Origin of the sequence: Klebsiella electrica (assembly GCF_006711645.1) — a bacterium.
Classification (GTDB): domain Bacteria; phylum Pseudomonadota; class Gammaproteobacteria; order Enterobacterales; family Enterobacteriaceae; genus Klebsiella; species Klebsiella electrica.
Genome location: NZ_CP041247.1, coordinates 2,471,092 through 2,584,143, shown reverse-complemented (window position 1 = coordinate 2,584,143; position 113,052 = coordinate 2,471,092). Strand labels below are relative to the sequence as shown.

Here is a 113,052-nt window from a genome sequence, read left to right as displayed (position 1 = left end):
GAGGCCAGCGCGTGCATATACGGTTTCCTGCGTTTCGCCTATCGTAAAAACATTAAACAGTGCCGGCTCTCCCCGATGCACCCTGGAGGCGCATGTAAAAACCTCATAAGGCCCGGCAAAATCGAGAACTTCAACATTATCGAAAATATAGATTCCCACTTGTACAGGCATAGATTAACTCCCTCGATAATACGAAAAAAAGCAAAATAGCCGATCAACATGACCCTGGCGTTTACGATATTCCCTGATTTCTCCTTTTTATTAATATACAGATATTGAGCTTTAATGGGATGGGTCGCGGATGAAACAGTTATCGTCATTGTGGTGGCGATAGTGACAGCAACTCGCGTGCGGTTTTTCCTTTTCATTTCTCCCGCCCGTTAGCGATACCTTCCCCCTTCTCGCCAATAGATATCTCTCAAGGCCGCGGCAGGCCCATCGTGAATATAACAATCCCGGCGGCGGCTCTGCACGCCCTGCTTTCTTTTTGTGAAACTCTTGCACCGTTTGCGACGGCGATGGCCGCAATTGTTCCATTTTGGTGCTCGATAATATCCATAGCTTTCTGGAGACGTCAGTAGAAGGCGAAATCTTTCTATGTGTTTCATCAAGATACAAAGATGGCATCAAAATTGCCTTTATCGATATGGCAGACCGACACAGTAACAAACGTACGGTTAAATGCGCACCACGACCACATAACAACACGATATCTCCATACAGGATGCTTTATGAAAAAAATAATGTTCTCCACCCTGGTCGCCGCGGCTTCTCTGTTCGCTGTCGCGCAGCAAGCGCATGCGGGTACTACGCTGGATGCAATTAAGAAAAAAGGCTTTGTTCAGTGCGGTATCAGCGATGGTTTACCGGGCTTCTCTTATGCCGATGCTAACGGCAAATTCACCGGTATTGATGTCGATATCTGTCGGGCTACGGCAGCGGCAGTGTTTGGCGATGCGAGCAAGGTCAAATATACCCCGCTGACGGCAAAAGAGCGCTTTACCGCTCTGCAATCCGGTGAAGTGGATATTCTGTCGCGTAATACAACCTGGACCTCTTCGCGCGATGGCGGGATGGGATTCTTGTTCGCCGGGGTTAACTACTACGACGGTATTGGCTTTCTGACCCATAAAAAAGCGGGCCTCAAAAGCGCTAAAGAGCTGGATGGCGCCACCGTATGTATCCAGGCAGGTACGGATACGGAACTGAACGTGGCCGATTACTTCAAAGCCAACAAAATGCAATACACGCCCGTAACCTTCGATCGCTCAGACGAGTCGGCGAAAGCCCTCGACAGCGGTCGTTGCGATACGCTGGCTTCCGACCAGTCTCAGCTGTATGCGCTGCGTATTAAGCTGGGCAAACCAGATGAATTTATTGTTCTGCCGGAAGTGATTTCGAAAGAGCCGCTGGGCCCGGTTGTTCGCCGTGGCGATGATGACTGGTTCACCATCGTTAAATGGTCGCTGTACGCCATGCTGAACGCAGAAGAGATGGGGATCACGTCGAAAAACGTTGAGCAGATGGCGGCAAAACCGTCTAACCCGGACATCGCTCACCTGCTGGGGGCGGAAGGTGACTTTGGCAAAGACCTGAAGCTCGACAACAAATGGGCGTTCAACATCATTAAACAGGTTGGTAACTATCAGGAAAGTTTTGACCGCAACGTCGGTAAAGATAGTGCTCTGAAAATCGCGCGTGGACAGAATGCGCTCTGGAACCAGGGCGGCATCCAGTACGCACCGCCGGTACGTTAATACTGCCTTCCAGACGGCTGCCGCCCCGCACGGGTGGTAGCCAATGCGCTATTTTTATTGAGGTTTCAACATGTCTCAACGCCCAACCGTAAAAAGGGATTTTTCATTCGGTAACCCTACGGTTCGCGCCTGGCTTTACCAGATGGCCGCCATCGTAGCCGTGCTTGCTATTGTGGGATATCTGATCCACAACACGGTGATCAACCTGGCCAATCGCGGTATTACCTCCGGTTTTGGTTTTCTTGAGCGAAGCGCCGGTTTCGGTATCGTCCAGCATCTGATTGATTATACGGAAGGCGATACCTATGCTCGCGTCTTCCTTGTGGGGTTAACCAACACCCTGCTGGTTTCCGCGCTGTGCATTGTATTCGCTTCGGTGCTCGGGTTCTTCATTGGCCTCGCGCGTCTGTCGGATAACTGGCTGCTGCGCAAGCTCTCGACCTTCTATATCGAAACGTTCCGTAATATTCCGCCACTGCTGCAAATTTTCTTCTGGTATTTCGCCGTGCTGCGTAATTTACCTGGCCCGCGAGAGGCATTAAGCGCATTCGATCTGGCATTTGTCAGCAACCGCGGTCTGTACATCCCCTGGCCGACCTACGCGCCAGGCAGCTGGCCGTTCGTTATCGCCCTGGCACTGGCGATCGCCGGCAGCATCGGTTTACGGCATTACAACCGTCAGCATCAGTTGAAAACTGGTCAGCTGCGGCGAACCTGGCCGCTGGCCGCCGCGATGATCGTCATCTTCCCGCTGATCGCTCATATGCTGTTTGGCGCCGCTACTCACTGGGATGTTCCACAGCTGCGCGGATTTAACTTCCGGGGCGGGTTCGTCATGATCCCGGAACTGGCTTCGTTGACCCTGGCGCTGTCGATCTACACCTCTTCGTTTATTGCCGAAGTGATTCGTTCCGGAATCCAGTCAGTGCCGCATGGACAGGGTGAAGCGGCCCGGTCGCTGGGGTTGCCGAATCCCGTGACCATGCGGCAGGTGATCATCCCCCAGGCGATGCGGGTCATCATTCCCCCGCTGACCAGTCAGTACCTCAATATTGTGAAAAACTCTTCACTGGCGGCGGCGATCGGTTACCCGGATATGGTCTCGCTGTTTGCCGGGACGGTACTGAATCAGACCGGTCAGGCTATCGAGACCATTGCCATCACCATGGCGGTGTACCTGCTTATCAGTCTGATGATTTCGCTGCTGATGAACCTCTACAACCGCAAAATTGCGCTGGTTGAGCGTTAAGAGAACGGAATGACTATGTTTGCTACCACACATGAAACACCGCCAGCCTCCACTAACCCGGTGCGTAAAGCCTGGGGCTGGGCACGTAAAAATCTGTTCTCCAGCTGGTTCAATACGCTGCTGACACTGTTGTGCCTGTGGGTTATCTGCAACGTTATACCACCGGCGCTAAACTGGCTGGTCTTTCAGGCTAACTGGCTGGGTACCACCCGTGCCGACTGTACCAAAGAAGGCGCCTGCTGGGTGTTTATCCATGCACGCTTTGGCCAGTTTATGTATGGGCTGTATCCGCATGAACTGCGCTGGCGTATTAACCTCGCGCTGGTAACCGGCCTGCTGTCGATTATCCCGATATTTATCAAGTCGATGCCGCGCCGGGGCCGTTATATCGCCTGTTGGGCCGTGGTCTATCCTCTCATCGTCTGGTGCCTGATGTACGGCGGTTTTCTCGGCCTCGATCGCGTTGAAACCCGCCAGTGGGGGGGCCTGACGCTGACGTTAATTATCGCCGCTGTCGGGATTGCTGGCGCGTTGCCGTTGGGGATTTTACTGGCGCTGGGGCGGCGCTCAACGATGCCGGTGGTTCGCACCTTGTCGGTGATCTTTATTGAGTTCTGGCGGGGCGTGCCGCTGATTACCGTGCTGTTTATGTCATCGGTGATGCTGCCGCTGTTTATGGCCGAAGGGAGCACTATCGATAAGCTGGTGCGCGCTCTGGTCGGGGTGATCCTGTTCCAGTCGGCCTATATTGCCGAAGTCGTACGTGGGGGGTTACAGGCGCTTCCCAAAGGGCAGTATGAAGCGGCGGAGTCGCTGGCGCTGGGCTACTGGAAAACGCAGGTTCTGGTCATTCTCCCCCAGGCGCTCAAGCTCACCATCCCGGGGCTGGTTAACACCATCATCGCGCTGTTTAAAGACACCAGCCTGGTTATCATCATTGGCCTGTTCGATCTGTTCAGTAGCGTACAGCAGGCAACGGTTGACCCTACCTGGCTGGGTATGTCGACTGAGGGATATGTTTTCGCCGCCCTCGTCTATTGGATTTTCTGTTTTAGCATGTCGCGCTACAGCCAGTATCTGGAAAAGCGCTTTCACACCGGGCGCAAATCGCACTGAGGTTTTACATGACACACACAATGACTAATTCTGCTGACGCAATGATGATTACGCTCGAAAATGTGAATAAATGGTACGGCCAGTTTCACGTCTTGAAAGACATTAACCTGCAGGTGAAACCGCGTGAACGCATTGTCCTCTGCGGGCCTTCAGGATCGGGTAAATCGACCACGATTCGTTGCATCAACCACCTGGAAGAGCACCAGCAGGGGCGGATCGTCGTTGATGGCATTCATCTGAACGATGATGTCCGCAACATAGAGCGCGTACGCACTGAAGTCGGCATGGTATTTCAACACTTTAATCTGTTCCCTCACCTCACCGTTTTGCAGAACTGTACCCTGGCGCCGACCTGGGTGCGTAAGATGCCGGCGAAGGAAGCGGAAGCGCTGGCAATGCATTATCTGCAACGTGTCCGCATCGCGGAACATGCGCATAAATTTCCCGGACAGCTGTCGGGTGGTCAGCAGCAGCGCGTGGCGATCGCCCGTTCCCTGTGCATGAAACCCAAAATCATGTTGTTCGATGAGCCCACCTCCGCGCTTGACCCGGAGATGGTCAAAGAAGTGCTCGATACCATGATTGGCCTGGCGGAAGATGGCATGACGATGCTGTGCGTCACTCATGAAATGGGCTTTGCACGCACGGTGGCGGATCGGGTGATCTTCATGGACCGCGGCGAGATTGTCGAACAGGCGCCGCCGCAGGAGTTCTTCTCCCATCCAAAATCAGAACGTACACGGACGTTTTTGTCGCAGGTTATACACTAAACATCCGGGGTTTCCCCCCTCGACTCTCGCTGAGGGGGGAAATAATAGCGCTCAGCCGCGCTGCACATCGACCGCAACTTCAAGGGCCAGCGTTACCCCGCCATCGAAAATAACCCCCTGCAACGGGGCAACATCGGCGTAATCCCTGCCCCACGCCGTGACAATATGTTGCCCCTGAGGCATGAGATCGTTGGTCGGGTCAAACTCCAGCCAGCCTGCGTCGGGGATAAAAATGGCAAACCACGCATGCGACGCATCGGTCCCGACTAATTTTTCCTGCCCCTCGGGCGGTAGCGTTTCGATATAGCCGCTGATATAGCGCGCGGGTAAGCCGACGGAACGCAGGCAGGCGATCGCCAGATGGGCAAAATCCTGACAGACCCCCCGCTTTTCCTGTAAGACCTGCTCTGGCGGGGTGCTGACGCTGGTCGCAATCGGATCGAAAGTAAACTCCTCAAAAATGCGATGGGTCAATGCCGCCGCCGCCTGAATGACCGGGGCATCATCATGGAAAATATCCGCCGCGTAGCAGGCCAGCCGCTCAGAACGGCGAATTAAACTGGAGTCGAGCAAATACTCCTTCGCCATCCGCAGCTCCGGCGTCACGGACTCATGCAATTGCTGCCGATACTCTCCGCAGGTCAGAGAGTGGCTATGCAGCAGATCCGCGCGGTTGATTTCGTCAATATCAAGCTCACTTTCCATCTCAATGGTCAGAGTGTCGTGCGGGACCTGGATCGAGAAATAAAACGTCAGATTGCCAAAATAATCATACCCTTCGTTCTGATAAACCGGCATCGGCGTTACGGTTATCCGCCGCTGTACGCAGTGCTGACTGGCGGTATTGCGCGGCAACAGGTGCGTCATGTTGTAGCATAACGTCACCGGAGAGTTGTACTGGTACTTTGTAAGATGTCGTACCCGGTATTTCATAAGTCGGTCTTCCACTGGGTGTTAATCAGTTGCTGCGGTCCATTGGCGTGGTCGAAATATTTGTCGCTCAGCAAGGTAGTGAATTGCTCCAGCTGACTGATTATCTGCGTCATTAACGTATCCAGTTGTTCACGCAGTCCGGTGGGTTCATCGACCTGCGCCAGTCGATCGAGATCGGCAAGTTGTATATCCGTGAGTGATTTCATCACCGGGCGCATATCCGATGTCAGGCTGGAGGTCTGTCCCTCCTGGCGCGGCAAATCGAGGAGATATTTACGCAACCGATCGACCTGATAAATCAACGAACGCGGGTTCGTCCCATCCAGCATCAATAAATCCAGACCGGAAATGATATTCATCTGCCCCCGGTAACGTCGTCGAAAAGAAATTAACGCCTCGACGCTCATCAGTACCGATTCTAAAATTTGCTGTTGCTGTAAACCCGGAACGGCGCGGGTCAAAGTATGTTTCAGCAGAATGGCGGTCAGACGCGCTCGTTCGGCACGGCGACCAATCTCCTGGAACCGCCAGTCCATGCCCCGCAGCATGCTTTCATGATTCAGTCCGGACAAGGCCAGTAAAGAGGTGACCAGATTATCCAGCGACTCTTCCGGCAATTCCGGCAGCCCGTCTTGATATGCGACCTCCACCGTCCGAATATAATCACGTAATTCATTGATGATAATGCGCGTATCGGCCGACAGCATCTCTTTCACCTGCTCACCGCAGGCCAGCATGTTGAGAATATTAAATTTTATCGATCCCGTGCGTTGGCCATCGCACACCAGGGAAGAAAGCTCATGATTCTGATCGCCGACAGCGCCGCTTTCTGGCAACGTCCCGGTAAGCGCAGATAATGCCCCCAGCAGAATCTCGCGGCTTTCCGGCATAAAATGCTCAACGCCGTTAAGCTGCTTGAAAAGAATACGTATCAGACGCAGGCTCATCTCCGCGCGTTCCGCATAGCGGCCAAACCAGAACAGGTTTTCTATCACCCGGCTGGGCAAATTTCCCTCATCGCGCGGAATCGAGTCCGTCAGAGGGGGTTGCGCGGTATCGAGATTTTCCCCAAGTATCCACGTATCTTTACTCCACGCCCCGGATAAGTCGCTGACGATACATTCATCGGCCGACTCTGCCACCCGCGACAACGTTCCGGGCATGACGCAGTACCCTTCAGGCGCGGCAACGGTGAACGCGCGGAAAATCGTCGGACGATACTCAATTTGCTGATTCGCCCACACCGGGACGCGTGAGCCCGGAATATAGGCCTGCGCCACGTAGCTGTGCGGGCTGGCGGTGATTTGCTGAATAATCAGCTTGCGGCCCGCGTCATCCAGACTATGACCATAGATACTTTTGCTATCAAAACTACGATAAGACGGTTTGATGATCAGTTGCTCAAGGTGGTGGATCACGAAGTCGCGGTCCTCCACTCGGCCGCACCACCAGGTTTTAACCGTGGGGATCAACAGCGGTTCGCCCAGCAAAAACTGACTAATTTCCGCGAGAAATGCCAGCAACGCCGGTGCTTCAAGGACCCCTGAGCCCAGAGGGTTAGCCAGCACGACGTTACCGTTGCGCACCACTTCAAGCAGCCCCGGCACCCCCAGGCGCGAGTCGGAACGGAGTTCGGTCTGATCGCAGTAGGCATCATCCATCCGGCGCACAATCACATCGACTTCCGACAGCCCATTCAGGGATTTCAACCATACTCTGCCGTTACGCACGGTCAGGTCGCCCCCCTGCACCAGCTGAAAGCCGAGATAGTTTGCCAGATAAGCGTGCTCAAAATAGGTACTGCTGTAGGCGCCGGGAGTCAGGACGACGATCCGTGGGGTATCGGTTTTGTGGCTGGCGAGGCTGGCCAGCGTATGCCGTAGCGCATGAAAGAAACCGGAAAGCCGCCGGACATGGCTGTTACGAAACAACGATGGCAGGACGCGGGAAACGGCGATTCGGTTTTCCAGAACATAACCGGTACCACTCGGGGCCTGGGTACGATCGCCAATCGCCACAAACTGTCCATTCCCGCCGCGAACCAAATCGACCGCGTGGAAGATAAGATTATGGGCCCCAGGCAAACGGATACCGTGGCATTGACGCAGAAAACCGGGGTGAGAGAAGATGATTTCCGAGGGGATAACCCCTTCTTTCAACAGCCGCTGTTCGCCATAGAGATCTTTAAGCATCAGGTCGAATAGCCGCGAACGCTGCGCCAGCCCGCGTTCCACGCTTGACCACTCCTCCTCCGCCAACAGATTGGGGATGATATCCAGCGACCAGACGTTTGGCGAAAGCGGATCGCCATTCAGGTTATAGGTGGCGCCATCGTCGCGCAAAATGCGCTGGGCCTGGCGCAGCCGGTTTTCCATCCCTTCCACACCCATCTCACTGACGCTGTTCATCACCTCTGTCCAGTGCGGGCGGAGGGTGTTCGTCAGATCGCAGGCCTCGTTATAAATGGCTGTCGAAGCGCTATCGACAGCGAAAGAAGCCGGCTCACAGGCCGGCGTGATTGATTCAGAAAAAGATGCGGTCATGTATTCTGATTACCCGGCTCAAAACTAAATCCTAGTATACTTCCTGCGAAGGTCCAAAGTATGAGGGTATTCGTCGCCAGGTTCCTCAGCAGGCGGAGCCATCGGGCGGGGAACCTGCTCATGCTCATAGAATGTTCTGAGCGCGCTGAATGCCGGCGGGGGAACCAATGCGCCCTGGGTAAAACCATGATCCCAGAAGCGATTGACACGCCTGGCTTCGGCTTCATTGCTGTTGACCGGTCGCGTCTCATAGTTTCGTCCGCCAGGGTGGCTGACACGATAGGTGCAGCCACCGATGGAAAGACCATTCCAGGTATCAATCAAATCAAACACCAGCGGGGTATTCACCCCCAGCGTCGGATGCAGCGCCGACGGCGGCGCCCACGCCCGATAACGTACCGCCCCCACCATCTCCCCTTGTCTTCCGGTCGCCCGCAGCGGCACGCGGCGGCCGTTACACGCCAGCACGTAGCGCCCTTCGGTTAAACCAGACAGGCGTACCTGTATACGTTCGACCGAGGAGTCAACATAGCGCGAGGTCCCGGACAGCGTCACCTCCTCGCCCAGAACATGCCACGGCTCGATGGCCCAGCGCAGCTCCAGCTCAATATCATCAATTTGCTGACGACCATAGTGCGGGAAACGGAACTCTTCAAACGGCAACAGCCACGCCAGTTTGAAGGGATAACCATGACGCTGCAGGTCATCCACCACCTCTTTCACATCCTGCCAGACGAAATGCGGCAACATAAATTTATCGTGCAGCTGCGTCCCCCAGCGGACCAGCGGCTGGTGATACGGTTCTTTCCAGAAACGCGCCACCAGGCAGCGGAGCAGCAGCAGTTGCACCAGCGACATGCGAGCGTGAGGGGGCATTTCGAAGCCGCGGAACTCCAGCAGCCCCAGGCGGCCGCTACTGCTGCCTGCCGCATAGAGTTTGTCGATGCAAAATTCTGAACGGTGGGTATTGCCGGTGACATCCACCAGCAGGTTGCGCATCAGCCTGTCCACCAGCCATGGCGTATCAACCAGCCCTTCCGGCATATTCTGGAAGGCGATTTCCATTTCATAGAGGGCTTCGTCTCGCCCTTCATCCGGACGCGGAGCCTGACTGGTTGGGCCAATAAACATGCCGGAGAATAAATAGGAAAGACCGGGATGATGTTGCCAGTAGGTCACCAGACTACGCAGGAGATCGGGACGTCGCAGTACCGGACTGTCGGCTGGCGTACTCCCGCCCAGGGTGACATGGTTCCCCCCTCCGGTACCGGTGTGCCGGCCATCAAGCATAAACTTCTCGGCACCCAGCCTTGCCTGGTGCGCCTGCTCGTAGAGTGTTTCAATATTATGCACCAGCTCATCCCAGTGGCTGGCCGGGTGAATATTGACCTCGATAACGCCCGGGTCGGGGGTCAACAACAGCTTCTGCAAGCGAGGATCTTTTGGCGGTTCATAACCTTCAATCACCACCGGCAGCTGCAGTTCACTGGCAGCCTCTTCGATGGCATGCACCAGGGCCACGTAATTCTCGAGATGGGTGACCGGCGGCAGGAACAGATGCAGCTTGCCCTCGCGCGGTTCGAGACACAGCGCGGTACGGACCACGTTTTTAGTACCGTTGGCGAGTGTTTTTTGTTGCTGCAAGGTCTGTCGGGCACGGACAGGGGCCGCCTCTCCTCCCATCGCAAAGACCGGCAGGGGTTCACGAGGTTCAAAAGGATCCCGTTCGACGACGATCTCATCGTCGGCTAATGGCGGCAGCGAATTGAGCGGCAGACGATAACCCATCGCGCTATCACCGGGGATCAGCGTAATCAGCCCGGCACGCATTGGCCAGGGGCTACTTTGCCAGCATGTACCATCGAATTCGACAGGCAGGATATAGCCCGTGGCGTTTTCCATACCGCGGCTAAGTAAGCTCGCCAGTCTCCGCCGTTCGAGGTCATGATTCAGATTCGCGCTCCTCGGATCGGCCCCCTCCGGCAGAGAACGCTCCAGCCACAGATAGTAGAGCGAATCTTCATAAGCGGGTTGCAAATAGCGGGTGGCAACGCCTAACTGCTGGCATAGCGCCTGACCAAACCGTTCCGCGTCGCTAAGGGTATGACCATAATCCCGATCGACGCGGGCTAAGAGCGCCTGATCGTGCCACAACGCCTCGCCATCGGTGCGCCAGAAGCACCCGAGCGCCCAACGCGGAACCTCTTCGCCCGGATACCACTTGCCCTGGCCATAATGCAGCAATCCGCCGCGACTAAACTGCGTTTTTAAGCGCAGTAACAGATCTTTCGCGAGGCGTAATTTATCTTTACCCAGCGCATCGGTATTCCACTGCGCGGAATCCATATCGTCAATGGAGATAAACGTCGGTTCGCCCCCCATCGTCAGACGCACATCGTTAGATTGCAGCTCGGCGTCAACGGCGCGCCCCAGCGCGTTGATGTTCAGCCACTCATCTTCGCTATAAGGCCGTGTGACCCGCGGATCTTCATGAATGCGGGTGACGATATTGGAATAGCTGAACTCGCATTCGCACGGGTCGGTTGCGCCGGTAATCGGCGCCGCAGACTGCGGGTCGGCGGTGCAGGCTAAAGGAATATGCCCTTCGCCGGCGAACAGGCCGCTGGTCGGGTCGAGCCCTACCCACCCGGCGCCGGGCAAATAGACCTCGCACCAGGCGTGCAGATCGGTGAAATCCTGTTCCGGGCCAGACGGACCGTCCAGCGCTTTCACATCGGCGGTTAACTGCACCAGATAGCCGGAGGCAAAGCGCGCGGCCAGCCCCAGATTACGCAGTATCTGTACCAGCAACCACGAGGTATCCCGGCAGGAGCCTTTTTTCAACGTCAGCGTCTCCTGACAACTCTGCACGCCGGGTTCAAGGCGAATACCGTAGTCAATTTCGTTGGCCAGCCGACTATTGAGCTGCACAAGGAAGGTCACAATAGGCACCATTTCCTCGCAATCAACGCTTGCCAGCCACGCCTCCAGTTCAGGACACTGCTCGGTGACCTTGAGATAAGGCGCAAGTTCTTCTTGCATCAAGGAATCATAGGCAAAGGGGAAATTCTCGGCATACTCTTCGATAAAGAAGTCAAACGGGTTGATCACGGTCATATCCGCGATCACCTCCACCGCAAACTCCAGGCGCTTCACTTTTTCAGGAAACACCAGCCGCGCCTGATAGTTACCGAACGGGTCCTGCTGCCAGTTAATAAAATGGTCCTCTGGCGTCACTTTCAGGGAGTAGCCATGGATATGGGTACGTGAATGAGGCGCAGGCCGCAGACGCAAAATATGTGGCGCCACGTTGATCAAACGGTCGAAGTCATAGGTCGTTTTATGTTGAATCGCTACCCGGATGGTCATACGGCATCTCCTTGCAGGAAATGAAACCAGTTATCGGTAATCAGGTGATGAAGCGCAATCAGGCTGAGCTGGATTTCATTAAGATAGAGGCTGAACTCGCGGTTCAGATCGTGGGAGTGATCCACGCCCCGGGTCGCAAGCAGCAAACTGTCGATGTGCTCCGAAACGGCTGACGCCCGCGGCAGTTCAGCGGCAGCCAGTTTGATCTGCTCCAGGCAAAAGCGCTGCGAACGGGGAAAATGCCTGTCCGTCAGGAGCAGCGTGACCACCAGCGAGCCTTTAATCGAGCAGCGCATCACCCGGCGAAAACTGAGATAGGCACTTTGCGATTTCAGTACCTTCGACCACACGACCTGGCCTAACTTAATGCTCTCTTCCTCACGCGCCTGCATCATCAGGGAGTTCGCGGCGTCAAGAATGCGCGTATTCATATCGGCGCGCTCAAGATAGCGTCCCATGTTCAGAAAATACCAGCCGGCATCACGACTCATCGAACCGGTCAGTAAACCAATAATTTTCTGACATCCTTCAATGATGGTATTCAGGTAGGTATGCCGTTCAGAGCGGTTGATACCAAGGCGGATATTCTGCCGGGCGTAGAGATCCAGCTCATTGATCAGTTCCCACATCTCTCCCGGCACAACATCGCGGCTGGTACGAATATTTTCCCGGACCATTTTTAAAGACGACAGCAGAGAATCGGGATTGCTCTCGTCGGCCAGCAGAAACTTCAGCACATTGCGTTCGTCTTTAACTTTGTAGCGTTGGCCAAACAACGCGACGCCGCTGTTAATTTCAATCAGGTTATACCAGGATACAGCGATGTCTCGCGGCAGATCGTAAAGCAGATCGTCATACACGCTGACTAACCGCGCGATATTTTCCACTCGCTCCAGATAACGCGCGCTCCAGTACAGGCGCGCGGCAACTCTTGATAGCATATTCATTATCTTTTGCTCTCCACGATCCAGGTATCCTTACTCCCACCGCCCTGCGATGAGTTAACCACTAACGAACCTTTTTTCATCGCCACCCGCGTCAAACCGCCGGTCGTCACGTAAGTCTCTTTGCTTTGCAAAATAAACGGGCGTAAATCAAGATGGCGTGGCTCGAGATAATCTTTGGCGATCAGCGCCGGGGCGGTGGAAAGCTTCAGCGTCGGCTGAGCGATATAATTACGTGGATTCGCCTGAATCAGTTCGGCAAACAGCTGCTGATCTTTTTTGGTCGAATGCGGCCCCACCAGCATGCCGTAACCGCCGGACTCGTTGGCCGGTTTAACCACCAGCTTATCCAGATTCTGCAGCACGTATTCGCGATCGTCGTCATTCTGACAGAGGTAGGTTTCGACATTAGGGAGAATAGGCTCTTCGTCCAGATAGTAGCGAATCAGAGCCGGCACATACGCATAGACGACTTTATCATCCGCAACCCCTGCTCCCGGCGCATTGGCCAGCGCGACGTTTCCGGCTTTCCATGCCCGCATCAGGCCGGGAACCCCGAGAACAGAATCAGGGTGAAAGGCTTCCGGGTCGAGGAACAAATCGTCAATACGTCGGTAAATCACATCCACCCGTTCCGGGCCGTAGATCGTTTTGGTGTAGACGCAGTCGTCGTCGCCGACAAACAGATCGGCACCCTCGACCAGTTCCACCCCCATTTGCTGGGCCAGGAAAGCGTGCTCGAAGTAGGCCGAGTTATAAATACCCGGGGTCAGCACCACAATTTCCGGGCGTTCAACCTGGCGGGGCGACAGGGCTGTCAGGGTTTCCAGCAGTTGCGCAGGATAGGCATCAACCGGCTTAATATCGTCGCTTTCAAACAGTTCAGGCAGAACGCGCTTGGTAATGGCGCGGTTTTCCAGCATATACGAGACGCCGGATGGTACCCGCAGGTTATCTTCCAGGACGTAGAACTGCCCTGTTTCATCACGCACTAAATCGGTGCCGCAAATATGCGCCCATACGCCATAAGGCGGTGACATGCCAACGCACTCAGGACGGAAATTTTTAGATTCCTTAATAATATATTCAGGAATAATTCCATCTTTGATGCAGTTTTGTTCATTATACAGGTCATCAATAAAGCGGTTCAGGGCGGTAAGACGTTGCTTCAGTCCGGTTTCCGCGATCGCCCAGTCTTTCGCATCAATGATGCGGGGAATAATATCGAATGGCCAGATCCTGTCGATATTTCCTTTATCGGTATAGACCGTAAAACTAATCCCCATCTCCTGAATTGTCGCCTCTGCCGTCAGACGACGTTTCTCCAGTTCATCCGGAGGAAGAGAATCAAGACATTGAATCAGACGTTGCGCGGAAAGGCGTGGATTGCCCTCATGGTCGATCAGCTCATCGAAAAAGATGTCGGCTTCGTAATTTTTTATGAGTTTATGCATCAGCATTGTATCCTTGTGAAATCGCCGATCGTGACAGTATATGCTGCACCTGCGCAGAACTCAGTCCGGGCCCCTTTTATCTCCTCAAAAGGGTCGTGACGTTGTTAGCAACGGCAATACAAAATAATTATCCGCGTAACAATGCGGTTAACAGGGCTATGTGTGAATCAGGTATCCTGTTTAAAAATAACGGTGAATATGAATACTGAGATCCGTTTCAAACCCCATAATGACAACGTTGATTGTCTACTCCTCGCCGGCAATAACATCGGTACTGCTTATGGTCGCCACAAAGAAAGATTAAAATTCCCCCACGCTTTTTATCCTCTGTTACAAAGATAAGCACAAAGCATGCCATTAATTAATTACTTTAATATTAACAAGATATGAAATGAGTTGTGGTGTACTGCGGATCTGCTTTGCATCACGATGATGCATGAAAAATTTAGTGGGGCACCAAAACGAAGCATTGTTTTTGCTTCTGCCTGATTATCTGCGCGACAATGTTCACTGTGGCTGAATGATATGAGATGTTATGCAACTTCCTGAGCAGACCTGCCAGGCCGATCGGTGAAAAAAGCATTCCCTGCCCTTCGCCGCGGGTGAGCGGCAACGGATATAACCCTGCTCACGCATTTTAACTAAACTTCCATCGCTCAGGCAGACCATCCCCGTCGTCAGTAATTCAAATCCGGTTTTATCCGCCACGAAATAAATAAAAATCTTCCCGTAGGGTAACTGCGCATCACATATTGTCTGCATTAACTGGCGTTAGCGAAAAAGTGACCTTTCTCCCGGTATGCGGCCAGCGCCCGGCAGCTGTCGGTGGCGCAAGCGTAATCAGGAATGACCCCGGCGGCGGGCTGTCGCCGGGGTGAATGTCGGGAGAACTAACGAATTACGGCAGCCTCGCTGTGCTTACGGATAAAGCGCGAGCGCCAGGGTTTCAGCAGCGCAATCGCCAGTACGGCGGTAACAAAATCAAGCCCTATCGCGCAGCTGAAGACCACGCCCCACCCTTGAGTATGCTGGTACAGCAGCGCCGCCAGCGGGCCGCCGAAGATCGAACCGATCCCTTGCGAGATATACAACCAGCCGTAGTTCGAACTCGCGTACTCGCTGCCGAAGGTGTCGGTCAACGTAGAGGGAAACAGCGAAAAAATCTCTCCCCAACCGAAAAACACCACGCCGGACAACAGGACAAACAGCATCGGATCGTCCCGGCAGGCCAGCCACAGGGTCATCGCCACCCCTTCCAGCGCAAAGGCGATAAACATGGTGTTTTCACGGCCATAGCGATCGGAAATAAAACCGAACAGCGGACGCGTCAGGCCATTGGTAAAACGATCGATAGTCAGCGCCAGCGGCAACGCGGCCATACCGAAGACCACCGCCTTGCTGATGCCGAAATCTTCAGCGAAGACCGCCATCTGCGACGTCACCATCAGTCCGGAGGTCGACATCATCGCCATCATGGCGAACATCAGCCAGAAAAGCGGTTCACGCAGCATTTCACGCGAAGTGAATTGCCGGGTACTTTGCGCGACGGTCTGACTGGCGGGCAACGCACCGCTATCAGGCGGCAGCTTCAGCCCCTGGCTGGCGAGAAATCCCACGGCGGCAAACAGGATGCCGAAGACCGTCATGGTCTGTTCCAGCCCGTATTGGCTCAACGAGACGGAGACCGGAAAGGTGGTCATAATCGCCCCCATGCCATACCCCGCGGCGACGGCACCGGCGGCAAATCCGCGCTGGCGGGGAAACCATCGCACCATTAAACCGACGACGCCGATATAGACAATACCGGTACCCAGACCGCCGAGGCAGCCATAGACGAGGTACAGCGCGGCCAGGCCGCTGACCTGAGCCGAGAGAACCCAGCTCAGCCCCGCCATGACCGTGCCGATAGAGATAAGCAGTCGCGGGCCAAAGCGCTCAACCAGCCGTCCCTGAAACGGCGAGAAAAAGGTCTGCAGGATAATCAACAGCGAAAAGGTCACCTGTAATTCCGCCAACCCGACGCCCAGCTTCTCGGTCAACGGTCTGGTCAGCAGCGTCCAGACATATTGTGGACTGGATATCGAAGCCATACAGATCAGGCCAAGTGAGAGTTGCGTCCATTTGCCATATCTGGCGACAACCAAAGGTTCTCTGAGAACGGTCATAATCAGCTCCAGTAATCCGCTAGCCACAAATCAAAAATGACGGCCGCGACGGTGATGGGGTCCTTGAAACCCCGGCCGTCCCCTGCGCATCCCAATACTTACAGTGCTAAGCATTAACCATGCCACGTTGCCTATTTGTTATTTATCAATATTTTATTTATCTTCGCGGGTTCAACCTGGCGTTGCCCTGCACCGCCGAAGTGCGGTTTTTGTGTGCCCGGCGTGCAGATAAAAAGGGAGATTGGCTATAATCGCCTCGCCGCCGCCGGGAATGTTCCGGTCAGGCAGAGAAAGAGAAAGGAGTGAGATTGACTATTTCCGTTCGTCAGGCAACTCGTCATGACTGGCCAGCATTACAGCGGCTGTTCCTTTTATCGCGGTGCCATACGTTTACGTGGCTGAACGTCACCGATTTTCGCTTAACCGATCTGGAAAAGCAGACTGAAGGTGAAACGATCTGGCTGGCGCACGATCCGCAGGGAGAGCTGGCCGGGTTTATTGCCGTCTGGCTGCCAGACCACTTTATTCACCATTTGCATGTCGCTCCCGCCCGTCAGGGATGCGGAGTGGGCAAAATGCTGCTGCAGGCACTACCCGGCTGGCAAGAGCACGGCTATCGGCTCAAGTGCCTGACGCGTAATCGCAACGCGCTGGCGTTTTATGCCGCCAGCGGCTTTATCACGATTGACGAAGGGGTAAGCGACGAGGGCGCGTATCGCCTGCTGGTACGCAAAGGGGCGTGGCCGCAACAGGCGGCGAAGAAAATGCGCCCGCAGGCGCATCGTTGACGCGGCGCGAGTTTATTTTTCGCTGGCCGGGGATGTCACCCGCACACCGGCAAAAACAATAATCATGGCGCTGAGCAGGAGTAAACCGCTGCCGGTAAAGACGCCGCTGGCGCCGTTGAGATCAAACACCGCCCCACCGCCGGCCGCCCCGGCGCTGATAGCCAGCTGAATAGAGGCAACCAGTAGTCCGCCCGCGCTTTCTGCTTCATCCGGTACCGTCGTCGCCAGCCAGGTTGACCAGCCGACCGGCACCAGGCCGAAGGCAAAGCCCCACATGGCGACCAGCAGTCCGTCGAGGAGCGCGATGTGGCCGAAGGTCACCATCATCAGCGCCAGTACGCTCATGACCAGCGGAACCAGCGCCAGCGTTAAACGCAGGCTGCGGCTCAGCAGATGCCCGGCAAGAGAGGTGCCGATAAAGTTCGCCACCCCGAATCCGAGCAGAATCAGTGAAACGCCTTCGACGCTGGCCTGGGCGACGGTTTCCAGGAACGGCCGCAGATAGGTGAAAAAGGCAAAATGTCCGCTGAAGATTAAAATGGTGGCCAGCATCCCGCCGACCATGCCGGGACGGCGCAGAACCTTAAACAGCGTAGCAAAACTGCCGACGCTTTCCGGACGCATTGAGGGCAGTACCCACAGTTGCCACAGCAGCGCCAGTACGCTGGGGACCGTACAGAGAATAAAGACGCTGCGCCAGCCGATCAAACCGCCCAGATAGCTGCCCAGCGGCGCCGCCACCACGGTGGCTATCGACACGGCGGAGAAGATCACCGCCAGCGCTTTCGGCACCCATGCGGCAGGCACCAGACGCATCGCCGTGGCGGTCGACATCGACCAGAATCCGCCGATCGCTATCCCCAACAGCAGGCGTCCCAGCAGCAGAAACTCCAGCGAGCTGGCGAAGGCCACCATCAGGCTGGAGACGATCTGCAGGACGGAAAAGAACATCAGCACCCAGCGGCGATCGATATTTTTGGTCGCGGGGGTGATCAGCAATCCGGTCACCAGTGCCACCAGGGCTGTGGCGGTCACCGCCTGCCCCGCCATCCCTTCGCTGACCCCAAGGCTGGCGGCCATCGGCGTTAACAGACTGGCGGGAAGAAACTCTGCAACAATCAGGCCGAAAACGCCCAATGCCAGAGCATACACCGCGCGCCATGCGGGTTTGGCCGCGGTCATTCCCTCTTCGGCAGTTATGCAGGAACTCATATACATCTCTCCAGATTAATTAACATCGCGCCAAGGTTAGGGCTTTCCTGTCGGACGATCTATGATGCATACTCTGCAATTATTGATAATTCGTCCGGGATTACGTAGATGACTCGCCAGACCCTCGACCTGACCAGTGAACTCCTGCGCGGCATGCGCCTCTCCGGGGTCAATTACCGTCGTATCGAAACTGGCCGCCCGTTCGGGGTGGCCTTCAACTCCGTGCCGGGGAAAGCCCAGTTCCACTTCGTCAGTCGCGGACAAGCGCTGCTGCGGATGGCCAGCGGCCAGCGGCTGACGCTGGAAAGCGGCGATGCGCTGTTTATTCCCAACGGCGAGAGCCATGCGTTAATCTCCGATGACCAGGCGCAGGTGATTGATGTAGTGCAGTTAGCCAGCGAACCGGTCTGCGCGACGGTGTGCTGCGTCAAGCATGATGGCGTGCAGAAAGAGACGGAAGAGACGGAAAATACCGTCATCTTCAGCGGCTGCATGGATTTTGAACTGGGGGGGATGCAGCCGCTGGTCAAAGCGATGCCGGAAGTGATGCTGGTCAGCCGTCTGCTGAAAACCTGGCCCGAAATCCACCCGCTGCTGCTGGCGATGGAGCGCGAATCGCTCACCCGGCAGGCGGGCTACGCCGGTATTCTGGCGCGACTTGCCGATGTGGTGGCGGCGCTGATTGTTCGCGGCTGGGTGGAGTGCGGCTGCGGCAACGCCACCGGCTGGGTACAGGTGCTGCGCGATCCTAAACTCGCCAGAGCTATCTACGCGATGCATCAGCAGCCTGGCGTCAACTGGAAAGTCGCCGAGCTTGCTCGCGAGGCCGGGACCTCGCGTTCCGTTTTTGCGGAGCGTTTCCTCGCCGCCACCGGTACTACACCCGCGCGTTACCTCACGGAACTGCGGATGCGGCTGGCCGCACAGTATATTTCGGATGAAGGTCTGCCCCTGGAAAAGGTTGCCTTCCGCCTGGGATACAGCTCGCTGGCCGCCTTCAGCCGCGCCTTTAAACGCATCACCGGCAAAGCGCCGGGCGCGCTGCGTGGCGAGACGGTGCTGTAACCTCTTCGCACCTTCACACCTGGGCTACACCCTACTCTTTTTTATTCTGCCAGTTAGCCCACGGATTATCCGCCGGGAGGTCCTCTTTTGCCGTATCGGCTTCGGACAGCGAATCAATATACAGTTCTTCAACTTCTTTGCGCGCCCAGGGGGTCCGACGTAAAAATTTGAGGCTCGATTTGATGCTCGGGTCGCTCTTAAAACAGTTGATAGTGATCCGTTGTGCCAGTCCGGCCCAACCATACCTCGCCACCAGGGCGTTCAGTAAAGCCTCGAGGGTGACGCCATGAAGAGGATCTTTGGAAGGCTGCATTGCGATGTTGAATCCTGAATACCTGAGAAATGTCGCACACCATACTGGCTACCTCGCCCCTGTGCAAGGCAGAAAGAGAGTTGGCGCCGCCTTTATCCATTATTCGCAAAAGCACTGAACCCCGCGCGGTCATAAATTAGAAAAGAAGGTTATTGGTTGATTATTTGCCGTTGAGGCAAGCTGTGCTCACCCCACCGAATGAGGAAATCGCCATGCGCTGTTGTTGTCCCCGAACCCTGAACCTGAATAAACGCTCTTCCCTGAACGCTGTCTTCGGAGAACACAATGAACGCAACGACCTTGCCGATTCTCGATCTTGCTCGCTACGCCGATCCGGCTGAGAAAACGGCTTTTCTGGCCGACCTTCGCTATGCGGCCCGCGAGATAGGCTTCTTTTATCTGATCAATCATGGCGTCGACGATGCCTTACAACAAGCTGTCCAGCAGCAATCCCGCCGCTTTTTTGCCCTGTCTGATGAGCAAAAACAGCCGGTCGCAATGATTCATTCCCCTCACTTTCGCGGCTACAACCGCGCCGCATCGGAGCTGACCCGCGGGCAGCCAGACTGGCGAGAACAATTTGATATTGGCGCCGAGCGTCCGGCGCTGCATCTTAATGACGATGCGCCGCGCTGGCAGCGCCTGCAGGGGCCTAACCTGTGGCCGGAAGCCCTGCCGACGCTGAAACCCACGCTGCTCAGCTGGCAGCGCGCCATGACCCAGGTCGGCACCACCCTGCTGCGCGCCTTTGCTGAAGCGCTGGCGCTGCCTGATGACGCCTTTGACACCTTGTATGGCAATAAACCCAACGAGCATATCAAACTGATCCGCTATCCCGGTCAGCATGAGGCGCAAAGCCATCAGGGCGTCGGCGCGCATAAGGACTCCGGGTTCCTCAGCTTCCTGCTTCAGGATGAGCAAAAGGGTCTGCAGGTGGAAGTGGCTCCCGGACAATGGATCGACGCAACCCCGCTGGCCGGCAGCTTTGTCGTCAATATTGGCGAACTGCTGGAGCTGGCCACCAATGGCTATCTGCGCGCCACCGTGCATCGGGTGGTGTCTCCGCCAGCGCACCAGGAGCGCCTCTCCATCGCCTTTTTCCTCGGCGCGCAGCTGGATGCCACCGTCCCGGTCTATACCCTTCCGCCAGAGCTGGCGCAGGAAGCGCTCGGGCCGGACAGCGACCCGCAGAATCCGCTGCTGCGCGAAGTGGGCTGGAATTACCTGAAGGGCCGCCTGCGCTCCCACCCGGATGTGGCTGAGCGTTACTACCAGGATGTGTTTCGCGAACGCGCCGCGCAACCGATCGTTTAAAGATAAAAACTCAAAGATAAAGGAAAACACCATGAAAATTGCCGCTTTTAAACTGGCAGGGGTCGCTCTGTCTCTCTCTTTAGCCTGGACCTCAGCACAGGCCGCCGCGTTACGCGTCGCGGCGGACCCGGTTCCGCATGCGGAAATACTTAACTACATCAAAAAAATCGACCCCAGTCTGGATCTGAAGGTGGTTGAACTGACCAGCGGCGTGAATGCCAATGAACTGCTGGCAAACGGCGACGTGGATGCGAACTATTTCCAGCACGTTCCCTATTTGAAAGATCAGGAAAAGGCGCTGGGCAAGACCTTCGCCGTCGCTGCCACGGTCCATATTGAGCCGCTGGGCATCTATTCGCGCAAGCACAAAGACTTCGCTTCGCTGCCGGAAAATGCCACCGTCGCGGTGCCCAATAACACCACCAACCTGAGCCGTGCGCTGTTCTTATTGCAAAGCCAGGGGCTGATCAAACTGGCCTCCACCTTCACCGACCCGGCCACGACGCTGGCGACGCCAAAAGACATCGTCGAAAACCCGAAACATCTGAAGATTCTGGAAATTGAATCGCCGCAGATCCCGCGCTCTCTCGATGATGTCGATTTGGCCGTGATCAACGGTAACTATGCGCTGGAAGCCGGGCTGACGCCGGCAAAAGACGCGCTGGGCCTTGAGAGCGCCAGCCATAACCCTTATGCCAACATTCTGGTCACCACCCCCTCTCTGGCAAACGATCCACGCATCAAACAGCTGGCAAAAGACCTGACTTCGCCGCAGGTGGCTGACTTTATCCGTCAGCGTTATAACGGCTCGGTTATCCCGGTGGCCCCGAAAGCATGATTGACGCCATCGGGCTGAGTAAAACCTATGCCGGAGCAGGCCGACCGGCGCTGAACAAGGTGTCGCTGCATGTGCCGAAGGGGGCGATTTACGGCATCCTCGGGCGCAGCGGCGCGGGCAAAAGTACGCTGATCCGCTGCCTGAATCTGCTGGAGCGGCCCACATCGGGCCGCATTATTGTGAACGGACAGGATATTACGCAAATGGATAAAGCCGCGCTGCGCGCTTACCGTCTGCGCACCGGGATGATCTTCCAGCATTTTAACCTGCTGCACGCGCGCAACGTCGCCGACAACATCGCTGTGCCGCTGGAAATCGCCGGCATGGCCAAAACGGCGCGTCAGACGCGAGTGGCGGAACTGCTGGAGCTGGTCGGGCTTAGCGATAAAGCGCATGCGTTCCCTTCCCAGCTTTCGGGCGGGCAAAAGCAGCGCGTCGGTATCGCAAGGGCGCTGGCGGCAAGGCCGGATGTCCTGCTGTGCGACGAGGCGACCAGCGCCCTGGATCCCGAGACCACCGCCTCGGTGCTAGCGCTGCTGGCGGATATTAATCAGCGCCTGAATCTGACGATTGTGCTGATCACCCATGAGCTGGAGGTGGTCAAAACCCTGTGCGACCACGCCGCGCTGCTGGAAAATGGCGAGATCGTCGAAAGCGGCAGTATCGCCGAACTGCTGGTGGCACCGTGGTCGAAACTGCGCCAGTCATTGCTGCACGATCCGCAGTCGGAACGTGATTTTCTCGCTCGTCACGGTTATCACCGGAGGCCATTATGCACAGTCGCATGAGCTGGGATGAACTCTGGCCGCTGCTGATGGAAGGTACGCTGGACACGGTGTATATGGTGAGTCTGGCGGCGCTATTTACCGTTCTGCTCGGCCTGCCTGTCGGCGTGGTGCTGTTTATTTCGCGCAAAAACGGCCTACTGCCGATGCCGAAACTCAACGCCCTGCTGGGGGCGGTGATTAACTTTGGTCGCTCGCTGCCGTTTATCGTGCTGCTGATCGCCCTGATCCCGTTTACCCGGCTGATTATCGGCACTACGCTCGGGAGTACCGCGGCAGTGGTGCCGGTGACGATTGGCGCCTTCCCTTTTTTCGCCCGGTTGACGGAAAACGCGCTCGACGAAGTGGATTACGGTCGTATTGAAGCCATTTTGTCGATGGGCGGTACGGTCTGGCATGTGATTTTTAAATCGCTACTGCCGGAAGCGTTGCCAACCCTGCTGGCGGGCGTCACGCTGACTATCGTTATGCTGATTGGCTTCTCGTCAATGGCTGGTGTCATTGGCGGCGGCGGGCTGGGCGATTTGGCGATTCGCTATGGCTATCAGCGCTTTAATGATCAAGTGATGGTCGGCACGGTGCTGATTCTGGTGGCTCTCGTGCAGGGCGTGCAGATGGCGGGCGACCGTCTGGTTCGCCGCCTGGCCCACCGCCGTTAGACATCCGCACGGTCGGACATCGGCAGTCGCGGCAGGTCGCCATCCCGCCGCGGCTGCTGAGTGCAAAAACCGCCTTCACGGATCAGCGCCTGCATCAGGTCAGCCGCCGGCAGCGCCCGGATCATCGCGACGCCCTCTCCTGCCCATTGCGCCCCAAATCCCCACTCGCCCTGCGCTCTCGCCACGGCCGCCAGCGCTTTCCCCGCGTCGTAGGCCACCGGGTAGTCGGGAGGTAGCACTCCGGGATGACGCCTGCCGATTTCACAAAATGCATTATCAATGCTGCGCGCCGGGCGGCCGGAAATCGCCGCGGTCATCACGGTTTGTGGCGGCGGTTCAGCGCTCAGCGCCTGACGATATCCGGCGTCGGTAGCCGATTCCGGGCACAGCAGGAACGCGGTCCCCAGTTGAACCCCTTCCGCGCCCAGCTGCAGCAGGCTGCGGATCCCGGTGCCGTCCATAATCCCCCCTGCGGCGACAACCGGTATCGACAGCGTCCGCTGTAGCGCCTGGAGCAACGTCAAGGTCCTCATTTGCCGATCGTCGCCATGAGGATCGAAGATCCCGCGATGGCCTCCGGCTTCATACCCCTGCGCAATCACGATATCGACGCCCTGGGCGACGGCCCGTTGCGCCTCGTCTACGCTGGTGGCGCTGGCCATGATCGCCACGCCTTTTTCCTTAAGGCGGCGAATGAGTGTCTTATCCGCCACACCGAAGTGGAAACTGACCACTTCAGGTGCGAGGTCCAGTATCAGCTCGGCCATCGGCTGGTTCGCAAGGAAACTGTGATAGATTTCCGTCAGCGTCTCGGGCGGTTCCCCGCCGAAACGGGCGAATAGCGGGCGCAACAGCGCTATCCACCGCGCCTCCGTGTGCGGGTCCCGGCGCGCCGGCGCATGGCAAAACAGATTGACGTTGATGGGCCCTGTGGTCAGATTCCGGGTACGCGCGATCAGCGCTTCGGCCTGGGAAACGGTCGCGGCTCCCAGGCCCAGAGAGCCGAGCCCGCCGCTGTTGCTCACCGCGGCGGCCAGCTCTGGCGTTGAGACGCCGGCCATTGGCGCCTGGATAATGGGATAAGCAATATCCAGTCTCTGCGTTAAGCGATTGTGCATAGTCACCCTGTCTGAATGTGTGATACCGAATGTTTAACATCTCTTTTTGAGATGTTAAGATCAATATCATTTCCATATTTAGAAGAAAAACATGAACCACACCACGTTACAGATCTTTAAAATTGTCGCGGAAGAGCAAAGCATCACCCGGGCAGCAAAAAAGCTGGGCCGTGCGCAATCGAATATCACCACTCGCATCCAGCAGCTGGAAGAAGAGCTGGACGTTGAGCTGTTCGTGCGGGGCAATAAAAAAATGGCGCTCTCCTGCGCCGGAAAGCAGTTCCTCGACTACACGCTAAGAATACTGAGCCTTGGCGAAGAGGCGAAACAAGCGCTGCACCCGTCGAAACCCGCCGGGTGCTTGCGCCTGGGCTCCATGGAAGCGACCGCCGCCAGCCGCCTAATTCACCTTCTTCCACGGTTTCGCGCGATCTGTCCGCAGGTCGAGCTGACGCTGCATACCCAGCCTACGCAGCAGTTGACTGAGCTGGTGCAGCGTGCCGTCCTCGACTGCGCGCTGGTCAGTTTGCCGCTGAGCGCGGACGGTAAGCTGGTCTGCCCGACAGAGATCGACGCACTCCCCGTTTTTGTCGAGCAACTGATGCTGGTGAGCCCACCGGGTCACGCGGAGATCAGGCTCGCCGCCTTCCCCAGGGGCTGCAGCTATCGGGCGATCGGGGAAGCGTTTTTCGCCGCCGACCGGCGCATCGAGGTTCAGGATGTGGGCTCATACCACGCTATGAGCGCCTGCATTGCGTCCGGCGGCTATAGCGCTATCCTGCCGCAAAGCGTCATCGATATCCTGACCCTGCCTGACGATTGCCAGATTCAACCGGTTCAGCAGGCGCAGACTCAGCTCATCTGGCGCCGGGAGTCGATGTCCCCTGCGCTCAGTGAAATGCGGCAGCTGCTGATGTCAGCCGCATCGTTTTAAGGGTGCGCGCGCCCTGACCTGACCGCAACTAGCCCCGCCGCCAGAAACAGAGACGCTGCCGCCGCCATCAGTGAGGGAGTAAACGCTCCCGTCAGGTTATGCAGCGCCCCGGCGACAACGGGCCCGATAATCTGCCCGACGCCGTAGGTGGCCGTCATCGCCGCGATCATGTTAAATTTTACCCGATGGTTCAGCCTTCTGGCTTCCGCAAGCGCAATGGTAACGGTGCCCATAAAGGTAAAACCGACCAGCAGCGCGCTGAGCAGACAAGCGAGTAATCCCTGGCTGAGAGCTGGCAACACAACGCCCGCCGCCTGTGTCAGCAGATTGGCGGTCAGCACCCGCCGGAAGCCCAGCCTGATAACCAGTTTGTGCCAGATAAAGCATGAAGGTACCGCCGCAAGCCCAAACAGCGCCCAGATTTGCACGGGATCGATCTGCGCCAGCGAGCCGGATAAAAACAGCGGCAGGTAGGTCGCGGTAATGATGTAACCAAAGCCAGAAAAACCATATATCGCCAGTAATCGCCAGGCATCGGCGGTTTTTCCATCCGTCCCGGTTATCGCCGGTGACGGCTGCGGCCAGGCCAGCGCCGCATCAGCCGGCGTCAACAGCAGGCGCACGACCAGTAAAAAGAGGATCGTTGCGCTCGCGGCGCAGATAAGCCAGATTTGTGGACTGGAGAGCGAGGCGTATTTTGCCAGCGAGATACATTCGGCGGATAAAAAGATCCCCATCCCAACGCCGGAAAAGAGTACCGGCGCGCCATGAGGGTGTTTCATATGCTGGAGGAGCCATAGCGAGCCGGCGATCAGCGTCACTGCGCTCAGCACTCCGGCCAGCCCGCGGATAAGGATTATGGCTAAAGGCGACTTCACCCACGCCAGTAGCGCCAGACATACTAACGTGGATACCACCGAGGCGAGAGTCAGGCGGGTGCTGTCCGCCGGCCGGGCTTTCGACAGCAACAGCGCCCCGATCAGATAGCCCGCGTAGTTGACCGAGGCTGCCAGATTACCCTGCCGCAGCGACAGGATCTGCTCATCCAGCATAACCGGCAGAATCCCGGTATAGGCAAAACGCCCGTATCCCATGCCGATAATCAGCACGACTGAACCGGCCAGCGCCAGCCGCAAAGCCTGACGCTCGGTCCGCTGTGGGGTCATATTCACATCCTGCTCCGTCGCATTTAATCTCAAAAAGAGAACCATATTTTAATATTATTCTCTTTTTATTATGGTAAGAAAAAGACCGGCGAGCAAGATACGTAGATCGCGCCCGCCGTCGACTGTCACAGTAGAGGAGCCTGATAAAGATGCTTCGCTGAACGGCGAAGTGTGGTGGTCAACGCGGCAGAGAAATTCGGGGGGCCTGCTGCCCCCTGGGGCAACTAACGATGGCTGAGTGCCAGTCTGGCGGCAAAGAGCATAAACACCCCGCCGGTGATGCGATCCATCCACTGGATAAAACGTGGTCTTTTGAGTAGCCCGGAGGCATAACGGGTCGCGAGGATCAGGGTTAGCGACCACAGCGTGCCGATCAACACGTGGATGGTGACCAGCAGGAAGGTCCAGATAACCGGCGAGTGCCCTGCGGGGATAAACTGCGGTAAAAAGGAGACGTAAAATACCCCCATTTTGGGATTGAGGACGTTTCCGAGCATCCCTTTTACAAACCAGTTACGGCCAGAAGACGCGGCAACCTGCGGCGTATCAAAGGCCCGGCGTGGACGAAGCAGAAGCTGAAAGCCTAACCAGCATAAATAGGCCGCTCCGCACCATTTCAGGATGTTATAGGCGACTTCCGATGCCGCAAGCAACGCGCCTAAACCGAAAGCAACGATTGCGCCCCAGATAAAACAACCGGTATCGATACCCAGGGCCGCCTGAAAGGCTTTTTTGCCACCTTCGACGGTTGAGGTGCGGAGGATTAGCGCGGTATCAAGGCCAGGGGTTAAGGTCAGAAGTAACGCGGCTAAGGAATAAGCCAGAAGGGCATCGGCAACGGACATTTGCTCTCTCCGAAAGGGTTGATTCTATGGAAAATGGTCCGTCCTGGCAATCAAATCACGCGGGTTAACGACGGCGTTTCGCCGCGGCCCGTTGCCATTATAGTCGCGGGCCGCCCGCTTTTCAGCGCGCCAGACGGTTCCACTCATCGCGGGTGATTTCCCACAACTCCGCATCCAGCCTACCCGCGGTGAACTGCTGTTGCTCTACGCGAATCAGGCGCATGCCGCTGTTGATCGATATTTTCCGCGAGCCATCGTTGTCGCGGGCTTTGGGCGCGCGCAGCACCTCCCGATGGAGAGTGTTAAACCAGAAATCGGTCACACAGCGGCAGGCTTCCGTCATCAATCCCTGACGCTGCCAGGCCGGATCCAGCCAGAACCCGCGATTGTTATCCACCTGGTCGGATAGCGTAATCAGACCGATAAGTTGCTCCGGGGCGGCCTGGCGGCGAATCGTCCAGAACCAGCCGCTACCCTTTTCGGCGGCCGGTAAGGCAATCGTGTTCACATAGCGAGATGCCCCGTCGTCCGGGAATGGCCATGGAAAACTGGCCGCCAGATGACGCACGATTTCCCATTGCGGGAAGACAGCCTGAATCTGAGGCGCGTCGTCTTTGGCCAGCGGGACCAGCCGTAGTCTGTTGGTTATCAAGAGCGGCGCTTTCACCGCGTCTCCTCGCGTAGCCATGGCGTAATCGTGACGCCGGTCAGCAGTCCTTCCGGGCAGATCTGCCGGCCACTGTTCACTGCCAAAGCAGGAAGTCGCCGCCTGAGACAGCGGCCAGAGGGCAAAATGTTTCACTCCCGCCAGCGCATCCTGTTCGGTCAGCAGATAGTCATCGTTGCCCGCCATCCGTTGCAAAGGTAAACCTAACGTCTCGCCATAAAAGGTATGGCTCAGCGCGGTGTTTTGCGTGATGGGACCAAATCCTGCAACAAACAGCACGGCGATATCGGTGAAATCTTTTGTCATGTTCCCTCCTGAGGGTGAACACAGAAATAGAGTCGGCAGAAAATTTATACATTGAATACGCAGACTTGCACAGATTCGTCTTGTCCGGGGACTAATTTTGGTGGGTTTGGCTAAAACAACGGGAAAACGCATCCTGTGCTCGTCCGGATGACCGGGTCTGCGCTATGCTGCTCACACCTTCGTTTGAAATACCATGATGTTATGACCTCTTCAGTCAGTAATACGCAACTCAATCTACGCATTATTTCGATCGTCGTTTTTACCTGTATCTGCTATCTCTCTATCGGTCTGCCGCTCGCCGTCTTGCCTGGCTATATCCATTACCAACTGGGATACAGTACGCTTATCGCCGGTGTTGTTATCAGCCTGCAGTACATCTCTACGCTGTTCAGCCGCCCGCACGCTGGACGTTATACGGATATCTGGGGACCCAAAAAAGTCGTCAGTCTTGGGATCGTCTGCTGTCTGCTGAGCGGGCTGTTCACTCTCGTTGCGGTGGCGCTGCAACCGGTGCCGCTGCTGGCGATTAGCGCTTTGCTGATAGGCCGTCTTTTTCTTGGCGTCGGTGAAAGCTTTACCGCGACGGGGGCTACGCTGTGGGGCATTAAAACCGTGGGGGCGATGCATACTTCGCGGGTGATCTCGTGGAATGGCGTGGCGACCTATGTGGCGATGGCGGTTGGCGCGCCGCTCGGCGTGATGCTGAACAGCAACTTTGGTATCAGCGGTTTTGCCGCCGTGGTCGTCGTGGTGGCCCTGGTTGGCCTGCTCTTTGCCCGTACGCGCCAGGATGTCAGCGTCACCGCCGGTGTTCGGGCGCCGTTCCATGTGGTGGTGCGCAAAATCTGGCCTTATGGCCTGGGTCTGGCCCTGGGGACCGTGGGGTTCGGGGTTATCGCAACCTTTATCACGCTCTACTTTTCCGCACATCGCTGGCAAGGTGCGGCATTTACCCTTTCGCTGTTTAGCGCCGGGTTTATCTGCGTGCGCCTGGTGGCGGGTAATATGATTACCCGCTACGGCGGCGTTCGCGTCTCTCTGGTCTGCTTCGTTGTCGAATCTCTCGGGCTGGTGATTATCTGGCTGGCGCCTTGTGCATGGATAGCCGGCCTCGGCGCGCTGCTGACCGGTTCCGGTTTCTCTTTAGTTTTCCCGGCGCTGGGGGTGGAAGCGGTCAGACAGGTTGAAGAACAAAACCAGGGTACGGCGCTGGGAACCTATTCGGCCTTTCTCGATTTGGCGCTCGGTTTGACGGGTCCCGTCGCGGGCTGGGTCGCCGGGTATTATGCTCTGGATACGATTTATCTGTTGGCCGCGGTGGTCGTTGTGCTGGCATTCCTGCTGGTTTTACGCATTTATCTGCAGCAACGCGTCGGTTTGCGCCACCTATGAAAGAGGGTCTCCGGCAGCCTCTGGTTGCCGGTTCCGCTAAAAAACTAATCAACAATTGACGGCGATTCGGCATCCGTGCCAACATCCTTGTCACGTCTGGTTACAGGCGCACTGACGTGGCGGGTGGCATACCAGAGATCGCGCAATAAAAGATCCGGCCCGTGACGTAACCCAATCCAAATCACTGACCACGATGGTGAGTTCTTGAGCCTGGCGGGAAATACGCAAATGCATCAAAGCTTTAATCAGCGCGTTCATTTCTATTACTGCATCTTAGTCGCGCTGAAAATTCATGGTAAATCAAAAAAATCGGGGGGAATCAGGGGAAAGAACAACTTCCTGCTGAAATGGCTGCGTAAAGCTCAGGACAATAATATCTTCCACCCGGATATCACCAGCGAAATCGAATGGCTACGCGGTAAAATTATCCAGGCCGGATATGACACCGATCTGGAGCCGATGCTGGATTTCGTCTATGCCACGGCAAAACGCGCCGAAGCGCTCAAAGAGAGCGATTAACCCACGCCCATGCGTACTCCCTGCCGCCTGCTCATCGCAGGCGTGACATTGTCACAAAAATGGCGACAATTTCCTCATAGCGATGAAAAGACGTTTAATCTGCCGACATTGCCCTCTATGCTGGTGAACGCGTATATTTTACCCGGAGTCACCCATGGCCGACTGGAATCCCTCTCTCTATCTGAAGTTTGGCGCTGAGCGTACGCGCCCCGCCGCGGAATTAGTCACCCGTATTGCCCGGCATCCCGTCACATTCGCCGTCGACCTGGGATGCGGTCCCGGCAACAGCACCGCTTTGCTACATCAGGCCTGGCCGGAAGCGACGCTGATCGGCGTTGACAGTTCGCCGGCGATGCTCGAAGACGCCGCCCGGGTGCTACCAACCTGCCGCTTCGTCGCCGCCGATATTCGCCAGTATCAACCCGAACGGCCGGCCGATCTTCTCTATGCCAATGCATCGCTCCAGTGGCTGACGGATCATGAAAGCCTGTTTCCACATCTGGTGAATCAACTGGCGGATAACGGCATGCTGGCGGTACAAATGCCGGACAACTGGCAGGAACCTTCTCATCGGCTGATGCGCCAGGTCGCCCAGGAGATGGGGTTCCCGGAGAACGGACGTCATCCGCTGCCGGGCGTGCAGGCGTATTACGATATTCTTAGCGCCTGCGGTTGCGAGGTGGATATCTGGCGAACGACATATTATCACCCGCTGGAGTCGCACCAGGCGATTATCGACTGGCTGCAATCCACGGGACTTCGCCCCTATCTGCAGCCGCTCGATGCCGGGCAACGGGAGGCTTTTCTGCAGCGCTATCTGACGCTGTTGCAACAGCACTATCCGTTACAGTGTAACGGAAAGGTTTTGCTACTGTTCCCGCGCCTGTTTATTGTCGCGCAGCGTAAACCGCGCCTCTGATGACCGAGACGTCCGGCGGCATAGCCAATGCGTGCTGTGTCGCCGGGCGTCGGTATTGTTTTGCTTGTCGTGGTTACCAGGAAAGATGGTGCACCAGCGAGAGATCCCACGCGGTGACCAGCAGCGAAAGAAACATAATCAGGTTAATGGCGGTGTCGATGCGTTTTTCCATTTTGATTCTCCTGAGTTGTTTTCAGCCGCCAGGCGACGCTGAACAACGGCTTTTCTTCTAACCTGTCTTAACAGGTGATGCAATAACGCACGTAATCATCGGCGGGAGTGAATTCGTCATACAGTCGGCGGGCCGGATTGTCGGTGCGCGTATGCCAGTAAAGACGCGACCATCCTTGCGCTTTGCCCTCCGCCCGTAATGCCTGCATCAACTGGCGGGCGATGCCGCGGCCCCGGACCTGCGGATCGACGAACAAGTCTTCCAGATAGCAAATCGGAGTTTTCACCCAGGTTCCTTCATGGAGAACGCAAATCGCAAACCCCACCACGCTATCGTCAACCACGGCCACACGACCCAGCACCGGCGAGTGGCGGTCCAGCAAACGCTGCCAGGTATATTCCGTGACATCGGCCGGCTGCGGGCTGCCATAAAAAGAGGTATAGCCTTCCCAGAGCAGCAGCCATGACGATTTGTCTTGCGCGCAGACTTCACGAATATCAACAACCATTGTTTTATCTCCTGATGCCCGAACGGCACGGGCGAGCGACTGACACAGTGCAGTTACGATAGCCTATTATTTTCCTGCCCCGCTATTTCTTCAAGCGCCGCAGACACGATTTGCCGTTATTCGTCTTTTTCGGTAAGCGCATTTTCCGCTGCTGAGCGCTAGTCGTTTCAGGTGCTACAGACCGGCAGCGTTTTTTTATTCAGGCTTCTTGTATGTTGTAACTAAGTTGGGTTGATAAAGAACCCGGCCGTGGCCGGGTCACCTGCAATCAACGGTTTAGACCAGCACTTTAGATCAACACAGCGGCCTCACCGCTTCGCGCATCCCGCGCAGCAGAATGGCGTCAAGATCCTGCGTCACCTGTTCAACCAGGCCGTTAACCTGCGTCAGGTCCTGCTCCCAATGAGAGGTCACCGAGAGCACCGCTTTCACCAGTTCAGCGGTGCTGAGCCGCGCATCACGATGCTGCGCCCACAGCGTCTGGAAACGGGTCATCCATTCGGCATCATCCTGCACCGGATAGCTTTCGCCATTGCGCTCTGCGCGATAGAAGGCAATCAATGCCGCCAGCGCAAAGGTCAGACGCGGCGGTAGTTTACCTGATTTCTCCTGCCCTGCCAGCAGCTGCGGCAGAATGCGGGTACGGAATTTGGTCATGCCGTTTAGCGCAATGGAGAGCAGCTGATGTTTGATATACGGATTACGAAAACGCCCTGTTACCGCGCGAGCAAAAGACTCCAGTTCAGCCCGCGGCAGGTCGAGTACTGGAATAATCTCGGCATAAATCGCTTTCTCGACGAAGGCGCAGATCTGCGGGTCGCTCATGGCTTCGCCGACGGTATCCAGCCCTGCCTGGTAGGCGACCGGCACCAGCGCGGTATGTGCGCCGTTAAGAATCGCCACTTTCCGCTCTTTATACGGTTTAATATCATCAACAATCAGGACATTAAGCGGCAATTTATCCAGTCGCAGTTCAGCGGCCAACGATGCTGGCCCCTGGATAACAAACAGATAGAAATGTTCGGCGGTGGCGAGAAAACCGTCTTTGTAACCCAGCTGCGCTTCGATAGCCTGGGCCTCATCGCGCGGGTAGCCCGTCACGATACGGTCAACCAGCGTTGAGCAGAAGGCGTTTGCCTCCTGCAGCCAGGTCATAAATGCCGCCGGGAGCGCCCATTCATCGGCATAGCGCAGCACCAGTTCACGCAGCGCTTCGCCGTTATAATCGATCAGCTCGCAAGGAATGATAATCCAGCCTTTATCCTTCGCGCCGGCGAAGTGGCTGTAACGCTCGTACAGCAGCCGGGTCAGTTTTGCCGGATAGCTCACCGCTGGCGCGTCGTCAAACCGATCGCCAGCGTGGTAGCTGATGCCGGCTTCCGTGGTATTGGAAAACACAAAACGCATCTCCGGGTTATGCGCCAGCTGCAGGAACGCGTCGTAGTCAGCGTAAACGCTGATTTCCCGGTTGACCGAACGGATCAGACGCGCTTCGCTGACCGCATCGCCCTGTTCATTCAAACCGCGGATAATGGTGGTGTACAGCCCATCCTGGGTACTCAGCGAGGGAGGAAACGCGCTTTCTATCGGGCGCACAATCACCACGCCGGCGTTCAGGTCGGTATGCTCATTCAGCAGATCAAGCTGCCAGTCGACAAATGCCCGAAGAAAGTTACCTTCACCAAACTGGATGATACGTTCAGGATACTGCGCGCCGGGAAAATCACGACGGTTTAATGTTTTCACAATAGGTTCCCTCGTAGAGTGGTCATACAACCTGTGCAATTGGTGTAATAACTTAACAGCTTTTCTAAGAGTAAAACCGTGTTTTGATCAAACCTGTCTCGGTTATTGCAGGATCTTATAGAACAGTGAGGTCGCGGTCATCGTTCCATCCGGCATTAACGCATAACGCGGAATTTCCCCGGCTTTTTCCCAGCCGCACTGGACATAGAAGCATTCCGCGCCACTGCCGGTGGCCGTATCCAGTACCAGAACAGACTTCCCCTGTTCGCGGGCAAGCTGCTCCAGGTGATTCATCAGCGCCTTAGCCAGCCCCTGCCGTCGCGCATTTTGGTGAACCAAAAGTTTGGCCACGTCGGCGCGATGAGGCTGGTTTTCCGCTTGATCGATCACCAGCTGTACCGTGCCGACAATCTGCCCGGCATGTTCGGCCACCACGACAAGGCGCTCGCCGGCCGCCACGCTTTCGGCGATACGCAGCCAGAATGCTCGCGCGGTTTGCCGTGAAAAAGGCAGCATAAAACTGACGGAAGCGCCGCCGTTAACGCAATCGGCCAGAATATCGCTCAGTGGGGAAAGGTTTTCGAGAATATCAGCACGCGATAGCGTGCGAAGGGAAAAGGATGCGGTCATTGCTCACTCCATGTAATTGACCACATCACTATGTTTTTAACTAATATTTAACACAAGCGAAATTGTCATCGCGTTTTCTTATTACCGGTTTTCCGCCAGCGTCGGCGTACAAATTCGATTGCGCCCGGCTTTCTTCGCGTTAATAAGATAATCATCGGCAGCCATCAGCAGCTGATTAAACAGTTCGGTGATCCGCCCGTTACTAAGCGGACGACACTCCAGCCCCAGGCTGAGGGTCAGTTTGATCTTGTGCGGCCCCCAGACGAAGGTTTGCGCCGCTACGCCCTGGCGGATTTTCTCCGCCAGCAGTTCGCCCTCGCGCGGCGTCGCACTCAGCATGGCGACGGCGAACTCTTCCCCGCCAACGCGCGCCACCAGTCCCTGTTCGCCCACCAGATCGCGTACCCGCTGAGCGAACTGAGTCAGCACGCAATCCCCGCACTCGTGACCCCAGCTATCATTAACCCGCTTAAAGCCATCGATATCCAGCAACATCACGGTTAGCTGCTGCGTTGCTGATTGCGGTTGGCGTTTCAGCGCCTCACTCAACCCGGAACGTGAGTAAACCCGCGTCTGGAAATCAAAATCAGCCCGCAGCGCCAGCTGTTTCACCAGGTTATTAATCGCGTCAACACTTGAAGCGACAATTACCGGGCTAATTAACATCGCCGCAATGCCCAGCCGGGTCGAGAACAGCTGCCACGGCTGCAGATGCGCATCGGGAGAAAGATGAACTAACGCGTTCGCCACCAGCAGGATCTCACCGATTCCGGTGAGGAAAGTCAGCAGACAGGTCAGCGGCAGCGGATAACGAATCGCACACCAGATCAGCGCCGGCAGCGGGAAAGTGATAGTTTCGGCGCCCCCGACGGCAACGCCAAGAATAATGGACAGCACCAGCACTAAAACCGGTAGCAGCTGACGCCAGCGGAAACCGCTGAGCGTCGAAGGGATAGTCACCGTCAGGATAAACGGCAGGATCAGCACCGCCGTCGAGAACTGTTCGCTAAACCAGTCGCCCAGCAGAGAGAGAAATGTCTCCCGCTCGACATCCATTGAGCCAAGCGTCCCCACCGCGGCGCTGAGAAAAGCCGCCAGCAGGCAATAGCAGAACAAATTCAGCACATTAATCGGGCCTGGCATCGAATCCGTCCGCCGCTTATCCCACAGCAGCAGCTGCGCCAGACTGACGATAAAGACCATATTCGAGAAGTTAATCAGCAGCGAGGCAAAGCCCATTCCCCAGCGCGAGGTCAGGCCGTCGTATACCATCATCGCCACAAAACAGGTGACATAAAAATAGCTACGATTGAGCCAGACATAGCGGACGAAGATCCCGACCATCACGGCATTCAGCGGCCAGAAAAAGGACAGTTCCTGGACCAGACGCAGCATGGCACCAAAAAAATGGAGCAACAACGTTAAGGTGAATAACACCAGTGCGTCACGCACGGGATGTTCCTCACGAAACAGCGTGAATGACCGAATCGACAGTGAAGACATTCAGAGATAATCCGTCTAATTGTTTCAGGCAATTATTATGTTGATAATTAGTTAGCGGATTATCATAGCATGAGAATATTTATCCAGCATCCCCAGGCCGGATAAATGCGCATGATTAGCGTGCGGATGAATTCATCTGGATAACCAGCCAACGATGGATCACCTGCACCACATATTGCTGCTCCCGGTCCGTCAGCTCGCGCCCGGCGGGAATATCGTGCCACTTCGCGAGACAGCCGCGACAGCAGGTGGCGGTGGCATGCTGGGCGATAAACACCGGATGCCCGCGCATCGGCGTCTGTTTACCGTCATTCGCGATCTGCGCTGGCGCCAGACGGCGGGCAATAAAATCCGCCGCGTGCTGGTCGATGGTCTCCGGCCCTTTCTCGACACAGTACTGCCGCTCTTTGCTGCCAAGATGGAAGCGCGAGCGAAAAGTCGAACGCTGGAGGCGGGCAAATAAATAATCCATCTTCTCCATCAGAATACCGACCTTCCCAGGCGTTGCGTCAGCTTTTCCAGCACCGCGATCCCCGCCAGCGAGTTACCGGCCGCATCCAGCTCCGGGCTCCACACCGCGATGGCCATCTCCTGCGGGACGATCGCGACAATACCGCCGCCGACGCCAGATTTCGCCGGCAGCCCGACGCGCCAGGCAAACTCGCCGGCGTTCTGGTACATCCCGCTGGTCATCATTAAGGCATTCACCTGCCGCGACTGGATTGGGGCAATCACCGGGGTCTCCAGATGCGGGGCCACCCCGCGATCGGCGAGAAACAGAAACGTCCGCGCCAGTTCGTGACAGTTCATTTCCAGCGAACAGTAGTGAAAATAGTTTTGCAGCACCGTCGCGACATCATTATCGAAGTTGCCGAATGATTTCATCAGCCAGGCGATCGCGGCATTGCGTGCCGAGTGTTCAAACTCCGAACGCGCCACCAGCGGATCATAGGCGATATCCGCCACTCCGCTCAGACGACGCACGATTTCCAGCATTCTCTGCCGCGGCGCGCTCAGTCGGCTTTGCAACATATCGCAGACCACCAGCGCGCCAGCATTGATAAAGGGGTTACGCGGTTTGCCCTGCTCAATTTCCAGCTGTAATAGCGAATTAAACGGTTGTCCGGAAGGATCTTTCCCCACCCGCTGCCAAATCTCATCCTCCTGATAGTGGTTCATCGCCACCACCAGACTCAGCACTTTGGAGATCGATTGAATGGAAAAACGCTCGTGGGCATCGCCGGCGGCATAGTATTGACCATCCACCGTGCAAATCGCCACGCCAAGCTTATTACCGCTGACGTTTGCCAGCGCCGGAATATAATCCGCCACTTTGCCACGCCCAATCAGCGGCCTGATTTCTGCCAGAATTGTCTCCAGCATTGCATTATTAATGACCGTCGCCACACCCGGCTCCTTGCCCGCCGTCAAAATTCGGGCTGCGAGTATAGCAGAGCACGACGACGATCGTCAGGTGCGTCTTCGTTAGCGACGGTCTTTCCATACGGTCTGGATATTGCAGAACTCATGCAGACCAAAGTGGGATAGCTCACGACCAAAGCCGCTCTTCTTCACCCCGCCAAACGCCACGCGGGCATCGCTGGCGCTGTAACCGTTGATAAAGACGCCGCCGCACTCCAGTTCGCGAGAAAAACGCCCGGCTTCATCGACGCTGGCGGTAAACACGGTCGCCGACAGACCGAATTCGCTGTCATTAGCTAGCGTCAGGGCATGGATGGCGTCGCGTGCCACGGAAATGGTCGCCACCGGGCCAAACAGCTCCTGGCGGAATCCGGTCATCTCCGGGGTCACGTCGCCCAGCACCGTTGGCGCATAGTAGTTGCCCGGCCCGGCGATTTTCTCCCCCCCAAGCAGCAGGGTCGCCCCTTCAGCCAGGGTAGCCGTGACCTGCTGATGTAGCTCATCGCGCAGATCGAAACGCGCCATCGGCCCAAGATAGTTGGCCTCATCACGCGGATCGCCCATCTTCAGCGCCTCAACCGCGGCAACCAGTTTTGTGCTGAAGGCCTCGGCAATCCCGGCCTCAACGATAAAGCGCTTCGCGGCGGCGCAAACCTGTCCGGTGTTTTGATAGCGGCCAATCACCGCGGCTTTGACCGCTTCGTCGAGGTCGGCATCATTGAGGACGATAAACGGATCGGAACCGCCCAGTTCAAGAACGCATTTCTTCAACGCCGCACCGGCCTGGGCGCCAATCGCCTTCCCGGCGCGCATGCTGCCGGTTAGCGTCACTGCGGCAATACGCGAATCGTTGATCATTTGTGAGACGCCGTCATTCGTCGCGTTCACCCAGCCAAATACGCCATCTGGCAGCCCCGCCTGATTGACGATTTCGCCAATCAGCGCCGCGCAGCCCAGCACATTCGGCGCATGTTTCAACAGATAGCTATTCCCCGCCAGCAGAATCGGCACCGCACCGCGCAGTACCTGCCACAGCGGGAAATTCCACGGCATAATGGCGAGGATCGCGCCCAGCGAGCGATATTCAATCACCGCATTGTTATTTTCCACCTGAGTGGCTTCAGTCGCCAGCATGGCCGGACCGTGCTCTGCATACCAGTCGCAGAGATTCGCGGATTTCGCCACTTCGCCGCGAGCCTGAGCAATCGGTTTGCCCATCTCAAGACTGATCATTTGCGCCATCTCTTCGCCACGGGCGCGCAGGGCGTTACCGATATTACGCAGGGCGTCGGCGCGCTGTGCGAGGCTGACGGTGCGCCACTGACGATAGCCCTGTTCAGCAAGCGCAATCGCCGAATCCACCTCTTGTTCGCTCGCCCAGGGCAGAGACGACACCCTTTCTCCCGTGGTCGGGTTGACGGAAACCGCGTGAGTTGCAGATAAATTCATCGTTATGCTCTCTCTGTTAATGACGAATGGTGATTGCGAATTGACCTCATTCTGGCTTACCCTTCCTTTCATTGAAAATGAATAATATTAAGCAACTCATTCACAAAAGAAGAATACCATGGACCTGACCCAGCTTGAGATGTTTAACGCCGTCGCCAGCACCGGCAGCATTACCCAGGCCGCGCAGAAGGTGCACCGCGTGCCGTCAAACCTGACGACCCGTATTCGCCAGCTGGAGGCCGATCTCGGCGTCGAGCTGTTTATTCGTGAGAACCAGCGCCTGCGCCTTTCACCGGCGGGACACAGCTTTTTGCGCTACAGCCAACAGATCCTCGCGCTGGTCGATGAAGCCCGAATGGTGGTCGCCGGGGATGAGCCGCAGGGGCTGTTTTCGCTGGGTTCGCTGGAGAGTACCGCCGCGGTTCGCATTCCCTCGACGCTGGCGCTGTATAACCAGCGTTATCCAAAAATCCATCTCGCGCTCTCTACCGGCCCATCCGGGACGATGATCGATGGCGTACTGGAGGGCACCTTAAGCGCGGCCTTTGTCGACGGGCCGCTGGTCCATCCGGGCCTTGAGGGGCTACCGGTCTTCCCGGAGGAGATGATGATTGTGGCACCCTTCGGCCACCCGCCGATTACCCGCGCCAGCGAAGTGAACGGCAGCAATGTCTACGCTTTTCGCGCCAACTGTTCCTACCGCCGCCATTTTGAAAGCTGGTTCCACGCCGACCGGGCAACGCCGGGGCGGATTCATGAAATGGAGTCCTATCACGGGATGCTGGCCTGCGTCATTGCCGGTGCCGGACTGGCGCTGATTCCGCGCAGTATGCTGGAAAGTATGCCCGGTCATCATCAGGTGTCGGCCTGGCCGCTGGCCGAAGAGTGGCGCTGGCTGACGACCTGGCTGGTCTGGCGGCGCGGCGCGAAAACCCGTCAACTGGAGGCGTTTATAGCGCAGCTGAACGAAGATCGGCAACGAGCAGTTTCTCCATAAACAGGCTCAGCGGATCGGGTTGATACGGAGCGAAGGCGCTGCGGGTCTGATAACCCCAGCGGGTATACAGTCTGATCGCCGCCTGCTGATGGATGCCGGTCTCCAGCCGCACGGTATGGCAGTCCCGGTGCAGTGCTTGCGTTTCCAGCGCCGCCAGCAGCCGTTCGCCAAGCTGTTGCCCGCGATGATGCGGATCGATAAACACCCGTTTCATTTCGCCAACCCCATCGTTGCCGAGCACAATCGCCCCGCAACCGACCGCCCGTTGCCGGGCATCGCGGATCAGCAGCACAATCACCGACTCCGCCGCCAGCTGGCTCAAATCAACCAGGTGGTTACTCTCGGCCGGATAGAGGGATTCCTGATACGCATCCAGACGGGCAATGAGAGCCGTCAGATCCGCATCGTTTATGGCTGTCGGGGCGATGGTGTACATAGGCAAGCTCCTTTTTTCGCCTACTGTAGCGTAGCGCATCCCCCCTGACTCATAGCGTTAACTTATACCGCCCGCCGCGGCTTGCGCTAATCAATTGAACCGCAGCAATATTTTCCCCTGCAGCCAGGTCACCGCCTGCCCGGCCATCAGCACGCGGTCGCCCTTCAGTTCACAGCGAATATCGCCGCCGCGTGCCGATATCTGGCGGGCCAGCATTTTGCTTTTCCCCAGCTTCGCGCTCCAGAACGGGATCAGCATGGTATGCGCCGAACCGGTGACCGGATCTTCCCATACGGCTTCTCCCGGAGAGAAAAAGCGGCTGACGAAGTCATACTCGCCATCGCCGGGAGCGGTAATCGTCACCTTATGTTCTCCGGACATCATGGTCTCGATAGTCGGACGCACGGCGGCAACCTCTTCGCGGCTGGCCAGCTCGATAAGCCATGCCCGGCCACGGCGGGCGCTGACGTACCGCTCAACGCCTAATCCGGCCAGCAGGGCCGCAGGCGGAGTCGTTTCTTGCGTGGCGCCCGCCGGGAAATCGAGGGTCAGCCAGTCCCCTTCCCGGCTCACGGTCAGGCGACCGGACGCAGTCGCGAAATGAATCACCGCGTGTGGGAAGTCAAGATGATGAAAAATAACGTGTGCGCTGGCGAGCGTCGCGTGACCGCACAGATTGACTTCATTGCGGGTCGTGAACCAACGCAGAGAAAACGACTCCCCCTCGCGCACCACGAAAGCGGTTTCAGACTGATTATGCTCCTGCGCCATCTTCAGCAACACATCATCCGCCAGCCATGCGTCCAGCAGACAGACCGCCGCCGGGTTACCGGAAAAGGGCCGTTCACTGAACGCAGAAACCAGATACACGGGGATCTCTTTCACGGTATCTCCTTAACGTAGCGTGATGGTGCCCGTCATGTACGTTATCGCCTGCCCGCCAATCAACACCCGATCGCCCTGCCACTGGCAGCGCAGATCGCCGCCGCGTGCGGAAACCTGCCGCGCCTGCATGGTCGTCTTAGCCAGTTTCTCCCCCCAGTAGGGGATCAGCATACTGTGCGCCGAGCCGGTCACCGGGTCTTCGAAAACACCCTCGCCCGGGCAGAAAAAGCGGCTCACAAAATCATATTGCTCATCGGCGGCGCTGACGCAGATCATTTTGCCCGTCTGCGCAAGCAACGACATATTCGGCCGCACGGCCTCAACCTGCTGGCGATTTTCGAGGACCACCAGATAGTCCCGCCCCTCGCGAATCTCTACCGCGGTGTCCAGCCCCAGCCCGGCAAGCAGCTCCGGCGGCGGCGCGCTAACCGGAGTGGTTTGCCACGCCGGGAAGTCTAACGTCAGCCAGTCGCCGTTGCGCGTCACCCGCAGCTCCCCGACAAAACGGGTACTGAACACGATAGTGGCGTAAGGATGGTCGAGATATTCAAAGATAATATGCGCCGAGGCCAGCGTGGCGTGGCCGCAGAGGTTAATCTCATGCTGCGTGGTGAACCAGCGCAGCTCATAACCCTCATCGGTGCGCACAAAAAAGGCGGTCTCAGACTGGTTGTGCTGCTGCGCCATGCTCAGCAGCGTTTCGTCCGGTAGCCATTCGGTGAGTGGACACACCGCGGCGGCGTTGCCGCCAAAATTGCGATCGCTGAAAGCGTCTACCAGGTAAAAATCAATTTCCTGCATCATACAACTGTTCCTGTTTTTTACTTTTCTTCAACATGACATAAAAGCGGAGCATGTACACGATCTATATAAAAATGAATCCGTTAGCTTTTCGCTGCCACCGGCGACATAATGAGATCCAGATCACAAAACGATTGTATTTTCACCAGCAATCGTTTTAAGATCGCGCCCTCTTCTTCCTCTTTAGTAACCAGCGCAGAATCTATGATTACAAACACGGTTTCACGCAGAGTCGCGTGGCTTCGGGTAGTCACGCTTGCGATCGCCGCTTTCATCTTTAATACGACTGAATTCGCTCCGGTCGGTCTGCTGTCCGATATTGCCGACAGCTTCGGCATGGAAACCGCGCAGGTGGGCATGATGCTGACCATCTATGCGTGGGTGGTCGCGTTAATGTCGCTGCCGTTTATGCTGTTGACCAGCCAGATGGAGCGTCGCCGTCTGCTGATCGGCCTGTTCATTCTGTTTATTGCCAGCCATGTGCTGTCGTTCTTTGCCTGGAGCTTTAACGTTCTGGTGATCAGCCGCATCGGTATCGCCTTTGCGCACGCGGTCTTCTGGTCGATAACCTCGGCATTGGCAATCCGTCTGGCGCCGCCGGGCAAACGTGCCCAGGCGCTGAGTCTGATTGCAACCGGCACCGCTCTGGCGATGGTATTCGGCATTCCTGTCGGCCGTATTATCGGGCAGTATTTTGGCTGGCGGATGACCTTCCTGGCGATCGGCCTGGGCGCGCTGGCGACGCTGGTATGCCTGTTTAAGCTGTTGCCAGGACTGCCCAGCGAGCATTCCGGTTCGCTGAAAAGCCTGCCGGTATTGTTCCGTCGCCCGGCGCTGCTGAGCATCTATCTGCTGACCGTCATTGTGGTGACCGCACATTACACCGCCTACAGCTATATTGAACCGTTTGTACAAACGGTAGCCGGTATGAGCGGTAATTTTGCCACCGTGCTGCTGCTGATCCTTGGCGGCGCGGGGATCGTCGGCAGCGTGCTGTTTGGCAAACTGGGCAACAAGCATGCTTCCGGGCTGATTAGCAGCGCCATTGGCCTGCTGCTGATCAGTCTGCTGCTGCTGTTGCCGGCAGCGCAAAACGCCCACCACCTGATCATATTGAGCCTCTTCTGGGGCATCGCAATCATGATTATTGGTCTGGGGATGCAGGTCAAGGTTCTGGCGCTGGCGCCGGATGCCACCGATGTGGCGATGTCGCTGTTTTCGGGGATCTTTAATATCGGTATCGGCGCGGGGGCGCTGGTTGGTAGTCAGGTCAGTACCCATCTTTCAATGGACTCTATCGGCTACATCGGGGCGATTCCGGCGCTGGTGGCGCTGGTGTGGTCAATCATGATATTCCGCCGCTGGCCGGTGTCGCTGGACGATCATCAGCCTCACCACTCCTGAACGGGGTGAAGCGATAAAAAAGCCTGCCGATGCAACAACCGGCAGGCTTTTTTGTTCGCGGGCCGAAACGCCGCGACGGCGACGTTATCAGGCGTGATAGGTCGTAATAATTTCCAGCACGCCGTTGATAATAAACTGTACGCCCATGCAGACCAGCAGAAAGCCCATCAGGCGCGAAATCGCTTCGATTCCCCCTTTCCCGACCAGCCGCATGATAGCCCCTGAACTGCGCAGGCAGGCCCAGAGGATAATGCCGACCAGCGCAAAGATAATCGGCGGCGCGACCATTACCACCCAGTGCGAAAAATCGACGCCATGTTTCACCGTCGATGCGGTGCTGATAAGCATAGCGATGGTCCCTGGCCCGGCGGTGCTCGGCATGGCCAGCGGCACAAACGCGATATTGGCCGACGGTTCATCGACCAGCTCTTCGGATTTTATCTTCGCTTCCATCGAGTCATGCGATTTCTGCTGCGGGAAGAGCATCCGGAACCCGATGAAGGCAACAATCAAGCCACCGGCAATCCGCAGGCCGGGAATCGAGATACCGAAGGTACTCATCACCACCTGACCGGCATACCATGCAACCATCAGGATAATGAATACGTACAGCGAGGCCATCAACGATTGTTTATTGCGCTCCTCGTTGTTCATATTGCCAGCCAGCCCAAGGAACAACGCAACGGTCGTCAGTGGGTTCGCCAGCGGTAAAATGACCACCAGCCCCAGACCTATCGCCTGAAAGAGTTCAATCATAATTAATTAAGGCCCCGTTAATCGTTCACTATTTAAAGTCTCGCCGCGCAAGTATAACTTTTGTCGTCAATACCATTCCAGCCCTTATCGTCCGGACTCCGGGCCGCTTCAGCCCGGGTCAGAAACCCGCTTTAGCAAATCGTGTCATCAGCTAATTCATCAGGTTGACATATTATTGCCTGGGCAATAATATCAGCAGCAATTAACTACTTGCCTGGGCAACCATTGTGAAAAACACAAGCGATCTGTTTAACGAAATGATCCCCCTCGGGCGCTTGATCCAGATGGTTAACCAGAAAAAAGATCGTCTGCTCAACGAATATCTCTCACCGATGGATATTACTGCCACCCAGTTTCGGGTGCTTTGTTCCATTCGTTGCGAAGTATGTATTACCCCCGTTGAGCTGAAAACCGTGCTGTCGGTCGACCCAGGCGCAATGACGCGCATGCTCGACCGTCTGGTCTGTAAAGGCTGGATTGAACGGTTACCCAACCCCAATGACAAACGCGGCGTACTGGTGCAGTTAACGCCAGACGGAGCGGCCCTTTGTGAGCAGTGTCATCAGGTTGTGGGTCAGAAATTGCACCAGGAATTAACAAAAAATCTGTCGGCGGATGAAGTGGTCAACCTTGAGCATTTACTCAAAAAAGTCCTGCCGTAATAAGAAGAGGTAAGATGATGTCCAGACGCAATAATGACGCCATCACTATCCATAGTATTTTGTCGTGGATTGAAGATAACCTGGAATCGCCCCTGTCGCTGGAAAAAGTGTCCGAGCGTTCTGGTTACTCCAAATGGCACCTGCAAAGAATGTTTAAAAAAGAGACCGGCCACTCCTTAGGCCAGTACATCCGCAGCCGCAAGCTGACGGAAATCGCGCAAAAACTCAAGCAGAGCAACGAGCCGATTTTATACCTGGCAGAGCGATACGGTTTCGAATCGCAACAGACGCTGACGAGAACCTTTAAAAACTACTTCGACGTTCCGCCGCACAAATATCGCATGAATAATATGCCGGGTGAATCCCGCTATCTGATGCCACTAAACAACTGCTGTTAAGCGCCTGCAACAAGACGTATTGAGGAAATCATGAAACTATTCGCTGCCGCTGCCATTGTCCTGGGCGCCCTGGTCTCCAGCCAGAGCTATGCGGAGCAAACCACTACCCCGGTTCGCCACACTCAGCGCGATGCGATGATTATGCCTTCCGAACATAACGACTCGCCATTTGATTTCAATCATATGGCCGCCGGTAGCGACAAATCGGATGAGCTGGGCGTACCGTATTACAATTAACTGCACTACCCGAGCATTTTGCCCCGTTTACGGGGCTTTTTTTTGCGCATCTGACGCCAACCCGCAGCCTGTGGCGCGTCGGTATGCTGCCAGACGCCTGTCCCCTTGCTTGCTCCCTTTTTGATGCCCTGCGGTTTACCGGCGGTGCTCTAAAAATGACGGGTTTGTTTGACAAAAACGCTTAGCGTTTAAGCGCAGCAACGATTGCGGCTTCCATTTTCTCCGGGGTGGCGATCGGCGCAAAACGCCGGAGCGGTTTGCCGTCGCGACCGATCAGGAACTTAGTAAAGTTCCACTTGATCCACCCTCCCAGCACACCGGGCAATTCGCCTTTCAGGTAACGAAACACCGGGTGCGTTGCGGCCCCGTTCACCGCCACCTTCTCAAACATCGGGAAGCTCACACCGTAGTTGATATGACAGGTCTGCGCGATTTCGTCGGCATCGCCGGGTTCCTGCTTCCCGAACTGGTTGCAGGGGAAACCCAGTATCACCAGGCCCTGGTCGGCGTACTTCTTGTAGAGCGCTTCAAGGCCTGCGTATTGTGGCGTGAAGCCACAGTGGCTGGCGGTATTCACCACCAGAACCAGCTTGCCCGCGTAGTCGGCCATGGCGATGGGCTGGCCCCGCAGACTGGTGGCAGTAAGTTCATAAAAGGGAGTCATAGCGGGATCCTCAGGGCAAAAGCCGTTCAACATCGACATTGCACACAGTGCGTTGGGGTATAAACATAGCGCGTGGAACGTGGGCATGGCGGGCAGACCCCGTTCATGATAGCGTGGCAAGTCCGCATTCGCGAGGGCAAACGCACCGTGGCACTTAACATGTATCAGCTGATGCATGGCCTGCAGGCCACTAACATCAAGAGACTGCTGCAGTCCGATAAGCGTTGTGCGTTGAGCAAGATGCGGGGTAGCCCCATGCTAAATCGAATGATTGAAGCAGGTTCGGAAGCTATGATAAACAGCAATGGATATTGGTAAGTCGCGTCTTAAAGATATTCATCGGTTATCCCAGAGGAAACAGCAAACAGGAATGGTTGAAATGATGAAATATTTATCGCTGCTGGTCGCAGTGATTCTGTCAGGGTGCGCAAGCGCGCCAAACTTGCCGCCTACCGATACCATCGTGGCGGTGAAACCTATTGAGTCCGGCATTATCGCCAGCTCAGCTAAATACAGTTACCGTTTCTTTCGTAACGGCGTGCCGCAAGAATATCAGCGTTATAAAACATTTTATGACCGCTTTCATCAACAGGCCTCCGGTGTGCGGGTTAACTTTGTGGTAGAGCAACATGAAGTGGCGGCAGAGTACCTGGTGGTGATGGATAAACGCAAACTGGATGCCGGGCAGCTTACGCTGCTGACCAATGAGTATCAGGCGGTGCAGATGGATAACAATCGCCTCGGTGTTTTGTTTAAAGCGACAGGATTTTGGTCTGCATCGCACGCACCAGAACTGGCAGCCCCGTATCAGCTGGAACACCCGGTAGTGGTCTCAATTAATGATAAGACCCAAACTCTGAGCACGGCAGGAACCATCGCCCTGATCCCTTTAGCCCCCTTGTTTCCGCTGGTCATGATGTACGGATGCGCCACTGGGCCCTGTATATGAAACTCACGACGTCTTAGACGACCTGGCTTTAGCGGGAGCACATTAAGGAGGTGATAATAAAAACCTCCAGTCCCTCTCCTTTGAGCGCAGACCGGGATGGATTCATCACGTCCGCCAGGAGCGAGATGCGGGCATTAAACTTCAAGAGTGCTATCTGTTTTTTCTGTGCTAAAGTGCGATATCCGTTGCCAGTAGCGTGCCGTTTCCGATGTAACGATTTTCTTTTTTAACAGTGCTTATCTTCCGCGTTGCCTGTGGGCTGCGTGGGCTTCTGTTATTTAAGATGAGAATCTTTCCACATGAACACGCTACTGTTTGCGCTCATTAGCGCGCTGCGTCGCCATCGCTGGCTGCGCCTCCTTGGTTTTGCCTGTACCCTGTCATCGCTGGGCAATGGGCTTACTCAGGTCATTATTTTCGGCCAACTTTTACACTGGCAGGCCTCTCCCGCGACGCTGACCATAGTGTATATGCTGTCGATGTTGCCCGGCTTTATTGGCAGCATCTGGGGAGAGAGGTTGTGTCAGAAAACCTCTCCACTGCAGATCCTGATTTTTACCGAAATACTTGGTCTGCTTGCGCTTGTTTTTCCATGGTATGGTTTGCTGCATCATAGCATTCCGGCTTTGCTGGTTGTGCAGTGCGCGGAAGCACTGTTCAGCGGCATAAGCTACCCGGCGCTGACTTTGTTGTTCAAGCGCGGGTTACGCCATGAGGAACTCCCTGCGGCAACGGCCATGGAAACCATCATTTTTGCCTCACAGGTTTTGTTAGGCACTGGCCTGGGGGTTGTACTGTTTGACGTGATTGCGCCCATCTATCTGCTTGCCCTTGATGCCCTGAGTTTTTTAGCTTCTGCGACTCTGCTGGTAATATCCGTCGCTGCTTTTCGCGGTACAGAACGGCAACCTGTGGAGGTTGCGTCAGGCAAACAGGAACCATTATGGCGCGCCATATCTCCTTTGCAAAAAAGAAGCATTATGCTGTTACCCGCACTTGCCGCGGTGGGATCGCCAGCGATGGCGCTTTTGCCTGCGCTGGCGCAAGAAATCAGGCCTGAAGATTCAACCGGGCTGGCATTACCTCTACTTTTTGCCCGTAGCCTTGGCCAGCTCTGCGGGCCATTAATGCTTGATGCCAGTAAATTGCAGCGCTATAGCGCTAACAACGGAATGTTATTTGTCTGCCTCGTAGCATTTATCGGCAGCTATTTCATATTACCGTTATCCGCGGGATATCCTGGTGCTGGGCTCGCGCTGATCTTCAGTGCACATATGGCATCGAATATTGTCTTTGCTTTGGGGACGTTCGGTATTCTGAGAAACTTCCCACCAACACAGGTTGCGAAAGCCAGTGCGATGTCATGGCGTGGACAGGTGCTGACTGCCGCCGTTTCCACCGGGATAACCAGCGTGCTAGCGCAGTACTTTGGCGCTTTTAGCGCGCTTTATAGTGTTTCGTTGTTTAGTCTGGGAACTGTCGGCGTTTTGCTCTGGTTGAGCCAAACCAGCAGAGCAAGATAAGTCTCGCTTTCGGGAGTAGGGGTTTTGCCCCCTACTCTGGTCTTTGCTGCATTTGGGCGGGAGCAAACGGCAAGTCCCCCGCTCAAACAAACCATTCAGTTTCAGCGATCCCTGACAGGGCTGATACCAGTCAATCAAAGCTTACTCCCCCCTCGGAGTAACAGCATCACGCGAAGAACAGGAGTATTAAGCCTGAAGTCAGTTTGATGAAAATACCGCTCTCTAGCGGATTTCTCGACGAACCTGAGCCCTGATGAATGCTGAACCACTGCTTCTCCCAGGTATGGTACACGCCATAGGACACCAGCGAGGCCTGTAGAACATATGTCAACATGTGCAGAGCAGAACCTATTGGCGACAGACGCGAAATAGTTTGCAGCGACTCTGCAACAGAAATAATAAGAATGCTAAACAGACTATAATTCAGCAATCTCATCTTATGATTGATTAGCCATTTTCTCATGTGAAATGCGCCCGCCGAGAAAAGTGTCAGCAAGGCCCAGATAATATCAATCCAGTTCATATTTTCATTCCAGAAAAAATTTAGTTATCTACAGGCTGAGATATTAATAAGCGTATTGCAGGTGTTATCACAGGCCATGCGGTATCAGAAAGGATGACGACGCCTGTCTTGCTGGCCCTGTCGATGGCAATGACCGAGGCATAGCCAGCAGTTTCGCCATTATGCCAGGTTATCTCACGTCCTCTGAATTTTGTTGTAAACCAGCCATAACCGATCCTTGTGTCACGTTCATCCGTTGACCGTTTCGGATCCATCGCAACACTTCCCGGTAATTTGCCGCGGAGCAAGGCCTGCGTATATTTAACCATATCGGTGATGGTGGACCTCACGCCACCGGCAGGGGCAAACGAGAACATGTACCAAGGGGCCTCACGATATCCTGCGGCTGACCAACCGCGACTGACGTCGTTTTTTGCGCCATCGTCTGGTGTCGCGACAAAGGTATTTTTCATTCCTGTAGGGGCCAGGAGTCGTTTATTCAGCAACTCGCTATAGGACATATGAGTCATTTTTTCCAGCGTAAGACCGAGAACTGCGTAACCCATACTGGAATACCTGAAATAATTATTTTCCTCTTTTTCTGTTCTACGCAGCATCGCAATGATGTCATTCTCTGAGAAACGCCACGGGTTCTTATGAGTGGCGATGGCTAATAACATCAAGGCGCTCTGCAACGGCGTTGTCGATATGTCAGGAAGCCCCGAATGGTGAGAAGCCAGTTCTGAGAGCCGGACAGATGCCATCGCTACGGGTAGGCCGGGGAGGAGTTCGCCAACGGTGGTTTCGGGTTTGACCTCCCCACGATTCTCGGCATCAGCCAACAATGCCGCCGTCATCGTTTTGCTCAGACTACCGACCTCAAATTCCTGACTAAAATCCCCTCCCCAGAGACCATACTGGACCCCTCCCGGTTTAATGAGCGCGACCGCTACATGGCCGCGAGCACCGCGGAGAAACGGCGTCATAAATCGTACCAGCTGTGCATCACCGGTTATATTTCTCGATGGTGAACTAAATCCTGCCTGTAGATAAATCCCCGAAAGGACAATCACCACAAAAATTGTCACTGAAGCTATGACTCTTGCCAGAATAGTTTTATTGCCTGGTAACATACCTTTCCTTAGGGAAGGTGCGAATAAGCAGGTCATTTCTTCCCAAGCTGACTCGCTGATTAAAATTTCGCGGATCTGGGCCGATTTTTTTCCCGCAAACACATCGAATCAGCCTATTTAGGCTATTTTTTCCACCATTTCTGGCGTTATTTCCGGTTTTTACTGAGATCTCTCCCACTGACGTATCATTTGGTCCACCCGAAACAGGTTGGCCAGGGTGAATAACATCGCCAGTTGGTTATCGTTTTTCAGCAGCCCCCTGTATCTGGCTTTCACGAAGCCGAACTGCCGCTTGATGATGCGAAACGGGTGCTCCACCTTGGCACGGATGCTGGCTTTCATGTATTCGATGTTGATGGCCGTTTTGTTCTTGCGCGGATGCTGCTTCAAGGTTTTTACCCTGCCGGGACGCTCGGCGATCAGCCAGTCCACATCCACCTCGGCCAGCTCCTCGCGCTGTGGCGCTCCTTGGTAGCCGGCATCGGCTGAGACAAATTGCTCCTCTCCATGAAGCAGATTACCCAGCTGATTGAGGTCATGCTCGTTGGCCGCGGTGGTGACTAGGCTGTGGGTCAGGCCACTCTTGGCATCGACACCAATGTGGGCCTTCATGCCAAAGTGCCACTGATTGCCTTTCTTGGTCTGATGCATCTCCGGATCGCGTTGCTGCTCTTTGTTCTTGGTAGAGCTGGGTGCCTCAATGATGGTGGCATCCACCAAAGTGCCTTGGGTCATCATGACGCCTGCTTCGGCCAGCCAGCGATTGATGGTCTTGAACAATTGACGGGCCAGTTGATGCTGCTCGAGCAGGTGGCGGAAATTCATGATGGTGGTGCGATCCGGCAGGGCGCTATCCAGGGATAATCGGGCAAACAGGCGCATGGAGGCGATTTCGTACAGGGCATCTTCCATGGCACCGTCGCTCAGGTTGTACCAATGCTGCATGCAGTGAATACGCAGCATGGTCTCCAGCGGATAGGGCCGTCGGCCATTGCCCGCCTTGGGATAAAACGGCTCGATGACAGCGGTCATATTCTGCCATGGCAGAATCTGCTCCATGCGGGAGAGGAAAATCTCTTTTCGGGTCTGACGGCGCTTAGTGCTGAATTCACTATCGGCGAAGGTGAGTTGATGGCTCATGATGTCCCTCTGGGATGCGCTCCGGATGAATATGATGATCTCATATCAGGAACTTGTTCGCACCTTCCTTAGTATGAATACTGGATAAGATAATAAATGGAATCGACGGTGCCTTCATCCAGCATCGGATTATCCGCTGTCTGGCTGTCAGGATAACCGTTGACGAAATTCGCTTTCACCTTCCGCCGCAGCGATAAAACCATTGCGCGAATATATAAAGGTATTAAAGCCGGTCATGTTATTCGGGCCTTCACCGGTTTTCGTCATCACGGGGGGTGGCATGCGTATCTCCTGATAAGTCATCCTTTTCACATTATGGCGGAAGGAGTGTCAGGAAATTGTTAGGGCCTTGCTGCGGAATATCGCAGGATACCGTCGTTTATGCGTTTTCGGGAATGATATCCGGGGTGGAACTCACCAGCCCTGGGGCGTGAAAATCACTTTGCTGTTGTCCGCTGTACCGTATCGCGTAACTCTAGTGTAAAACGGCATCCCTTCTCAGAACTTTCGACCGTCATGCCCCAGCCTAAATGCTCCACAATGCGTTGCACAATGGATAAACCAAGCCCTTCGCCACTGAGCCGGGCGCCGCGCTGAAAGCGGCGAAACTGCTGGGGATCGATACTGGATGGTAGCCCCGGTCCGCTATCGCATATGACGATCGTCGTACCATGCATCGCCAGACGAACCTCCCCCATTTCGGTGTACTGACAGGCATTGCGCAGAAGATTCCAGATGACGCTGCGCGCTAACTCGGCATTGGTACATGCGTGGGGAGAGGATGGTAAGTCAAGGATTAAGTTGACCTCTTTTTTTGCCAGCCAGGGCTGGCATCGGGCGACGCACTCCTCAAATATCGGGCGCAAAGGTACGTCGGACTGCGGCAGCGTTTGCGGATCGCGCGAGAGCAATAAAAGACAACTTAGCTGACGCTGCATTTCCTGGGTGGTGTGGACGATGCGTTCCGCGCTTTGTACCAGATGGCTATCCGCGGGCAACTGGTGGGCGATAGTTTCTGCTGCGCCGGCAATGATAGCCAACGGCGTGCGTAATTCGTGACTGGCATCGCCGACAAAGCAGCGCTCACGCTGCAGAAAACGTTCCAGTTCGTCGCTATGTTGGGCGAATGCGCGCGCTAAAATGCCGATTTCATCATTTGCGTCCTGGTAGGGTAAGGGTTTTTGCTTGCGTTGCACAACTTCCGCCAATCGCGTGATGGGGATGGTCACTCTCGCTGATGTCAGTCGACCGATCCAGTATGCGCACAGAATACACAGCATAATAACCAGCGGCGCGAAGCCATCAATCACCAGCTCAAGATACCCGTATTTCTGGCTCTCTTGCAGCAAGTAGTAGCGCTGATTGTTAACCTCAAATACGAACAAGTACCGGTCTTCAGGTTTTGCCAGGCGATGGTAGCCCGGCGCAAGCTGGCGCAATTTTTCAGGCACATTGCGCGCATCATAGAGCTGGCTTCCCTTCGGGACGACCGGAGGAAACCCTCTCGCCATCTCCCCTTCCAGTCTGGACGCCTCATCCTGCATACTTTGTGATACGACATATGCGCGAAGATCGTCGTAATCAAGCTGCTCTGCCACGACAACAAAAGCCATGATCGCGACCATCAGCAACACGAATGAAATAGTGATTCGCGTCTTGAGGGTCATTTGCTGGTAAAGGGATTTCATGATGGTTCCACTCTGCGTACGATTATTCCGGGGCGGCCCCTCCGGGCTTATGCAGGCGCAAACCTACGCCATGCACCGTTTCTATCAGTACAGATGTGAAGTTTTTGTCAATTCTCTGCCGCAAATCGTGAATATGTGTGCGCAAAGCCCCACTTTCAGGGGGATCCTCCCCCCACAGGAGATACTCCATCTCTCTTTTTTTGACGACTTCAGGGGCCGCTCGCATCAGACACAACAGCAATTTATGGGTCGTTGGCGTCAGATTGATTGTCTGCCCCTGACGCCACGCCTGCGGTGTCCTGGTATCGACAAGCAGATCTTCCCAGGCCAGCGTTCCCAGGACCTGCCGCCCCTGGGCGCGGCGAACCAGCGCCTGGATCCGCGCATCCAGCTCCTTTAATGAAAAAGGTTTGACCAGATAATCATCGGCGCCCATCGCCAGCCCTGCAACACGATCGTCAACGGGATCGCGGGCGGTCAGCATCAGCACCGGTACAGGGTTCTGAAACTCCGTGCGCAGTCGACTGCACAACGTCATTCCGTCCAGACGGGGCAACATCAGGTCCAGTAAAATCGCATCATAATCATTCTGCGTGGCCATTTTCAGGCCTGTAGCACCATCACGTGCATCATCCAGCACATAACCTTGCGGCTCAAAAAAGGCATACAGGTTGGCGACTAAATCAGGATTGTCTTCAATGATGAGGAGGCGTGTCATAAACGATGAGTACCTTGAAAAATAGACCGACAAACTTAACAACATCCTGACATAGTTTTTTAGATACTGCGCTCGTTTTGATTCATCAGGAATTGCGCATGTTTAACTATTCGTCATTTGTGCAGCTCAAGCCACGACACCGGACCTCGGCTGCGGCCCTGGGTTCCGCCAAAACCACACACATAGCACATCGGGTAGCGCTCACCTCGCACCTGTCCCTTCCTCTGCTGTTGACGTTGTTTGTTCCTGACGTTGCGCCTGCCGCCGTGAGCGTCAATTTTACCGCAAGTGTTCATAACTTAATGGAGGAATAATGAACAAGTTTAATGCACTCTTAAAATACTCTGAGTATCAGATTAAAAAATTACGCTCTTATATTATAAGCGACAGGCGTTTTCATGCCGGACGACTTCAGAGAATTTACGGATCCCGTCCCGACTTGAAGCATCCGGTTACTCTGAATGAAAAAATATGTCACCGTATGATTTACGACCACAACCCACTTTATACCCTGTTAGCGGATAAATTAGCGGTTCGCGAGTACATTGATGCTCGTAGCCAACATATAAAAACCGTTCCGCTGCTTGGTATTTACAGAAACGTGAATGAAATAGACTTCAGTCAATTACCAGACAAATTCGTTCTGAAATGCAACCATGACAGCGGTAGTACTATCATCTGTCTGGATAAATATACATTTAACGTCCCCAGAGCCTTGCGCCAGTTAAATTCTGCGCTGAAGAAAAATATGTATTACCGCACCAGGGAGTGGCAGTACAAGCACATTCCCCCGGTGATACTCTGCGAAAGCTACATTGATTTATTTTCGCACGGAAAAAGAGAGATAACCCCGGAGATGCTAAGATTACATTGCTTCCATGGTTCCGTTGGTTTTATTGAAGCTGACTTCATGGACGCTGATGGCAAAGAGTATATTAATGTTTTTGATCGTTACTGGCAGTTGCTGCCTTTCCAAATGGAGTACCCAAGTACACCCTATGAGGTCCCCGAACCCCAGGCGTTACATCAGGCAATAGCCTCCGCGCAGGAGCTGGCAAACGATATTGATTACTGTCGGGTAGATCTCATGCTGCTGCGCGATACCATTTATTTTAGCGAAATTACGCTTAGTCCACGCAGGGGGAAACTGATTATTAATCCTGCTCAGTGGGATACTATCCTGGGTGAGATGTGGCGACTCCCCAGAGCCAACACGGAATTAAGTTAATATTTTAATGTGTGGAGCCTATGGGGTTCGCCGCGAAACGGGAAATATCATACGTTATGCCTGTTTGCCCGGCAGACAGGCAGTTTTGAGCGAGAGCAGATAAAAATACCGAACAGTTATTACTGAACAACGGGTCGGTATCGTGGTTCAAAGAGTTATTAGCGGCATTCCGGGGACCGAATGAAGGGCCTAAACTACGTCTGTGGCAAATCTACGAACCATGGTGAGTGGCAGCCTTGCGATATCCAGACTGATCTTATCGTGCCTGCGCTTTGCCGCTGGCTTCTGATAACGCGCCCAGAGATGTATGCGGTGCCACGCCCTTAGCACATTTGCCAGTCGCCCCCTGCCGCAAACACCGCAAAAAAGGTCCTCGATCGCGTTTCAGGACGCATCAACCGGGCGTTTGTGACCACAATGCGTCTCTGTTTACTTACCGGAGATCGTTATGTTACGGCCCCTTTGTTGCTTTCTTTTTTCTCTTCTCTTTAGCGTCGCATCGTATGCCAACACGGCTTTTCGCCAGTTGAATATCCACGAGGCTAGCTCCCGCCCTCTCAATATCGCTATCTGGTATCCCACCTCGGCAACCGGCTCGCCGGAAAAGGTGGGTGACAATATTGCCTTTTACGGCACCTCTGCGCTGCGCGATGCGGCGCCGGAAGCGGGCGAGCATCCGCTGCTTCTGCTTTCTCACGGCTATGGCGGCAACTGGCGCAACCTGAACTGGCTGGCGACGAAAATGGCGGCTCAGGGCTATATTGTGGCGGCGGTCGATCATCCCGGCACGACAACATTTAACAAGCGGCCGCAGGATGCGAAGGAACTCTGGCGCCGCCCGCAGGATCTCCAACGGGCAATGATGAAAATTATCACTACCCCCTACCTTGCCGGAAAAGTCGATACGCAGCGCATAGCCGCAGCCGGACACTCTCTCGGCGGCTGGACGGTACTTGAACTGGCGGGGGCGCGCTTTGACGCCGCTCGCTTTCAGCATGATTGCCGGACACATGCCAGGCTGTCCGCCTGCAAGTTAATTCAGACGCTGGGTATTGATGACGCTGGCGGGCGACTGGCAGCAAACGAAGGCGATCCGGCAATCAAAGCCGTTGTCTCACTCGATCTGGGCCTGGCCCGCGGATTCACGCCAGAATCACTTTCTCAGATTGCAGTGCCGGTGCTGATTATGGCGGCTCAGGCGGACAGCGATGAGCTACCCGCCAGGCTGGAGTCGGGCTACCTGGCGGAATATCTCCCTGCCGCGGTAAGGCGGGTAGTGAATGTCGAAGGGGCCACACACTTTAGTTTTATGCAGCAGTGCAAACCGGGTGCGATGGCATTAATCGCGGAAAAAGAGCCGGGCGAAGAGATTGTCTGCCAGGATGGCGGCATCCGGAGCCGCGCCGCGATTCACCGTCAGCTCGCCCGGGATATCAGCGCCTTCCTCAATCAGGCCCTCGACTTTCAACCGCTGTCCGGCGGTAATCCGTCGGGGTCATACCGCTGATACGAAGAAACTCGCGATGAAAGTTTGATTTGGTGGCAAAACCCGCCTCCAGCATCACTTCCGTTACCGGCAGGGTGGTGTTGCGTAGAAGCTGCTGCGCATAGTCGATGCGCAAGCCGTTGATCCATTGTGAGACATTGCAGCCGCGCGTCAGGTTCACCGCTTTTGAAATCTGGCGCGCGGGGACCCCGGTTTTTCTCGCCAGCACATTCAGCGTCAGGTCGGGATTCAGATACAAATTCTGCTCGCTTATCAACGTGTTGACCTGCTGATAAGTCGCGAGAAACGCGTCACTATTGTTCTCTGTACTCGCTTCGGCGGGCAAAACCGGCTCCGCGGCCGGGAGCGACGGACGGCTACTACCGACAATGGCAAAACAGACAAATGGCAGCAGAATAGCCTGCGAGATTGCGACCAGTTGCGGCGCCTGCCGGCCCTGATAAAAATGGAAATTGAGCGCGATGGCCAGATCGGTCAGTCCGGAAAAACAGAGGAAGCCCCCCGCGATAAAAGCGAGCGATGACGTTGCAGCACTATCGCTAAGTCGCCTGAAAATAAACGTATCGCTCCCCCGCAGTGCCGTTCGAATCAGGGCACAACCGTAGCCGATATAGAGCAGCATCAGCACCACATCCGTGGTTTGCGGAGCAATAAGGTTCAGCGCCAGAGCCAGCGTCGGCGGTCCCACAAAAGCGGCAATTTTTTGCTGCAAGCGCTGTTCTGTAAAGCAGGCAAAGCAGTGCCAGGCCAACGGTGGCAGAGTGATCGCCATGACAGACTGCAACTGGCGCAGTTGAATAAGGTCAAACTGCCAGCGCAAGGCTGACATCAAGACCAGCAGCGAACAGCCCGCAATAAAAATCGCGCTGTTGCGATAGCCTGCGGGACGCTGCCGGCAAACCTTCAACAGTAAAATAAGCAAAATAGACAGGGTGTACCAGGGAAAGGGAATGGCCGGCATGGAATACCTGTACGCAAAGCATTTATCTCAGGGGAATGTTGTGCCATAAAAAGGCGTAAAAAGCATCATCAGGCAGAGAAATCTTTTAACGATTCAACACGTTCCCCCTTTTTTACCCCGTCCTGACTTATGCTGTCGTTATTGTTGATCAACCTGAGAATCTGCGCGTTATCTCCCTCGGTGAACTCACCGCGCCAGGCAGACATCTGCCATTATTATCGTGTCGTTTAACAACACGCTCTGCAATGGCTCCTGATATTTCATCCGTCGCCTGAAGAATGGAGATTACCCGTATCCACGCTGGCGATAATGTTGAGCGCATACAGGGGCGCCGTTTCAGGCCCCCCTTGTTTATCCTGTGGCTAATCCTCATAAGCTGCGCTATGGAAGTCAATTTCCCACTGCAGCACCTCGCCGTAAAGCGCCGACAGCGCCTGCTTCTCACTGTCACTCATTACGCTGGCGCACCGATCCAGTTCACCCTTCAGCCAACTCGCCTGCTGGAAAAACGCCTCTTCAGCATGCATTTCCACCCAGCGGCGAATATCAGCATCGCTCTGGCGCTGTTCGCTCGCCCGTCGGCACCAGCAGTAGTACATCCATTCCGCCGCGAACATCATAGTCATTATCTGCTCATAGCTGCCCTGTCGGGCCATCCGCAGCATGCCGTCGCGAAAGCGCTGCACGCCGGGCAAATCGTCGGGATAATCCGCAGGATTGATCTGCCGTGCTGTCAACACCTGTTCAAACCATGCCATCTGCGTGTCGACCAGGGCATTCAGTACGCCGATTAGCCAGCGCTGCTGCTGAATATGCGGCGCCTTGCTGACCCCGAGGGCAAAAATGGCGATGGCCGTGGCGACAAAGTTGCCCTCAAACACCAGATAGCGGTCGAATACGGTTGTCGGCAGACGATCCTGTTCAATATCCACCACAAAACGGTGCCGCTGCATCACCTGCCAGACCTGCTGATGTTCGCGCAGCAGGCGATCGCTAAACGCTTCCATTATGCCTCCTCCAGCGCAGCCTGAGCGACCGACATAAAATGCTGTACTCGGGCCAGTTCAACATCGTTCCACCAGACGCCGTCAACCTTCATGGTGCTGGCCACAATGACCCCCTGAGTCCGTCCGAGGATCTGGCGGACGTTGGCCGGCGTCACCCCCGAGCCCACCAGCAACGGTAACGCTGTCGCCGCGCGAATCTCATCAATTTCCGCCATCGTGGCGCTATCGCCGGTGCGCTGGCCGGTGGCAATCACCGCGTCGGCCTCGAAAAAGTCCACGTCGCGAGTCAGTTCCTGAATCGAACGATCGGCAACGATGGCATGACTACCGTGCTTAACGTGGCTATCGGCGAAGACGCGAATATGTTCAGCACGCAGCATACTGCGATAGCGCAGCGCCTTAGCCGCCGCCCCTTCAATAAATCCTTCGTTGGCGATATAAGCATTGGCCCACTGATTGACGCGGACGAAATCGGCCCCGCCCGCCAGGGCGATAGCCATCGCCGGAATCGCAGCGTTAGCCAGGACGTTAATCCCCAGCGGTACACCAAAACGCTCGCGGACTTTCTCGGTAATCACCGCCATCAGCGCTGAGGTTTCATGACCGATATCTTCAGGTTTGGAAAAGGGAATATCGCCGTGGTTTTCAATAATCAGACCGTGAACGCCGCCAGAAACATAATTATCCGCATCGCGAAGCGCACGTTCAACAATATCAGAAACTGATTTCCCTCGGTATTTAGGCGCGCCGGGAAACGGATCGCAATGAATAACACCGATAACGGCTTTACTACGTGAAAAAATAGCTTGTATTGCATTCGTTTTTTCTGCTGAGATAGCAACCATCTTATCCATCCTGTTAAGGGAACACTATGCGTGTTTACGTTACCGGTAATATTACCGTAGATGAAACCTGGTCCATTCCGGATATACCGAAAAAAGGCTCGTCAATTCACGGCGTTAAAGTTTCGCAGGATATCGGCGGTAAAGGCGCGAATCAGGCGATTATATTATCTCGCTGTGGAATAGAAACGCATTTAATTGCCGCCACGGGAAATGACAGCAACGGAACCTGGATTCGCCAACGGATAAAAAATGAAGCGCTGACGCTACTACCCGACAGCCATTTTAACCAACATAGCGATACCTCGATTATTTTAAATAGTGCCGATGGCGACAATGCCATCATTACCACCACCGCCGCTGCCGATACATTCGGCCTTGATGATATTATGCCGCACCTGGCGAAGGCCGCCGCAGGCGATATTCTGCTACAGCAGGGCAATTTCTCCCTGGAGAAAACGCGGGCGCTATTCCAGTACGGCAAAACTCGCGGTATGACAACGGTCTTCAATCCCTCACCCGTTAATCCTGACTTTTGCCATCTGTGGCCGCTTATCGATATCGCGGTAGTCAATGAATCAGAGGCCGAGCTGCTGCAACCTTACGGCGTCAAAACCTTAGTCATTACCGAGGGCGCGGCAGGCGCCTGGCTTATCCGCGAGGGGCAGCGCCAGTTTTGCCCCGCCGTCCCCGCCGCAGCGCTGGATACCACCGGCGCGGGCGACACGTTCCTCGCCGTGATGCTGGCATCCGCTATCCTGCGCGGCGTGGCGCCGGATGGTCTGGCGTTGACGCATGCCAGCCGGGCGGCCGCCATTACCGTTAGCCGCCGGGGTACGCTCAGCGCGTTTCCCGACGCCCAGGAACTCGCCGCCCTGTTAGCCACGGGCGGCGCCCACTGACCTACTTGAACAGCGAACGGTAGCTATCCACGTTCGCTTTGGTCACCACCGTAGCCGGAACCAGAATGGTTTTCGGTACGGTTTTGCCGGAGGTGATGCTGTTCAGCGCCTTCAGGGCTTCGGCCCCCATCTTTTCCGGGTCCTGCTGCAGAACGGCGGTGACGTAGCCGCCGTCAATACCGGAAATCGCCTTCGCCGTCAGATCCCAGCCAAAGACTTTAATATCTTTCTGCCGCCCCTGGTTTTCCACGGCGGCGATAGCGCCCAGCAGAGCGGGTTCGCCAGTGGCATAGATCGCTGTCAGATCGGGGTTGCCGGTAATCAGGTTCTCCGCCGCGGTCATTGCTTTATCCTGTACGTTCTGCCCGTCGACGACATTGGCGATGGTAATTTTCGGATTGCTTTTCAGCGTCTCTTCAAACCCTTTCTGCCGCTGGTTCTGAATGGCCGAGTTCAGCGCGCCGACAATCCCCAGTCGCGCCTGGCCGCCCATCTCTTTCTGCACGTAATCAACAAAGTATTTTCCAATAATTCTGCCGCCCTCGATATTATCCACGCCAACCTGAGCCGCCTGAGGCCCGGCCGGTAATACGGCATCAATCGCAATCACGGGAATGTGAGCGGCGGCGGCTTCTTTTACCGCCGGCATAATTCCGTTAACGTCAATAGCGGCAACCAGAATGCCTTTAACACCTTGCTGAATATAGTTTTCAATCGCGTCGTTTTGTGCAACGGGATTATCGTTAGAGTTAAAAATCACTAAATCCTTACCACTGGCTTTTGCGGCATCCTGCGCGCCTTTATTCATCAGATTAAAAAACAGCGCCTGCTGATTGATTTGTACCAGCGCATAGGTTGGAGCTGCAGCGCTGGCGGCAGAAATAAAGCTCACAGATGCCAGCATTGTTGTTGCGACAGCAATAAAACGCAGTTTTCCGGTGTTAAATAACATCATCATTATCCTCGTCGGGAATCGTTGATAGCCAGCAGAGTTCCGCGCCGCATGCGAACGCAGAAGGATTATTTTTTTGGCGGGCAAATATCGTCTATATGGCCAGAACAATCATCGACCGTTCGGCGGATACCTGCTTAATTTCATTCCGGCAACCGGTCCGTGTCGGTGCGCGACTGGAATGAGTTAAACGGGGTTGGGAATGACTTCCCGGATGATGCGGTAAACTGCCTATACAATTCTCCGCCATTTAAAATTTGTCAAGCATTTATTTCGGGCCTCTGTGTGCAGAGAAATTGCTGTATCCACCGCGCTTAACTATGTTACAGATAGCCAATTCTGGCAGAAATGGCGCAGGAAATGAGTATAAAACGCGTATTACTATCCGACGTGGCAAAGCTGGCGGGCCTGTCGAAGGCTACCCTGTCGCGCTATATGAACAACAGTATCGTGCTGCCGCAGGACACCATCGACCGCATCGAAACGGCGATCCACGAACTGGACTATCGCGGTAATAGCCTCGCACGCCGTCTGAGCAAAGGCGGCAGCGAAACCCTTGGCCTGGTGCTACCCGATATCACCAACCCCTTCTTCGCCGAACTGGCCGATGCCGCCGAAGAGGCCGCCTCGGCCAACGGCTACAGCCTCGTTCTGTGTATTACCCGCAATAACCCGGAAAAAGAGTGTCAGTTTATTCGCTGGCTGGATACCTGCCAGGTCGATGGGCTGTTGTTCACGACTAACCGCCCCGATAACGGCCTGCTGCGCAAAGAGATCCAGCGTCACGAGCGTATTGTGCTGCTGGATGAGGATATTCCCGGCAGCAAGGTGCCTAAAGTGTTTGCCGATAACGTCCAGGGTGGACGCATCGCCACCGAAAAACTGATCGCCGCCGGACATCGCCATATCGCTTTCGTCGGCGGGCCGGACAAGCTGATGAGCGTCCGCGAACGCTACCAGGGCTTCTGCACCGCCATGGAGCAGGCCGGTCTGATCTGGCCCCCTGAATGGGTGATGTACGGCGACTATCAGCGCGAGTTCGGTCAACAGGCGCTGCAGTACCTGTTTAGCCAGTCGCAGCGCCCTACCGCCGTCTTTGCCGCCAGCGACTATCTGGTACTTGGCCTGCTTGACGGACTGCGCGCCCGCGGACTACAGGCGCCGGAGGCGCTGTCGTTAGTCGGATTTGATGACGCCAACTATGCCGATTTCACCCAACCGCGGATTTCCACTATCCGCCAGCCCGCCCGGGAACTGGGCCGCACCGCGGTAAACATCATGATGCGCCTGCTGAACAACGACAAAGATATCCCGGCAGAAACCCGTCTGCCGGTCGAATGGATTGGCCGCGACTCGATCAAGATTTGTTAAGCACGTCCCAAAATGGCGCAAAAGCGCCCGTTTTTGGCGCAAAAAACGTTCGACTTGCCAGCGCTTCACTATAATCAGTAAACCGGTTTACCGGGATGGGATCAAGAAACGTTATTTATTCCATAAGGTTAAGTAACAGGGCAGCGATGTGACTCCTGCCCTGGCACGGATGCTGCAATGTTCTTACTGGCGAACAAATATCTTACGTAGCGTTTGGTCAGACTGGATTGGTGAGTGCTCCGCTCCGCAGGTAAACCGGTTTACTAGAATGTGAACCGTGTCGGAGGGAGTATCTCCCGCAGGATGACGAACATTTTCCCGGCAATAGCGATGGGAGTTATCAGATGCAGCAGCCACAAACCCCCCCGCCAAGGGTGGAGATGATCAATATCACCAAGACCTACGGGTCGATACGTTCATTGCGCGGAGTCAACCTGGAGCTGGCCCCGGGCGAAGTGCTGGGCCTGGTCGGCGATAACGGCGCGGGGAAATCAACCCTGACCAAAGTGCTCTCCGGCGCGGTGATCCCCTCCAGCGGCACGATTCGTATCGATGGTGAACAGCAGCAGTTTGCTAATCCGGCCGATTCGCGCCGCTGTCATATCGAGATGGTGTATCAGGATCTGTCGCTGTGCGACACGGTTGACGTCGCCGGCAATCTGTTTATGGGCCGCGAGCCAATGAAATCGGTCCTTGGTATCCCCTTTCTCGATGAGGCCAGAATGCACGCCGATGCCCGGGAGATGCTAAAAGGGCTGGGAATTTCCATTCCCGATACCCGCCTGCTGGTGCGAAATCTTTCCGGCGGTCAGCGCCAGGCCATTGCCATCGCCCGCGCGGCGGCTTTTGACCCGAAAGTGCTGATCATGGACGAGCCCACCGCCGCGCTGGCCGTTGCGGAAGTCGAAGCGGTTCTGGAACTGATTCGTCGCGTTTCCGCACGCGGCGTGAGCGTGATTCTGATTACCCACCGCCTGCAGGACCTGTTCCTGGTCTGTGACCGGATCATGGTGATGTATGAAGGTACCAACGTCGCCGACCGGCGGGTGGCCGACACCAGCCTGAGCGATATCGTTAACCTGATTGTGGGCGAAAAATTCACCGCCCGCTCTGCGGCTGCACACTGAGGTAACAGGATGAGTATCATGAACTTAAGTAGCTCCCGCATGATCCAGCATTCGCTGCCCCGCCGCCTGCTGCATAACCACTCGGGCGTGGTGAGCATCGCGCTGTTTTTTGTCTTCTGCTGCGTGGTATTTTCACTGATCACCAGCAATTTTCTCACCGGTACCAACTGGCTGAATATCATCCGTCAGAGCGCCCCGCTGCTGATCGTCGCGACCGCCATGACTCTGGTGATTACCACCGGCGGCATCGATCTGTCGGTGGGCTCGACCCTCGCGCTGGTCGGCGCGTTGTCCGCTATCGCCCTGAACAACTGGGGGCTGTCGTGGCCGGTGGTCCTGCTCGGGGGGCTGCTGCTCGGCGGATTGGTGGGCGCCATCAACGGCTTCTTCATTGCCTATGAAGGCATACCGGCGTTTATCGTTACCCTCGCCACCCTGGCCGTTGTTCGCGGTATCGCGCTGCTGGTCACCCAGGGCTACTCGATTCCGGTTCCGGCTGACAGCCTGTTTACCTTTATCGGCCGCGCCTGGGTTGTCGGTATCCCCATGCCCGCGCTGATCGGCGTGATGATTCTGGTTATCGGGCATATCGTTCTCAACCATATGCGCTTTGGCCGCTACGTGACGGCTATCGGGGCGAATGCCGAAGGCGCGCGACGCAGCGGGATCAACACCAAAGCGGTCACCATGAAGGTCTATATCATCAGCGGAATGGCCGCCGCCCTGGCCGGTATGATCATCACCGCGCGCCTCGGCAGCGGTTCCTCTAACCAGGGCGAAGGCTTTGAGCTACAGGTTATCGCCGCGGTTGTGCTCGGCAGTACCAGCCTGTTTGGCGGTTTCGGTACTATTATCGGCACACTGCTCGGCGCGCTGTCGATTGCGGTGATTCAGAACGGGCTGATCCTGTCGCATATTTCGCCGTTCTACACCCAGATAGCCACCGGCACCATTATCCTGCTGGCTATCTGGCTGAACACCCGCATTCTCAACCCCGCGCGCGCGGCGGCAAAAGGATAGATAGCTGATGAACGGATCAATTTTTCGCCATCCTACCCCGCTGCCGCTTGGCGTCAGCAGCGGTTATGTCATGACGGTGCTTGGCCCGCTGCCGGTTAGCGAAATGGGCGTGACCCTGATGCACGAGCATATTCTGCTGGATGCCTCCGGCAAATGGGTGCCGCCCTGCTGCTGTAGCGATCGTCATCTTGCCGAAATGCCGGTGACGATGGAAAACCTCGGCGAACTGTCGCTGAACCCACTGATGAGCCGCGATAACTGCCAGCTGTTTGACGTCGACGTAGCGATTGAAGAGCTGACCAAATATCGCGCCCTTGGCGGGGAGACGGTGGTCGATCCGACCAATATCGGCATTGGCCGCGATCCCAAAGCGCTGGCACGCATCGCGCGTCTGACCGGCCTGAACATTATTATGGGTACCGGTCTGTATCTGGAACCGTCGCACCCCGAGTGGGTAAAAACCAGCAGCGTCGAACAGCTGGCCGAACGGCTGATTTACGATCTGGGCGGCGCGGAGGAGAAACCGGAAGTGCTCGCCGGGCTTATCGGCGAAATTGGTATCTCAAGCCGCTTTACGCCGGATGAAGAGAAGTCTCTGCGCGCCGCCGGGCGGGCCAGCGCCGCGACCGGCGTGCCGATCGAGGTCCATCTGCCGGGCTGGGAGCGGCTCGGTCACCGGGTGCTGGATATTCTCGAACAGGAAGGCGCCGATCTACGCCATACCGTGCTGTGCCATATGAATCCCAGCTTTGCCGATAAGCGCTACCAGCGTGAACTGGCGCAGCGCGGGGCATTTCTCGAATACGACATGATCGGCATGAGCTATTACTACGCCGACGAATCGGCGCAGTCGCCCTCCGACGAGGAGAACGCCCGCGCCATTCGCGAGCTGATTGACGACGGCTATATCCAGCAGATTTTGCTGTCGCAGGACATCTTCCTGAAAACCATGCTCACCCGCTACGGCGGCCACGGTTACGGCTACATACTCAAGCATTTTGTTCCTCGTCTGCGGCGCCACGGCGTCAGCGGAGAACAGCTTGAAACCTTGATGATTGGCAATCCCCAACGGGTCTTTGGCGGATAAAAAGGAAAGATATCATGCAGAAAAAAATCTTACTGGTCGGTGAATCCTGGACCAGCACATCAACACATGTTAAAGGCTTCGATCAGTTTGCCACCGCCACCTGGCACACCGGCGCAACGGATTTCCTCGCCGCGCTTGCGGACAGTCAGTACGCCATTACCTACATGCCCGCCCACGCGGCGGCGACGGACTTCCCGCTGACCCAGGACGCGCTGCGGCAGTGGGACGCAATTATTCTCTCGGATATCGGCGCCAATACGCTGCTGCTGCATCCGGATACCTGGCTGAAAAGCCGTCGTACCGCCAACCGTCTGACGCTTATCCATGACTACGTTGCCGCTGGCGGCGCGCTGATGATGATTGGCGGCTATTACAGCTTCCAGGGAATTAACGGCGGCGCGCGCTATCGCCATACCGCCGTCGAGAAGGTTCTGCCGGTCCGCTGCCTGGCATGGGACGATCGTATTGAAACCCCGGAGGGTTGCTATGCCGAAGTGACGGAATCTCACGCCCTGTTTAACGACATTCCCGGCGAATGGCCGTGGCTGCTGGGCTACAACGAAGTGGAAATGCATCCGCAAGGCAAACTGCTGGCGACGATCGCCGGTACCGGCCATCCGCTGCTGGCCGTTCGCGAATATCAACAGGGGCGCTCGCTGGTATGGACCAGCGATATGTCGGCGCACTGGCTGCCGGAAGAGTTTAGCAACTGGCCCGGCTATCGCCAGCTGTGGATTAACTGCCTTGACTGGCTGACGGAACGTCGCTGATGACCACCACCCTTGAACTGGCCCGGCAACTGCTGGGCTTTAACACCATCAATCCGCCGGGTAGCGAAGCAGACTGCATGCGCTTCTTTGCCGGCTGGCTTGCAGATAGCGGCTTTGAGGTTTCGCTGTCCTCGTTCGGCGAGGGGCGCAGTAATCTGATAGCCAGGCTGCGCGGGGCGACGGCCGGTAAACCGCTGGTCTTTACCGGCCATCTGGATACCGTGCCGCTCGGTAATGCGCAGTGGCAATACGATCCTTTCGGCTCGCAGATAGAGGACGGGCGTCTTTACGGCCGCGGATCCAGCGATATGAAAGCGGCGGTGGCGGCATTTGCCGTTGCCTGCGTTGAGCACCGGGAAGCCATTATGGCCGGGCGCGGCGCGGTATTGCTGATTACCGGCGGGGAAGAGACCGGCTGCGACGGCGCACGGGCGTTGATTGAATCCGCTTCCCTGCCGGAAACGGGCGCGCTGATCGTCGGCGAGCCTACCGCCAATTACCCGGTTATCGGCCATAAAGGCGCGCTGTGGTTACGCTGCGAAACCCGCGGGAAAACCGCCCATGGCGCGATGCCTGAACTGGGGATAAATGCTATCTATCTGGCGGCGGATGCGCTGGGTAAGATTCAACATTTTTCACCGGGCGCGCCGCATCCGCTGATGAAGCAGCCCACCCTTAACGTCGGTCGGATCGAAGGCGGGTTAAATATTAATTCCGTGCCGGACCGCACGCGTTTTGATGTCGATATCCGTAGCGCGCCCAATTTACAGCACGCCACCATCCGCCAGCGCCTGACCACGCTGCTTGGCGAGAACGTCACGATATCGACGCTGGTCGATCTGCCCGCGGTATTGAGCGAAGCGGATCACGCATGGATAAAGCAGGTTTATCAGCGCTGCCAGCCGCTGCACGATCGGCCGCTCGAACCGCGCGTGGTGCCCTACTTTACCGATGCCTCGCTGCTGCTACCGGCGCTGGGTAATCCGCCCTGTATTATTCTCGGCCCCGGCGAGCCCTCTATGGCTCATCAAACCGACGAATACTGCCTGCTCAGCCGACTGCAGGAGGCTGAACAGCTATACGGAGACCTTATCCGCGACTGGATGGCGTAAATGACCTGCTGAGAATGCGAAGAAATAGTGACAACGTCACTTATAGCTGACGCCCTGCGGCCAAAGCTCTGCGGGGTTGTCAGCGATTAGCGTTTGAATATAATCGCGAAAGATCAGAGGATAACGGCCTCGCACCCGGAATGTACCCTCACCAGCAAGGAGGCATGACTATGCCCTTAAGACTCAGCCCCGTACGCGTTTGTCTCCTCTCTTTACTCCTTTCCGCCTGCTCGGCCCCCCCTTCTGCGCCGGATAGCGCTGAAAACGCTAAATTATCGGCAGAAGTGGATAAGATGTTTCGCGATTATCCGATGGGTTCAGATACTTCACCGCAGGCCAACGTCGCACGCTATCTGACGCAGGTTCAGAAGGCTATCTCCGCTAAAATAGACCAGCCGCAGTCGTATCAGGGACAACGATGCTCCGTACGCTTAGCGCTACAGCGTGACGGGACGGTGGATAACGCCACCGTCGAGAACGGCGACCCGGCGTTGTGTGCACAGATAGTGTCCGCGCTGAAAGGAGCCAAAATCCCGCCAGCGCCGGATGAAAAAACCTATCAGACATTCAGCAATGCCGTTATCGACTTCAAACTATAACCGGTCTTTTCTGCCGGCTATCGCAGGGGCCATTCGGCCCCTGTATGATTTCAGAACTCCACGTGTCCGCCGAAATGATAGCGTCGTCCTTCCAGCATCGCCTTCTGCCTGTAAGCGGTGGTGTAAAGCGGATTAACATCAAACAGATGGCGAGCGATCGTTGCGATGGGTCACGTAGATTTCATCGCGTGCGGCGTTATAGCGCACGGCGACCGAATTAATCAAATACACCTTTAGAGAAAAGCCACTTACTCCCATCAATATTTATATGTAGCCTGTAGGCATAGCAGAAACGCTATTGTGTAATAAAAAATTGCGCAATAAAAAAGAGTGCCCATGCGTATTACACGTTTAACAGTCGCGGAGAAAGAATGATTTTAATTTTTACGATGTTTATATTTTCCCTCACCCTGTCATTTTCCCCAGGCCCGGTAAATATGCTGATTATATCGTCGGGGGCGATTCATGGATTCAGAAAAACATTGCCGTTGATCTCAGGCGCGACCACCGGTTTTACTTTATTGCTGATCGTCGTTTGTTTTGGCTTGTACGCCGCAATTGAACAATATCCTCTGTTCTTCAAATATCTCAACGCTGCCGGCGCACTGTTTATACTGTATCTGGGGTATAAGATAGCGTCATCTCAACCTGATTTAGCATTGCAAAAAACCGAAACGCCGGGTTTTATTCAGGGATTTTTAATGCAATGGTTTAACCCGAAGGCCTGGACGGCCTGCGCATCAGGCGCGGCGTTATTTTCCGACCCGACCACCAACACGACGGTCGCCGTCTTTATCATGATTTATTTTGTCGTCTGCTATCTCTCACTGGCTTCATGGGCGGTTATCGGCGACAAAGTTTCAATACTGCTCAGAAGCAGACAACGCATCCGTACTTTTAACCTGTTGATGGGCGGATCGCTGATCGTTACGGCGGGCTACCTGCTCTGTTTGCCACTTCTCAATCATTCATAATTGATGAGACGCAAAAGCATTATAAATGTCATTAATCAATTTATAGGCAATGCTGCTGGTCGATATATTCGCAGGCCATATTGCATATACCTTCAGCGGTTCTAATGACCAGTCGGGGAGCACTTCCTGCATTTCTCCACGCCTGACATCCCCCTCACTGAGATAGCGAGGGGGAGCCGCCAGTCCAGCTTGTTGCTTCGCAAGCGCATAGGCGGCTTCAACATTATCAACCCACACCGCTGGCGTATACTTGACTAGCACCACCTCGCCATTTTTATGCCTGAACTCCCGGCTATTCTGCCTCATCGTCAGGCCAATCCAGGGCAGATGTGATAAGTCATCAGGATGGTTGATGGGCTTATAATGACTGAGCAAACCCTTTGATGCGACCAGTTGCCGGGGCAGGACAAACAGATGCCGGGCTTTGAGAGAACTATCCGGCAGTTCCCCAATCCGAAATGCGACATCAATACTCTCGCCAATAATATCTTTACGCGTGTCGCTATAAGAAATGTTCAGGCGCACATCCGGATATTGTTGTATGAAAACCGCGAGGTGGCGCGTAAAGGCGCTATTAATAAAAACGGCGGGGACAGAAATATGCAGCTTATTAGCCGTAGATATAGAACGCTGCTTAAATTCAATCACCCCCTTCTCATAAAGTTCCAGCATAGATTTGGCCGTCTCCAGCAAACCGACGCCATCGTGAGTCAGAGAGAGTTTTCGCGTATTTCTATATAGCAGAGCGCTACCCAGATTTTTTTCCAGTTTCGCCAGATGGCTGCTCGCCGTGGCGGTCGTCAGCCCTAAAGCGTCTGCGCCACCGGAGATTGAGCCCGCCTCGACAATTTTTGCGAACACAATCAGGTAGCGGATGTCATCAATCATTTACATTCCTTTGGTCACTCATAGACGTTGAGCCAGAGAGCCAAGCGCTGAAGGCCAGGCCGGCAAACATCGCGCCCGGCGGCAAAAAAACAGGCCGCTAAGGGCTTTGCTTATCTCGGTACCGCGCCCGTGCGCCACACCCGCAGGCCGAAAACGTTGATATACAGCCCGGCCATAATCAGCACGGCGCCCAGCAACTGCAGGCCGTTCAGCGTTTCGCCGAGCAACAGCGCGGCGCTGGCCATGCCAACGACCGGCACCAGCAACGACAGCGGCGCCACTCGCCAGGTTTCATAGCGCCCGAGCAGCGATCCCCAGATGCCATAGCCGACAATCGTGGCAACGAACGCCAGATACAGCAGCGAAAATACGGTCAGCATATCAATATGAATCAGGCTCGCCGCCATCGCCTGCGGGCCATCGATAGCCCATGACGCCAGCATAAACGGCAGCACGGGAATCAACGCGCTCCACACCACCAGCGACATAATCTGCGGCTTCTCGGCGCGGGACATGATCTTCTTATTAAAGATATTCCCGCAGGCCCAGCTCAGCGCCGCCGCCAGGGTCAGCATAAATCCGACCACCGGGACATGCTGGCCGCCGAGGCTGGCTTCCACCAGCACCAGAATGCCAAAAATAGCCAGCGCAATCCCGGCCAGCTGTTTTCCCTGCAGGCGTTCACCGAAGGCAAAGGCGCCAAGAATAATGGTGAAGAACGCCTGAGCCTGAAGCACCAAAGAGGCCAGGCCGGCGGGCATCCCAAGATTAATTGCGCAGAATAAAAAGGCAAACTGACCAAAGCTGATGGTCAGGCCATAGCCGAGCAGCAGACGCAGCGGGATTTCAGGACGGGCAACAAACAGCAGCGCCGGGAAAGCCACCAGTAAGAAGCGCAGCCCCGCCAGCATCAGCGGCGGCATATTGTGAAGCCCGACCTTAATCACCACAAAATTCAGTCCCCACACTACCACCACCAGCAGCGCCAGCAGCCCGTCTTTACGTGTCATACCCTGCCTCTGTTGTTATAAGAATTTTTGTGAACAAAATCAAAGTACCCAAAAAAGCGCCCGGCGGATAGATCATTATTTTTGGCAGGGTGTGAAAGCACGCGATAGCACGGGGTTGCGCTATACAAGCTCCTGATAGAATGATATTTCTGAGCAGAACACGCTAAAAAACATTTCATCAGGCAAAGAATATGACACCGACCATCAGACGCTCGACCATCGCGTTGCTGGCGTCCTCGCTGCTGTTGACTATCGGCCGTGGCGCAACGCTGCCCTTTATGACAATCTTCCTCACCCGTCAGTACCAGCTTGAGGTGGATAACATTGGCTATGCGCTCTCCATCGCCCTCACCGTCGGCGTCGTCTTTAGCATGGGGTTTGGCATTCTGGCCGATAAGTTTGATAAAAAACGCTATATGATTATCGCCGTGCTGGCCTTTATCTGCGGCTTCATCGCCATTCCGCTGGTCAATAGCGTGACGCTGGTGGTGGTGTTCTTTGCCCTGATCAACTGCGCCTATTCCGTCTTCTCTACCGTGCTGAAAGCCTGGTTTGCCGAGGTTCTGGCGCCGGAAAAGAAGGCGCGGATCTTCTCCCTCAACTATACCTTTCTGAATATCGGCTGGACCGTCGGCCCGCCCATCGGCACACTGCTGGTGATGCACAGCATCAACCTGCCTTTCTGGCTGGCGGCGGCCTGCGCCGCGCTGCCGCTGGTGGCTATTCAGCTCTTCGTTCAGCGTTCCCCTGCGGCGGTTGCCCAGGAGAACGCCACCCGCTGGTCGCCTTCAGTGCTGCTGCGTGACCGGGCGCTGATGTGGTTTACGCTTTCCGCCCTGCTGGCCTCGTTCGTCGGCGGTTCATTCGCCTCCTGTATTGCGCAGTATGTGCTGGTGGTCGGCGATAGCGATTTCGCCGAAAAGGTGGTGGCGGTGGTGCTCCCGGTTAACGCCGCCGTGGTGGTGGCGCTACAGTACGCTGTCGGCCGTCGGTTGAGCGCCAGCAATATTCGTCCGCTGATGACTTTTGGGACGGTCTGTTTCGTCCTCGGGCTGGGGGGATTTATTCTTTCCGGCAACAGCCTGCTGCTATGGGGGATATCTGCCGCCGTGTTTACCCTTGGCGAGGTTATCTACGCGCCGGGCGAGTATATGCTGATTGATAACATCGCCCCCGCCGGCATGAAGGCGAGCTACTTTTCCGCCCAGTCGCTGGGCTGGCTGGGCGCCGCCTTCAACCCGATGATTAGCGGATCTATCCTGACCCATATGCCGCACTGGTCGCTGTTTGTGGTGCTGATGCTCGCGATTATCGTTGCCTGGCTGATGATCTTGCGCGGAATGAAAGTTCGCCCGTGGCGCAATGGCTGTTCGATCGTCAGCGCCTGAACCCAGGCGTCATGCGGCTGTCGGGTTAATGTCGTGTAACTGTCGGCTGCGGATCGTGGTGCCCGACAGTGCCCGGAACCACACTCCATCTCAGGTTTTCACCCGGAGATAAATATGATGAACAGCTGTAATCAGGTTAAACAATTACGTCTGCAGCGCGCCTGGTCCCAGGAGCAGTTGGCCGAACTTGCCGGCCTCAGCGTGCGGACCATTCAGCGCATTGAGAACGGCGATCGCCCGGGGCTGGAAACCCTGAGCGCCCTTGCCGCAGTTTTTGAAGTGAACGTGGGCGAAATAACCGGTGACGCCCCGGCAGGCCACGAGCAGTCTCTCGATTTACGTATCGAAGAGGCAAAAGCGCGCGTGCATCAGGAGAGTCGCTTTTTCCGCTCCTTGTCGACCGCCGTGGTGGTGTGCGTGTTGCTGGTTTTACTCAACCGGTTTACCTCTCCGGGCCACTACTGGTCTGCGTGGGTCGCCGGGATCTGGGGGGCATTGCTGCTGGTGAGAGGCTTGCGCTTGTTTGTTTTCGGCGAATGGATCCGCAACTGGCGTCAGACGCGGTTGCAGCGGCTGCTGCGCAAATAGATTTGCCCCCCGCTGTCGTCCCCCCGCTTGCGCTGACGCTAAGCGGGGCTACGAATGGCTACGGATGGCTACGCAGGCAGACCCCGGCTAGTCACCCCGCAGAGCTTTCACGCCTCGGGGCGATGATGCGCCGGCTATCTGAGATAGCTTCGCGCCGGGCGACGTTGGCCGGTTTTCTTTTGCGCTGGGGACTTTTGCCGTTGGGCGAGATTGACCGTCGGGAATCACCGCAATAGGGACCGCGCCGCCTGCCGTAAGCGTCGGCTTTACCGCCATGATCCGCTCAACGTAGCTGGTCTGCGCCTGGCCTTCAGGGAGAAAGCCGCGGCGGAAGTTGCCGCTGTAGTAGCAGGAAAACGCCGCCAGCTGCGCCTGTTGCGGGGAAAACTTGACCGACGCGCGGCGCAGGCATTCATTAAAAATACCGGCAGCGGCGCGGGCGTTATGACAAGGATCGAAGACGGTTTCATAATCCAGTCCGTATTTGTCGAGATTGTGCCGGTTCACCTGACCCAGCCCTAGCGAAAAATTCCAGCCTGCCTGTGCCAGATACTGCGCGGTAGCGACAGCTTCTTCCTTATGGCGCGGCTGACGCGCCAGCCGCCCGCCCACCACGCCAATGGCATAAGGATTAAACGACGATTCCACTTTCATTAAACGTTCCAACACCTGGGGAGCGACGTCTGGCGCGCACTGATTAGCCAAAACAGCCAAATCCAACACTCTGACCTCCTGTCTCGCGGGGGTTATTCCGGCTCATTTTTATTGATAAATTTCACCGAGGATTTTTTAGCAATCCCCGTCAGGACGTTAATAATGTCCTGATAGTTGGTGGCAAGGAACACGTTGTCACCGGCACAATAATTGCGCCACAAATTAAGGGCATTGGTAGTTTCCGAATTATTAACCGTAAAAATAAAAAAGATATCGGCCACCTGAGTCGGGGTTCCCTGCGGGTAACGGAGTAGTCCCTCCCTGACTCGCCGGCAAAGATCGTACGTTTTAAATAGCCGCTCGGTCATCGCATAGGGTCCACTGGTCGTGCTGCCGGAATCAATACCATCGGATATCACGATAATTGCTTTTCTGGGATTGGTGCCTTTGGCAACTACCGGTAGGGATCGTAGCAGGCCAGAGGTCACATGAGTGGGTGAGCCATTAACAATCCTCATGTTATTAAACTCATCAATAACACTAATATCGTTTGTTAGCTCTATAAGATAGGACTTAGGTTTTGCTGTCTTATCCTTCAGGAGATTGACCATCTCGAAACTAAAATCCATTGCGTCAAATGCAGAATAACAATCCAGATCAAAAGGCCGCATCGACCGCGATCCAATCATATGTTTAAAGGTGATAACCGCCTGTTCTGAAAACATATATCCATCGGCAAACATCCCCTCATAATCCAGGGTTTCATTATTCGTGATTGCATAATTCGCGCCGTCCCTCAGCATTAAATCATGAGCCGCTACACGCGATTCAAGAAACTCATCATAGTTATCAAACAACCTTGAACGCGGATCGGCATCACAGCTGTACACATCTCTACCCACGCTGCTGCCATAACTCGCATTTTTTACGCACCATCCTTTCGTAACCATATTATCCATACTATTACCGGTAGCCGGACCAATCACATCTTGATAATAGCTATATAATGAACGGTCATAACTATAAGACTGAGCCTTCTCAGCAGGAGTATTAGAATTATTGATGTGGAATTTATTATACCAGAAATCAAGATCGACTTTTTGATACTGTGGCTTTAACTTTCCTACAAAAGAGCAACCCACGCTTACCCCACCCGCAATATTTTCGCCCGGCAGGATAACTGGCACACCAATACTGAATGGAATAATGCTTACCGTATTACTCACCGAATCATCATTTAATATATCACTGATGAAATCCGTCACAACCTTACGGAGCAAGGTAATTCTTGTCATCCCCGGCTCTGATGAGAGCTCTTGCATTGAACCCGAAAAATCCAGTACCAGAGCGTAATCAGTCGGGAATCTGACGACTTCAAACGTTTTTCTGACCACTCCCGCGCCGCTGTCGGCACGAATATCCACCGCGGAGTCAAAACCGACCTCTTGCTGCGCGCCGATTATTGGCCGCATGCTGGCTTTACCGCTGGCGGTATAGTCCACGGAGTCAAGTTTGCCGGTTTCCGTGGTGCTGTAGTTCACCTCTACCGCTACGGCCAGATCGTTTTTGGCGATCGTCGCATCCGGCACATAGTAGGAAAGGTAGTTATGCACCAGCGTAATATTCTCCGCCTTATCCGCGGCGGTGGTGTTGCGGTTGTCGAGAATCGCCACCGCCAGCACGCCTTGATTAAGGCCATCTGCCAGCCTGGCGCGACTGCTTTGTAAATTAGCGCCATCATAGGCCACCGAATAAAACATCATTATCAGCGGAAACATAATGGCAAACATCACGGTTATCGCGCCGTACTCCTGACGCAAAAGACGCACGATAAACCGTAAAAACCGGCTTCGCATAATTTTCACCTCGCCCATAAGGAACGGTATTAACGCGGGATCACCGCATTGCTGATGGCAATATCGCCGATCTGTATTCCGGCGCTATTCAACGCGCGTTTAAATAAACTCTCGCCGCCCGGCAGACACATCGTCACCTGATAAACCGGCAGCCAGCGCCCTTTCGTATCCCACGGCGACAGCGCCGCAATCTGCGCGCTGGTTATCGCAACCCGGCTGCGGCAGATCCCGGTCCCCCGGGAGAAGGACTGAGTATTCAACAGGTTTTTTTGCGCTTTGCTGCCGCTGGATTGAAAGAAGGCGGCTTCCACCACCAGTTGATAGCGGCTGCCTGCCAGACGGCTCTCCTCCAGCAGAACACCGGCCAGATCGTAGAGATCGCTGACCTCCTGCTGACTTAGCTCCTCTCTTTCGCCATAGAAGACAGACCTTTCGCGTACCACGCTGGCCAGCGAATGGGTGACCCGCTCGAGGTAACTTTTATTCAGAAAGACGGCGCTGAAATCCACCAGCAGCGCGCACAGCACAAAAAAGACGACGAAGTACAGACCGGCCTCAATCGCGACTGACCCTCGATCGTCGCGTAGCGCGCGTTTTATCTTGCCCATCGTGTTATTCATTATTTTCTGCCTCACGCTGAAATTCCTGTACCAGTAAAATCCTGCGGCTTAGTTCCTGGATGACGCTTTGCGAAGGAAAGAAGAAAAACAGCGGCTGATAATCAGTGGTCACTTTATAAAATGCCAGCGGCTTATTATGCGCATCCGTGGTGGTGCAAGTGTGGTTAATCACCGCGGAAATACTGTCACACCAGCTAACCGAAATCTGGACATGTACTTCACGGGAAATGAGCGGCCAGTCGGCCATGCGCTTATTGATTTCGGCATTAAAATATTGCTGATAATTGTCTGGCACTCTGGTGATCGCCGCTATATGGCCCGACTCGGCGATAATCAGATCGAGCGCCGAGGAAATAAAGACCACCCGGCACATCTCGGCAATAAAAAGTATCGAAATAATAAAAGGAATAAACACCATGGAAAATTCCATAGCAGCAACACCATGTTCAGCGTATAAATAATGCCGCAGACCGTTTTTTATCTTTTTAAACATACATTCACCAATGGTTATATCCACAGCTGTAGCCAGTACCCGCAGCTGATGGCCAGCGCATATGGCACCGTCGCGCGTTCCTCGCGGGCGAAGAAATAAAAACAGAGCAGGCTGACAATGGCGACGGGAATACCCGCGATGGCCGTCAGCAGCAAAAAATTGCCGGTCTCCGGTACTGACAACGCCACCGCCAGCGCGCACACCAGCTTAATATCCCCGGCGCCCATCAGCTTCGCCATCACGGCGATAAAACCCAGCGCCAGCAGTATGCCGGGGAGAATGAACGCCGGATAAGGCATATGCGTAAATCCTGCGAGACTGGAGAGCAGCAGTATCAGCAGCGTGGCGCGGTTAGGTATCCGCCGCCAGCGGATATCCATATAGCAAATATAGATAAGCACTCCGCTGATACCGGCAGTCAATAGCCATGCGATATTCACAATAATCCCTTATTCTCCACGCATCATAAAAATGCGGTGTTAAAAAGAACCGTGTTTATTCAGGCGAGAGATTCTCTGGCTGCGTCAGTTCATTATTTTCAGGGTCCGGCAGCGTACATGCCTGGAGCCAGGAAAAATAGCTGGTCACGCTCTCGATGATTCTGCTGTCGCGATCGTAAAGCACCGGAGCCAGCGCAATGGCATCGCTAAGCATATCGGCAGCCGTTAATTCAACCGCCTGCAGCAGCAGAAGCGAGAAAATATCTTGCGGGATCGGCGTCTCTTTCTGCAAATGGCTACACAGCGAATGTAGCCACTGGTGATACCAGTTCAGACGCTGCTGAATTAATTCTGCCCGGTTATCCAGGACCGGCGACACGGAAATAAAACCACAGCTCATGTCTGCCGAGCATAATCTGACGGCAAAGGACATCGTTAACGGATCATTCATAATAATATTCCTGTGGCGGCGGCAGATCGGGCTGCGCATGACAAATCTCAGCAATGGCCGCCGCCAACTGGCGCAGCAGCCAGAACAGTTGCCCGAGGGGCTCCTGTGCGGAGGCCACGACGGTCAGACATAGCGGAAAACGCTGCGTAGCGACCTGCCAGAGCAGGATATTGTCCCTCTCGCCCTCGACGGTGATGGCTTTCTGCTCTCCGGCCGCGATTTCATTTAGCATCGCGGCGCCAACCCCCAGCAGAGAGCTGGTCATCGCCGCGATTTTATGTAACCGCCCGGGGTCCTCTTCTTTGAGAACGGCCGCGACCTCATAACCATCGGCGGTCGCCACCAGCAGCTCCCCCATCACGGGATAATTCTGGGCAAACTCCAGCAGCAGTTGCTGAATCTGCTGACTGAGTTCAGTCGACAGGGTACCGGCATCTTCAATCGCAAACGGAAGTATGCTTGTCATCAGGAATAAACCTCTTCATTTCTGGCACGCTCAAGCTGGCAAAACAGCACCTTCAGCAGAAATAAGACCCTTTCCGGGCTGCGTGCATCCAGCGTCGCGACGGGAAGAGTTAGCCCCTCCTCCCGCAGCAAGCGCTGGTATTGTTCAAGATCAGGTAAGGGGGACAAATCGCACTTAACGATGCCCAGCAGCACGATCGCATTTCCCGCCAACGGGCCGGTTTTCAGCGCCCGCAGCCAACTGCGAGTCTCTGCCAGCGGATCTGGCCGGTGATTATCGGCCAGCAGCAGAATACCGACGCTGCCGCGTTCCAGGATATCGCGCATAAACGTGAAGCGCTCCTGCCCCGGAGTGCCGTAAAGCCGCATCCGGTTTTGCCCGCCAGGAATAGTCAGCTCGCCGTAGTCAAAACCGACGGTGGTGGTGTCTTTCTCTGCGTCGCCGCGGTCCGATGCCAGCACGTCCGTTGACACGACGTTGATTTCACTGACGCTACGGATAGCCGTGGTCTTACCCGAGCCGCTGCGTCCTACCAGGATCACCTTATAGTCTTTCATCATCCCGAACCTTATGTCCTCCGCCCGCGCTACGCGGGCGGGGTTACTTATAAAATGACGATGGCCTCTTCAACGTCCGTCACTTTGCGTCTGGCCAGCGCCAGATTTCCATTGCGGCGATCGAGAATGGTATACACGAATACCCCATCCACAGCCCTCACCGGTCGGAGTATGTGGTACTGTTTGCCCAGCGTAATCAGGATGTCTTCCACTTCATCTCCGGTCGCCATTAATTTCAGCATCTTGATATTGGCGCGCAGAACGTCAGTAATGGCCGCGGCGGCAATTTCAATATCCAGACCGGCAGAGCCCACGCCGTGTAACAGCATGCCATTACGGGCATCGACCAGCGCCGCCCCCAGCGCGCCATCAAGGTTAACCAGTCCATCCAGTAACTTTTCCATTTCAGCCATTATTTTCTCCTGTAAATTCATTCTGTTGTGATTAATCAGTGACTTTTAAGTCATGAAGAACTTCTTTAACATTTGCCAGCAGAATATTATCGATAGAGAGTCCTTCGACCTTCAGTTTTAATATCTGGCACCAGGGCTTCATGCCCGGCGTATAGCAGCTGACGACCGCATGAACCTCGGAGGTCAAACAGAGTTCTTCATTGATGGTCGCATGCAGCGTGTATTTATCGCCGACGCGGAAACGTTCGGTTCCCGGCACCGCAAACTCGTGAATAATAATGGGCGAATATTCCCGCAGCGCGGCAATCTCAGCGTGTGATTTTTCCCAGTTCAGCACGCCAGGAATAATACTTTCCGTCGTTTCCCAGGGCCGGGGCAATGACATATCCGGCCTGTTGCGATAGCCGCGTAATACGCCATCTGCGCCGATCATCAGATGCGTGACGCCCGCCGGCACCTGCACCAGCAGATCGTTGTATTCATAAATTTTCATAATGTTTATTTCCGTATAAAAACAGACCCGGCGGTTCAGCCGTAATAAATATCAAACACCAGTCGTTCCCCTGGAACCTTACCCGCAGCGAGGCGGAATACCTTCGTTTTTGCCAGTGAGTGGGTAAATTCAAACTCAATTAAAACAGCATCCGTTTGATTCTGATAAAACGTCAATTTATTGATATTGGGGTATTCTCTGGGAATATCGTCAGCCGCACGCAGCAACGCCTGCCCTAGTCTGACATTCTGTAATTCAAAAATACGCTTATTTTTATCCGCGCTGGGAAGTTCGCGGAAATTAATCGCATGCTGCGACTCCAGCGTCATGCGGAAATATCCGGGGTGGCGTCCGGAGCGAACCGCAGAAACGTCTTTCAGACCGCTGGTTAACGACAAAGACGCTTTTTCCACCAGCCCTGCCGGCTTCGCCGTCGGCTGATTATCCAGGAGCCGGGTTATTTCATCCTGAGTGGAGGTCGATGTGCGTTCAGCGGCCGCCGTTTTGAGCGGTGGCGGTGCGATGCCGGTCTGGGCCCCCGATTTCACCGCTGGCGCCGCGCTTTTCGCTATCGACACCGGAGCCGGGGCCGACAACGCTGCCGACCGCACGCGCGGGCGCGGATTCACTTTCGCCAGCGCTTCCATCAACCCGTCGCTACGGTCGGCCATCTTTTCCTGCTGCAGGATGCTTTCCGCACCGTTAAAGTCCTGGAGCTTGACCAGCACGTAGACGAGGTTATGCAGCACTTTCTGGCTCGCATGCCCCCTGCCGTAGAGAGAAAAAAGATAGTCTCTGGCGGTGGCGTAATCGTTTTGCATAATGGCCAGCATCGCCAGGTTATTAATCACGATATCGTCATCGACAAAGCGCTGCCTCGCGCTATTAAACGCGCGGGCCGCCCCGGTAAAATCGCCATCTTGCGCCAGCAGGATCCCCTGCATATTCCAGGCCTCGCCGCTTTGGGGGTTCTGCCTGAGCACGCCGGCAACCATCGCCTGCGCTTCGCTATAATTGCCGAGCTCCATCAGGTTTTTACTTGCCAGTAATAATGCCCGTTCATCGGGATTGTTGGCGATGAGCGGCTGCAGATACTGGCGGGAAGAGTCGAAATCCTCCGCCAGATAGTAGTATTCCGCCAGCTGGTAGCGGGTATCCTTATCCTCTTTACGGCTGAGCTTTTCACGGTAGAGCTTGATCAAGCCGTTATAGTTATTGACCTTACTGAGAATATATTCACGCTGACTATCATTGAGTTCACCGCCGCCGGTTTGGCTCTGGCAGCCGCCCAACGCCAGCAGCGCGAGAAACGCCGTAAGAGAGATTATTTTGACCACATTGACACCATCCCTATAAAACCCGGCCCCGCGACGATGACCAACAGCGGAAACATAATGAAAGCGATCATCGGCAACGTCATTTTTGCTGACAGGCTGGCCACCTTCTCTTCGGTATTCAGCAGCTGCAGTTCGCGCATCTCTTTAGAAAGGTCGATCAACACCTGATATATTGACGAGCCATATTTAATACTTTGCTGCAAGGTCGAACACAGCATTCTGACTTCTGTCCCCGGAACCTCTTCATAGAGTTGTTCCAGCGCGGCGTTAATCCCGTTCACCTCTGTTTTGAGCATCGCCCTGTCGAACAGCGTGGCGATATTGGGATTAATGGCATAGGTATTGTCGGCGATATAACGCAACGCTTTTTCAATGGTCATCCCGGATTGCACGCAGACTGCCAGCATATCGATAACGAATGGCAGGTCGTCAGAAATCCTTTTCATGTGTTTTTTTATGGTCATTTCCTTTACCAGATTCGGTAACAGAATAACCACCACCACGCAGGCCAGTACGCAAAGAAATAACATCTCACGGGAAAATGTATAAATCCCGGCCGCATCCACGAATACCAGCAGTAGCGTCGCGATAACGACGGTTAACGTTTTAGCGACAATGTTTTTATCCAGCATCGCGGTCCACGAGACCAGTCGACTGGTTTTCCTCATGATTCGCTCAACCGGCGTTGTATTATCCTGTGGGATAAAAGCGTACTGCTTGCTACTCTGCTCCAGCAGGTGATAAATACGCTGCCGACGTCGCTTCAATAACCAGATCCGGGTTAATCCCCCGGCGCCGGAGACCAGCAGGATTAGCGCAAGAATATAAAACATATGCCACCTATATTTTATTCATCATCATCCAGACAATCAGCAGCCCCAGCAGAATGCTGCAAATAGCGTAATAGAGCATCATCTGGCCCGTCGGATGGTGCAGCAAAATGTCAAAATTGGCCGGTGACTGAAATTTCAGAAAGAAGAAGAAAAAAATGGGGATAGCCGTCAGTATCTTAATCGACATGCGGACTTCCGATGTCATGGCGTATTTTTTCTTCTCCAGTACCCGGGCGTTGGAGATAAGCGTTCCCAGACGCGACATCACCTCTTTGACCTGCCCCCCGCCTTTCATGTTGAGCTGTACGGTAATGATGAAAAAGTAGTATTCACTAAACGGCAGGCGTCGCCACGAGGCCAAAAATACGCTTTCCGCATCTTCACCGATTTCCAGGCGCTGCGATATCTGTCTGAATTCATCGCCCAGCACACCGTCAATCTTTTGCCCGCACTGCTCAATCCCCTGAATAACCGAGTTACCGGCGCGGATCGAGCTGTTAATAATATTCAGCGCTTCCGAAAACTGAGCATCAAATTCCAGACGCATCTTTTTCTTACTGTTGAGATACAGGCCGTAGAGGGTCAGCACAAAGCATGCGGGATGGATAATCAGCGGACTCAGGTTCAGGTAATTCTGGTTTACGTAGAAGCTTGCGGCCTGGACCAGCAGCAGGATCAGCCCGTGGCGCAAGACGGTAGCGCGCTGCTTGCCCAGTAAATGAAGACGCATAGTGTCCATCAAGCGTGATAACCACCCGCCCAGCGGATTACGCAGCAGTCGCCTTGTCAGCTCCACCCGGTTACGGGCGGCTTCCGCCTGCTGTAAACGCCGCATGCGCTTCTGCTGGCGATACCACAGCCCCAACTGAATGCAGCCTGCCAGCAGCAGAAAGCTAAAAATGATCATCATCATGGCATCCGGTTCCCGAACAGTTGTTTTAAAGGTTCAAGCAGGCCGTGCACCAGCGCCTGGCGGTACACCGCCGAACGCTGGAGCAGCCCAAAACAGGTAAACGTCCCCTGAATCTTGCCGTACTCATTGCGATCCGCTTCGGCGCCGAAGCTAAAGATGTCCTGCAGAATAATGTTGTCTCCTTCCATGCCCATCACTTCGGCGATGTTGATCACCTTGCGCGAGCCGTCCGGCAGGCGCGACACCTGCACGATGATGTTGACCGCCGAGGCGATGTTGCGGCGTATGGCCGCCAACGGCAGCGACGCGCTGGACATCATGATCATGCTCTCCAGACGCGCCAGCGCGTCGCGCGGCGAGTTGGCATGCAGCGTCGACATTGAACCATCATGGCCGGTGTTCATGGCCTGCAGCATCTCAAAAGCCTCCTCGCCACGACACTCGCCGACGATTATCCTGTCGGGACGCATACGCAGCGCGTTGACCACCAGATGGCGCATATTCACCACTCCCTGGTTTTCCGACCCGGCCATTCGCGTCTCCAGGCGAACCACGTGCGGCCGCTGTAACCGCAGTTCGGCGGCATCTTCCAGGGTAAGTACCCGCTCATCTTCATTGATGTATTGCGACATCGCGTTAAGCAGCGTGGTTTTCCCCGAGCCCGTCCCCCCCGGAGACAATAATGTTGACCCGACAGCGGCTGGCGATGACCAGAAAATTGGCCATCATTTCATTCATGCTGCCGTACTCCACCAGGTCGGCCAGTGATTTCTTACCCTTGCCAAACTTACGGATGGAGATCGACGCGCCATCCAGCGCCACCGGTGAAATCACCACGTTGAGGCGGCTGCCGTCCGGCATCCTTGCGTCCACCAGCGGCTGGGAATCATCGACCCGGCGCCCCACTCGCGAAACCAGCCGTCTGGCGATATCGGTGAGCTGAACGTCGTTGAGGAAGCGTTTATCGACCTGTTCAAGTTTGCCGAAACGCTCAACAAAAATGCGATCCGGGCCGTTCACCAAAATATCGCTGATGGTGTCGTCTTCCATTAATTCCCGTAGCGGGCCGTAGCCGGTTATCTCATCGGTAACCAGCTCGCACAGATCGTGACTGGCGCGGGAGGATAAATATCTGCCGCTGCTGTTCACCTGCCGCGTGATCACCTCGCTGATTTCCCGAAACAGCGCATCGCGATCGTGACGCAACGCATCAACCCGTTCTAAATCAACGCTCTTCAGCACCAGCTCACGAAAATAGAGCAGGGATTCAAAGCTCTCCGTATCCATCGCTGTCGTCATCCTTAAAAGTTATGTTCCCGCCGCGTGACGAAATCCGCTACGACTTACGGTCGGGGCGTAATGAGAAAAACGATGGAAATAATCTTCTCTTTGCCGTCTCCTGCTCAGATTTACCCAGCAGGCTTTGGGCGGCAAAACGCCACAGCGGTGTTGCCGACAACGGTTGGTTTTGCTTAACGTTCCACGGGTTAATCACCGCCAGCGGGTAACCCAGGTACTCCTCAATATCGTCATTGCGCAGCTCATCGCCGTGCGCAGGGTGATTCTCATTGAGGCAGATGAAGACCCGCAGCTCTTTGCCGCCGCGCGACAGGTCAACGCGCTGCTTCTCATCCAGCAAATACTTAGCCACCCGCAGGGCGCTCAGATCGCGGTTAATCACCAGAATCAAGGTGCTGGATTGCGTAAAGACGGTCTCAAGATGCTCGTAGGGTTGGGCATAGACGCCGTGATCGAACATCACCAGATTGAACGCATTGAAGTGGCTATCGTCATAGGTCCAGGCCGCATCCAGGGGCTCTATGCGCGCGGACTGCTGAGGCCCCATCGGCGTAATCGCCCCGTCTCTGGGCAGAGTACGGGAGGTCATTAAATCAAGATCCCGGCTGCCGCTGGCGCCCTGCACCAGCAGCGAGGGGATCGAGGTCTGCATACCGATGGCCTGAAACAGCTGCCAGGCCACGGTTGTGGTACCCACGCCGCCTTTGCAGCCCAGCAGACTGATTTTCATCATGCTGCGCGTCGCCAGGGCGCTGTCAGGCTGCTGGAGCTGCCCGGCCAGCTGCGCCAGCTGGGACTGAATATGCAGATAGCAGACGCCGGCGCTCATCAGCGCCTGGGCGAAAGCTATTGAGTCATTGCGACCGAGAAAGACCTGACGCGCGCTGGCGGGAATCAGCAATGTGGCCGTTTCACAGATTAAGGTGACATCATTACAGTTGCCGATATCAATAATTACCGTCGCGGCGCCGCGCAAAATGCTGTCATCCTGCAAGGCAAAAAAATCAAGCGGGTGACCAATAACGTTATTAAAGTTATTAATTAATAACAAACTGCTAATGTCAGAAAGTATCTCTTTATCAGGGGAGATAATAATTATCGACTGCGCGCCCCCCTTTTTCGCCTTCTGCGCGACTTCCGGCTCGCTTTTCTTTTTAGAATCCGAAAACAACTTCATCTTTCACTCCAGAAATATGTCAATGATGCGAGGTCGTTAGCGGGCAAAGCCGCCCTGTTCAAGAAAGCGTCCGGCATCACTATTTAAACGCTCTTCGCGCATTTTCTGGTCAACGCCGACGTTAAAGAACAGCTTCTCAACCGAGCTGCGGCGAAAGGATGGAAGCGACATCTTGCGGGCCGCCGCTTCGGCCTGCGGTTTCACCAGATTCACCGTGGCGAATACCACCAGTTCGCTTTTGCTTCTTTCGGTCATCGAGCTACGGGCCAATGCCCCCAGCACCGGAATATCGCCAATAAACGGCACTTTGGTGAGCGACTCCTTATCGGCCTCGCTTAATAATCCGCCGATAACAAAGCTGTCGCCATCCGCCAGCTCGATGGTTGAGCTGGAGCGCCGGGTACGCATGGTCGGGATCTGGTAGTCGTTATAGGCATACGAACCGGTGACGCTGCTTAATTCATTGGAGACAAACAGGCGTATCTTCTGGCGTTTTTCCACCTTGGCGGTGATATTCAGGCGAATACCGTACTCTTTATACTGCACGGTGACCGAGTCCTGGTCTTTCACCATAATCGGAATTTCGCCGCCTACCAGGAAACTGGCGGACTCTCCGGAAAGTACGGTGAGATTAGGCTGGGCCAGCACCCGGGCAATCGAGTCATTTTTGATGGCGTTAATCAGGGTGCTGATATTTCCGGCATCAAACCCACGGCGAAAACCGAGTAAATTAAACATGCCGGGGCTGTTCACGCTGCTGCCGCCGTTGATAATGCTATCCAGCGTCAGGCTGCTCCACTCAATGCCCAGGTTGTCGGTAAACTCTTTGCTTACCTCCACCACGGTCAGTTTAACGTTGACCTGGTTCGAGGACGGGAGCTGTAAGCGGTTAATGACGTTGTCATAGACTTTGGCGATCGCAAAACGGGTGTTTTCACTGCTGGTGTTGCTGCCGTTACTTTTACTGCCGCCATCGCCGGAGCCCACCAGACTGCCGACCAGCTGATAGACCCCGTCACGGCTCTCTTCATCGGGCACCGTGCCGCTCAGGATCCACGTGGCTTTATCGGCATTCTGGAAGCGTTTCACCTCCACCGTACTGCCGGGGTATTCACGCGCCACGCGCTGGCGAATGTCGCTCAGAAAAGGGTCGACATCCACGCTGAGATTCATCAGGATTTTCGCCTGCGGGCCATAGACCACCAGCTCAGTGCTACCCAGCTTGCGGGCATACAGCACGATATTTTTATCGTTGACGATTTTGTAATCGGCAACGGCCGGGTCTGACACAAACACCGTATTAACGGCGCTAGCGAAGCGCAGCGTTTTCGATTGCCCGGGTTTGAGATTAACGACCTCCGCCCTGGCCCCCAGAGAAAACACGCAAAGCACCAGCAGCACAAACAGCCTTTTAATGCAGAACAAACGTTGAGTCATCTTTTAAAATATCCCTGTATCCGGGGTTCCATGGTGTTATAAGCCACCTGAGGTCAGGCGGCGATTTAGCCTCGAAGCTCGTTAATTTCTGAGGCGAGCTTTGCTGGAACGGGAGGTAGATTAAAAATCACGTCGTCGCTGACCGGCCATGCCGCCTCAGCCGAAGGCAGCGCAATGGTCGATTTCCCTTCCGGAGAGGTGGTGGCCGGAAACAGGAGAATATTCGCCAGCTCGCCGCCCAGCCCCTTCAGCATTTTGACCTCGCGATCCTGCAGCTCCACCACCAGCTGGCTACCCTTTTCCACCACGTTGACGCCGTTATTGACCACCGTTTTTGCCGGGCGAATCGCCAGTACCCGCTTATTGCCCATCAGCGGTTTCAGGCGGTTATAAAGCTGATTTTTCTCACGGGACTGTTCGGCGCCGACTTCCAGCGTATCTTCATGTTTGGGGTATATCCGACGATAGGAGAGATAAATATCCACGCCCTGCCCGGCTTTGATGTTATTTAATAAATAGTTGTCTGACTTGTTTAGCTCAAAGGTATAGAGAATATTCCCCGGCCGTAAAAACAGGGTCAGGTATTCATCGCTGCCCGGCGCCACCATTAAACCCGGCAAAATCCATGAATTCGCCGGCACCGCGCTTTTTAACGCCCAGTTATCCAGGTTTTTACCGACGAGATTAAACTGCGCATCGGTACTGCCGACATCAACCGTAACGGTTTTAATCTGAAAGTCCCCGGCCCGTAGTATCGTTCTGGCGTCTAAATCACGGGTGGCTACCACCACGCTTATCGTCTGCTGCGGTTTTTTTTCTGGCTGGCTGGCCTGCAAAGGGGCAGCCGTGCGGGATTGATTAAAATAGAAAAACAGCCCCAGAATACCGACAACGATCATCACCACATAAACCAGCAGACCGCCTCTTTTCATATTCATTGTTTTCCACTTTGCGTTGACAGTATCCATGTATCTGAAATTGACAAATACGAGCATTGCGTCCTGCTATGCCCGTATTAAAACCACTAATGAACGTGAAAAGGCTTATGGCGCAGGGGTACCGCCACCGCCAAGTTGCATAGAGGTATCAACCTTAGTTTTGATATTGTCAAAAATCCCGGTCAACATATTCTCTACGGTTCCGCCCGAACCGAAAACAACGGCAACAACGGCGGCCACGCCTGCGATGACAATCGCGTACTCAACGGCGGTGACGCCTTTTTCATTGTTTTTGAAATCATAAATGCATCCAGCAACACAGCTATAGGCAGCCAGATATTTATCATAAACACGGTTTAGCATTATTAGTTCCCTTATTAACCATCATTCAATATTTAAATTTATAGATCTCCCGGAATATATTCACAAAAAGAATCCATCCTTCGGTGCTGATATTTCCCGGGCAGCAGCAGAATAGCCTGATAATTCTGCGGCCAGCTAATATTTATAATCGATCGATTTCATTCTGGTTAATAGCTCAAAGCTATCACTTAACATATAACGATCGTTTTGACCGATCATTTGAAGAAAAAACAGCCTCAAAAAAGCGGACTAATTGCTTATAAATCAGGCATTATTTGACGGTATTTATTACCCTGACGCGGCAGCAGACAGGGTTTATTTTTAGCGGGCTATTTCATAATAAAAAAACAACTCAACAACCATTACATTCGATAAAAATCAACATTTAGTATTTAGCGCTAGTTTCGCCATTAAATTTGCAGCTTAAACTGCCTTTGAGCCAATGAAGAAGTGTTTTATCGCTTACAATATATGGCGGATATCGATGCCGGCCACACATATAAATAACAAATAATTAAAATAAGGAAAACTCCTAAATTTACACCAGGGAATTAGCATCCAGATCGCTGCAATTAACCCCAAACACGGCGCAATAACAGCGCCGTCATTAGCGGCGTCGGCTGATAAATAGCAGATAGATAAGCAGACTGAACAACTGACAATGAAATATGCTGGATTTTATTCTTGTTGCAGAATAAAAGACGAACAGAGGTCTGTTCATTATGGGACGAAGCCAGTCACTGGCGCTCGGGCCTTGCCGCAAGACGGCAAAGCCCTGAGAAACGCAGCGCGTTAAATTGTCACCATGCCGCGTACCCCTTCGGCTTCCATCTCCGCCCCGTTACCCTGCTGAATAATCGTTCCCCGCGACATCACCAGATAGCGATCGGCCAGCGCCGCGGCAAAGTCATAGAACTGCTCGACCAGCAGAATAGCCATATCGCCACGGTTCGCCAGCTGGCGGATCACTTCGCCAATCTCTTTGATGACCGATGGCTGGATACCTTCCGTCGGCTCGTCGAGGATCAGCAGTTGCGGCCGACTGGCCAGCGCGCGACCAATCGCCAGCTGCTGCTGCTGACCGCCGGAGAGATCGCCGCCGCGCCGCTGTTTCATGGTTTTCAGCACCGGAAACAGCTGATAAATCTCCTCCGGTACCTGCCCGGCGTCCCTGGCCGGGAATCGCGACAGCCCCATCAGCAGGTTCTCTTCCACCGTCAGGCGAGGAAAGATTTCACGTCCCTGCGGCACATAGGCGATGCCAGCCTGCACCCGCTGGTGCGGTTTACGCTGGGTAATCGGTTTGTCCTGCCAGATGACTTCGCCGCTGCGCGCCGGGATAAGCCCCATCAGACACTTCAGTAAGGTGGTTTTACCCACGCCATTGCGCCCCAGCAGACAGGTAACCTCGCCTTGCCGGGCCGCAAAGTCGACCCCGCGCAGAATGTGGCTGCCGCCATAATATTGATGTAACTGGTTAACCTGTAGCATTCGCTCTCCTTAACGACCGAGATACACTTCAATCACCTGCTCATTCGCCTGCACCTCGCGCAGCGAGCCCTCCGCCAGCACCTGGCCCTGATGCAACACCGTGACCCGGTCAGCGATAGTTTCGACAAACCCCATATCGTGCTCCACCACCATCAGGGAATGTTGCCCGGCGAGGGTACGAAACAGCTCGGCGGTGTACTCGGTTTCAGCATCGGTCATCCCGGCGGCGGGCTCATCCAGCAGCAACAGATGCGGCTCCTGGACCAGCAGCATGCCAATCTCGAGAAACTGTTTTTGTCCGTGCGAAAGCAGCCCTGCCGGACGCGCGCGTTCGCCATCAAGACGCAGCAGGCGCAGAATGTCGCTGATGCGGTCCTCCTGCTCGCCGTTCAGCCGCGCCCGCAGGCTGGCCCAGACCGACTTATCGCCTTTCAGCGCCAGCTCAAGGTTTTCGGCGACGGTCAGCGCCTCAAACACCGTCGGTTTCTGAAACTTACGGCCGATCCCCTGGCGGGCGATAGCGATAGGGTCAAGTCCGAGCAGGTCGATCGACTGGTCATACCGCGCCCTGCCGCTCTGTGGCCGGGTTTTGCCGGTAATCACATCCATCAGCGTCGTTTTTCCGGCGCCGTTCGGCCCGATAATGCAGCGCAGTTCGCCCACGCCAATCTGCAACGAGAGATCCGTCAGCGCCTGAAAACCATCAAAATTGACGTTGATGTTCTCCAGCTCAAGCACCGGGTCGGTCTGCTCGCGAAAGCGGTCCGTGGGCTGCTGGCGGGTAAAAAGGCCTTCATCCGGTTGCATCAGCGGTCTCCTTTACGTAGCAGGCCAATCACCCCGCGAGGTAAAAACAGGGTCACGATGATAAATATCAGGCCAAGAAACAGTTGCCAGTATTCCGGCATAGTGACGGTGAACAGGCTTTTCGCGCCGTTCACCAGCCCGGCGCCAAGCACCGGGCCAATTAAGGTGCCGCGCCCGCCAAGCGCGACCCAAATAGCCGCTTCAATAGAGTTGGTCGGTGACATTTCGCTGGGGTTAATAATCCCCACCTGAGGCACGTACAGCGCGCCCGCCAGGCCACACAGCACCGCCGAGAGCGTCCATACCAGCAGCTTAAATCCGCGCGGATCGTATCCGCAGAACATCAGCCGGTTTTCCGCATCACGCACCGCCGTCAGGATCCGGCCGAATTTGCTCTGCGCCAGCAGATAGCCGATTCCTAAGGTCAGCAGCAGCAGTAAAACCGTGACCATAAACAGCGCGGCCCGCGTGCTGGTCGCGGTCACGGAATAACCCAGCAGCGTGGTGAATCCGGTAAAACCGTTGTTGCCGCCAAAACCGGTCTCGTTGCGGAAAAAGAGCAGCATGCCGGCGTAGGTCAACGCCTGGGTCATGATTGAGAAGTAGACACCTTTGATTTTAGAGCGGAAAGCAAACCAGCCGAAGACCAGCGCCAGCAGGCCCGGAACCAGCACCACCAGCAGCATCGCCCAGGCAAAATGCTGAGTGCCCCACCAGAACCACGGCAGCTCGCTCCATGACAGAAAAGACATGAACGCCGGCAGACCGTCGCCCGCCGCCTGACGCATCAGATACATGCCCATCGCATAGCCGCCGAGGGCGAAAAAGATGCCGTGGCCCAGCGACAGCATACCGGCGTAGCCCCAGACCAGATCCAGCGCCACGGCGACAATGGCGTAACAGAGGATTTTACCGGTCAGGGTCAGCAGCCAGGTGGAGACCGCCAGCGGATGCGACTGCGGCAGCAGCGCTAAAAAGGGCATGCTCAGTAGCCCGAGCACCAGCAATCCGCCGAGCCACTGCAGCGGTCGCGGCGCTTTGCGCGCCAGCGTCAAAGTAATAGGTTGGCTCATCAGTCAATTACCCTCCCTTTCAAGGCAAACAGCCCCTGCGGACGTTTCTGAATAAACAGAATGATCAGCACCAGAATCAGGATCTTACCCAGCACCGCCCCGAGCTGCGGTTCGAGGATTTTGTTGAAGATCCCCAGGCCAAAAGCCGCCACCACGCTTCCCGCCAGCTGGCCGACGCCGCCAAGCACCACCACCAGGAATGAATCGATGATATAGCCCTGACCCAGCTCCGGACCGACGTTACCCAGCTGCGACAGCGCCACGCCCCCCAGTCCGGCGATACCCGAACCGAGACCAAACGCCAGCATATCCACTCGCCCGGTCGGCACACCGCAGCAGGCGGCCATCGCCCGGTTTTGGGTCACCGCCCGCACGTTCATGCCTAAGCGCGTTTTATTGAGAATTAACCAGGTGAAGAACAGCACCAGCAGCACAAAGCCGAGCACCGCCAGGCGGTTCCACGGCAGGATCAGGTTCGGCAGAACCTGCAAGCCGCCGGAGAGCCAGGCCGGGTTGGCCACTTCCAGGTTCTGGGCGCCGAACAGCATGCGCACCAGTTGGATCAGCATCAGGCTAATCCCCCAGGTGGCCAGCAGCGTCTCCAGCGGGCGACCATAGAGATGACGAATGATGGTACGTTCCAGCGCCATGCCGATGCCGCCGGTTATCAGGAAGGCGACCGGCAGCGCGATCAGCGGATAAAAAGCCAGCCACTGCGGCGCCAGTTGAGCCAGCGCCTGCTGCACCAGCCAGCAACTGTAGGCGCCAATCATCAGCATCTCGCCATGCGCCATATTGATGACGCCCAGCAGCCCGTAGGTGATGGCCAGCCCCAGCGCCGCCAGCAGCAAAACCGACCCCAGCGACAGCCCCATAAACGCCTGGCCGAGAATATCGCCGAGCAGCAGACGCTGTTTAATCTGGCTCAGGCTGTTTGCCGCCGCATCGCGCACGCGAGCGTCCGGCTCATGTTGCAGATCGGTATACGGAATCAGCAGGGCCTGGGTATCCGGATCCACGGAGTGGCCGAGCCGTTCAACGGCGGCCAGCCGACTGGCGCTGTCGGGGCTGGCAAGCTGCAAACGGGCCAGCGCAATTTCCAGCTGCGCTTTAACGCCTTCATCAGTTTCAACCGCCAGCCGTTGTTGTAACAGCCCGGCCATTTCCGCCGTCGCTTCCCGCTGCAACGTTCTGGCGGCAGCGGCCCTTTCCGTGACACTGTCACTGACCAGCAGATGCGTAGCCAGCGCCCCGGCGACCAGGTTACGCAGGCGATTGGTGAGGCGAACCGGTTTTATCGCCCCTTGTGGCGTGGGCGTAGCCCCCAGCGCCTGCTGCTGGCTGAAGGCGTGGCCGCTCTCGTCCGCCACCAGGGTTTCCGCTTTCAACGCCCGCAGCAGCGGCAGCCGCTGTGCGTCCGGCGCGGCGGCCCACTGTTCCAGCAGGCGCGCCTGCTGGGTGCGGTTGGCCGCCACAAAATCATCCGCATCCGCTGCCTGCGCCTGCCACGGCGCGATCATCACCAGTAGCGCGAGGTAATACCCCACTATGCGCCATGTGCTCATGAGTATCTCCTTGGGTCATTTCCCCGTTAACGCTAACGAGGGTAGCACGGGAGTCCGGGACATCCCCGGCGGCGCTGGCGCTGACCGGGGCTACAGATGTCGCCCCGGCAAAGCGTTCGCGCCCGCGTGAGAGGCGCTTAATTCGCGGCGGTTTTTACCGGATGATCGGGTTTCTTATCGTTGCCAGCGATCCACGGGCTCCACGGCTGAGCGCGTACCGGCTTATCGGTCTGCCAGACGACATTGAACTGACCGTTGCTTTCGATTTCGCCAATCATCACCGGTTTGTGCAGATGGTGATTGGTCGCATCCATGGTCAGAGTAAATCCTGATGGCGCGTTGAAGGTCTGGCCAGCCATCGCTGCCCGTACCTTATCGACATTGGTGGTCCCCGCTTTGGTGACCGCCTGGGCCCACATGTGCAGCCCAACCCAGGTGGCTTCCATCGGATCGTTAGTCACCACGGTGTCGGCGTTTGGCAGCTTGTGGGCTTTGGCATAGGCGCGGTAATCCGCCACAAACTGTTTGTTGGTCGGGTTATCAAGCGACTCAAAGTAGTTCCACGCCGCCAGGTTCCCCACCAGCGGTTTGGTATCAATCCCGCGCAGCTCCTCTTCGCCCACCGAGAAGGCCACCACCGGCACATCGGTCGCTTTCAGACCCTGGTTTGCCAGCTCTTTATAAAACGGGACGTTGGAGTCGCCGTTGATGGTTGACACCACCGCCGTTTTGCCGCCGGCGGAGAATTTCTTGATATTGGCGACGATAGTCTGGTAATCGCTGTAACCGAACGGGGTATAGACCTCTTCGATGTCTTTATCCTGGATCCCTTTTGCATGCAGGAAGGCGCGCAGAATTTTGTTGGTGGTACGCGGGTAGACGTAATCGGTGCCCAGCAGGAAGAAGCGTTTCGCCCCGCCGCCATCTTCGCTCAGCAGATATTCCACCGCCGGGATCGCCTGCTGATTCGGCGCTGCGCCGGTATAGAAGACGTTTGGCGACATCTCTTCGCCTTCGTACTGCACCGGATAGAACAGCAGACCGTTGAGCTCTTCAAAAACCGGCAGCACCGATTTGCGCGACACCGATGTCCAGCAGCCAAAGACCGCCGCCACTTTGTCCTGGGTCAGCAGCTGGCGGGCTTTTTCCGCGAACAGCGGCCAGTTTGAGGCGGGATCGACCACCACCGGCTCGAGCTTTTTCCCCAGCACGCCGCCTTTGGCGTTAATGTCGTCAATCGCCATCAGCGCCACGTCTTTCAACGGCGTTTCGGAAATCGCCATGGTCCCGGAGAGCGAATGCATAATCCCGACTTTAATCGTGTCGGCGGCATAAACCTGGAAAGAGTAGCCCATGAGAACGGTAGAGGCGGAGAGTGCAAAAGCTTTTAATAATGTTCGACGCTGCATGATTCACTCCTGAAAATCGCAAAAACGAAAATGAATAAACGACTAGCCGGAAGTGATAAGGCAAAAACGGTGCCAGGTTATCTGGCGGCGGGAAAGCGCGCGGCGGCGCGGCGGGCGTAAAACGGACCGGCAGCGTTGCCTCAAAACGGTGCAACGCTGCGCGATGAAGGGCGGTTACCAGACCTGAGCGGCGATCCCGGTGACCAGGCGGACTTTATCCCACTGCTGAGCTTCCGTCAGCGCGTTCCCCTCTTCGGTTGAGGCGAAGCCACACTGCGGGCTGAGGCAAATCTGCTGCAGCGCGACATACTGCGCAGCCTCCTGCAGACGGGCTTTTACTCCTTGCGGGTTTTCCAGCTCGCCGTTTTTGGTGGTGATTAATCCCAGTACCACCTGCTGCTTGCCCGGACGGATAAAGCGCAGCGGGGCGAAATCGCCGGAGCGGTCATTATCGTACTCAAGGAAGAACGCATCGACGTTGACGCCGCCAAACAGCACCTCAGCGACCGGCTCATAGCCGCCTTCGGAAATCCAGGTGGAACGGAAGTTACCGCGACATACGTGCAGGCCGATGGTCAAATCGTCCGGTTTGCCTTCCAGAGCCTGGTTCAGAACGCGGGCATAAATACGCGCCAGTTCATCCGGGTCCTCGCCGCGATCGCGTACCTGCTGACGCTGTTCATCGGAGCACAGATAGGCCCAGACGGTATCGTCAAGCTGCAGATAGCGGCAGCCGGCATCATAGAAGGCGCGGATGGCATCGCGCCAGGTGGTCGCCAGATCGTCGAAGTAGTCGGCGAGGTCCGGGTAAACCGTGGCGTCGATATCTTTACGCCCGCCGCGGAAATGGAGCACGCTTGGGCTTGGAATGGTCATCTTCGGCTGCGCTTCACCGCTGACGCTTTTCAGATAACGAAAATCTTCCAGCATCGGATGATCGCCAAACGCCAGTTTGCCGATGACCCGAACGCCGTGGGCTTTGGTCTGCACGCCGTTGAACTGGATCCCTTTGTCGGCATCGTAGCGTTCAACGCCTTCTAACCCATCGAAGAAATCGAAGTGCCACCATGCGCGGCGAAATTCGCCGTCGGTCACCACGTGCAGCCCGCAATCGCACTGCTGCTGAACCAACTGGCGAATGGCATCATTTTCAATCTGGCGCAATTGCTGCGCATCTATGGCGCCTTCGGCAAGCTGCTGACGCGCGACTTTTATTGCATCCGGACGTAAAAAACTGCCGACGATATCTGCGCGGAACGGGGCCTGTTGACGTTGCATGGTGTCTCCTTAGCGGTAAGCACAATTAGTTGCCTGCCGTGATAGTTCATTATTTGAATTTTAGACTTCTGGATGGCTATATGTCCAGATACTGTCATGCACTGCCGTCAGCGGCAAACGAGAAAATTTCATCGGACATGAAATAAATTCATTTTGCAGCCGGCTGCCGGCAGGAAACCGGCCGCGAAAGTCAGTCGGCGAAAGGCAGCCCCTCGTCCTGCCAGCCGGTGAGGCCGCCGAGCATCATTTTGACCGGACGCCCGAGTTCAGCCAGCTTGAGAGCGGCAATATCCGCGCCGTTGCAGTGTGGGCCGGCGCAATAGACGACGAACAGCGTCTCAGCTGGCCACGCGCTCATTCGGGCGCTATCGATCAGGCGATGCGGCAAATGCAGCGCCCCGGGCAGATGCCGCCGGGCAAAGGTCTCCGCGCTGCCGACGACGTGCAGCAGGACAAAATCGCCCGCCCCGCTGCGTATGGCGCTGTAAACATCCGCGCAGTCGGTTTCGAAACTCAGTTTATGCCGGAACCAGGCGGCAGCGTCGGCGGAGGTGGCTGGGGGAAAAGCGGTTACAACACTCATGGCGTATTCTCCTTGTCTGTGGTACCACTAATTTAATGAATCCCCCCACCGAACCTCTGCCGGCAACCATGACAGAAAACGTTGAAATCCTGACAAATCCTCCCCTGACCTTGTCGCGCCACCGGGTGGTTGTGCTGGCCTATGATGGCCTGTGCACCTTTGAGTTTGGGATCGCGGTGGAGATCTTTGGTCTTCCTCGCCCGGAGATGGGCGAGCGCTGGTACCAGTTCGCGGTCGCCGCCATCGATGACGGTGAGCTGCGGGCTACCGGCGGGATCCGTCTGATGACCGACGGCGGGATGAATTTGCTTCACGATGCGCAGACTATCGTGGTCCCCGGCTGGCGCGGGATCGATGCGCCGGTCCCGGCGGCGCTGTGCGATGCCTTAGCCGCCGCCCATGCCCGCGGTTGCCGGATTATCTCAATCTGCTCCGGCGTCTTTGTCCTCGCGGCGGCCGGGTTGCTCAATGGCCGCAGGGCGACAACGCACTGGCGATATACGGAAACCCTGCGCCAGCGCTTCCCGTCGATCGACGTGGTCGCCGATGTGCTGTACGTGGGTTCTGACGGCATCATGACCTCCGCGGGCAGCGCCGCTGGTATCGACCTGTGTCTGCACCTCGTGCGCGAGGATTACGGCATTGACGCCGCCAATACCGTGGCCAGGCGGCTGGTTGTCTCTCCGCACCGCGACGGCGCGCAGGCGCAGCAGGTGGTCCGCCCCGTCGCCCAGGCGCGGGAAAGCCAGCGCCTGGGGCTGGTGTTTGATTATCTGCATCAGCATCTCGCCGCCAGCCATACCGTGGCGTCGCTGGCCCGGCAGGCGGGAATGAGTCCCCGCACGTTTTTACGCCGTTTTCAGGCGGCGACCGGCAAAACCCCTGCCCGCTGGCTGCTGGATGAGCGGTTGCAGCGCGCGCAGCAGCATCTGACCCATAGCCGCATCAGCATCGATAAAATCGCCGAACTTAGCGGGTTCGCCGATGCCGGTACTCTGCGTCACCATTTTCGTCAGCAGTTCGCTATCAGCCCGTCGGCATACCGGAAGAAGTTTTCTGCCGCTGCGGTTGTAAAATCGTAACAGGCTCATCATTCACCGCACGCTTGATTTCACGCGGAAAAGATTTTTCTTGTTAATTATTTGTTTAAGTTGACCAGGTTATTCTTTATGCAACAACCGTACACTATGTTCAATAAGGATCGCTTAGCGCACACTCATCAATAATGGAGGTTAATCATGCTGGGAAATATGCATGTATTCATGGCAGTACTGGGAACAATTCTGTTCTTTGGTTTTCTTGCCGCGTATCTAAGCCACAAATGGGATGACTGATGAACGACGATAATCCCCACCCGTAACCGCCCCCTGCTGCTGACTGCACCAGGGGGCGTTCCGCTTTTGGCTTCCCGATCATCGTGTTACCTGGTTTCTGCCGTTTAGCCTGCGTTCCTGATTGCAACCAACCGTTGCTGACCAGTCTTATGCACCCCGCACATCGTTTAACTCCGGACATTTATTTTTCCGCCAACTTTCGACACCTGTATCTGGAGATACAAAACAGGCTCTTAAGGATTCATGTTATGCAACGAATTGAATATCTGTCAGAAAATCCTTAAGGATGCTGTAATACAGAGTTATCCCGGCCAGAAGACACATAAAAAACGCCAGCACAGTTATCCAGGTTCTCATCTGTGACTCTCTGCTGCTCTGGATGCTCGTGAACGGCTTTAAATTGCGTGTAAAGGTAGTAATACATCGCAGAGCTTGCCGCAAGACAACCGACAAAGAACAATGCGCCGCCTATTTTTTTCACAACACGACCCCTTTATCGTTTTCTGTAAAATACCCGATAAAAGGTAAATATTGCTTCAACCTTCGCCTGACATTGGTTAACCAAAAGTAAACGGACAACAAGCCCACAGCACAGGTGCTGTAAACAGGTTCACCGCCGGGACTCGACTCTTGCTCGCAACAGTGCTCTGACCAGGGAAAGCGCTCAGGCCTCTTGTTTTCATTTGTATTACGACGATGTGACAGGGGTGCTGATGCAGGTTCCTCTCGCGAACACCCCTGTCATATCGACGGAAAGCAAAAACGACGCTGAACGACGTGTTGTAAGATACTGATTTATAAGTTTTACTGGAGGCTAGAGGTGCGAGCGATATTTACGTCTGAATCGATAGTCCATTACTAAAGTGATAGCAACTACACTGCCAATCCACAGCAGGCCAAGGCCTAATTCAACGACACTCATAATTTTTAACACCCATACAATTAATACGGCTGCAAATATTAGACATCGCAAGGACGTCCTACGCAAACGTTTTCGTTGCTTTTTTATGACAAAAATATTAATTGAATATTAATTGCGCTGACACTGTTCATCATTATAGCAGCCTATTTTTTGAACAAGGAAATTCTTCTGTCCATGATTCGATGGCGACACAGTATGTGAAGTTTCTACGCCGGGTGGTTTCAGTCTACGGTCGGCAAAGTCGGCCCTGTTGGTCCGCGAAAGCAGCTTGCCAAAGAAGAGCGGGAACCGCGGCAGCACCCGGCGGCATGGCGCACGGCCGTCGCTGAGTCTTCCGATCTGCTGCTGACCCTGTGTCTGTGCATGACGATGGCTGGCCCTACCCGGGCGAATATAGATGGTGGCGTGACTGGCCGTAATGATGGCGCATTTTGCCTGTAGCATTCCGGTTTAACTGAATATGATGCTAGCTTTAGCGCTGTAAAATATTTACTGCAGGAACCTGAGTATGGCACGTAACCGCACCTTCTCTCTCAATATCGGCTGGAGAACGCTGCTCAAAGACGCCGGGCTGACGCCTGAAGACATACTGCGCAGGGCTGGCTTGCCAGATGATACGTTTTCAAGGACCGAGCGCGGTCTTGATACTGATGAATATATTCGTTTGTGGCATGCCCTTGAAGCCGGGATGAATCATCCCGCGTTCCCCCTTCCCCTTGTCGACAAAGTTTCTGCGGAAGTGTTTGATCCGCCGCTTTTCGCTGCGCTGTGCAGCACGGATATGATGCAGGCGGTCCAGCGGTTGGCCCGATATAAGCAGCTCATTGCCCCTATGGTGCTGGAAACGGCCGTTGATCATAACGGCATTCTGACGGTTTCACCGCGCTGGTTATCCGCCGCGGACATCCCCGTCTCTCTACAGATCGCAGAACTGGCGTTTTTACTGCGACTGGTACGCCTTGCAACACGCGAACCGGTCAGGGCATTAAACGTCCTGCTCCCGCAGCCTCCCATGGCTGCGCAGGCGGGCCACTTTACCCACTTCTTCGGTACAGCCATCTCGCACGGCGAAAAGCCGGCTATCCGCTTTGCCGCCACGGATGCTCTGCGGCCTTTTTTGACGGTAAATGAAGGGATGTGGCAGGTCTTTGAACCTGAGCTGCGACGCCGTCTCAGCCAGCTGGATGCAACGGCGTCAACCGCTGAACGCGTGCATGCGGTACTTCTGGAGCTGTTGCCGGGTAACGAAGCCACCCTTGAAAAAACCGCAGAGCGCCTGGGGATGAGTAAACGCACACTGCAGCGCAGGCTTGAGGATGAGGGGGAGAATTTCCGCGCCCTCATCAACACCTGCCGCGAAAATCTGGCCCGCCACTATCTGTGCAACACCCGTCTGCCCGGTTATGAAATCGCATTCTTACTTGGTTTTGAAGACCCCAATTCATTTTATCGCGCCTTTATGACCTGGACAGGCCAGACCCCTGAAACGGTCCGGGCAGTCAGGCACCCTGGTTAAAAGAGAACGTCATGACAAGCTCTGAAAAACATCGCGTTGTATTACTTGCAGGTGCCTCGGGCCTGGTAGGCGGGCAGTTGCTGCAGCTTCTGCTGAATGACCCGGGAGTGTCCTGCATCCACGCCCTGAGCCGTAAACCACTCAGCGTCAGCAATCCCAAATTGCAGGTCCATGTGGTTGATTTTACATCCCTGCCACAGCTTCCTCCTGCCGATGAGGCCTACCTTGTACTGGGCACAACAATAAAAATTGCAGGCAGTAAAGAGGCGTTCCGGGCGGTGGATTTTGACGCTAATCTGGCCGTTGCGCAGGCAGCGATACGGGCTGGGGTCAGCCGTATCGGGCTGGTCAGCGCTGGCGGAGCGAATGCCAGGTCATCAATGTTTTATACCCGGGTTAAGGGAGAGCTGGAGGAGGCGCTCAGAGCCTTGCCGTTAACCACGCTGGTCATTGCACGCCCCTCTTTGTTGCTTGACTCTCGTTCCGGGCTGGGACAGCCAGTTCGCCTCGGTGAAATTATTTCCATACCAATAGCCCGGCTGTTGTCTCCCGTCCTTCCCGGGGCTTACAAACCCGTAAGGGCTCTGGCTGTTGCCCGGGCGCTGGCGCAAAAGGTCCCCGTCAGTAAGGGGGTTGTTGTTCTGTCTTCTGACCAGTTGATCAAACCGGGAAGTGGGTCAGCGTGACGATAGCGGCGTGAGCGCGCTGGGGGCTGATGTGGTGATCGCCGGCGATATACTGCCATGGGCGCGCGGTATCTGATGTCAGCACTTTCCATGTTGTTACGTGTGGCGCCTTTAGCAAGCGTTCTGGCGCGTAACACAAGATAGATAAGGCATCGGTTCAGGCAAACTGGACGCCGTTCATTGATTGAGGTGCCTATGTTTACTCAGGAAAAGAAAACCGCGCTGGTCACCGGCGCTTCGTCCGGTATGGGTAAGGCCATTGCCCGTCGTCTGATTCAGGATGGCTATCAGGTGTACGCTGCCGCCCGTCATGTCGAAAAAATGACGGATCTGGTCAGTCTTGGCGCACAGTCGCTGCGGATGGATATTTCTGTCGATGAGGAGATGGTGTCCGGCGTGGCCACCATTCTGGCCCAGACCGGCGGTGTTGATGTACTGGTTAACAATGCCGGTTTTGGCCTCTATGGCCCCGTAGAAGAGATCGGTCTTGACGAAGCGCGCTATCAGTTTGAGGTTAATCTGTTCGGTGCCGCGCGGCTCACGCAGTTGCTGCTCCCGGCAATGAGGGCCAGACGCTCCGGGCATATTGTCAATATCACCTCCATGGGGGGAAAGATGTACAGCATTCTGGGGGCCTGGTACCACGCAACTAAACACGCGCTGGAAGGGTGGTCAGACTGCCTCAGGCTGGAAGTCGCTGAGTTCGGGATCAAGGTCGTTATTGTTGAACCGGGGATAATAGAGACCGGCTTCGGCGATGCTGCCAGCGACAGTATTGTCAAACGTTCGGCCAACGGACCTTATGGTCGCCAGGTGAAAATGGTGGCCAGGTCGATAAAAAAAACGTACGGACAAGGTACAGGCAGCGAACCGGAGGTCATTGCGGAAGTGGTGTCCCGCGCTGTTTATAGCCGTAACCCGCGTACGCGGTATGCGGCGGGTAAGTTTGCCCGGCTGCTTATCCGCATGCGCGTCTGGCTGGGCGACCGTATATTCGACCGCATTATTCTCAGTCAGACCCGCTGACAGGTAAACAGAGGAATGACATTTAACACATGATCATGGCAGCGAAAACCTGCTTTATCACAGGGGCCGCTCGTGGGTTTGGTCATCTCCGGACTGAAGCGGCTCTGGTCTGGAGGGATAATTCAGGATTGCTCAACCCTTTTTCCTGGCTATCCCCTATCCCCTCTTCGCCAACGCCGGTTGAGCAGCATAATTTGCAATACTGGCGTTTACGACACCGGCTCCGCTTGATGTTGTCCATCAGCGACGTGTACATAAGCGAGGCTTCCCGGATGATGGCGGGAAGTTATTCTTCTTCTTTACCTTCTCTGGTGCTAGCATTCTATGGCTTTCTTTTTACAAGGACTTTGAAATGAGTATCATTTATGTGGTTGTTCTGACTTATATAAAACCGCTAGAAGACGTTGACTCGCAATTACCAGACCATGTCGAGTGGCTGAAGAAAGGTTATTCCGATGGTGTATTTTTAACCTCCGGAAGGCGCATTCCGCGTAATGGCGGCGTTATTCTCGCCAAATGTGACAGCCTTGAATCTCTGGAAGCCCGCCTTAGCCAGGATCCATTCCAAAAATTCAATATTGCTAAAGCGGAAATTATTCCCTTTGAAGCCACGATGAAAGCTACGTTACTGGAAAATATTTTTTGAGTTTATTGCGGCTCAGTCGCTTATATTGAGCCGCCCGCATAGAACCGCTTCTCGTCCTGAAAGCCCCCCGTCACACCCGCGTTTCTCACGCCACCGACCGCAGCCAATATCTTCGCCCGCGTTTTCAGCCTGGCGGGTTATTTTGCTCCACCAGCGTCGGGAACGGACACCCTCCCTTTTATGCCGGGACAGACAAGCCATCCTCGCACTCACCAACTTCGTCAGGGAACTGTTCGGACCAGAAACATCTGGAAACACCTGGATTTTTCCTGGATGATGGATAGCGTGCAAAGTCGCACACAGCAATCATGTCATGAAGTATTTTCCCCTTGAGTGTGCCTGCTCAAGGGGATTTTTTACCGATGCATTGCACCGGGATGAAATAGCCTGCACCCGATGGATGCGACGCACTGATTAAATCACTCTGCGGATCCACTCGTTCGTTCATCAGGATGTACTGATGCCGCTTGACGCGCGTGTTGATCAATTATTTCTTAGTGAAATTAACTTTTACAAGCCACTATCTGTATATTTTTAGCCTCAACAACCTCGCCACTGGCCGAGACAAATGCTCCGTATACTGCTTCGCCACTTGCTTTATCAACTAAAGAAATATGGGGATCATCATGCAGTATATTTTTATGCCCCCATGCCATCAGGGAAAAAAGGATCGGTGCGAGGCTGCGCCCTTTTGGCGTGAGAACGTACTCGTAGCGTTCCCGTGTACCTTCCTCTTGATAAGGGATTTTGCAAAGCAGGCCGAGGTCTGTCATTTTTTTTAACCGGTTCGCCAGGGTCTGCTTCGTTATCTTCGTATGGCAACGTATCGTTTCAAAGCGAGTAACACCATAGAAAGCCTCTCTTAGAATCAACAAAACCCATTGATCGCCAAGCAGTTCTGCGGCTGCCGCGAGCCCACACAGCTCAGGCAGCAAATACGGCAGTGAATTATCTTTTGACATCTCTTGTTTTACCTTTTAACCTGAGTATGATTTTAAGACCTAGATATTCATGGAGAATACAATGCCTTTCGTCAATGTGCAAACCATTAAAGGAATTATGAGTCCGGAGCAAAAAAATGAGCTGTTACGTCGCATGACCGATCTGATCGTGGAAATTGAAGGCCGCGGCGATCCTGAATTTCGCCGCTCGGTATGGGTGAGGATTGATGAATATGAACCTGAGCAGTGGAGTCTGGGGGGAATACAACCCACATCTGAAATGATTGCGGCAAAATTCTCATCGCCACGGCAATCCTGATCTGCCGCGTTCGTCGTTTAATTACCACGACGACACCAGGTTAAGAGAATAAAGTGTGGCCCGCCAGCGGACAGCATGCATGTCCGCTCCTCGCTCGGATCCAACCCGCTGGCCCTGAACACTGGCTGTTTTACGCCAGGGCGGACGTTACCGGGATATCGCCATGAATCCGGTAGCGGGAAAGTCAACCGCCCGGAAGCAATACGCGAACCATACCGGTTGATAAAAACCCATTATTTAACCATAACATCTTGTTTAAGCAAGAAATATTTAACCAAACTTTCATGCTTAAACAAGCATCCCACCACAGCCATTATCCACCTGGCATGACGGAAAGCGTGGTTAAGTCGCCACAGAGGTTTTCAGCTGCTGTCGGGCAAATCACCGTCATTTTTTTTCTCCACCCAGTTTCCGTTGCTGTCTCTCACAACCTCAACGAACTCGCCTGTTGGCGAAGGTGAGCCGCCCTCATCCTCCCACTCGCTTAAGGATTGCTGCCACTCTTCCTGCGTCATAACTTTTCCTGTGACAGAATTCCGTAAATAAATCATCGTCATCCCCCGTAATATAATCACCGTCATCACTACTATTATAGGTGAAATCTACCATTATCCATTTTGCCCGTGCGGCGAAAGAATACATTATTCTTCCGGAGGCAGAATCCAGGGCCTTATAAAATTCCATCACTGCGTTTCAGCCCTGCCTGATCCTGCATTTTTGCCATAAAAAAGCCCCGCATTTGCGGGGCCTCAGAATAAGCGCTGTATTACTAGTCAAAAACACCATTAATAATGGCTGTGACAATGGCGGTACTTAATGCGACCAGCACCAAATCATCGCCAACCGCACGCCATTCATATCCAGGATAATAGGGCAAATCATGAATCATGGATGCCGGGAGCGTTTTCTTCGCAATCCCCGGAGGCAATGGCTTGCCGCGGACTAAATTCTTAGCAATACCGGGAGGGAGCGCCTGATAGCCAACCAGGCCATAATTTACGGCCAGGGAGCGCGCCCGCGAGAAGCTGATATCGGAGTCGACATGGTCTGGTTTTCCATAGTTCTTGCGATTGCCATGATCCACATCGGACTTCCCATTTCCCTGGCCCTTGTTGCTATGGTCTCCGCCGTTGCCATGATTACCGCTGTTTCCGTGGTTACCACCGCCATTGCCATTGCCATGCCCACCGCCATTTCCGTTTCCTGGGTTTGCATAAACCGGTGCCGCAAGGACAGCAAGAGATATAACCGCCGCAAGTGCAGTTTTGAGAGTGCGACGCTTAAACATGATGATCGTTCCTTAAGATTAAGTTGACACTTTAAACATATGCCAAAGAAATACCCTTCACAATTTCATGTTTTCCTATTTTTCGAATATTCCCCGTGTGACCGAATGGGTGAAAAAAACAGAGGCCCTCGCCGGCGAAAATCGCCCGCCATGGCGCATCATTCACATCGCGACTTCAGACGATGAACCGGGCATCGTCGGCGTTTTCGAAAGGGTTGAGGAGATCCCTGGATGAATGTTAATTTAGGCCCAAACCCATCCCGGCGATTTATCACTCTATGATCGTAGCAACGACTTCACGACTTTTTATTCGTTCCTTTAAGGAACAAGATGCCCTGCCGCTGCTGGAATATCTGTCTTCACCGCGCGTCCCCTGTTTTGAGGATGAAAAGCTCGATTCACTTGCGCAAGCAAGGGAAGAGGTCATGAAAAGAGCCAGCGATGCAAGCCAGTTTGCCGTATGCCTCAAGGAAACGGATCAACTCATTGGGCATTTGTTTGCCGATAACCGCGAAGAACCGGACCACAATACCTGGTCCGTGGGTTGGCATTTTAATCAGCGCTATGAGGGTCAGGGCTTTGCGACGGAAGCGGTTTCCGCGCTTTTTCACTACCTGTTTACGGCAAGAGAAGCCCGGCGCTTATATGCCTATGTTGAGGACTATAACCAGACCTCTCAGAGACTCTGTGAACGCCTGCATATGCGTCGGGAAGGGTGTTTTAAAGAGTTTGTTTCGTTTGTGACCGCCAGCGGCGAAGAACAATATGACGATACCTGCATCTATGCCCTGCTGAAAAAAGAGTGGCTACTGGCCATTTAAAGCGGAGCGTCGCAGCGGTATTCACGGCTTGCGCATTGCCGTCAGGTTAAAGCCTGACGGCGGTTTTAGCGCGAGGAAAAAGGGTATTTGACAAAAGCGCCGTTGCTCTGGTTCCAGAATGAGCCGCTTGCTCGCGGTCACGAGATTATTCCGTCGCCGGGTTATTCCTTTGACTGCGGACTTTGAGGAAAATATGCAGTAATCCCATGGCTCCGTGGGCCCAGAAATAAGTTTCAATGAATACGGTCAGGAATTTATGCAGGCCCAGGACCTCATGCGCCAGCGCCGAGGATGGACCAAACGCCGTATTCAGCACAAACCACAACCCGCCGCACAAAGCAACGCCCAACAGCGCCACAACACCAAGCCCCTGAATCAATGCCGCCACTCCCCCGGCATGCGCTTCGGGAAGACGCAATGAAATGAGCGTCTTGAGATCGGTAGCGATGCCGCGAAAATCGAGCTTCAGCCAGGCAAAATAGTAATCAAAACCACGCTGCGTCAGCATCCAGATGAGCATCGTAATACCCAACACAATCAATGAAAATCCACAGATAATGTGCAGCCACGTCACCCATCCTGTCAGGGTAACATCGCCGAGGGCTTCGCTTTCAGTCAGTTGAGAGTTGATAATCTGGAATAAAACCAATAGCGCCACGCTGATATGTAGCGCACGAAAAAAAGGGGTGTCCCGGTGAGGGAGAGCATGACATAACGGGTCTTTCATTTTCATCATTTAACCATTTTGTTGATGGCAACGTTGCTTTCCTCAGTATCGTTGCACTTAATTAACGAAACCTTAAAGCCACACGGAAACGGTCAATTTATTGCCCTGCAGAATCAGCAGGACGTTCGGGTATTTTGTGTCGAATACCGGGAAACCACGCGGGTCAACGCTCCCGTACGGCATTGAACATTTACCCGGGAATAATTCATAGTATATTGGGACTATCCTCTCTTTTCAGGTCTCCCTCATGTCTTACTCCATCGGTGAATTTGCCCGGCTTTGCGGGATCAACCCCACCACGCTTCGCGCCTGGCAGCGTCGATATGGCCTGCTAAAACCGCAACGGACCGAGGGGGGACACCGTCTGTACAGTGATGATGATGTTCAACAGGCGCTCAACATTCTCGACTGGGTGCAAAAAGGCGTTCCCGTCAGCCAGATAAAGCCCCTGCTGGATAACCCCGTCGCCAGGCGGACTGACCACTGGTCCAGCCTGCAGGAAAGTATGCTGCAGCGATTGAAAGAGGGAAAAATCGACGCCCTGCGCCAGTTGATCTACGATTCAGGCCGCGAGTCCCCTCGCCAGGAACTGGTTGCTAAAGTGTTGCGTCCGCTGCGTAGTAAGCTGTCTGCCCGCCTCCCGACGGTGATGACGCTGCGCGAGATTCTCGATGGGATCATTATCGCCTATACCTCGTTTTGCCTCGAAGGCGACAAAAAAGCGCCGGGAGATAGCGTGCTGATAGCCGGCTGGCATCTCTCCGACCCTGGCGAAATCTGGCTGGAGGCCCTCGCCCGTACCGGTCAGGGCCATCGCATCGATCTCCTTCCTCTCCCGCCGGCAGCTCTGGCTCCCGAGATTTTTCCGCAACGAAACTGGCTGCTGGTCACCTCCGGAAAACTCACCGCGGCCCGCCAGGAGCAGATCGCATGCTGGCGGCGGCAGGTCAACGCCCTCGACGTTATCTCCCTCTCCGGCGCGGATATCTCGCCGGACACGACCCGCGACACACGCCAAAAAGAGTGAGTTCCGGGGCTTTTCCACATCGCATGACGGAAAAGCCCAGGAGAAAACCGACGAATATAACCTGATGAATTAAATAGATAATAATAAATACCCTCACCAATACTTGGACAAATATTAGTTATTGTGTAAGTTTTAAGTATGCGAAGACGTCGCATGGCCCGGCAACAACCGGTCCACCCCGTTCTTCCTGCAACGAATGCAATAAGAGGATGGCAGCATGAACAGGCAACCCGCGGTCGGTATCAGCGCATGTTTAACCGGCTCAGCCGTTCGATTTGACGGTGGGCATAAACGTATGGGCTTTGTGATGGATGAACTGGCGGATTGGGTCACCTTTCAACCCGTCTGCCCGGAGATGGCTATCGGCCTGCCCGTTCCTCGCCCGGCCCTGCGTCTGGTGCAAACCCGCGAAGGAACCATCCAGATGCATTTTAGTCAAACGCCTCACGACGATGTAACGGAGAAAATGGTCGGATTTACCGCGGCATTTCTCCCCAGCGTCGACGCCCTTTCTGGCTTTGTTGTCTGTGCTAAATCGCCCAGCTGCGGTATGGAGCGCGTACGGCTGTATGACGAAAAAGGCAACCGCGGACGCAAAGAGGGGGTGGGGATCTTCACGCAGAAATTGCTGATGCACTACCCGTGGCTGCCCGTGGAAGAGGATGGCCGCCTGCACGACCCGGTGCTGCGGGAAAACTTTGTCGAACGCGTCTTCGCGCTACACCAGCTAAATACCCTGCGCGCGCAGGGGCTCAGCCGTCGCGCGCTACTGGACTTCCATAGCCAGTACAAGCTGCAGCTGCTGGCGCATGATCAGGCAGGCTATCGCGAAATTGGGCCTTTCGTTGCCTCCCTCCACCAGTGGGAGGATCTGGATGCCTTCTTTGTCGCTTACCGCGCAAAGCTGATGGCTATTCTGCAGCAACCCGCTTCGCGGAAAAACCATACTAACGTGCTGATGCATATTCAGGGTTACTTCCGCGATCGGCTCAATAGCCGCCAGCGCGGGGAACTTCGCGAGGTGATCCTTAACTATCGCGCCGGTTTACTGCCGATACTCGCGCCGATCACCTTACTGAAACACTACCTGGCCGAATTCCCGGATAGCTACCTGCTGACGCAAAACTACTTTAACCCCTATCCCCAGGATTTAGGGCTGCGCCTGGGCCTCCTCTGAGGAGATAAAACGGGCCCGCCGTAGCGAGCCCGTCACTGACATCGCTTTTCCCGCTATTATCTGAACGGTGAATTCAGCGCAACTTCGGCATCAGGTTCATGCGTAATGCGGTTTCGCAGATCGCGACGGATCATCTCTATCGCCCAGAACCAGAAAATATGCCCGACCAGTTCCGAAATATATTCATCGGCGGGAATATGAAGCAGAGAAGGCGTCAGACCTAATAAAGGGAAAGAGATCCAGTGAACGGCGATGGTGGCGACAATACCCGCCCATGCCCCTTGCCATAATTTCACTTTGGGGAACACTTCCGCCACCAGGCAATAGCCAATGGCAAAGACCAGCGAGAAAATAATATGCGTGACCATCACCGGATTGATGATGTGTTCCGAAAAGGTATAAACGGTGTGAGTCGGATCAATCCCAAGGTAATCACGTAAAAAAAGATAAGGCGGGTTAAATTCATCCCTGCCCCCGGAGAAAGTACGGGGCGGTAACGGAACTTCAGCCCCCCACTTCACAAATGCCGACATCAGACCCGCAACGATCCCAACCCCTAATGCCACGCCATAACGTCGGCGCCCAGGTTCCGTTTGTGCAAAAAAATCCTTGATAGCCATTAATTACCACCTGATTATTTTTCGAATGAATACATTAGCTATGTTTAATATTACTCATGGTATGGCATATTGATCGCGATCACACTTTTGTCTATGAGAACAATTTTTATTCAGATCCCTTTGCCTGTCGTGTCAATGAGTTAGCTGCAAACGGCATACCTTTCCCCCGCTGGAAATCACCACATCGCAGAATAAAGGATTTGTTTTCGTTCTGTCGCTGGCGAGTCAGGCGTTAATGTCGCGCTTGCTGGAGATCTTTTTTAACCCGGATCCCCCGCCCCTGCTCAGTAGCATTTTATTCTGGTTTAAAAACTATAACCCGCGAGAACCATCGCACCACCCCGTGAAAAACAGAGCGTTTATTCTTCCGGATGCGCAATTAATGCGCAAAGTGCAGAATAAAAGAAAATAGCGGTGACAAATGCGGAAATAGCGGCAAAAAAAAACCGCCAGATAGCTGGCGGTGAATAAATGCTTGCATGGATAGATTGTGTTTTGCATTTTACGCAGAGGCAATGTCCATCTCCTTCTACGTCTGACCGTACGCTAGCATAGTTATCTTCAATAAAAGTTAAACCGCAATCCGCTTAGAGTTTATCCACCAGCGCTTTGAGCTCGGCAATCAGCGGCTCGCGGTGAGACTCTCCCTCACGCGGCCAGGTTGACTGACGGACGACCAGGCGGGTGGGTAGCAGTTCACAAATAGGCACCTGCGGCGCCGCCATCTGCTGGGTCAGCAGTTCCACCGCGCGTTTACCCAGCAGATCGAAGTTCTGCGCCACGGTGGTCAGCGGCGGCTGAAAGTAAAGACTGTCCGCCGTATCGTCGTAGCCGGTGACCGAGATGGCGCTGTGACCGGTGCGGTTAAGCTGCGCCAGCGCGCTGAGTACCCCTAATGCCATCTGGTCATTGGCCACGACGATGGCGCTGATCCGCGGCTGCAGATGAAGCAGCTCAAAGGTTTTCTGCCAGCCGCTGGCGGCGCTCCAGTCGCCAAATACCGTCACGGCCTGGCTCATCCCCAGACGATGCAATGTTTCCCGCCAGCTGCCCAGGCGCATCCGGGCGGAGACCGAGCTTTCCGGGCCGGCCAGCAGGCCAAACTCGCGATGGCCGAGTTCCCAGAGATGGCGCACGCAGGCGCCGCAGCCGTCACGATGATCAAAGCGCACGCAGGAGACCTCCGTCTCCGGCGACACATCAAGAAACAGACAGGCAATATCGGGATTTTCCTTCACCAGCCGTTCCGCGATGCTGCTCTCCAGCGGCAGGCTGATAATCGCGCCGCGAATATGCTGAGCACGGAACTCATCCAGCCGGGTCTGCAGTGAAGCGTAGTCGCTGCGTTCCGGCATGGCGATGGATACCTCCAGCTGATGAGCGCCAGCATGGCTTTTCACCGCCGAGGCGATTTGTGACGGCGCGTGCAGCGTCAGCGACGCCGTAATCAGCCCAATTGAAGGCGCCGCTTTTCCCGCCAGCAGCTGCGCCGAACGGTTAGGAACATAATGCAGCGCCTGCATCGCGCGGATCACTTTCTCGCGGGTCCGCGCGGAGACTACATCGGGACGATTCAGCACCCGGGAGACCGTTTGCTGCGAAACACCGGCCTCGTGGGCCACATCGTCTAAGGTTGCCGAACGCCGCTGCATAATCCCCCCTGTCTGCGCAAAATTGGTCTGATGACGGCAAATGTCGCCCGCTAACATTTTATGTCTTATTGACGACAAAAATCAGCGTTTACCCTGGAGTTTCGTGATCGTGAGTCGGTTTCATTTTCGCCAGTATTGCGGCCTGAAGAAAAATACCTGATAACGACATCATCATTGTCTAGCGAATGACATTTTTCTCACTTATCCGTCAGGTATGCCGATGCAACAACATGACTCAAACGCGGTTCGCTCGTTGACGTTTCAGGACGTGCTGGCCCGTGAAGACTGGCAAAATCAGACCATTACTCACCTTAACCGCTTAGCGGCTCGCCCCTCGTTTGCCAGCTGGCGATCCCTCGACGACGCCCGGGACAACCGCCCTTCCGACCGCCTCCGCCTGCTTGACGGGCAGTGGCAGTTCTCCTGGTCCCCCAGCCCGTTTGCCGTCGATTCCCGCTGGCTCGAGCGCGATCCCGATACGAGCCGCAGCACGCCGGTGCCCTCTAACTGGCAGATGGAAGGCTACGACGCGCCTATTTATACCAACGTTCGCTACCCCATCGATACGCCGCCGCCGCGGGTGCCGGAAGAGAATCCGACCGGCCTGTACTCGCTCAACGTCACCCTGGAGCAAAGCTGGCTGGCCGATGGCCTGACGCAAATTATTTTTGACGGCGTTAACTCCGCGTTTCATCTGTGGTGCAACGGCGTGTGGGTCGGTTATTCCCAGGATAGCCGGCTGCCGGCGGCTTTCGATCTCACCCCCTACCTGCGGGCGGGCGAAAACCGGCTGTGCGTGATGGTCATGCGCTGGAGCGCGGGCAGCTGGCTGGAAGATCAGGATATGTGGCGCATGAGCGGGATTTTCCGCTCGGTGTGGCTGCTCAACAAACCGCAGCAGCACCTGAGCGATGTGCAGATATCCCCGCTGCTGGATGCGCTGTATCGCGATGGCGAACTGCGGGTCAATCTGACCATCGCCGCCGCCGACGAACAGCTGGCCGGGCTGGAGGCTGAAGTCAGCCTGTGGGACGGCGAACAGCTGATTGCCCGCCAGCGCCAGCGGCCAGGTTCTGCGCCGGTTGATGAACGGGGCCATTATGCCGAACGGGCAACGCTGGCGCTGGCGGTGGAAAAACCGCGGCAATGGAGCGCGGAAACGCCCCACTGCTATCGTAGCGTGGTTGCTCTGTGGCGCGGCGAAGAGCTGGTCGAAGCCGAAGCTTGGGACATCGGCTTTCGCCGGGTGGAAATCAGCAACGGCCTGTTGCTGCTCAACGGCAAACCGCTGCTGATCCGCGGGGTGAACCGCCATGAGCACCACCATCAGCGCGGCCAGGTGGTGAGCGAAGAGGATATGCTGCAGGACATTCTGCTGATGAAGCAGAATAACTTTAACGCCGTACGCTGCTCGCACTATCCCAACGCCGCACGCTGGTATGAACTGTGCAACCGCTACGGCCTGTACGTGGTCGATGAGGCGAACATCGAAACCCATGGCATGGTGCCAATGAACCGCCTGTCCGACGATCCGGCCTGGCTGCCGGCCTACAGCGCTCGCATCACCCGGATGTTGCAAAGCCACCGTAACCATCCGTCGATTATTATCTGGTCGCTGGGGAACGAGTCCGGCTGCGGCGCCAACCATGAAGCCATGTATCGCTGGCTGAAACGCGAAGATCCTACGCGGCCGGTCCAGTACGAAGGCGGTGGTGCCGACAGCGCGGCGACCGATATTATCTGCCCGATGTACGCCCGCGTGGAACGCGATCAGCCGATTCCAGCAGTGCCGAAATGGGGCATTAAAAAGTGGATTGGTCTGCCCGGCGAACAGCGACCGCTGATCCTCTGCGAATACGCTCACGCGATGGGCAACAGTCTCGGTAATTTTGCCGATTACTGGCAGGCCTTCCGGGAATATCCGCGCCTGCAGGGCGGATTTATCTGGGACTGGGCGGATCAGGCCATCGAAAAAACCTTCGATGACGGCAGCGTGGGCTGGGCCTACGGCGGCGATTTTGGCGACAAGCCGAACGACCGCCAGTTCTGTATGAACGGGCTGGTATTCCCGGATCGCCGCCCTCATCCTGCGCTGACTGAAGCAAAACATGCCCAGCAATATTTCCAGTTTGCTCTGCTGGCGCACTCCCCGCTGCAGATCGCGGTCGAGAGCGAATACCTGTTCCGCGCCACGGATAATGAAGTGCTGAACTGGCAGGTGCAGTCCGCCGGCGAAACCGTGGCCAGCGGCAGCCTTACGCTGAACCTCACGCCGCAGGGCCACGGCGATTTTACCTTGTGCGACCACCTGACCTTACCGCCAGGCGCCAGAGAGGTCTGGCTGACGCTGGAGGTTGTTCAGCCGCAGGCGACGCCGTGGTCTGCTGCCGGGCACCGCGTGGCCTGGGCGCAGTTCGCCCTCGCCGCCCCGCTGGCCTTACCGGCGCCCGCCGTCGTCGGTCCAGCGCCGGAGCTGACCATCGATGATGAGCGCTTCACCGTCCGTCAGGGATCCCAGCAATGGATTATCGATCGTCAGAGCGGCCTGTTAACTCACTGGCTGGCGGAAGGCGCAGAGCAACTGCTGTCTCCGCTGCGCGACCAGTTC

At 55.3% G+C, this 113,052-nt stretch carries 115 protein-coding genes and 3 pseudogenes (2 of these 118 cut by a window edge); 46 read left to right on the top strand and 72 right to left on the bottom strand.

Annotation, left to right across the window (positions count from 1 at the left end):
• Positions 1–171 carry the start of a DJ-1/PfpI family protein gene (locus tag Electrica_RS12365; RefSeq protein WP_141964593.1) on the bottom strand. The gene continues 432 nt to the left of window position 1, outside the view, so 171 of the gene's 603 nt are visible here — the first part of the coding sequence; its start codon is at positions 169–171; its stop codon lies off the left edge, out of view.
• Positions 172–731: 560 nt separating this feature from the next.
• Between Electrica_RS12365 and Electrica_RS12360 the strand changes: the two genes are divergently transcribed.
• From Electrica_RS12360 to Electrica_RS12345, 4 genes are all read left to right on the top strand, one after another.
• Positions 732–1,757: an amino acid ABC transporter substrate-binding protein gene (locus Electrica_RS12360; RefSeq protein ID WP_100683707.1), complete on the top strand. Its 1,026-nt coding sequence runs from the start codon at positions 732–734 to the stop codon at positions 1,755–1,757.
• 70 nt (positions 1,758–1,827) lie between these two features.
• Positions 1,828–3,006: an amino acid ABC transporter permease gene (locus Electrica_RS12355; RefSeq protein ID WP_131050357.1), complete on the top strand. Its 1,179-nt coding sequence runs from the start codon at positions 1,828–1,830 to the stop codon at positions 3,004–3,006.
• Between the two features lie 15 nt (positions 3,007–3,021).
• Complete coding sequence (locus Electrica_RS12350) at positions 3,022–4,122, top strand: amino acid ABC transporter permease (RefSeq protein WP_131050358.1); 1,101 nt, start codon at positions 3,022–3,024, stop codon at positions 4,120–4,122.
• Between the two features lie 8 nt (positions 4,123–4,130).
• A complete protein-coding gene (locus Electrica_RS12345; RefSeq protein ID WP_131050359.1) occupies positions 4,131–4,892 on the top strand; it encodes an amino acid ABC transporter ATP-binding protein in 762 nt (253 codons plus the stop codon).
• 51 nt (positions 4,893–4,943) lie between these two features.
• Here Electrica_RS12345 and Electrica_RS12340 read toward each other — a convergent pair whose 3' ends face one another.
• The 7 genes and pseudogenes from Electrica_RS12340 to oxlT all read right to left on the bottom strand — a co-directional run bounded on the left by Electrica_RS12340 (position 4,944) and on the right by oxlT (position 16,300).
• A complete protein-coding gene (locus Electrica_RS12340; RefSeq protein ID WP_131050360.1) occupies positions 4,944–5,825 on the bottom strand; it encodes a transglutaminase family protein in 882 nt (293 codons plus the stop codon).
• Positions 5,822–8,368, bottom strand: coding sequence for a circularly permuted type 2 ATP-grasp protein (locus Electrica_RS12335; RefSeq protein WP_141964592.1), 2,547 nt, complete (start codon positions 8,366–8,368; stop codon positions 5,822–5,824). Before Electrica_RS12335 ends, Electrica_RS12340 begins: the two co-directional genes overlap by 4 nt.
• A 24-nt stretch (positions 8,369–8,392) precedes the next feature.
• Positions 8,393–11,737: a transglutaminase family protein gene (locus Electrica_RS12330; RefSeq protein WP_141964591.1), complete on the bottom strand. Its 3,345-nt coding sequence runs from the start codon at positions 11,735–11,737 to the stop codon at positions 8,393–8,395.
• A complete protein-coding gene (locus tag Electrica_RS12325) occupies positions 11,734–12,684 on the bottom strand; it encodes an alpha-E domain-containing protein (RefSeq protein ID WP_202395528.1) in 951 nt (316 codons plus the stop codon). Before Electrica_RS12325 ends, Electrica_RS12330 begins: the two co-directional genes overlap by 4 nt.
• Positions 12,684–14,135, bottom strand: coding sequence for a circularly permuted type 2 ATP-grasp protein (locus Electrica_RS12320; protein ID WP_100683834.1), 1,452 nt, complete (start codon positions 14,133–14,135; stop codon positions 12,684–12,686). The genes Electrica_RS12325 and Electrica_RS12320 overlap by 1 nt, the downstream gene beginning before the upstream one ends.
• A gap of 612 nt (positions 14,136–14,747) precedes the next feature.
• A pseudogene (locus Electrica_RS28865) lies at positions 14,748–14,906 on the bottom strand (GNAT family N-acetyltransferase); the annotation flags it as partial.
• Between the two features lie 119 nt (positions 14,907–15,025).
• Entirely contained in the window at positions 15,026–16,300 is a 1,275-nt protein-coding gene (oxlT, locus tag Electrica_RS12310; protein WP_131050363.1) for an oxalate/formate MFS antiporter, read from the bottom strand.
• 308 nt (positions 16,301–16,608) lie between these two features.
• Between oxlT and Electrica_RS12305 the strand changes: the two genes are divergently transcribed.
• The gene (locus Electrica_RS12305) at positions 16,609–17,088 is read left to right on the top strand and encodes a GNAT family N-acetyltransferase (protein WP_141964590.1); all 480 of its coding nucleotides are present in this window, start codon (positions 16,609–16,611) and stop codon (positions 17,086–17,088) included.
• A gap of 12 nt (positions 17,089–17,100) precedes the next feature.
• Here the strand turns inward: Electrica_RS12305 and Electrica_RS12300 are convergent, their stop codons facing one another.
• On the bottom strand, positions 17,101–18,300 hold the full coding sequence (locus Electrica_RS12300; protein ID WP_100683716.1) for an MFS transporter: 1,200 nt from the start codon (positions 18,298–18,300) through the stop codon (positions 17,101–17,103).
• A gap of 108 nt (positions 18,301–18,408) precedes the next feature.
• On the opposite strand from Electrica_RS12300, the gene Electrica_RS12295 reads away from it, so the two are divergent.
• On the top strand, positions 18,409–19,365 hold the full coding sequence (locus Electrica_RS12295) for an AraC family transcriptional regulator (protein ID WP_131050366.1): 957 nt from the start codon (positions 18,409–18,411) through the stop codon (positions 19,363–19,365).
• A gap of 31 nt (positions 19,366–19,396) precedes the next feature.
• Here the strand turns inward: Electrica_RS12295 and Electrica_RS12290 are convergent, their stop codons facing one another.
• Positions 19,397–19,678, bottom strand: coding sequence for a VF530 family protein (locus tag Electrica_RS12290; protein ID WP_131050367.1), 282 nt, complete (start codon positions 19,676–19,678; stop codon positions 19,397–19,399).
• A gap of 285 nt (positions 19,679–19,963) precedes the next feature.
• Between Electrica_RS12290 and Electrica_RS12285 the strand changes: the two genes are divergently transcribed.
• The 4 genes from Electrica_RS12285 to Electrica_RS12270 are packed head-to-tail and all read left to right on the top strand — an operon-like array spanning position 19,964 to position 23,274.
• Positions 19,964–20,992 carry an isopenicillin N synthase family dioxygenase gene (locus tag Electrica_RS12285; RefSeq protein ID WP_131050368.1) on the top strand — a complete coding sequence of 343 codons (1,029 nt, stop codon included), beginning with the start codon at positions 19,964–19,966 and terminating at the stop codon, positions 20,990–20,992.
• A 31-nt stretch (positions 20,993–21,023) separates the two neighbouring features.
• On the top strand, positions 21,024–21,830 hold the full coding sequence (locus Electrica_RS12280; RefSeq protein ID WP_100683726.1) for a MetQ/NlpA family ABC transporter substrate-binding protein: 807 nt from the start codon (positions 21,024–21,026) through the stop codon (positions 21,828–21,830).
• Complete coding sequence (locus Electrica_RS12275; RefSeq protein ID WP_141964589.1) at positions 21,827–22,618, top strand: methionine ABC transporter ATP-binding protein; 792 nt, start codon at positions 21,827–21,829, stop codon at positions 22,616–22,618. Before Electrica_RS12280 ends, Electrica_RS12275 begins: the two co-directional genes overlap by 4 nt.
• A complete protein-coding gene (locus Electrica_RS12270) occupies positions 22,615–23,274 on the top strand; it encodes a methionine ABC transporter permease (protein WP_160704964.1) in 660 nt (219 codons plus the stop codon). The genes Electrica_RS12275 and Electrica_RS12270 overlap by 4 nt, the downstream gene beginning before the upstream one ends.
• Here the strand turns inward: Electrica_RS12270 and Electrica_RS12265 are convergent.
• Positions 23,271–24,392: an NAD(P)H-dependent flavin oxidoreductase gene (locus Electrica_RS12265; RefSeq protein WP_141964588.1), complete on the bottom strand. Its 1,122-nt coding sequence runs from the start codon at positions 24,390–24,392 to the stop codon at positions 23,271–23,273. The genes Electrica_RS12270 and Electrica_RS12265 overlap by 4 nt on opposite strands.
• A gap of 91 nt (positions 24,393–24,483) precedes the next feature.
• Between Electrica_RS12265 and Electrica_RS12260 the strand changes: the two genes are divergently transcribed.
• On the top strand, positions 24,484–25,326 hold the full coding sequence (locus Electrica_RS12260) for a LysR family transcriptional regulator (protein ID WP_141964587.1): 843 nt from the start codon (positions 24,484–24,486) through the stop codon (positions 25,324–25,326).
• On the opposite strand, the gene Electrica_RS12255 is transcribed toward Electrica_RS12260, so the two are convergent.
• The 4 genes and pseudogenes from Electrica_RS12255 to Electrica_RS12240 form a co-directional block, all read right to left on the bottom strand.
• Positions 25,323–26,492 (bottom strand): YbfB/YjiJ family MFS transporter, encoded by a 1,170-nt coding sequence (locus Electrica_RS12255; RefSeq protein WP_167686271.1) that lies wholly within the window; start codon positions 26,490–26,492, stop codon positions 25,323–25,325. The two genes, Electrica_RS12260 and Electrica_RS12255, sit on opposite strands and share 4 nt — an antisense overlap.
• 224 nt (positions 26,493–26,716) lie before the next feature.
• Positions 26,717–27,337, bottom strand: a complete 621-nt coding sequence (locus tag Electrica_RS12250) for a LysE family translocator (protein ID WP_141964585.1) — start codon at positions 27,335–27,337, stop codon at positions 26,717–26,719.
• Positions 27,338–27,458: 121 nt separating this feature from the next.
• Positions 27,459–27,989 carry a GNAT family N-acetyltransferase gene (locus tag Electrica_RS12245; protein ID WP_407081258.1) on the bottom strand — a complete coding sequence of 177 codons (531 nt, stop codon included), beginning with the start codon at positions 27,987–27,989 and terminating at the stop codon, positions 27,459–27,461.
• Positions 27,975–28,310 (bottom strand): annotated as a pseudogene (locus tag Electrica_RS12240) (glyoxalase); the annotation flags it as partial. The gene Electrica_RS12245 and the pseudogene Electrica_RS12240, both read right to left, overlap by 15 nt.
• Positions 28,311–28,511: 201 nt before the next feature.
• Between Electrica_RS12240 and Electrica_RS12235 the strand changes: the two are divergent.
• From Electrica_RS12235 to tam, 3 genes are all read left to right on the top strand, one after another.
• Positions 28,512–29,702, top strand: coding sequence for an MFS transporter (locus Electrica_RS12235; RefSeq protein ID WP_100683734.1), 1,191 nt, complete (start codon positions 28,512–28,514; stop codon positions 29,700–29,702).
• 228 nt (positions 29,703–29,930) lie between these two features.
• Positions 29,931–30,221: a hypothetical protein gene (locus Electrica_RS12230; RefSeq protein ID WP_004862141.1), complete on the top strand. Its 291-nt coding sequence runs from the start codon at positions 29,931–29,933 to the stop codon at positions 30,219–30,221.
• A 154-nt stretch (positions 30,222–30,375) separates the two neighbouring features.
• Entirely contained in the window at positions 30,376–31,140 is a 765-nt protein-coding gene (tam, locus tag Electrica_RS12225; RefSeq protein WP_141964584.1) for a trans-aconitate 2-methyltransferase, read from the top strand.
• 239 nt (positions 31,141–31,379) lie between these two features.
• Here tam and Electrica_RS12215 read toward each other — a convergent pair whose 3' ends face one another.
• The 7 genes from Electrica_RS12215 to sad all read right to left on the bottom strand — a co-directional run bounded on the left by Electrica_RS12215 (position 31,380) and on the right by sad (position 38,570).
• Positions 31,380–31,820: a GNAT family N-acetyltransferase gene (locus Electrica_RS12215; protein ID WP_141964582.1), complete on the bottom strand. Its 441-nt coding sequence runs from the start codon at positions 31,818–31,820 to the stop codon at positions 31,380–31,382.
• A 294-nt stretch (positions 31,821–32,114) separates the two neighbouring features.
• Entirely contained in the window at positions 32,115–33,566 is a 1,452-nt protein-coding gene (locus Electrica_RS12210; RefSeq protein ID WP_141964581.1) for a tagaturonate reductase, read from the bottom strand.
• 102 nt (positions 33,567–33,668) lie between these two features.
• Entirely contained in the window at positions 33,669–34,196 is a 528-nt protein-coding gene (locus Electrica_RS12205; protein ID WP_100683739.1) for a GNAT family N-acetyltransferase, read from the bottom strand.
• Positions 34,197–34,277: 81 nt separating this feature from the next.
• Positions 34,278–35,699: a GGDEF domain-containing protein gene (locus Electrica_RS12200; protein WP_165457208.1), complete on the bottom strand. Its 1,422-nt coding sequence runs from the start codon at positions 35,697–35,699 to the stop codon at positions 34,278–34,280.
• A 115-nt stretch (positions 35,700–35,814) separates the two neighbouring features.
• A complete protein-coding gene (locus Electrica_RS12195; protein ID WP_100683740.1) occupies positions 35,815–36,180 on the bottom strand; it encodes a DUF4186 domain-containing protein in 366 nt (121 codons plus the stop codon).
• Complete coding sequence (gene glsB, locus Electrica_RS12190; protein WP_141964580.1) at positions 36,180–37,106, bottom strand: glutaminase B; 927 nt, start codon at positions 37,104–37,106, stop codon at positions 36,180–36,182. Before glsB ends, Electrica_RS12195 begins: the two co-directional genes overlap by 1 nt.
• Positions 37,107–37,184: 78 nt before the next feature.
• Positions 37,185–38,570, bottom strand: a complete 1,386-nt coding sequence (gene sad, locus Electrica_RS12185) for a succinate-semialdehyde dehydrogenase (protein WP_141964579.1) — start codon at positions 38,568–38,570, stop codon at positions 37,185–37,187.
• Between the two features lie 118 nt (positions 38,571–38,688).
• On the opposite strand from sad, the gene ptrR reads away from it, so the two are divergent.
• Complete coding sequence (gene ptrR, locus Electrica_RS12180) at positions 38,689–39,567, top strand: putrescine utilization regulator PtrR (RefSeq protein WP_032687636.1); 879 nt, start codon at positions 38,689–38,691, stop codon at positions 39,565–39,567.
• Here ptrR and Electrica_RS12175 read toward each other — a convergent pair.
• The 3 genes from Electrica_RS12175 to Electrica_RS12165 all read right to left on the bottom strand — a co-directional run bounded on the left by Electrica_RS12175 (position 39,521) and on the right by Electrica_RS12165 (position 41,689).
• A complete protein-coding gene (locus Electrica_RS12175) occupies positions 39,521–40,003 on the bottom strand; it encodes a GNAT family N-acetyltransferase (RefSeq protein WP_131050378.1) in 483 nt (160 codons plus the stop codon). The two genes, ptrR and Electrica_RS12175, sit on opposite strands and share 47 nt — an antisense overlap.
• A gap of 90 nt (positions 40,004–40,093) precedes the next feature.
• Positions 40,094–40,888 carry a PhzF family phenazine biosynthesis protein gene (locus Electrica_RS12170; RefSeq protein ID WP_141964578.1) on the bottom strand — a complete coding sequence of 265 codons (795 nt, stop codon included), beginning with the start codon at positions 40,886–40,888 and terminating at the stop codon, positions 40,094–40,096.
• 9 nt (positions 40,889–40,897) lie between these two features.
• On the bottom strand, positions 40,898–41,689 hold the full coding sequence (locus Electrica_RS12165; RefSeq protein ID WP_100683836.1) for a PhzF family phenazine biosynthesis protein: 792 nt from the start codon (positions 41,687–41,689) through the stop codon (positions 40,898–40,900).
• Between the two features lie 204 nt (positions 41,690–41,893).
• Here Electrica_RS12165 and Electrica_RS12160 point away from each other — a divergent pair, with 204 nt between their 5' ends.
• Positions 41,894–43,093, top strand: coding sequence for a sugar transporter (locus Electrica_RS12160; RefSeq protein WP_131050380.1), 1,200 nt, complete (start codon positions 41,894–41,896; stop codon positions 43,091–43,093).
• Positions 43,094–43,180: 87 nt separating this feature from the next.
• Here Electrica_RS12160 and Electrica_RS12155 read toward each other — a convergent pair whose 3' ends face one another.
• Positions 43,181–43,849 (bottom strand): MarC family NAAT transporter, encoded by a 669-nt coding sequence (locus Electrica_RS12155; RefSeq protein WP_100683746.1) that lies wholly within the window; start codon positions 43,847–43,849, stop codon positions 43,181–43,183.
• A 227-nt stretch (positions 43,850–44,076) separates the two neighbouring features.
• Here Electrica_RS12155 and marR point away from each other — a divergent pair, with 227 nt between their 5' ends.
• Genes marR through marB form a run of 3 tightly spaced genes read left to right on the top strand, consistent with a single transcriptional unit; the run spans position 44,077 to position 45,146 of the window.
• On the top strand, positions 44,077–44,511 hold the full coding sequence (marR, locus tag Electrica_RS12150) for a multiple antibiotic resistance transcriptional regulator MarR (protein ID WP_100683747.1): 435 nt from the start codon (positions 44,077–44,079) through the stop codon (positions 44,509–44,511).
• Between the two features lie 17 nt (positions 44,512–44,528).
• Positions 44,529–44,909: an MDR efflux pump AcrAB transcriptional activator MarA gene (gene marA / locus Electrica_RS12145; protein ID WP_100683837.1), complete on the top strand. Its 381-nt coding sequence runs from the start codon at positions 44,529–44,531 to the stop codon at positions 44,907–44,909.
• A 30-nt stretch (positions 44,910–44,939) separates the two neighbouring features.
• Positions 44,940–45,146, top strand: coding sequence for a multiple antibiotic resistance protein MarB (gene marB, locus Electrica_RS12140; protein ID WP_100683748.1), 207 nt, complete (start codon positions 44,940–44,942; stop codon positions 45,144–45,146).
• Positions 45,147–45,327: 181 nt separating this feature from the next.
• Here the strand turns inward: marB and Electrica_RS12135 are convergent, their stop codons facing one another.
• Positions 45,328–45,810, bottom strand: a complete 483-nt coding sequence (locus Electrica_RS12135) for a glutathione peroxidase (protein ID WP_141964577.1) — start codon at positions 45,808–45,810, stop codon at positions 45,328–45,330.
• 379 nt (positions 45,811–46,189) lie between these two features.
• Between Electrica_RS12135 and Electrica_RS12130 the strand changes: the two genes are divergently transcribed.
• Together Electrica_RS12130 and Electrica_RS12125 are read left to right on the top strand one after the other, a co-directional pair.
• Positions 46,190–46,759, top strand: coding sequence for a hypothetical protein (locus tag Electrica_RS12130; protein WP_141964576.1), 570 nt, complete (start codon positions 46,190–46,192; stop codon positions 46,757–46,759).
• 299 nt (positions 46,760–47,058) lie between these two features.
• Positions 47,059–48,282, top strand: coding sequence for an MFS transporter (locus tag Electrica_RS12125; protein ID WP_141964575.1), 1,224 nt, complete (start codon positions 47,059–47,061; stop codon positions 48,280–48,282).
• Positions 48,283–48,448: 166 nt separating this feature from the next.
• Here Electrica_RS12125 and Electrica_RS12120 read toward each other — a convergent pair whose 3' ends face one another.
• From Electrica_RS12120 to Electrica_RS12095, 7 genes are all read right to left on the bottom strand, one after another.
• Positions 48,449–48,805: a hypothetical protein gene (locus tag Electrica_RS12120; protein ID WP_141964574.1), complete on the bottom strand. Its 357-nt coding sequence runs from the start codon at positions 48,803–48,805 to the stop codon at positions 48,449–48,451.
• Positions 48,806–48,825: 20 nt separating this feature from the next.
• Entirely contained in the window at positions 48,826–49,917 is a 1,092-nt protein-coding gene (locus tag Electrica_RS12115) for a serine hydrolase domain-containing protein (RefSeq protein WP_141964573.1), read from the bottom strand.
• Positions 49,901–50,095, bottom strand: a complete 195-nt coding sequence (locus Electrica_RS29205; RefSeq protein WP_141964572.1) for a hypothetical protein — start codon at positions 50,093–50,095, stop codon at positions 49,901–49,903. The genes Electrica_RS12115 and Electrica_RS29205 overlap by 17 nt, the downstream gene beginning before the upstream one ends.
• The gene (locus Electrica_RS12105; RefSeq protein ID WP_009310076.1) at positions 50,077–51,057 is read right to left on the bottom strand and encodes an IS5-like element ISKpn26 family transposase; all 981 of its coding nucleotides are present in this window, start codon (positions 51,055–51,057) and stop codon (positions 50,077–50,079) included. The genes Electrica_RS29205 and Electrica_RS12105 overlap by 19 nt, the downstream gene beginning before the upstream one ends.
• 147 nt (positions 51,058–51,204) lie before the next feature.
• Positions 51,205–51,339 (bottom strand): hypothetical protein, encoded by a 135-nt coding sequence (locus Electrica_RS29135; RefSeq protein ID WP_266095181.1) that lies wholly within the window; start codon positions 51,337–51,339, stop codon positions 51,205–51,207.
• A 155-nt stretch (positions 51,340–51,494) separates the two neighbouring features.
• A complete protein-coding gene (locus tag Electrica_RS12100) occupies positions 51,495–52,745 on the bottom strand; it encodes a sensor histidine kinase (RefSeq protein ID WP_131050384.1) in 1,251 nt (416 codons plus the stop codon).
• A gap of 22 nt (positions 52,746–52,767) precedes the next feature.
• Positions 52,768–53,496, bottom strand: coding sequence for a response regulator transcription factor (locus Electrica_RS12095; protein WP_455428488.1), 729 nt, complete (start codon positions 53,494–53,496; stop codon positions 52,768–52,770).
• Between the two features lie 65 nt (positions 53,497–53,561).
• Here Electrica_RS12095 and Electrica_RS12090 point away from each other — a divergent pair, with 65 nt between their 5' ends.
• The 3 genes from Electrica_RS12090 (at position 53,562) to Electrica_RS12080 (ending at position 56,198) form a co-directional block, all read left to right on the top strand.
• Positions 53,562–53,777 carry a hypothetical protein gene (locus tag Electrica_RS12090; protein ID WP_141964571.1) on the top strand — a complete coding sequence of 72 codons (216 nt, stop codon included), beginning with the start codon at positions 53,562–53,564 and terminating at the stop codon, positions 53,775–53,777.
• A complete protein-coding gene (locus Electrica_RS12085; protein WP_141964570.1) occupies positions 53,777–54,691 on the top strand; it encodes an ATP-grasp fold amidoligase family protein in 915 nt (304 codons plus the stop codon). The genes Electrica_RS12090 and Electrica_RS12085 overlap by 1 nt, the downstream gene beginning before the upstream one ends.
• Before the next feature lie 448 nt (positions 54,692–55,139).
• Complete coding sequence (locus Electrica_RS12080; RefSeq protein WP_141964569.1) at positions 55,140–56,198, top strand: alpha/beta hydrolase family protein; 1,059 nt, start codon at positions 55,140–55,142, stop codon at positions 56,196–56,198.
• Here the strand turns inward: Electrica_RS12080 and Electrica_RS12075 are convergent.
• The 3 genes from Electrica_RS12075 to Electrica_RS12065 form a co-directional block, all read right to left on the bottom strand.
• Positions 56,137–57,159: a helix-turn-helix domain-containing protein gene (locus Electrica_RS12075; RefSeq protein ID WP_141964568.1), complete on the bottom strand. Its 1,023-nt coding sequence runs from the start codon at positions 57,157–57,159 to the stop codon at positions 56,137–56,139. The genes Electrica_RS12080 and Electrica_RS12075 overlap by 62 nt on opposite strands.
• Positions 57,160–57,521: 362 nt before the next feature.
• A complete protein-coding gene (locus Electrica_RS12070) occupies positions 57,522–58,166 on the bottom strand; it encodes a TenA family protein (protein WP_141964567.1) in 645 nt (214 codons plus the stop codon).
• Entirely contained in the window at positions 58,166–59,011 is an 846-nt protein-coding gene (locus tag Electrica_RS12065) for a BtpA/SgcQ family protein (protein ID WP_141964566.1), read from the bottom strand. The genes Electrica_RS12070 and Electrica_RS12065 overlap by 1 nt, the downstream gene beginning before the upstream one ends.
• A gap of 26 nt (positions 59,012–59,037) precedes the next feature.
• On the opposite strand from Electrica_RS12065, the gene Electrica_RS12060 reads away from it, so the two are divergent.
• On the top strand, positions 59,038–59,910 hold the full coding sequence (locus tag Electrica_RS12060; protein ID WP_131050280.1) for a ribokinase: 873 nt from the start codon (positions 59,038–59,040) through the stop codon (positions 59,908–59,910).
• 1 nt (position 59,911) lies between these two features.
• Here the strand turns inward: Electrica_RS12060 and Electrica_RS12055 are convergent, their stop codons facing one another.
• Positions 59,912–60,865 (bottom strand): ABC transporter substrate-binding protein, encoded by a 954-nt coding sequence (locus Electrica_RS12055; protein WP_131050279.1) that lies wholly within the window; start codon positions 60,863–60,865, stop codon positions 59,912–59,914.
• A gap of 345 nt (positions 60,866–61,210) precedes the next feature.
• Between Electrica_RS12055 and Electrica_RS12050 the strand changes: the two genes are divergently transcribed.
• The 8 genes from Electrica_RS12050 (at position 61,211) to Electrica_RS12015 (ending at position 68,922) form a co-directional block, all read left to right on the top strand.
• Positions 61,211–62,233, top strand: coding sequence for a LacI family DNA-binding transcriptional regulator (locus Electrica_RS12050; protein ID WP_131050278.1), 1,023 nt, complete (start codon positions 61,211–61,213; stop codon positions 62,231–62,233).
• Positions 62,234–62,613: 380 nt separating this feature from the next.
• A complete protein-coding gene (locus tag Electrica_RS12045) occupies positions 62,614–63,360 on the top strand; it encodes an ATP-binding cassette domain-containing protein (protein ID WP_160704928.1) in 747 nt (248 codons plus the stop codon).
• Positions 63,361–63,378: 18 nt separating this feature from the next.
• Positions 63,379–64,380, top strand: a complete 1,002-nt coding sequence (locus tag Electrica_RS12040) for an ABC transporter permease (protein WP_160704927.1) — start codon at positions 63,379–63,381, stop codon at positions 64,378–64,380.
• Between the two features lie 7 nt (positions 64,381–64,387).
• Positions 64,388–65,467: a phosphotriesterase family protein gene (locus Electrica_RS12035; protein WP_141964565.1), complete on the top strand. Its 1,080-nt coding sequence runs from the start codon at positions 64,388–64,390 to the stop codon at positions 65,465–65,467.
• A 14-nt stretch (positions 65,468–65,481) separates the two neighbouring features.
• Positions 65,482–66,237: a glutamine amidotransferase gene (locus Electrica_RS12030; protein ID WP_100683765.1), complete on the top strand. Its 756-nt coding sequence runs from the start codon at positions 65,482–65,484 to the stop codon at positions 66,235–66,237.
• Positions 66,237–67,349: a M20 family metallopeptidase gene (locus Electrica_RS12025; RefSeq protein ID WP_131050274.1), complete on the top strand. Its 1,113-nt coding sequence runs from the start codon at positions 66,237–66,239 to the stop codon at positions 67,347–67,349. Before Electrica_RS12030 ends, Electrica_RS12025 begins: the two co-directional genes overlap by 1 nt.
• A 170-nt stretch (positions 67,350–67,519) precedes the next feature.
• Positions 67,520–67,948, top strand: a complete 429-nt coding sequence (gene tolA, locus Electrica_RS12020) for a cell envelope integrity protein TolA (RefSeq protein WP_141964564.1) — start codon at positions 67,520–67,522, stop codon at positions 67,946–67,948.
• A 371-nt stretch (positions 67,949–68,319) separates the two neighbouring features.
• Entirely contained in the window at positions 68,320–68,922 is a 603-nt protein-coding gene (locus Electrica_RS12015) for a LysE family translocator (RefSeq protein ID WP_141964563.1), read from the top strand.
• Here Electrica_RS12015 and Electrica_RS12010 read toward each other — a convergent pair.
• Entirely contained in the window at positions 68,917–69,810 is an 894-nt protein-coding gene (locus tag Electrica_RS12010; RefSeq protein ID WP_141964562.1) for a LysR family transcriptional regulator, read from the bottom strand. The genes Electrica_RS12015 and Electrica_RS12010 overlap by 6 nt on opposite strands.
• Before the next feature lie 110 nt (positions 69,811–69,920).
• The gene (eamA, locus tag Electrica_RS12005) at positions 69,921–70,820 is read right to left on the bottom strand and encodes an O-acetylserine/cysteine exporter (protein ID WP_131050270.1); all 900 of its coding nucleotides are present in this window, start codon (positions 70,818–70,820) and stop codon (positions 69,921–69,923) included.
• A gap of 191 nt (positions 70,821–71,011) precedes the next feature.
• On the opposite strand from eamA, the gene ydeE reads away from it, so the two are divergent.
• Positions 71,012–72,208, top strand: a complete 1,197-nt coding sequence (gene ydeE / locus Electrica_RS12000; RefSeq protein WP_131050269.1) for an efflux MFS transporter YdeE — start codon at positions 71,012–71,014, stop codon at positions 72,206–72,208.
• Between the two features lie 117 nt (positions 72,209–72,325).
• Positions 72,326–72,796, top strand: coding sequence for a helix-turn-helix domain-containing protein (locus tag Electrica_RS11995; protein WP_142255886.1), 471 nt, complete (start codon positions 72,326–72,328; stop codon positions 72,794–72,796).
• An 87-nt stretch (positions 72,797–72,883) separates the two neighbouring features.
• Here the strand turns inward: Electrica_RS11995 and Electrica_RS11990 are convergent, their stop codons facing one another.
• From Electrica_RS11990 to Electrica_RS11870, 25 genes and pseudogenes are all read right to left on the bottom strand, one after another.
• The gene (locus tag Electrica_RS11990; RefSeq protein ID WP_266095180.1) at positions 72,884–73,450 is read right to left on the bottom strand and encodes a lytic transglycosylase domain-containing protein; all 567 of its coding nucleotides are present in this window, start codon (positions 73,448–73,450) and stop codon (positions 72,884–72,886) included.
• 92 nt (positions 73,451–73,542) lie between these two features.
• Entirely contained in the window at positions 73,543–75,306 is a 1,764-nt protein-coding gene (locus Electrica_RS11985) for a TadE/TadG family type IV pilus assembly protein (protein WP_141964561.1), read from the bottom strand.
• Positions 75,307–75,335: 29 nt separating this feature from the next.
• A complete protein-coding gene (gene tadF, locus Electrica_RS11980) occupies positions 75,336–75,926 on the bottom strand; it encodes a tight adherence pilus pseudopilin TadF (RefSeq protein WP_131050266.1) in 591 nt (196 codons plus the stop codon).
• Positions 75,919–76,443 carry a TadE/TadG family type IV pilus assembly protein gene (locus tag Electrica_RS11975; RefSeq protein WP_141964560.1) on the bottom strand — a complete coding sequence of 175 codons (525 nt, stop codon included), beginning with the start codon at positions 76,441–76,443 and terminating at the stop codon, positions 75,919–75,921. Before Electrica_RS11975 ends, tadF begins: the two co-directional genes overlap by 8 nt.
• Entirely contained in the window at positions 76,434–76,859 is a 426-nt protein-coding gene (locus tag Electrica_RS11970; protein WP_141964559.1) for an A24 family peptidase, read from the bottom strand. The genes Electrica_RS11975 and Electrica_RS11970 overlap by 10 nt, the downstream gene beginning before the upstream one ends.
• A 55-nt stretch (positions 76,860–76,914) precedes the next feature.
• Positions 76,915–77,310, bottom strand: a complete 396-nt coding sequence (locus Electrica_RS11965) for a hypothetical protein (protein ID WP_100683779.1) — start codon at positions 77,308–77,310, stop codon at positions 76,915–76,917.
• Positions 77,303–77,776: a roadblock/LC7 domain-containing protein gene (locus tag Electrica_RS11960; RefSeq protein WP_100683780.1), complete on the bottom strand. Its 474-nt coding sequence runs from the start codon at positions 77,774–77,776 to the stop codon at positions 77,303–77,305. The genes Electrica_RS11965 and Electrica_RS11960 overlap by 8 nt, the downstream gene beginning before the upstream one ends.
• On the bottom strand, positions 77,776–78,336 hold the full coding sequence (locus Electrica_RS11955) for a GTP-binding protein (RefSeq protein WP_224742550.1): 561 nt from the start codon (positions 78,334–78,336) through the stop codon (positions 77,776–77,778). Before Electrica_RS11955 ends, Electrica_RS11960 begins: the two co-directional genes overlap by 1 nt.
• Positions 78,337–78,380: 44 nt before the next feature.
• Positions 78,381–78,746, bottom strand: coding sequence for a roadblock/LC7 domain-containing protein (locus tag Electrica_RS11950; RefSeq protein ID WP_100683782.1), 366 nt, complete (start codon positions 78,744–78,746; stop codon positions 78,381–78,383).
• Positions 78,747–78,777: 31 nt separating this feature from the next.
• A complete protein-coding gene (locus Electrica_RS11945) occupies positions 78,778–79,239 on the bottom strand; it encodes a hypothetical protein (RefSeq protein WP_141964558.1) in 462 nt (153 codons plus the stop codon).
• A 35-nt stretch (positions 79,240–79,274) separates the two neighbouring features.
• Positions 79,275–80,576 (bottom strand): tetratricopeptide repeat protein, encoded by a 1,302-nt coding sequence (locus Electrica_RS11940; RefSeq protein WP_141964557.1) that lies wholly within the window; start codon positions 80,574–80,576, stop codon positions 79,275–79,277.
• Positions 80,564–81,409, bottom strand: a complete 846-nt coding sequence (locus tag Electrica_RS11935) for a type II secretion system F family protein (RefSeq protein ID WP_131050261.1) — start codon at positions 81,407–81,409, stop codon at positions 80,564–80,566. Before Electrica_RS11935 ends, Electrica_RS11940 begins: the two co-directional genes overlap by 13 nt.
• A gap of 7 nt (positions 81,410–81,416) precedes the next feature.
• On the bottom strand, positions 81,417–82,322 hold the full coding sequence (locus tag Electrica_RS11930) for a type II secretion system F family protein (RefSeq protein WP_100683786.1): 906 nt from the start codon (positions 82,320–82,322) through the stop codon (positions 81,417–81,419).
• A pseudogene (locus tag Electrica_RS11925) lies at positions 82,319–83,609 on the bottom strand (CpaF family protein). The gene Electrica_RS11930 and the pseudogene Electrica_RS11925 overlap by 4 nt, the downstream one beginning before the upstream one ends.
• Positions 83,610–83,658: 49 nt before the next feature.
• Positions 83,659–84,798 (bottom strand): hypothetical protein, encoded by a 1,140-nt coding sequence (locus tag Electrica_RS11920; protein WP_100683788.1) that lies wholly within the window; start codon positions 84,796–84,798, stop codon positions 83,659–83,661.
• A 36-nt stretch (positions 84,799–84,834) separates the two neighbouring features.
• On the bottom strand, positions 84,835–86,235 hold the full coding sequence (locus tag Electrica_RS11915; RefSeq protein WP_131050258.1) for a type II and III secretion system protein family protein: 1,401 nt from the start codon (positions 86,233–86,235) through the stop codon (positions 84,835–84,837).
• Between the two features lie 65 nt (positions 86,236–86,300).
• Positions 86,301–87,173, bottom strand: a complete 873-nt coding sequence (locus Electrica_RS11910; RefSeq protein ID WP_141964556.1) for a CpaB family protein — start codon at positions 87,171–87,173, stop codon at positions 86,301–86,303.
• 105 nt (positions 87,174–87,278) lie between these two features.
• Positions 87,279–87,536, bottom strand: a complete 258-nt coding sequence (locus Electrica_RS11905) for a Flp family type IVb pilin (RefSeq protein WP_141964555.1) — start codon at positions 87,534–87,536, stop codon at positions 87,279–87,281.
• 792 nt (positions 87,537–88,328) lie between these two features.
• Positions 88,329–89,027, bottom strand: a complete 699-nt coding sequence (gene urtE / locus Electrica_RS11900; RefSeq protein ID WP_141964554.1) for an urea ABC transporter ATP-binding subunit UrtE — start codon at positions 89,025–89,027, stop codon at positions 88,329–88,331.
• Between the two features lie 9 nt (positions 89,028–89,036).
• Positions 89,037–89,834 (bottom strand): urea ABC transporter ATP-binding protein UrtD, encoded by a 798-nt coding sequence (gene urtD, locus Electrica_RS11895; RefSeq protein WP_100683793.1) that lies wholly within the window; start codon positions 89,832–89,834, stop codon positions 89,037–89,039.
• Positions 89,834–90,907: an urea ABC transporter permease subunit UrtC gene (gene urtC / locus Electrica_RS11890; RefSeq protein ID WP_100683794.1), complete on the bottom strand. Its 1,074-nt coding sequence runs from the start codon at positions 90,905–90,907 to the stop codon at positions 89,834–89,836. Before urtC ends, urtD begins: the two co-directional genes overlap by 1 nt.
• Positions 90,907–92,472, bottom strand: a complete 1,566-nt coding sequence (gene urtB, locus Electrica_RS11885; protein ID WP_141964553.1) for an urea ABC transporter permease subunit UrtB — start codon at positions 92,470–92,472, stop codon at positions 90,907–90,909. Before urtB ends, urtC begins: the two co-directional genes overlap by 1 nt.
• Before the next feature lie 137 nt (positions 92,473–92,609).
• On the bottom strand, positions 92,610–93,881 hold the full coding sequence (urtA, locus tag Electrica_RS11880) for an urea ABC transporter substrate-binding protein (protein WP_100683796.1): 1,272 nt from the start codon (positions 93,879–93,881) through the stop codon (positions 92,610–92,612).
• Positions 93,882–94,055: 174 nt separating this feature from the next.
• Positions 94,056–95,159 (bottom strand): cobalamin-independent methionine synthase II family protein, encoded by a 1,104-nt coding sequence (locus Electrica_RS11875; protein ID WP_100683797.1) that lies wholly within the window; start codon positions 95,157–95,159, stop codon positions 94,056–94,058.
• Positions 95,160–95,349: 190 nt separating this feature from the next.
• Positions 95,350–95,742: a rhodanese-like domain-containing protein gene (locus tag Electrica_RS11870; RefSeq protein ID WP_141964552.1), complete on the bottom strand. Its 393-nt coding sequence runs from the start codon at positions 95,740–95,742 to the stop codon at positions 95,350–95,352.
• 68 nt (positions 95,743–95,810) lie between these two features.
• On the opposite strand from Electrica_RS11870, the gene ftrA reads away from it, so the two are divergent.
• Together ftrA and mgtS are read left to right on the top strand one after the other, a co-directional pair.
• The gene (gene ftrA / locus Electrica_RS11865) at positions 95,811–96,824 is read left to right on the top strand and encodes a transcriptional regulator FtrA (protein ID WP_141964551.1); all 1,014 of its coding nucleotides are present in this window, start codon (positions 95,811–95,813) and stop codon (positions 96,822–96,824) included.
• Between the two features lie 156 nt (positions 96,825–96,980).
• Positions 96,981–97,076: a protein MgtS gene (gene mgtS / locus Electrica_RS11860; protein WP_004102377.1), complete on the top strand. Its 96-nt coding sequence runs from the start codon at positions 96,981–96,983 to the stop codon at positions 97,074–97,076.
• A gap of 280 nt (positions 97,077–97,356) precedes the next feature.
• On the opposite strand, the gene Electrica_RS11855 is transcribed toward mgtS, so the two are convergent.
• Entirely contained in the window at positions 97,357–97,557 is a 201-nt protein-coding gene (locus Electrica_RS11855) for a hypothetical protein (RefSeq protein WP_141964550.1), read from the bottom strand.
• Between the two features lie 949 nt (positions 97,558–98,506).
• Here Electrica_RS11855 and Electrica_RS11850 point away from each other — a divergent pair.
• From Electrica_RS11850 to Electrica_RS11835, 4 genes are all read left to right on the top strand, one after another.
• Positions 98,507–99,514, top strand: coding sequence for an AraC family transcriptional regulator (locus Electrica_RS11850; RefSeq protein WP_141964549.1), 1,008 nt, complete (start codon positions 98,507–98,509; stop codon positions 99,512–99,514).
• A gap of 11 nt (positions 99,515–99,525) precedes the next feature.
• Positions 99,526–100,200, top strand: a complete 675-nt coding sequence (locus tag Electrica_RS11845) for an NAD(P)H-binding protein (RefSeq protein ID WP_141964548.1) — start codon at positions 99,526–99,528, stop codon at positions 100,198–100,200.
• Positions 100,201–100,395: 195 nt separating this feature from the next.
• The gene (locus Electrica_RS11840; RefSeq protein ID WP_141964547.1) at positions 100,396–101,226 is read left to right on the top strand and encodes an oxidoreductase; all 831 of its coding nucleotides are present in this window, start codon (positions 100,396–100,398) and stop codon (positions 101,224–101,226) included.
• Positions 101,227–101,578: 352 nt separating this feature from the next.
• Complete coding sequence (locus Electrica_RS11835; protein ID WP_100683800.1) at positions 101,579–101,872, top strand: YciI family protein; 294 nt, start codon at positions 101,579–101,581, stop codon at positions 101,870–101,872.
• A gap of 503 nt (positions 101,873–102,375) precedes the next feature.
• Here the strand turns inward: Electrica_RS11835 and Electrica_RS11830 are convergent.
• Positions 102,376–102,834, bottom strand: coding sequence for a winged helix-turn-helix transcriptional regulator (locus Electrica_RS11830; RefSeq protein WP_141964546.1), 459 nt, complete (start codon positions 102,832–102,834; stop codon positions 102,376–102,378).
• A gap of 61 nt (positions 102,835–102,895) precedes the next feature.
• On the opposite strand from Electrica_RS11830, the gene Electrica_RS11825 reads away from it, so the two are divergent.
• Positions 102,896–103,132, top strand: coding sequence for a tautomerase family protein (locus tag Electrica_RS11825; protein ID WP_100683802.1), 237 nt, complete (start codon positions 102,896–102,898; stop codon positions 103,130–103,132).
• A gap of 362 nt (positions 103,133–103,494) precedes the next feature.
• Here the strand turns inward: Electrica_RS11825 and Electrica_RS28420 are convergent, their stop codons facing one another.
• Both Electrica_RS28420 and Electrica_RS11820 read right to left on the bottom strand, forming a co-directional pair.
• The gene (locus Electrica_RS28420) at positions 103,495–103,647 is read right to left on the bottom strand and encodes a hypothetical protein (protein WP_165457201.1); all 153 of its coding nucleotides are present in this window, start codon (positions 103,645–103,647) and stop codon (positions 103,495–103,497) included.
• Between the two features lie 254 nt (positions 103,648–103,901).
• Complete coding sequence (locus Electrica_RS11820; RefSeq protein ID WP_141964545.1) at positions 103,902–104,420, bottom strand: anti-virulence regulator CigR family protein; 519 nt, start codon at positions 104,418–104,420, stop codon at positions 103,902–103,904.
• 278 nt (positions 104,421–104,698) lie between these two features.
• Between Electrica_RS11820 and Electrica_RS11815 the strand changes: the two genes are divergently transcribed.
• Positions 104,699–105,241 carry a GNAT family N-acetyltransferase gene (locus Electrica_RS11815; RefSeq protein WP_141964544.1) on the top strand — a complete coding sequence of 181 codons (543 nt, stop codon included), beginning with the start codon at positions 104,699–104,701 and terminating at the stop codon, positions 105,239–105,241.
• Positions 105,242–105,386: 145 nt separating this feature from the next.
• Here the strand turns inward: Electrica_RS11815 and Electrica_RS11810 are convergent, their stop codons facing one another.
• Positions 105,387–105,968 carry a cytochrome b/b6 domain-containing protein gene (locus Electrica_RS11810; RefSeq protein ID WP_142255885.1) on the bottom strand — a complete coding sequence of 194 codons (582 nt, stop codon included), beginning with the start codon at positions 105,966–105,968 and terminating at the stop codon, positions 105,387–105,389.
• A 247-nt stretch (positions 105,969–106,215) separates the two neighbouring features.
• Here Electrica_RS11810 and Electrica_RS11805 point away from each other — a divergent pair, with 247 nt between their 5' ends.
• Positions 106,216–106,995 carry a MerR family transcriptional regulator gene (locus Electrica_RS11805; RefSeq protein ID WP_141964543.1) on the top strand — a complete coding sequence of 260 codons (780 nt, stop codon included), beginning with the start codon at positions 106,216–106,218 and terminating at the stop codon, positions 106,993–106,995.
• Positions 106,996–107,212: 217 nt separating this feature from the next.
• Positions 107,213–108,172, top strand: a complete 960-nt coding sequence (locus tag Electrica_RS11800) for a YbgA family protein (protein ID WP_141964542.1) — start codon at positions 107,213–107,215, stop codon at positions 108,170–108,172.
• Positions 108,173–108,228: 56 nt separating this feature from the next.
• On the opposite strand, the gene Electrica_RS11795 is transcribed toward Electrica_RS11800, so the two are convergent.
• Both Electrica_RS11795 and Electrica_RS11790 read right to left on the bottom strand, forming a co-directional pair.
• Positions 108,229–108,792 carry a YagU family protein gene (locus Electrica_RS11795; RefSeq protein WP_141964541.1) on the bottom strand — a complete coding sequence of 188 codons (564 nt, stop codon included), beginning with the start codon at positions 108,790–108,792 and terminating at the stop codon, positions 108,229–108,231.
• A 587-nt stretch (positions 108,793–109,379) separates the two neighbouring features.
• Entirely contained in the window at positions 109,380–110,444 is a 1,065-nt protein-coding gene (locus Electrica_RS11790; RefSeq protein WP_141964540.1) for a LacI family DNA-binding transcriptional regulator, read from the bottom strand.
• A 220-nt stretch (positions 110,445–110,664) separates the two neighbouring features.
• On the opposite strand from Electrica_RS11790, the gene Electrica_RS11785 reads away from it, so the two are divergent.
• A protein-coding gene (locus Electrica_RS11785) for a beta-galactosidase (RefSeq protein WP_141964539.1) crosses the window boundary here: on the top strand, positions 110,665–113,052 show its 5' portion. 720 nt of this gene lie beyond the right edge of the window; 2,388 of the gene's 3,108 nt are visible here — the first part of the coding sequence; the start codon lies at positions 110,665–110,667; the stop codon falls past the right edge of the window.

Excerpts from the sequence above, each read along its gene's own strand:
- Electrica_RS12360 (WP_100683707.1), top strand. The coding sequence starts at position 732 with ATGAAAAAAATAATGTTCTCCACCCTGGTCGCCGCGGCTTCTCTGTTC.
- Electrica_RS12355 (WP_131050357.1), top strand. The coding sequence starts at position 1,828 with ATGTCTCAACGCCCAACCGTAAAAAGGGATTTTTCATTCGGTAACCCT.
- Electrica_RS12350 (WP_131050358.1), top strand. The coding sequence starts at position 3,022 with ATGTTTGCTACCACACATGAAACACCGCCAGCCTCCACTAACCCGGTG.
- Electrica_RS12345 (WP_131050359.1), top strand. The coding sequence starts at position 4,131 with ATGACACACACAATGACTAATTCTGCTGACGCAATGATGATTACGCTC.
- Electrica_RS12340 (WP_131050360.1), bottom strand. The coding sequence starts at position 5,825 with ATGAAATACCGGGTACGACATCTTACAAAGTACCAGTACAACTCTCCG.
- Electrica_RS12335 (WP_141964592.1), bottom strand. The coding sequence starts at position 8,368 with ATGACCGCATCTTTTTCTGAATCAATCACGCCGGCCTGTGAGCCGGCT.
- Electrica_RS12330 (WP_141964591.1), bottom strand. The coding sequence starts at position 11,737 with ATGACCATCCGGGTAGCGATTCAACATAAAACGACCTATGACTTCGAC.
- Electrica_RS12325 (WP_202395528.1), bottom strand. The coding sequence starts at position 12,684 with ATGAATATGCTATCAAGAGTTGCCGCGCGCCTGTACTGGAGCGCGCGT.
- Electrica_RS12320 (WP_100683834.1), bottom strand. The coding sequence starts at position 14,135 with ATGCATAAACTCATAAAAAATTACGAAGCCGACATCTTTTTCGATGAG.
- oxlT (WP_131050363.1), bottom strand. The coding sequence starts at position 16,300 with ATGACCGTTCTCAGAGAACCTTTGGTTGTCGCCAGATATGGCAAATGG.
- Electrica_RS12300 (WP_100683716.1), bottom strand. The coding sequence starts at position 18,300 with ATGAGTTCCTGCATAACTGCCGAAGAGGGAATGACCGCGGCCAAACCC.
- Electrica_RS12295 (WP_131050366.1), top strand. The coding sequence starts at position 18,409 with ATGACTCGCCAGACCCTCGACCTGACCAGTGAACTCCTGCGCGGCATG.
- Electrica_RS12290 (WP_131050367.1), bottom strand. The coding sequence starts at position 19,678 with ATGCAGCCTTCCAAAGATCCTCTTCATGGCGTCACCCTCGAGGCTTTA.
- Electrica_RS12285 (WP_131050368.1), top strand. The coding sequence starts at position 19,964 with ATGAACGCAACGACCTTGCCGATTCTCGATCTTGCTCGCTACGCCGAT.
- Electrica_RS12280 (WP_100683726.1), top strand. The coding sequence starts at position 21,024 with ATGAAAATTGCCGCTTTTAAACTGGCAGGGGTCGCTCTGTCTCTCTCT.
- Electrica_RS12275 (WP_141964589.1), top strand. The coding sequence starts at position 21,827 with ATGATTGACGCCATCGGGCTGAGTAAAACCTATGCCGGAGCAGGCCGA.
- Electrica_RS12270 (WP_160704964.1), top strand. The coding sequence starts at position 22,615 with ATGAGCTGGGATGAACTCTGGCCGCTGCTGATGGAAGGTACGCTGGAC.
- Electrica_RS12265 (WP_141964588.1), bottom strand. The coding sequence starts at position 24,392 with ATGCACAATCGCTTAACGCAGAGACTGGATATTGCTTATCCCATTATC.
- Electrica_RS12260 (WP_141964587.1), top strand. The coding sequence starts at position 24,484 with ATGAACCACACCACGTTACAGATCTTTAAAATTGTCGCGGAAGAGCAA.
- Electrica_RS12255 (WP_167686271.1), bottom strand. The coding sequence starts at position 26,492 with ATGACCCCACAGCGGACCGAGCGTCAGGCTTTGCGGCTGGCGCTGGCC.
- Electrica_RS12250 (WP_141964585.1), bottom strand. The coding sequence starts at position 27,337 with ATGTCCGTTGCCGATGCCCTTCTGGCTTATTCCTTAGCCGCGTTACTT.
- Electrica_RS12235 (WP_100683734.1), top strand. The coding sequence starts at position 28,512 with ATGACCTCTTCAGTCAGTAATACGCAACTCAATCTACGCATTATTTCG.
- Electrica_RS12230 (WP_004862141.1), top strand. The coding sequence starts at position 29,931 with ATGCATCAAAGCTTTAATCAGCGCGTTCATTTCTATTACTGCATCTTA.
- tam (WP_141964584.1), top strand. The coding sequence starts at position 30,376 with ATGGCCGACTGGAATCCCTCTCTCTATCTGAAGTTTGGCGCTGAGCGT.
- Electrica_RS12215 (WP_141964582.1), bottom strand. The coding sequence starts at position 31,820 with ATGGTTGTTGATATTCGTGAAGTCTGCGCGCAAGACAAATCGTCATGG.
- Electrica_RS12205 (WP_100683739.1), bottom strand. The coding sequence starts at position 34,196 with ATGACCGCATCCTTTTCCCTTCGCACGCTATCGCGTGCTGATATTCTC.
- Electrica_RS12200 (WP_165457208.1), bottom strand. The coding sequence starts at position 35,699 with ATGTCTTCACTGTCGATTCGGTCATTCACGCTGTTTCGTGAGGAACAT.
- Electrica_RS12195 (WP_100683740.1), bottom strand. The coding sequence starts at position 36,180 with ATGGAGAAGATGGATTATTTATTTGCCCGCCTCCAGCGTTCGACTTTT.
- sad (WP_141964579.1), bottom strand. The coding sequence starts at position 38,570 with ATGAATTTATCTGCAACTCACGCGGTTTCCGTCAACCCGACCACGGGA.
- ptrR (WP_032687636.1), top strand. The coding sequence starts at position 38,689 with ATGGACCTGACCCAGCTTGAGATGTTTAACGCCGTCGCCAGCACCGGC.
- Electrica_RS12175 (WP_131050378.1), bottom strand. The coding sequence starts at position 40,003 with ATGTACACCATCGCCCCGACAGCCATAAACGATGCGGATCTGACGGCT.
- Electrica_RS12165 (WP_100683836.1), bottom strand. The coding sequence starts at position 41,689 with ATGCAGGAAATTGATTTTTACCTGGTAGACGCTTTCAGCGATCGCAAT.
- Electrica_RS12160 (WP_131050380.1), top strand. The coding sequence starts at position 41,894 with ATGATTACAAACACGGTTTCACGCAGAGTCGCGTGGCTTCGGGTAGTC.
- Electrica_RS12155 (WP_100683746.1), bottom strand. The coding sequence starts at position 43,849 with ATGATTGAACTCTTTCAGGCGATAGGTCTGGGGCTGGTGGTCATTTTA.
- marA (WP_100683837.1), top strand. The coding sequence starts at position 44,529 with ATGTCCAGACGCAATAATGACGCCATCACTATCCATAGTATTTTGTCG.
- marB (WP_100683748.1), top strand. The coding sequence starts at position 44,940 with ATGAAACTATTCGCTGCCGCTGCCATTGTCCTGGGCGCCCTGGTCTCC.
- Electrica_RS12135 (WP_141964577.1), bottom strand. The coding sequence starts at position 45,810 with ATGACTCCCTTTTATGAACTTACTGCCACCAGTCTGCGGGGCCAGCCC.
- Electrica_RS12130 (WP_141964576.1), top strand. The coding sequence starts at position 46,190 with ATGATGAAATATTTATCGCTGCTGGTCGCAGTGATTCTGTCAGGGTGC.
- Electrica_RS12125 (WP_141964575.1), top strand. The coding sequence starts at position 47,059 with ATGAACACGCTACTGTTTGCGCTCATTAGCGCGCTGCGTCGCCATCGC.
- Electrica_RS12120 (WP_141964574.1), bottom strand. The coding sequence starts at position 48,805 with ATGAACTGGATTGATATTATCTGGGCCTTGCTGACACTTTTCTCGGCG.
- Electrica_RS12115 (WP_141964573.1), bottom strand. The coding sequence starts at position 49,917 with ATGTTACCAGGCAATAAAACTATTCTGGCAAGAGTCATAGCTTCAGTG.
- Electrica_RS12105 (WP_009310076.1), bottom strand. The coding sequence starts at position 51,057 with ATGAGCCATCAACTCACCTTCGCCGATAGTGAATTCAGCACTAAGCGC.
- Electrica_RS29135 (WP_266095181.1), bottom strand. The coding sequence starts at position 51,339 with ATGCCACCCCCCGTGATGACGAAAACCGGTGAAGGCCCGAATAACATG.
- Electrica_RS12100 (WP_131050384.1), bottom strand. The coding sequence starts at position 52,745 with ATGAAATCCCTTTACCAGCAAATGACCCTCAAGACGCGAATCACTATT.
- Electrica_RS12090 (WP_141964571.1), top strand. The coding sequence starts at position 53,562 with ATGTTTAACTATTCGTCATTTGTGCAGCTCAAGCCACGACACCGGACC.
- Electrica_RS12085 (WP_141964570.1), top strand. The coding sequence starts at position 53,777 with ATGAACAAGTTTAATGCACTCTTAAAATACTCTGAGTATCAGATTAAA.
- Electrica_RS12080 (WP_141964569.1), top strand. The coding sequence starts at position 55,140 with ATGTTACGGCCCCTTTGTTGCTTTCTTTTTTCTCTTCTCTTTAGCGTC.
- Electrica_RS12075 (WP_141964568.1), bottom strand. The coding sequence starts at position 57,159 with ATGCCGGCCATTCCCTTTCCCTGGTACACCCTGTCTATTTTGCTTATT.
- Electrica_RS12070 (WP_141964567.1), bottom strand. The coding sequence starts at position 58,166 with ATGGAAGCGTTTAGCGATCGCCTGCTGCGCGAACATCAGCAGGTCTGG.
- Electrica_RS12065 (WP_141964566.1), bottom strand. The coding sequence starts at position 59,011 with ATGGTTGCTATCTCAGCAGAAAAAACGAATGCAATACAAGCTATTTTT.
- Electrica_RS12060 (WP_131050280.1), top strand. The coding sequence starts at position 59,038 with ATGCGTGTTTACGTTACCGGTAATATTACCGTAGATGAAACCTGGTCC.
- Electrica_RS12055 (WP_131050279.1), bottom strand. The coding sequence starts at position 60,865 with ATGATGTTATTTAACACCGGAAAACTGCGTTTTATTGCTGTCGCAACA.
- Electrica_RS12050 (WP_131050278.1), top strand. The coding sequence starts at position 61,211 with ATGGCGCAGGAAATGAGTATAAAACGCGTATTACTATCCGACGTGGCA.
- Electrica_RS12045 (WP_160704928.1), top strand. The coding sequence starts at position 62,614 with ATGATCAATATCACCAAGACCTACGGGTCGATACGTTCATTGCGCGGA.
- Electrica_RS12040 (WP_160704927.1), top strand. The coding sequence starts at position 63,379 with ATGAACTTAAGTAGCTCCCGCATGATCCAGCATTCGCTGCCCCGCCGC.
- Electrica_RS12035 (WP_141964565.1), top strand. The coding sequence starts at position 64,388 with ATGAACGGATCAATTTTTCGCCATCCTACCCCGCTGCCGCTTGGCGTC.
- Electrica_RS12030 (WP_100683765.1), top strand. The coding sequence starts at position 65,482 with ATGCAGAAAAAAATCTTACTGGTCGGTGAATCCTGGACCAGCACATCA.
- Electrica_RS12025 (WP_131050274.1), top strand. The coding sequence starts at position 66,237 with ATGACCACCACCCTTGAACTGGCCCGGCAACTGCTGGGCTTTAACACC.
- tolA (WP_141964564.1), top strand. The coding sequence starts at position 67,520 with ATGCCCTTAAGACTCAGCCCCGTACGCGTTTGTCTCCTCTCTTTACTC.
- Electrica_RS12015 (WP_141964563.1), top strand. The coding sequence starts at position 68,320 with ATGATTTTAATTTTTACGATGTTTATATTTTCCCTCACCCTGTCATTT.
- Electrica_RS12010 (WP_141964562.1), bottom strand. The coding sequence starts at position 69,810 with ATGATTGATGACATCCGCTACCTGATTGTGTTCGCAAAAATTGTCGAG.
- eamA (WP_131050270.1), bottom strand. The coding sequence starts at position 70,820 with ATGACACGTAAAGACGGGCTGCTGGCGCTGCTGGTGGTGGTAGTGTGG.
- ydeE (WP_131050269.1), top strand. The coding sequence starts at position 71,012 with ATGACACCGACCATCAGACGCTCGACCATCGCGTTGCTGGCGTCCTCG.
- Electrica_RS11995 (WP_142255886.1), top strand. The coding sequence starts at position 72,326 with ATGAACAGCTGTAATCAGGTTAAACAATTACGTCTGCAGCGCGCCTGG.
- Electrica_RS11990 (WP_266095180.1), bottom strand. The coding sequence starts at position 73,450 with ATGAAAGTGGAATCGTCGTTTAATCCTTATGCCATTGGCGTGGTGGGC.
- Electrica_RS11985 (WP_141964561.1), bottom strand. The coding sequence starts at position 75,306 with ATGCGAAGCCGGTTTTTACGGTTTATCGTGCGTCTTTTGCGTCAGGAG.
- tadF (WP_131050266.1), bottom strand. The coding sequence starts at position 75,926 with ATGAATAACACGATGGGCAAGATAAAACGCGCGCTACGCGACGATCGA.
- Electrica_RS11965 (WP_100683779.1), bottom strand. The coding sequence starts at position 77,310 with ATGAATGATCCGTTAACGATGTCCTTTGCCGTCAGATTATGCTCGGCA.
- Electrica_RS11960 (WP_100683780.1), bottom strand. The coding sequence starts at position 77,776 with ATGACAAGCATACTTCCGTTTGCGATTGAAGATGCCGGTACCCTGTCG.
- Electrica_RS11955 (WP_224742550.1), bottom strand. The coding sequence starts at position 78,336 with ATGATGAAAGACTATAAGGTGATCCTGGTAGGACGCAGCGGCTCGGGT.
- Electrica_RS11950 (WP_100683782.1), bottom strand. The coding sequence starts at position 78,746 with ATGGCTGAAATGGAAAAGTTACTGGATGGACTGGTTAACCTTGATGGC.
- Electrica_RS11945 (WP_141964558.1), bottom strand. The coding sequence starts at position 79,239 with ATGAAAATTTATGAATACAACGATCTGCTGGTGCAGGTGCCGGCGGGC.
- Electrica_RS11935 (WP_131050261.1), bottom strand. The coding sequence starts at position 81,409 with ATGTTTTATATTCTTGCGCTAATCCTGCTGGTCTCCGGCGCCGGGGGA.
- Electrica_RS11930 (WP_100683786.1), bottom strand. The coding sequence starts at position 82,322 with ATGATGATGATCATTTTTAGCTTTCTGCTGCTGGCAGGCTGCATTCAG.
- Electrica_RS11920 (WP_100683788.1), bottom strand. The coding sequence starts at position 84,798 with ATGAAGTTGTTTTCGGATTCTAAAAAGAAAAGCGAGCCGGAAGTCGCG.
- Electrica_RS11915 (WP_131050258.1), bottom strand. The coding sequence starts at position 86,235 with ATGACTCAACGTTTGTTCTGCATTAAAAGGCTGTTTGTGCTGCTGGTG.
- Electrica_RS11910 (WP_141964556.1), bottom strand. The coding sequence starts at position 87,173 with ATGAATATGAAAAGAGGCGGTCTGCTGGTTTATGTGGTGATGATCGTT.
- Electrica_RS11905 (WP_141964555.1), bottom strand. The coding sequence starts at position 87,536 with ATGCTAAACCGTGTTTATGATAAATATCTGGCTGCCTATAGCTGTGTT.
- urtE (WP_141964554.1), bottom strand. The coding sequence starts at position 89,027 with ATGCTACAGGTTAACCAGTTACATCAATATTATGGCGGCAGCCACATT.
- urtD (WP_100683793.1), bottom strand. The coding sequence starts at position 89,834 with ATGCAACCGGATGAAGGCCTTTTTACCCGCCAGCAGCCCACGGACCGC.
- urtC (WP_100683794.1), bottom strand. The coding sequence starts at position 90,907 with ATGAGCCAACCTATTACTTTGACGCTGGCGCGCAAAGCGCCGCGACCG.
- urtB (WP_141964553.1), bottom strand. The coding sequence starts at position 92,472 with ATGAGCACATGGCGCATAGTGGGGTATTACCTCGCGCTACTGGTGATG.
- urtA (WP_100683796.1), bottom strand. The coding sequence starts at position 93,881 with ATGCAGCGTCGAACATTATTAAAAGCTTTTGCACTCTCCGCCTCTACC.
- Electrica_RS11875 (WP_100683797.1), bottom strand. The coding sequence starts at position 95,159 with ATGCAACGTCAACAGGCCCCGTTCCGCGCAGATATCGTCGGCAGTTTT.
- Electrica_RS11870 (WP_141964552.1), bottom strand. The coding sequence starts at position 95,742 with ATGAGTGTTGTAACCGCTTTTCCCCCAGCCACCTCCGCCGACGCTGCC.
- ftrA (WP_141964551.1), top strand. The coding sequence starts at position 95,811 with ATGACAGAAAACGTTGAAATCCTGACAAATCCTCCCCTGACCTTGTCG.
- mgtS (WP_004102377.1), top strand. The coding sequence starts at position 96,981 with ATGCTGGGAAATATGCATGTATTCATGGCAGTACTGGGAACAATTCTG.
- Electrica_RS11850 (WP_141964549.1), top strand. The coding sequence starts at position 98,507 with ATGGCACGTAACCGCACCTTCTCTCTCAATATCGGCTGGAGAACGCTG.
- Electrica_RS11845 (WP_141964548.1), top strand. The coding sequence starts at position 99,526 with ATGACAAGCTCTGAAAAACATCGCGTTGTATTACTTGCAGGTGCCTCG.
- Electrica_RS11840 (WP_141964547.1), top strand. The coding sequence starts at position 100,396 with ATGTTTACTCAGGAAAAGAAAACCGCGCTGGTCACCGGCGCTTCGTCC.
- Electrica_RS11835 (WP_100683800.1), top strand. The coding sequence starts at position 101,579 with ATGAGTATCATTTATGTGGTTGTTCTGACTTATATAAAACCGCTAGAA.
- Electrica_RS11830 (WP_141964546.1), bottom strand. The coding sequence starts at position 102,834 with ATGTCAAAAGATAATTCACTGCCGTATTTGCTGCCTGAGCTGTGTGGG.
- Electrica_RS11825 (WP_100683802.1), top strand. The coding sequence starts at position 102,896 with ATGCCTTTCGTCAATGTGCAAACCATTAAAGGAATTATGAGTCCGGAG.
- Electrica_RS28420 (WP_165457201.1), bottom strand. The coding sequence starts at position 103,647 with ATGACGCAGGAAGAGTGGCAGCAATCCTTAAGCGAGTGGGAGGATGAG.
- Electrica_RS11820 (WP_141964545.1), bottom strand. The coding sequence starts at position 104,420 with ATGTTTAAGCGTCGCACTCTCAAAACTGCACTTGCGGCGGTTATATCT.
- Electrica_RS11815 (WP_141964544.1), top strand. The coding sequence starts at position 104,699 with ATGATCGTAGCAACGACTTCACGACTTTTTATTCGTTCCTTTAAGGAA.
- Electrica_RS11810 (WP_142255885.1), bottom strand. The coding sequence starts at position 105,968 with ATGAAAGACCCGTTATGTCATGCTCTCCCTCACCGGGACACCCCTTTT.
- Electrica_RS11805 (WP_141964543.1), top strand. The coding sequence starts at position 106,216 with ATGTCTTACTCCATCGGTGAATTTGCCCGGCTTTGCGGGATCAACCCC.
- Electrica_RS11800 (WP_141964542.1), top strand. The coding sequence starts at position 107,213 with ATGAACAGGCAACCCGCGGTCGGTATCAGCGCATGTTTAACCGGCTCA.
- Electrica_RS11795 (WP_141964541.1), bottom strand. The coding sequence starts at position 108,792 with ATGGCTATCAAGGATTTTTTTGCACAAACGGAACCTGGGCGCCGACGT.
- Electrica_RS11790 (WP_141964540.1), bottom strand. The coding sequence starts at position 110,444 with ATGCAGCGGCGTTCGGCAACCTTAGACGATGTGGCCCACGAGGCCGGT.